At 40.1% G+C, this 115,343-nt stretch carries 96 protein-coding genes and 1 pseudogene (1 of these 97 running past the window's edge); 40 read left to right on the forward strand and 57 right to left on the reverse strand.

The genetic code is table 11. The features are described 5' to 3' along the window. Positions 1-334: 334 nt before the first annotated feature. The 12 genes from QL229_RS04000 (at position 335) to QL229_RS04055 (ending at position 8,319) form a co-directional block, all read left to right on the forward strand. Positions 335-1,000, forward strand: a complete 666-nt coding sequence (locus QL229_RS04000) for a Bax inhibitor-1/YccA family protein (protein ID WP_135924827.1) — start codon at positions 335-337, stop codon at positions 998-1,000. Between the two features lie 55 nt (positions 1,001-1,055). Then, on the forward strand, positions 1,056-1,409 hold the full coding sequence (tusD, locus tag QL229_RS04005) for a sulfurtransferase complex subunit TusD (protein WP_138557582.1): 354 nt from the start codon (positions 1,056-1,058) through the stop codon (positions 1,407-1,409). Then, on the forward strand, positions 1,406-1,762 hold the full coding sequence (tusC, locus tag QL229_RS04010) for a sulfurtransferase complex subunit TusC (protein WP_135924832.1): 357 nt from the start codon (positions 1,406-1,408) through the stop codon (positions 1,760-1,762). The genes tusD and tusC overlap by 4 nt, the downstream gene beginning before the upstream one ends. Further along, entirely contained in the window at positions 1,759-2,025 is a 267-nt protein-coding gene (tusB, locus tag QL229_RS04015; protein WP_135924835.1) for a sulfurtransferase complex subunit TusB, read from the forward strand. The genes tusC and tusB overlap by 4 nt, the downstream gene beginning before the upstream one ends. A 3-nt stretch (positions 2,026-2,028) precedes the next feature. Beyond that, positions 2,029-2,358: a TusE/DsrC/DsvC family sulfur relay protein gene (locus QL229_RS04020; RefSeq protein WP_135924837.1), complete on the forward strand. Its 330-nt coding sequence runs from the start codon at positions 2,029-2,031 to the stop codon at positions 2,356-2,358. Beyond that, the gene (locus tag QL229_RS04025; RefSeq protein ID WP_138557583.1) at positions 2,358-3,005 is read left to right on the forward strand and encodes an rRNA large subunit pseudouridine synthase E; all 648 of its coding nucleotides are present in this window, start codon (positions 2,358-2,360) and stop codon (positions 3,003-3,005) included. Before QL229_RS04020 ends, QL229_RS04025 begins: the two co-directional genes overlap by 1 nt. Further along, on the forward strand, positions 2,998-3,432 hold the full coding sequence (locus QL229_RS04030; RefSeq protein WP_138557584.1) for an NUDIX hydrolase: 435 nt from the start codon (positions 2,998-3,000) through the stop codon (positions 3,430-3,432). The genes QL229_RS04025 and QL229_RS04030 overlap by 8 nt, the downstream gene beginning before the upstream one ends. An 87-nt stretch (positions 3,433-3,519) precedes the next feature. Then, positions 3,520-4,620, forward strand: a complete 1,101-nt coding sequence (mnmA, locus tag QL229_RS04035) for a tRNA 2-thiouridine(34) synthase MnmA (RefSeq protein WP_138557614.1) — start codon at positions 3,520-3,522, stop codon at positions 4,618-4,620. Beyond that, positions 4,620-5,222 (forward strand): high frequency lysogenization protein HflD, encoded by a 603-nt coding sequence (gene hflD, locus QL229_RS04040; RefSeq protein WP_138557585.1) that lies wholly within the window; start codon positions 4,620-4,622, stop codon positions 5,220-5,222. The genes mnmA and hflD overlap by 1 nt, the downstream gene beginning before the upstream one ends. A 33-nt stretch (positions 5,223-5,255) precedes the next feature. After that, positions 5,256-6,626 (forward strand): adenylosuccinate lyase, encoded by a 1,371-nt coding sequence (gene purB / locus QL229_RS04045; RefSeq protein ID WP_135924849.1) that lies wholly within the window; start codon positions 5,256-5,258, stop codon positions 6,624-6,626. 73 nt (positions 6,627-6,699) lie between these two features. Continuing rightward, a complete protein-coding gene (locus QL229_RS04050) occupies positions 6,700-7,845 on the forward strand; it encodes a cupin domain-containing protein (RefSeq protein WP_138557586.1) in 1,146 nt (381 codons plus the stop codon). Positions 7,846-7,857: 12 nt separating this feature from the next. After that, positions 7,858-8,319: a GNAT family N-acetyltransferase gene (locus QL229_RS04055; protein WP_135924853.1), complete on the forward strand. Its 462-nt coding sequence runs from the start codon at positions 7,858-7,860 to the stop codon at positions 8,317-8,319. Positions 8,320-8,365: 46 nt separating this feature from the next. On the opposite strand, the gene QL229_RS04060 is transcribed toward QL229_RS04055, so the two are convergent. The 6 genes from QL229_RS04060 to QL229_RS04085 form a co-directional block, all read right to left on the reverse strand. After that, positions 8,366-8,812, reverse strand: a complete 447-nt coding sequence (locus QL229_RS04060; RefSeq protein WP_135924855.1) for a DUF4826 family protein — start codon at positions 8,810-8,812, stop codon at positions 8,366-8,368. Between the two features lie 113 nt (positions 8,813-8,925). After that, positions 8,926-9,462, reverse strand: coding sequence for a DUF924 family protein (locus tag QL229_RS04065; RefSeq protein ID WP_138557587.1), 537 nt, complete (start codon positions 9,460-9,462; stop codon positions 8,926-8,928). A gap of 3 nt (positions 9,463-9,465) precedes the next feature. Then, positions 9,466-10,710 (reverse strand): lipoprotein-releasing ABC transporter permease subunit, encoded by a 1,245-nt coding sequence (locus tag QL229_RS04070; RefSeq protein ID WP_138557588.1) that lies wholly within the window; start codon positions 10,708-10,710, stop codon positions 9,466-9,468. Then, positions 10,700-11,398, reverse strand: a complete 699-nt coding sequence (lolD, locus tag QL229_RS04075) for a lipoprotein-releasing ABC transporter ATP-binding protein LolD (RefSeq protein ID WP_135924863.1) — start codon at positions 11,396-11,398, stop codon at positions 10,700-10,702. The genes QL229_RS04070 and lolD overlap by 11 nt, the downstream gene beginning before the upstream one ends. Further along, positions 11,391-12,608 carry a lipoprotein-releasing ABC transporter permease subunit gene (locus tag QL229_RS04080; protein WP_138557589.1) on the reverse strand — a complete coding sequence of 406 codons (1,218 nt, stop codon included), beginning with the start codon at positions 12,606-12,608 and terminating at the stop codon, positions 11,391-11,393. Before QL229_RS04080 ends, lolD begins: the two co-directional genes overlap by 8 nt. Positions 12,609-12,697: 89 nt before the next feature. Further along, positions 12,698-13,579 (reverse strand): LysR family transcriptional regulator, encoded by an 882-nt coding sequence (locus QL229_RS04085; protein ID WP_138557590.1) that lies wholly within the window; start codon positions 13,577-13,579, stop codon positions 12,698-12,700. 110 nt (positions 13,580-13,689) lie between these two features. Between QL229_RS04085 and QL229_RS04090 the strand changes: the two genes are divergently transcribed. Beyond that, the gene (locus QL229_RS04090; RefSeq protein WP_138557591.1) at positions 13,690-14,811 is read left to right on the forward strand and encodes an S-(hydroxymethyl)glutathione dehydrogenase/class III alcohol dehydrogenase; all 1,122 of its coding nucleotides are present in this window, start codon (positions 13,690-13,692) and stop codon (positions 14,809-14,811) included. A 55-nt stretch (positions 14,812-14,866) separates the two neighbouring features. Continuing rightward, positions 14,867-15,703, forward strand: a complete 837-nt coding sequence (gene fghA / locus QL229_RS04095) for an S-formylglutathione hydrolase (RefSeq protein WP_138557592.1) — start codon at positions 14,867-14,869, stop codon at positions 15,701-15,703. A gap of 10 nt (positions 15,704-15,713) precedes the next feature. Here fghA and QL229_RS04100 read toward each other — a convergent pair whose 3' ends face one another. Next, positions 15,714-16,022, reverse strand: coding sequence for a hypothetical protein (locus tag QL229_RS04100; protein WP_138557593.1), 309 nt, complete (start codon positions 16,020-16,022; stop codon positions 15,714-15,716). Positions 16,023-16,250: 228 nt separating this feature from the next. Next, a complete protein-coding gene (locus QL229_RS04105) occupies positions 16,251-17,741 on the reverse strand; it encodes a BCCT family transporter (RefSeq protein WP_249930215.1) in 1,491 nt (496 codons plus the stop codon). 227 nt (positions 17,742-17,968) lie between these two features. On the opposite strand from QL229_RS04105, the gene QL229_RS04110 reads away from it, so the two are divergent. Next, positions 17,969-18,385: an MgtC/SapB family protein gene (locus QL229_RS04110; RefSeq protein WP_135924881.1), complete on the forward strand. Its 417-nt coding sequence runs from the start codon at positions 17,969-17,971 to the stop codon at positions 18,383-18,385. A 4-nt stretch (positions 18,386-18,389) separates the two neighbouring features. Here QL229_RS04110 and QL229_RS04115 read toward each other — a convergent pair whose 3' ends face one another. Continuing rightward, positions 18,390-19,466, reverse strand: a complete 1,077-nt coding sequence (locus QL229_RS04115; RefSeq protein WP_138557594.1) for an energy transducer TonB — start codon at positions 19,464-19,466, stop codon at positions 18,390-18,392. A 102-nt stretch (positions 19,467-19,568) separates the two neighbouring features. Further along, on the reverse strand, positions 19,569-21,467 hold the full coding sequence (locus QL229_RS04120; RefSeq protein ID WP_138557595.1) for a beta-ketoacyl synthase: 1,899 nt from the start codon (positions 21,465-21,467) through the stop codon (positions 19,569-19,571). Positions 21,468-21,594: 127 nt separating this feature from the next. Between QL229_RS04120 and QL229_RS04125 the strand changes: the two genes are divergently transcribed. The 3 genes from QL229_RS04125 (at position 21,595) to QL229_RS04135 (ending at position 24,844) form a co-directional block, all read left to right on the forward strand. Beyond that, a complete protein-coding gene (locus QL229_RS04125) occupies positions 21,595-22,605 on the forward strand; it encodes a helix-turn-helix domain-containing protein (protein WP_249930216.1) in 1,011 nt (336 codons plus the stop codon). A gap of 119 nt (positions 22,606-22,724) precedes the next feature. Further along, positions 22,725-23,924: a GAF domain-containing sensor histidine kinase gene (locus QL229_RS04130; protein WP_135924892.1), complete on the forward strand. Its 1,200-nt coding sequence runs from the start codon at positions 22,725-22,727 to the stop codon at positions 23,922-23,924. Between the two features lie 20 nt (positions 23,925-23,944). Next, complete coding sequence (locus tag QL229_RS04135) at positions 23,945-24,844, forward strand: S41 family peptidase (RefSeq protein ID WP_138557597.1); 900 nt, start codon at positions 23,945-23,947, stop codon at positions 24,842-24,844. Here the strand turns inward: QL229_RS04135 and QL229_RS04140 are convergent. The 9 genes from QL229_RS04140 to QL229_RS04180 all read right to left on the reverse strand — a co-directional run bounded on the left by QL229_RS04140 (position 24,821) and on the right by QL229_RS04180 (position 33,536). Beyond that, positions 24,821-25,264, reverse strand: coding sequence for a GNAT family N-acetyltransferase (locus QL229_RS04140; protein ID WP_138557598.1), 444 nt, complete (start codon positions 25,262-25,264; stop codon positions 24,821-24,823). The two genes, QL229_RS04135 and QL229_RS04140, sit on opposite strands and share 24 nt — an antisense overlap. 26 nt (positions 25,265-25,290) lie before the next feature. Next, the gene (locus tag QL229_RS04145) at positions 25,291-25,785 is read right to left on the reverse strand and encodes an MgtC/SapB family protein (protein ID WP_138557599.1); all 495 of its coding nucleotides are present in this window, start codon (positions 25,783-25,785) and stop codon (positions 25,291-25,293) included. Positions 25,786-25,815: 30 nt separating this feature from the next. After that, on the reverse strand, positions 25,816-26,919 hold the full coding sequence (locus QL229_RS04150; RefSeq protein WP_138557600.1) for a GNAT family N-acetyltransferase/peptidase C39 family protein: 1,104 nt from the start codon (positions 26,917-26,919) through the stop codon (positions 25,816-25,818). Further along, entirely contained in the window at positions 26,919-28,313 is a 1,395-nt protein-coding gene (locus QL229_RS04155; protein WP_138557601.1) for a RimK family protein, read from the reverse strand. Before QL229_RS04155 ends, QL229_RS04150 begins: the two co-directional genes overlap by 1 nt. 242 nt (positions 28,314-28,555) lie before the next feature. Continuing rightward, on the reverse strand, positions 28,556-29,032 hold the full coding sequence (locus tag QL229_RS04160) for a GreA/GreB family elongation factor (RefSeq protein WP_138557602.1): 477 nt from the start codon (positions 29,030-29,032) through the stop codon (positions 28,556-28,558). A 76-nt stretch (positions 29,033-29,108) separates the two neighbouring features. Beyond that, on the reverse strand, positions 29,109-30,029 hold the full coding sequence (gene secF, locus QL229_RS04165) for a protein translocase subunit SecF (protein ID WP_138557603.1): 921 nt from the start codon (positions 30,027-30,029) through the stop codon (positions 29,109-29,111). Beyond that, entirely contained in the window at positions 30,026-31,837 is a 1,812-nt protein-coding gene (secD, locus tag QL229_RS04170) for a protein translocase subunit SecD (protein WP_138557604.1), read from the reverse strand. Before secD ends, secF begins: the two co-directional genes overlap by 4 nt. 73 nt (positions 31,838-31,910) lie before the next feature. Then, positions 31,911-32,282: a hypothetical protein gene (locus QL229_RS04175; RefSeq protein WP_138557605.1), complete on the reverse strand. Its 372-nt coding sequence runs from the start codon at positions 32,280-32,282 to the stop codon at positions 31,911-31,913. Between the two features lie 207 nt (positions 32,283-32,489). Further along, positions 32,490-33,536: an NAD(P)-dependent alcohol dehydrogenase gene (locus QL229_RS04180; RefSeq protein ID WP_138557606.1), complete on the reverse strand. Its 1,047-nt coding sequence runs from the start codon at positions 33,534-33,536 to the stop codon at positions 32,490-32,492. Between the two features lie 172 nt (positions 33,537-33,708). Here QL229_RS04180 and QL229_RS04185 point away from each other — a divergent pair, with 172 nt between their 5' ends. The 3 genes from QL229_RS04185 to QL229_RS04195 all read left to right on the forward strand — a co-directional run bounded on the left by QL229_RS04185 (position 33,709) and on the right by QL229_RS04195 (position 37,607). Continuing rightward, on the forward strand, positions 33,709-35,490 hold the full coding sequence (locus QL229_RS04185; RefSeq protein WP_249930217.1) for an ABC transporter ATP-binding protein/permease: 1,782 nt from the start codon (positions 33,709-33,711) through the stop codon (positions 35,488-35,490). 74 nt (positions 35,491-35,564) lie between these two features. Beyond that, positions 35,565-36,278, forward strand: a complete 714-nt coding sequence (locus QL229_RS04190; protein ID WP_138557607.1) for a YebC/PmpR family DNA-binding transcriptional regulator — start codon at positions 35,565-35,567, stop codon at positions 36,276-36,278. A gap of 54 nt (positions 36,279-36,332) precedes the next feature. Next, entirely contained in the window at positions 36,333-37,607 is a 1,275-nt protein-coding gene (locus QL229_RS04195; protein ID WP_138557608.1) for a protein kinase, read from the forward strand. 37 nt (positions 37,608-37,644) lie between these two features. Here the strand turns inward: QL229_RS04195 and QL229_RS04200 are convergent, their stop codons facing one another. Then, a complete protein-coding gene (locus QL229_RS04200; protein ID WP_281546498.1) occupies positions 37,645-38,766 on the reverse strand; it encodes a sterol desaturase family protein in 1,122 nt (373 codons plus the stop codon). A gap of 414 nt (positions 38,767-39,180) precedes the next feature. On the opposite strand from QL229_RS04200, the gene QL229_RS04205 reads away from it, so the two are divergent. Beyond that, positions 39,181-39,690, forward strand: a complete 510-nt coding sequence (locus tag QL229_RS04205) for a type VI secretion system amidase effector protein Tae4 (RefSeq protein WP_138557610.1) — start codon at positions 39,181-39,183, stop codon at positions 39,688-39,690. Positions 39,691-40,058: 368 nt separating this feature from the next. Continuing rightward, a complete protein-coding gene (locus QL229_RS04210) occupies positions 40,059-40,247 on the forward strand; it encodes a hypothetical protein (protein ID WP_135924920.1) in 189 nt (62 codons plus the stop codon). Between the two features lie 261 nt (positions 40,248-40,508). On the opposite strand, the gene gap is transcribed toward QL229_RS04210, so the two are convergent. The 5 genes from gap to glk form a co-directional block, all read right to left on the reverse strand. Next, entirely contained in the window at positions 40,509-41,513 is a 1,005-nt protein-coding gene (gene gap, locus QL229_RS04215; RefSeq protein WP_135924922.1) for a type I glyceraldehyde-3-phosphate dehydrogenase, read from the reverse strand. 18 nt (positions 41,514-41,531) lie between these two features. Continuing rightward, positions 41,532-42,152 (reverse strand): bifunctional 4-hydroxy-2-oxoglutarate aldolase/2-dehydro-3-deoxy-phosphogluconate aldolase, encoded by a 621-nt coding sequence (locus QL229_RS04220; protein ID WP_054551439.1) that lies wholly within the window; start codon positions 42,150-42,152, stop codon positions 41,532-41,534. Between the two features lie 34 nt (positions 42,153-42,186). Next, on the reverse strand, positions 42,187-44,037 hold the full coding sequence (edd, locus tag QL229_RS04225; protein ID WP_138557611.1) for a phosphogluconate dehydratase: 1,851 nt from the start codon (positions 44,035-44,037) through the stop codon (positions 42,187-42,189). 430 nt (positions 44,038-44,467) lie between these two features. After that, positions 44,468-45,481: a LacI family DNA-binding transcriptional regulator gene (locus QL229_RS04230; RefSeq protein ID WP_135924926.1), complete on the reverse strand. Its 1,014-nt coding sequence runs from the start codon at positions 45,479-45,481 to the stop codon at positions 44,468-44,470. Positions 45,482-45,503: 22 nt separating this feature from the next. After that, positions 45,504-46,502 carry a glucokinase gene (gene glk / locus QL229_RS04235; RefSeq protein WP_135924929.1) on the reverse strand — a complete coding sequence of 333 codons (999 nt, stop codon included), beginning with the start codon at positions 46,500-46,502 and terminating at the stop codon, positions 45,504-45,506. 413 nt (positions 46,503-46,915) lie between these two features. On the opposite strand from glk, the gene QL229_RS04240 reads away from it, so the two are divergent. Further along, positions 46,916-47,935 carry a LacI family DNA-binding transcriptional regulator gene (locus QL229_RS04240; protein WP_135924931.1) on the forward strand — a complete coding sequence of 340 codons (1,020 nt, stop codon included), beginning with the start codon at positions 46,916-46,918 and terminating at the stop codon, positions 47,933-47,935. A gap of 193 nt (positions 47,936-48,128) precedes the next feature. After that, positions 48,129-50,315: an OsmC domain/YcaO domain-containing protein gene (locus QL229_RS04245; protein WP_138557612.1), complete on the forward strand. Its 2,187-nt coding sequence runs from the start codon at positions 48,129-48,131 to the stop codon at positions 50,313-50,315. 43 nt (positions 50,316-50,358) lie between these two features. Here the strand turns inward: QL229_RS04245 and QL229_RS04250 are convergent, their stop codons facing one another. Together QL229_RS04250 and QL229_RS04255 are read right to left on the reverse strand one after the other, a co-directional pair. Then, the gene (locus QL229_RS04250) at positions 50,359-51,285 is read right to left on the reverse strand and encodes a hypothetical protein (RefSeq protein WP_281546499.1); all 927 of its coding nucleotides are present in this window, start codon (positions 51,283-51,285) and stop codon (positions 50,359-50,361) included. Positions 51,286-51,707: 422 nt separating this feature from the next. Further along, positions 51,708-52,301 carry a DUF1287 domain-containing protein gene (locus QL229_RS04255; RefSeq protein ID WP_138558721.1) on the reverse strand — a complete coding sequence of 198 codons (594 nt, stop codon included), beginning with the start codon at positions 52,299-52,301 and terminating at the stop codon, positions 51,708-51,710. Positions 52,302-52,546: 245 nt separating this feature from the next. Here QL229_RS04255 and QL229_RS04260 point away from each other — a divergent pair, with 245 nt between their 5' ends. Next, on the forward strand, positions 52,547-53,266 hold the full coding sequence (locus tag QL229_RS04260; protein WP_138558720.1) for a hypothetical protein: 720 nt from the start codon (positions 52,547-52,549) through the stop codon (positions 53,264-53,266). An 8-nt stretch (positions 53,267-53,274) separates the two neighbouring features. Here QL229_RS04260 and QL229_RS04265 read toward each other — a convergent pair whose 3' ends face one another. From QL229_RS04265 to QL229_RS04300, 8 genes are all read right to left on the reverse strand, one after another. After that, the gene (locus QL229_RS04265; RefSeq protein WP_249930260.1) at positions 53,275-53,694 is read right to left on the reverse strand and encodes a hypothetical protein; all 420 of its coding nucleotides are present in this window, start codon (positions 53,692-53,694) and stop codon (positions 53,275-53,277) included. A 26-nt stretch (positions 53,695-53,720) separates the two neighbouring features. Beyond that, the gene (locus QL229_RS04270) at positions 53,721-54,158 is read right to left on the reverse strand and encodes a hypothetical protein (RefSeq protein ID WP_138558719.1); all 438 of its coding nucleotides are present in this window, start codon (positions 54,156-54,158) and stop codon (positions 53,721-53,723) included. Positions 54,159-54,343: 185 nt separating this feature from the next. Beyond that, complete coding sequence (locus tag QL229_RS04275; protein ID WP_281546500.1) at positions 54,344-56,743, reverse strand: glucan 1,4-alpha-glucosidase; 2,400 nt, start codon at positions 56,741-56,743, stop codon at positions 54,344-54,346. A 12-nt stretch (positions 56,744-56,755) separates the two neighbouring features. After that, the gene (locus QL229_RS04280) at positions 56,756-58,240 is read right to left on the reverse strand and encodes an MFS transporter (protein ID WP_281546501.1); all 1,485 of its coding nucleotides are present in this window, start codon (positions 58,238-58,240) and stop codon (positions 56,756-56,758) included. After that, positions 58,233-60,110 carry an alpha-amylase family glycosyl hydrolase gene (locus tag QL229_RS04285; protein WP_249930259.1) on the reverse strand — a complete coding sequence of 626 codons (1,878 nt, stop codon included), beginning with the start codon at positions 60,108-60,110 and terminating at the stop codon, positions 58,233-58,235. Before QL229_RS04285 ends, QL229_RS04280 begins: the two co-directional genes overlap by 8 nt. Before the next feature lie 91 nt (positions 60,111-60,201). Then, positions 60,202-62,052, reverse strand: a complete 1,851-nt coding sequence (locus tag QL229_RS04290) for a glycoside hydrolase family 13 protein (RefSeq protein ID WP_138558716.1) — start codon at positions 62,050-62,052, stop codon at positions 60,202-60,204. Between the two features lie 2 nt (positions 62,053-62,054). Beyond that, the gene (locus tag QL229_RS04295) at positions 62,055-63,551 is read right to left on the reverse strand and encodes a tryptophan halogenase family protein (protein WP_135924949.1); all 1,497 of its coding nucleotides are present in this window, start codon (positions 63,549-63,551) and stop codon (positions 62,055-62,057) included. Positions 63,552-63,655: 104 nt separating this feature from the next. Next, on the reverse strand, positions 63,656-66,445 hold the full coding sequence (locus QL229_RS04300) for a TonB-dependent receptor (protein WP_135924951.1): 2,790 nt from the start codon (positions 66,443-66,445) through the stop codon (positions 63,656-63,658). A 675-nt stretch (positions 66,446-67,120) separates the two neighbouring features. On the opposite strand from QL229_RS04300, the gene QL229_RS04305 reads away from it, so the two are divergent. Next, positions 67,121-68,746 (forward strand): alpha-glucosidase family protein, encoded by a 1,626-nt coding sequence (locus tag QL229_RS04305; RefSeq protein WP_138558715.1) that lies wholly within the window; start codon positions 67,121-67,123, stop codon positions 68,744-68,746. A 59-nt stretch (positions 68,747-68,805) separates the two neighbouring features. Here QL229_RS04305 and QL229_RS04310 read toward each other — a convergent pair whose 3' ends face one another. Continuing rightward, positions 68,806-69,354 carry a TIGR00645 family protein gene (locus tag QL229_RS04310; RefSeq protein WP_135924956.1) on the reverse strand — a complete coding sequence of 183 codons (549 nt, stop codon included), beginning with the start codon at positions 69,352-69,354 and terminating at the stop codon, positions 68,806-68,808. A 238-nt stretch (positions 69,355-69,592) separates the two neighbouring features. Between QL229_RS04310 and QL229_RS04315 the strand changes: the two genes are divergently transcribed. Beyond that, the gene (locus QL229_RS04315) at positions 69,593-69,835 is read left to right on the forward strand and encodes a hypothetical protein (protein ID WP_135924959.1); all 243 of its coding nucleotides are present in this window, start codon (positions 69,593-69,595) and stop codon (positions 69,833-69,835) included. A gap of 84 nt (positions 69,836-69,919) precedes the next feature. Here the strand turns inward: QL229_RS04315 and topA are convergent, their stop codons facing one another. Together topA and QL229_RS04325 are read right to left on the reverse strand one after the other, a co-directional pair. Beyond that, positions 69,920-72,586 (reverse strand): type I DNA topoisomerase, encoded by a 2,667-nt coding sequence (gene topA, locus QL229_RS04320; RefSeq protein ID WP_138558714.1) that lies wholly within the window; start codon positions 72,584-72,586, stop codon positions 69,920-69,922. Positions 72,587-72,889: 303 nt separating this feature from the next. Continuing rightward, entirely contained in the window at positions 72,890-76,216 is a 3,327-nt protein-coding gene (locus QL229_RS04325; protein WP_138558713.1) for a hypothetical protein, read from the reverse strand. A gap of 193 nt (positions 76,217-76,409) precedes the next feature. Here QL229_RS04325 and QL229_RS04330 point away from each other — a divergent pair, with 193 nt between their 5' ends. Further along, a complete protein-coding gene (locus QL229_RS04330; protein ID WP_135924966.1) occupies positions 76,410-77,741 on the forward strand; it encodes a dicarboxylate/amino acid:cation symporter in 1,332 nt (443 codons plus the stop codon). An 82-nt stretch (positions 77,742-77,823) separates the two neighbouring features. Here the strand turns inward: QL229_RS04330 and sohB are convergent, their stop codons facing one another. Together sohB and QL229_RS04340 are read right to left on the reverse strand one after the other, a co-directional pair. After that, positions 77,824-78,840, reverse strand: a complete 1,017-nt coding sequence (gene sohB / locus QL229_RS04335; protein ID WP_138558712.1) for a protease SohB — start codon at positions 78,838-78,840, stop codon at positions 77,824-77,826. A gap of 114 nt (positions 78,841-78,954) precedes the next feature. Further along, positions 78,955-81,387: a VolA/Pla-1 family phospholipase gene (locus tag QL229_RS04340; protein WP_138558711.1), complete on the reverse strand. Its 2,433-nt coding sequence runs from the start codon at positions 81,385-81,387 to the stop codon at positions 78,955-78,957. Between the two features lie 228 nt (positions 81,388-81,615). Between QL229_RS04340 and QL229_RS04345 the strand changes: the two genes are divergently transcribed. Then, a complete protein-coding gene (locus QL229_RS04345; RefSeq protein ID WP_135924973.1) occupies positions 81,616-82,359 on the forward strand; it encodes a YciK family oxidoreductase in 744 nt (247 codons plus the stop codon). Positions 82,360-82,417: 58 nt separating this feature from the next. On the opposite strand, the gene pssA is transcribed toward QL229_RS04345, so the two are convergent. Next, complete coding sequence (gene pssA / locus QL229_RS04350) at positions 82,418-83,743, reverse strand: CDP-diacylglycerol--serine O-phosphatidyltransferase (protein ID WP_281546502.1); 1,326 nt, start codon at positions 83,741-83,743, stop codon at positions 82,418-82,420. Positions 83,744-84,031: 288 nt separating this feature from the next. Here pssA and trxB point away from each other — a divergent pair, with 288 nt between their 5' ends. The 4 genes from trxB to infA all read left to right on the forward strand — a co-directional run bounded on the left by trxB (position 84,032) and on the right by infA (position 86,809). Continuing rightward, positions 84,032-84,982: a thioredoxin-disulfide reductase gene (gene trxB, locus QL229_RS04355; RefSeq protein ID WP_135924978.1), complete on the forward strand. Its 951-nt coding sequence runs from the start codon at positions 84,032-84,034 to the stop codon at positions 84,980-84,982. Positions 84,983-85,086: 104 nt separating this feature from the next. Beyond that, positions 85,087-85,803, forward strand: a complete 717-nt coding sequence (aat, locus tag QL229_RS04360; RefSeq protein ID WP_135924981.1) for a leucyl/phenylalanyl-tRNA--protein transferase — start codon at positions 85,087-85,089, stop codon at positions 85,801-85,803. After that, entirely contained in the window at positions 85,796-86,500 is a 705-nt protein-coding gene (locus QL229_RS04365) for an arginyltransferase (RefSeq protein WP_135924983.1), read from the forward strand. The genes aat and QL229_RS04365 overlap by 8 nt, the downstream gene beginning before the upstream one ends. A 90-nt stretch (positions 86,501-86,590) precedes the next feature. Continuing rightward, on the forward strand, positions 86,591-86,809 hold the full coding sequence (gene infA / locus QL229_RS04370; protein WP_002962494.1) for a translation initiation factor IF-1: 219 nt from the start codon (positions 86,591-86,593) through the stop codon (positions 86,807-86,809). A 175-nt stretch (positions 86,810-86,984) separates the two neighbouring features. On the opposite strand, the gene clpA is transcribed toward infA, so the two are convergent. Both clpA and clpS read right to left on the reverse strand, forming a co-directional pair. Next, positions 86,985-89,249, reverse strand: coding sequence for an ATP-dependent Clp protease ATP-binding subunit ClpA (gene clpA, locus QL229_RS04375; protein ID WP_135924985.1), 2,265 nt, complete (start codon positions 89,247-89,249; stop codon positions 86,985-86,987). A gap of 72 nt (positions 89,250-89,321) precedes the next feature. Beyond that, positions 89,322-89,630 (reverse strand): ATP-dependent Clp protease adapter ClpS, encoded by a 309-nt coding sequence (gene clpS, locus QL229_RS04380; protein ID WP_171040478.1) that lies wholly within the window; start codon positions 89,628-89,630, stop codon positions 89,322-89,324. Between the two features lie 208 nt (positions 89,631-89,838). On the opposite strand from clpS, the gene cspD reads away from it, so the two are divergent. Both cspD and QL229_RS04390 read left to right on the forward strand, forming a co-directional pair. Next, positions 89,839-90,054: a cold shock domain-containing protein CspD gene (cspD, locus tag QL229_RS04385; protein WP_036968098.1), complete on the forward strand. Its 216-nt coding sequence runs from the start codon at positions 89,839-89,841 to the stop codon at positions 90,052-90,054. 487 nt (positions 90,055-90,541) lie between these two features. After that, on the forward strand, positions 90,542-92,764 hold the full coding sequence (locus QL229_RS04390; protein ID WP_138558901.1) for an NADP-dependent isocitrate dehydrogenase: 2,223 nt from the start codon (positions 90,542-90,544) through the stop codon (positions 92,762-92,764). A gap of 372 nt (positions 92,765-93,136) precedes the next feature. Here QL229_RS04390 and QL229_RS04395 read toward each other — a convergent pair whose 3' ends face one another. From QL229_RS04395 to QL229_RS04410, 4 genes are all read right to left on the reverse strand, one after another. Beyond that, the gene (locus QL229_RS04395; protein WP_135924994.1) at positions 93,137-93,451 is read right to left on the reverse strand and encodes a hypothetical protein; all 315 of its coding nucleotides are present in this window, start codon (positions 93,449-93,451) and stop codon (positions 93,137-93,139) included. A 15-nt stretch (positions 93,452-93,466) separates the two neighbouring features. Then, complete coding sequence (ppk2, locus tag QL229_RS04400; protein WP_138558902.1) at positions 93,467-94,375, reverse strand: polyphosphate kinase 2; 909 nt, start codon at positions 94,373-94,375, stop codon at positions 93,467-93,469. A gap of 527 nt (positions 94,376-94,902) precedes the next feature. Then, entirely contained in the window at positions 94,903-95,571 is a 669-nt protein-coding gene (locus tag QL229_RS04405) for a DUF2987 domain-containing protein (RefSeq protein ID WP_138558903.1), read from the reverse strand. Then, entirely contained in the window at positions 95,564-96,382 is an 819-nt protein-coding gene (locus QL229_RS04410; RefSeq protein WP_138558904.1) for a glucosaminidase domain-containing protein, read from the reverse strand. The genes QL229_RS04405 and QL229_RS04410 overlap by 8 nt, the downstream gene beginning before the upstream one ends. A gap of 216 nt (positions 96,383-96,598) precedes the next feature. Here QL229_RS04410 and QL229_RS04415 point away from each other — a divergent pair, with 216 nt between their 5' ends. Together QL229_RS04415 and QL229_RS04420 are read left to right on the forward strand one after the other, a co-directional pair. Continuing rightward, positions 96,599-97,894, forward strand: a complete 1,296-nt coding sequence (locus QL229_RS04415) for an anti-phage deoxyguanosine triphosphatase (protein WP_135925001.1) — start codon at positions 96,599-96,601, stop codon at positions 97,892-97,894. Positions 97,895-98,120: 226 nt separating this feature from the next. Continuing rightward, the gene (locus QL229_RS04420; protein WP_281546503.1) at positions 98,121-99,212 is read left to right on the forward strand and encodes a DUF481 domain-containing protein; all 1,092 of its coding nucleotides are present in this window, start codon (positions 98,121-98,123) and stop codon (positions 99,210-99,212) included. A gap of 63 nt (positions 99,213-99,275) precedes the next feature. Here QL229_RS04420 and QL229_RS04425 read toward each other — a convergent pair whose 3' ends face one another. From QL229_RS04425 to QL229_RS04450, 6 genes and pseudogenes are all read right to left on the reverse strand, one after another. Beyond that, positions 99,276-101,429, reverse strand: coding sequence for a prolyl oligopeptidase family serine peptidase (locus tag QL229_RS04425; protein ID WP_138557157.1), 2,154 nt, complete (start codon positions 101,427-101,429; stop codon positions 99,276-99,278). A gap of 172 nt (positions 101,430-101,601) precedes the next feature. Beyond that, a pseudogene (locus tag QL229_RS04430) lies at positions 101,602-102,603 on the reverse strand (branched-chain amino acid aminotransferase); the annotation flags it as partial. Positions 102,604-102,780: 177 nt separating this feature from the next. Next, positions 102,781-103,569 (reverse strand): SDR family oxidoreductase, encoded by a 789-nt coding sequence (locus QL229_RS04435; protein WP_138557155.1) that lies wholly within the window; start codon positions 103,567-103,569, stop codon positions 102,781-102,783. Between the two features lie 21 nt (positions 103,570-103,590). Further along, positions 103,591-104,094 carry an Mpo1-like protein gene (locus QL229_RS04440; RefSeq protein WP_138557154.1) on the reverse strand — a complete coding sequence of 168 codons (504 nt, stop codon included), beginning with the start codon at positions 104,092-104,094 and terminating at the stop codon, positions 103,591-103,593. Positions 104,095-104,199: 105 nt separating this feature from the next. Next, complete coding sequence (locus QL229_RS04445; protein WP_138557153.1) at positions 104,200-104,604, reverse strand: hypothetical protein; 405 nt, start codon at positions 104,602-104,604, stop codon at positions 104,200-104,202. Positions 104,605-104,658: 54 nt separating this feature from the next. After that, the gene (locus QL229_RS04450; protein ID WP_138557152.1) at positions 104,659-105,351 is read right to left on the reverse strand and encodes a Crp/Fnr family transcriptional regulator; all 693 of its coding nucleotides are present in this window, start codon (positions 105,349-105,351) and stop codon (positions 104,659-104,661) included. 285 nt (positions 105,352-105,636) lie between these two features. Here QL229_RS04450 and QL229_RS04455 point away from each other — a divergent pair, with 285 nt between their 5' ends. Both QL229_RS04455 and QL229_RS04460 read left to right on the forward strand, forming a co-directional pair. Continuing rightward, positions 105,637-106,926, forward strand: a complete 1,290-nt coding sequence (locus tag QL229_RS04455) for an amidohydrolase (protein ID WP_138557150.1) — start codon at positions 105,637-105,639, stop codon at positions 106,924-106,926. 116 nt (positions 106,927-107,042) lie between these two features. Continuing rightward, positions 107,043-107,672, forward strand: coding sequence for a trimeric intracellular cation channel family protein (locus QL229_RS04460; protein WP_138557149.1), 630 nt, complete (start codon positions 107,043-107,045; stop codon positions 107,670-107,672). On the opposite strand, the gene QL229_RS04465 is transcribed toward QL229_RS04460, so the two are convergent. The 4 genes in view from QL229_RS04465 to recC are tightly spaced (each overlapping or abutting the next) and all read right to left on the reverse strand, a layout consistent with a single transcriptional unit that may run on beyond the window. Continuing rightward, a complete protein-coding gene (locus tag QL229_RS04465; protein ID WP_138557148.1) occupies positions 107,669-108,124 on the reverse strand; it encodes a GNAT family N-acetyltransferase in 456 nt (151 codons plus the stop codon). The genes QL229_RS04460 and QL229_RS04465 overlap by 4 nt on opposite strands. Then, positions 108,111-110,195: an exodeoxyribonuclease V subunit alpha gene (gene recD, locus QL229_RS04470; protein WP_235382476.1), complete on the reverse strand. Its 2,085-nt coding sequence runs from the start codon at positions 110,193-110,195 to the stop codon at positions 108,111-108,113. The genes QL229_RS04465 and recD overlap by 14 nt, the downstream gene beginning before the upstream one ends. Continuing rightward, entirely contained in the window at positions 110,192-113,767 is a 3,576-nt protein-coding gene (gene recB / locus QL229_RS04475) for an exodeoxyribonuclease V subunit beta (protein ID WP_138557147.1), read from the reverse strand. Before recB ends, recD begins: the two co-directional genes overlap by 4 nt. After that, positions 113,754-115,343, reverse strand: partial view of an exodeoxyribonuclease V subunit gamma gene (recC, locus tag QL229_RS04480; RefSeq protein WP_281546504.1) — the 3' end only. It continues 1,755 nt past the right edge of the window; only the last 1,590 of its 3,345 coding nucleotides appear in the window; the start codon falls outside the window, past its right edge; the stop codon is at positions 113,754-113,756. The genes recB and recC overlap by 14 nt, the downstream gene beginning before the upstream one ends.

Here is a 115,343-nt window from a genome sequence, read left to right on the forward strand (position 1 = left end):
ATTTGAACCCTAGAGGGGCTACAAACCCCTGCCGGTTTTCAAGACCGGTGCATTCGACCACTCTGCCATCTCTCCGACGGCGTGCATAATAGATAAGGCAGCTGTGTTTGTGAAGCTTTTTTTTCAAAAATCTGTTTAAGTGATTAAAAAACAACTAAATCGCTCAGCATTAACACAATTAAAGTCAAAATATAATCGATTTGAACTTTTTGATTATTTTGCATGTCTATTGATCTACAAAGGTTTGCCCAAACATATAACTCTTGATAGGCTTAGTTTCAGTTTAATATTGGAACTAACGAACGAATTAAGTTCATTCAAAGGAGCTCTAACAATGGCGTTTAATCAATCGTACAATACCACTAGACCGGTAATGTCGACTATTGAAACAAATAAAGTATTAAAAAATACTTACTTTTTACTGGCTATGACACTTGCTTTTAGCGCAGTAACTGCAGGTATTTCAATGGCGATGAATCTACCTTATTTTATGGGGTTAGTATTTAGCTTGATTGCATTTGGTGTTCTTTTTGTAGTTAACAAAAAGGCTGACAGTGCATCAGGTGTTGCATGGGTGTTTGTATTTACTGGTTTGATGGGCGCGGGCCTTGGCCCTATGCTTAACTACTATGCAGCAATGCCGAATGGTCCAATGCTAATAATGCAAGCGCTTGGTTCTACTGCGTTGATCTTCTTTGGTTTGTCTGCGTATGCACTTACCACTAAAAAAGACTTCTCATTTATGGGCGGCTTTTTAACTGTTGGTTTAATCGTGGTTATCATTGCAAGCCTAGTAAACCTCTTTATTGGTAGCTCTATCACCTTTATGGTTATTAATGCAGCTGTTGTATTGATTATGTCTGGTTTAATCTTATTCGATACAAGCCGTATCATAAATGGTGGCGAGACTAACTATATTCGTGCCACAGTATCTTTATACCTGAACGTCTATAACTTATTCACATCTCTCCTACACCTACTTGGTGCAAGTGATGACTAATTAAATAGTTCTGTTAAAATAGCCCCTTTCTAGGGGCTTTTTTATTGGATGCGTTTTGGCAAAATTTGTACTTTCTCTTCACACCGCACCGACTGACCACGATACTACACAACGTCTGATTAAATTTTCACAGGCATGCATTGAGTCAGGTCACACTATTTCAGCTGTATTTTTATACCAAGCAGGTGTTTTTCATGCCAGCCAACATTTAGAGCTTGCCAGTGACGAACTACCAATAAGTCGTTTGTGGCAAGGTTTACATGAACAAGCTATTCCGCTTTTATTATGCGTTACAGCTGCAGAAAAACGAGGATTAAATATTAACCAAACGGGTGTTTTCACAGTGGCGGGGTTAGCTGAGTTTGCAATGCTTGCAAGTGATGCTGATAAATGGGTGCAATTCAAATGAAAAACGTTTTAGTTATTAGCCAACACAGCCCGTTTGATGACCAGCATATTCGTGACTCACTCGACACGACGCTAATTTTCGCTGCTATTGAACAAAACATTAGCTGGTTGCTCAGTGGTGAGGCAGTTTTAGCTCTAAAAAAGAATCAACAGCCAGAACAACTTGGTATCAAAAACTATTTTAAAACCATTAAGACGCTTGAGTTATATGATGTAGAAAATATTTATGTGTGTGAAAAATCATTAATAGACTTTAATTTAACAAAAGATAAATTAATCATAGATGTGAAGGTAGCCAGTTTTGAGCAGCAACGTCATTTAATAAGCCAACAAGATCAGGTGGTAACATTATGAGCACACTTCATATATTTGCTAAACCACTTTCTCATTATTGCACCAATACGCTAGCAAATTTAATAGCCGCAGAGGATACTATTCTATTGGTTAGCGATGCTTGCTACAGCAGCACGCAATTTAAGCAATTTTCATCCGCTTTATATTTACTCAATGAAGATGCCACAGCACGAAATATCTCTATAAGCTTGGGCGACATCGCAATCGACTACACGCAATTTGTAGAAATGACTTTAAACACAAAGAACACGATTACTTGGTAAACCATGCTTGAATTTAATAACAAACAAATAGAAACAGACAAACAAGGTTATTTACTTGACTCAAATGATTGGTGTGAAGAGCTTGCACCAATCATTGCTGAGCAAGAGAATATTACGTTAAGTGAACAGCACTGGGAAGTTGTGCACTTTGTGCGTGATTTTTACTTAGAATATAACACCAGCCCAGCAATCCGTATGCTGGTCAAAGCCATGGCCCAAAAACTAGGTGAAGAAAAAGGTAATAGTATGTACTTATATAAACTATTTCCCAAAGGCCCAGCTAAACAAGCAACTAAAATTGCAGGTTTGCCTAAACCGGCTAGGTGTATTTAATGGTAAACAAAGCCAATAGCAAACCACGTCGTAGTAGCGGTCGAACGTATTCAAGGCCCACGCAAAAACGCCAAGTTAAAAAAGCAATTAATCCAGAGCAGCGCAAAGTAGTGCTGTTTAACAAACCATTTGATGTGCTTTGCCAATTTACTGATGATCAAAACCGCAAAACGCTTGCCGACTTTATTAATATTAAAGACGTGTATGCAGCAGGACGCTTAGACAGAGATAGCGAAGGGCTTTTGCTACTTACAAACTGCGGCAAATTACAACATACACTCACTGAACCCAATAAAAAAACAGCTAAAACGTATTGGGTTCAAGTAGAAGGCGATGTCAGTGATGAGGCTATTTTTGCCCTAAACAAAGGCGTAGAACTTAAAGATGGCATGACCAAGCCTGCCAAGGTTAAACGCATTGACGAACCATCAATTTGGCCGCGCACCCCGCCCGTTCGCGAGCGAAAAAACATACCTACCAGCTGGTTGGAAATCTCTATCACTGAGGGACGCAATCGCCAAGTTCGTCGCATGACTGCTCATGTTGGCTTTCCTACTTTACGATTAATTCGTTACAGCATTGGTAACTATACTCTCGATGGTTTGGATAGTGGTCAGTTTAAAGTCGTGAACAATCCAGATGCATAAACCTAATGTCACAGTCGCGGCTATCGTTACATGCGAAGATAAGTTTTTACTTGTTAAAGAACGCGATAAACACACAGGTGAGATCTGTTATAACCAGCCTGCCGGTCATTTGGAGGCAAATGAAACCTTAGCTGAAGCTGCTTGTCGTGAACTTATTGAAGAGACAGGTATTAGCCTTAATGCCAGCCATCTGGTTGGTATTTACAATTTACATGCGGCTAATGGCGTCCATTATATGCGTTTTAGCTTTGCTTTTACTTGCCCAGAGCTATATTTACCATCCCCCCAAGATAATGACATTCTCAGTGCCGATTGGTTTAGCATTGAGCAAATAAGAAACTTACCACTTAGAAGCCCGCTGGTTTTAAAATGCATTGAAGATCATTTAGCTAGTAAAGCCTACCCACTTAGTTTGATTTACCAATAACCGCTGTGATTTTGGCTGGTTTGGGCGTCTAAAAGCATGCTATAATATCGGCCTTTCCATAGCAGTTAAAAAATGACAGCGAATATTATGAGCGAAAATAGTCACATTAAAGTCATCGTGGGTATGTCCGGCGGTGTTGATTCTTCTGTATCAGCGTATTTATTAAAGCAACAAGGCTATCAAGTTGAAGGCCTGTTCATGAAAAACTGGGAAGAAGACGATAATGATGAATATTGCGCTGCAGCTGAAGACCTACAAGACGCACAAGCTGTGTGCGATAAGCTAGGTATTGAGCTTCACACTGTAAATTTTGCAGCCGAATACTGGGACAACGTGTTTGAGTACTTTTTAGCTGAGTACAAAGCAGGCCGTACGCCAAACCCAGACATCATGTGTAATAAAGAAATCAAATTCAAAGCATTTTTAGAATTTGCAGCGCAAGCACTGGGTGCAGATTATATCGCGACTGGTCACTATGTACGCCGCGAAAAACGTGGTGATAAATTTGTCATGTGTCGTGGTCTTGATGACAACAAAGATCAAAGCTATTTCTTGTACACATTAAGCCATGAGCATATTGCACAAACACTTTTCCCTGTTGGCGACATTGCAAAACCAGAAGTACGCCGTATTGCTGAAGAGCAAGATTTAATTACGCATGATAAAAAAGACAGCACTGGTATTTGCTTTATCGGTGAGCGTAAATTTAAAGACTTTTTACAAAAATTCTTACCAGCTCAGCCAGGTAAAATCGAAGATACCGATGGCAATGAAGTGGGTGAGCACGAAGGTTTGATGTACCACACACTGGGTCAACGTAAAGGCCTATTAATTGGTGGCATGAAAGAAGGCTCAGGTGAACCTTGGTACGTTGTAGATAAAGACGTTGAGCGCAACGTACTAGTAGTTGGCCAAGGCAAAGACCACCCTCGCCTATACAGTAATGGCTTAAATGCAAATCAACTTCACTGGGTTGACCGCGAAGGCCCTAAAGGGACTACGCGCTGTACGGTTAAAACCCGTTATCGCCAAGAAGATATCAGTTGTACATTACTCGTTGGTGAAGATGGTATGGCACGCGTGTTATTTGATGAGCCACAAAAAGCCGTGACTCCTGGTCAATCAGCCGTTTTCTATGCTGACGAAGTCTGCTTAGGCGGTGGGATTATTGATTCGGTGATCAAATAATGACAGAACACCAAGTCATGGCGTTAGCTGCCATGTGTCAAGTTGCCAAACAAGTACAAAAAGTTGCGCAATATGGCCAAGGTAGCGACCACGAATTAGAAAAGTTATTAAACTGTATAATTGAAACATCACCAAATAGCCCTGAAGATGTGTATCAGGGTAAACATAATTTACGTGAAGGTTATCGCATTTTGATTGCACAGCTTTCTGCCGGCGCAGACAAAGACGTCGAAATCGTCAAATATGTGGGTGGTTTAATGCAATTAGAACGTGCATTAAGTTCAAAACAAAACAGCTTAAATGAATTAGGTCGTCGCATTGATGATGTTAAACGTCGCCTCGACCATTTTGCTATCACAGATGATACTGTTGTAGCAGCGCTTGCTGATATTTACTCATCGGTGCTAAGCCCCCTTGGGCATCGTATTCAAGTGTACGGCAAGCCAGAGTTATTAAAACAGCAGCTCACGCAAAACAAAATTCGTGCCCTATTATTGGCCGGAATTCGTAGTGCCGTGTTATGGCGACAAATGGGCGGTAAGCGCCGTCATTTTTTCTTTGCAAAAAGAAAAATCCTCGCTATTGCTAAACAATCAATTTAATTATCGTTCAAACTAGACAATTTAGGAGTCATTATGGAGCTTTCAGCGTTAACCGCTATCTCTCCGGTAGATGGTCGCTATGGCAGCAAGACCACGGAACTACGCAGCATTTTCAGCGAATTTGGTTTAATCAAATACCGTGTAACTGTTGAAGTTCGTTGGTTACAAGCTTTGTCTGCAGCAAGCGCAATCACAGAAGTACCGGCATTTAGCGACGAGGCTAATGCTTTACTTAATGCCATTGTTGATAACTTTAGCGAAGCGGATGCTGCACGCGTTAAAGAGATCGAGCGCACAACTAACCATGACGTAAAAGCAGTTGAATACCTACTTAAAGAGAAAGTAGCTGACAACGCAGAGCTAAACGCAGTTAACGAATTCATTCACTTTGCCTGTACTTCAGAAGACATCAATAACCTGTCTCACGGTTTAATGCTTACAGAAGCGCGTGATAAAGTATTACTTCCATACTGTGACCAACTTCTAAATGCATTGAAAGAAAAAGCAGTTGAATACAAGTCAGTTGCGATGATGACGCGTACCCACGGTCAACCTGCTACGCCATCTACAATGGGTAAAGAGTTTGCAAACGTATACATGCGCTTAAAGCGTCAACGTGACCAAATTGCCAAGGTAGAAATGTTAGGTAAAATCAACGGTGCTGTAGGTAACTACAACGCTCACCTTAGTGCTTACCCAGATTACGATTGGCACAGCCACGCTGAGCAATTTGTAACAAGCCTAGGTTTAACATTTAACCCATTCACAACACAAATCGAGCCGCATGATTACATTGCAGAGTTATTCGATGCAGTTGCACGTTTCAACACTGTATTACTTGATTTTGACCGTGACGTTTGGGGCTACATTGCACTAAACCACTTCAAACAAAAAACAATCGCAGGTGAGATTGGTTCATCTACTATGCCTCACAAAGTAAACCCGATTGATTTTGAAAACTCTGAAGGTAACTTAGGTATTGCTAACGCTATCTTTACTCACCTTGCGCAAAAACTACCTGTTTCTCGCTGGCAACGTGACTTAACTGACTCAACAGTGTTACGTAACCTAGGTGTTGGTATGGGCTACACTTTGATCGCTTACCAAGCGACATTAAAAGGTGTAAGCAAACTTGAAGTAAACGAAGCGCGTTTACTAGAAGAGCTAGACCAAAACTGGGAATTACTAGCAGAGCCAATTCAAACGGTAATGCGTAAATATGGTATCGAAAAGCCATACGAAAAACTTAAAGATCTTACGCGTGGTAAGCGCGTAAACCAAGAAATCATGGCTGATTTCATCGATGGTCTTGAGTTACCTGAAGAAGCAAAAGTAGAAATGAAAAAATTAACACCGGCTAATTACATTGGTCGTGCTGTTGAGTTCATCGACAACTTAGCTTAAATTCAAATTAAGACTTAAAAAAGCGAAAGGCCTTCCTTTCGCTTTTTTTATATCAATTCGCTTAGGTCATGTTATGTATCAATTAACCATCAATTCATTAACCCAAGAGCAATTTTTAGCTGAGTATTGGCAAAAAAAACCATTACTTATTAAGCAAGGCTTCAAAGATTTTGCTGATCCTATTGAGCCCGAAGAACTTGCTGGGCTTGCCATGGAAGAAAGCATTGAATCACGTATTGTGACCAATCACTCAGATGATTGGCAAGCATACCATGGTCCATTTGAAGACTTTAGCTTGCTAACTGAGAAGCACGCTACGTTACTCGTACAAGCGGTTGACCATTGGCATAACGATGCAGCGCAACTACTGGAACCATTTCGCTTTATTCCAAACTGGCGTATCGATGACTTGATGATCAGCTACTCTACGCCGGGTGGTGGCGTGGGTCCGCATTTAGATCAATACGATGTGTTTATTATTCAGGGCGAAGGTAAACGCCATTGGCGCGTTGGTTTACCTGATGCGAACTTAAAACAATTTGCGCAAAATAAAAGCTTATTACAAGTTGAGCAATTTCCTGCCGTGATCGATTGTGTGTTAGAACCGGGTGATATTCTTTATATTCCACCAGGCTGCCCGCACGAGGGTTACGCTGTTGAAAATGCACTTAATTATTCTGTAGGTTTTAGAGCACCAAACCAACGCGACTTGTTATCCCAATTTGCAGATCACCTGATTGATACTGAGCTTGGTAATCAACGATATGGTGATCCAGAGCTAAAATTACGTGCCTCAAAAGGTGAACTAAGCCAAACTGAAGCCGAAAAAGTGAAGCAATTAATGATTGCTGCAATCAATGATGACTCAGTATTTAAGACATGGCTTGGTAATAGTATGAGCCAGCCAAAACATGAAATGGACCTAGCACCACTAGAAGAACCATACACGCTTGATGATGTAAAAGCACTGTTAGATGATGATATGCTCATTTTTGAACGCTTAGGTGGCACACGTGCAATTTATCAAATCATCGATGATAAAGTGCTTTTTAGTGTTAATGGGGTCAATTATATGCATGATCTAGAAGATCTTTCTCTAATAAAAAGATTAACAGACCAAACATCACTGACCGCTAACGACATAAATAGTTCAAAAAATAACCACATTTTCCTAAAAACTTTTACTACACTATTAAATGAGGGTATTTGGTTTTGTTAGGAGCGTGTTTATATGGGCTACATGATAGATGAAGTTGAATGGAGTATCGACAAGGAACTATTGCAACAAATCCGAGAGAGGGTATTTGTTTGCGAATTACATATTCCAAAACACGTCGAATTTGACCATTTAGATAAAACGGCTCATCACGTACTTGTTACTGATGAAAGTAATAAATGTCCAGTTGCGACTGGGCGCTTGTGTAATGATGGCTTAATTGGTCGGATTGCTGTGTTACCTGAACACCGTAACCGATCAGTTTACAAATCATTATTGAATTACTTAGTAGGTTTAGCTGAAAAACAAGGCTGTGATTGCGTTAGTATCAATTGCATATTAAATGAAGTTGATCGATTTAAACGAAATGGGTTTTCGGCTGATGGCTTAGTATTTATGGAGGCAGGAATTCCAAGACAACGGATGCTTTGCCCTATCAAGCAATTTGATACGCGGCCATTCACTTTGGTGCACTAGATGGTTTAAAAAGCTGAATATAATTATTCAGCTTTTTTATTTAAAGTTAAGCTGGCTCATTTTGCCACATATCATCTTTTTCGAATAACTCATACAAACCATGAGCGCGGTTAATAAGTAAATTAGCAAAATCTACTTTGGTCTTATCTACAGCGCCTGACTGCATTAGTTGATCAGCCTTTAGTTGCCATTGCATTGAGAAATATCTAAGTACTTCACGGGCATTGGTTGCTGCACTTGCTTCTGCGTGATCGGTTGGTAAACGCCCTGTGATAACCCAATAGCTTTTACCATTTTGTGCTTTAAACTTCCAAATAGCCACTAATGGCGCAATGAAACGGCTTTCTTTCTCAACAACAGTTTGCGGGATAACGCCTTTTTCAGCTAAATGCTTTTGTGCATTCTGGAAACATTCTCTTTGCCACATAACACTTTGTTTTTGCGCTTCGGCTTGTTCTTCTGGTGTTAATGGTCTTGCTTGTTTTTGTTCCATGGTGGTTACTCTTTTACAACATTTCTGACACTTTAAGGTTTAAAATGGCGCTGTGCAAGTGTTTACGGGCAATCAAAGGGCATTTTAATTTACTTGCCTACTATTCAGTCAACTCAGAAAGAAGAGTTAGGCTCTGTTAAAAATTGCAGCTCTTCAGGTGTTGATTCACGACCTAAAAATGCGTTGCGGTGTGGATAGCGACCAAACCTATCAATAATAACTTTGTGCTTTAGTTCAAATTCATAATTACTCATGCCTTTAAACAATTGCTCAGCCTGCTGATGAATAACTTTGGATTCACTATGCATAAACGGCATATAAATAAACGCAGCTTGAGAGCTGGGTAACTTTTTATCAAAGCCAAGTTCAATTGCTCTTTGCGCTAAGGTTAATGCTTGTGGATCTTGGCTAAAAGCCTGTGCAGTATTTCGATAAATATTGCGTGAAAACTGATCTAACACGATAATTTCAGCTAAAGAGCCTAGGGCATCCACTCGCCAGTCAGCGTACTCGCCAGCGATAACTTGCAATAGACATTCTGAAAACTTAACCGTAATTAATGCATCAGTGTCATCAGATTGCTTATACCAAGCATCTGAGCCTAATTCATTAAACCAAAAATCGATAATCCTTTGCTTATCCATAAACATTCCTTAATTACCCAGTACTTTTGCTGGGTCTACTCGGGTTGCTTGCCACGCAGGGTATAATGTTGCCAAAATAGCGAGGACAAAAGTAACAATCACCGTGATAACGATATCTTGCCAAACTAGTTTGCTGGGTAAAAACTCAATGAAATAAACACCTTGTAATGGGTTGTCACCTAACAAATAACTGATCCACGAGAATAATTCACTGATATTTAATGCAAGCATAACACCTATAATCGTTCCAAGTATTACGCCAATAAGTGCTTGCGTAAATCCTTGCATAACAAAGGTGGCTAAAATCGTACTGTCTTGTGCTCCCATGGTTTTCAAAATCGCAATATTTGCCTGTTTTTCGCGTACTTCCATAACAAGTGATGAAACAATATTAAAACTAGCTACGGCAATAATTAAAAACACCACGATATACACAATAGTTCGAACCATTTGAATATCTTGATATAAGCTGCCTTGCGTTCTGAACCAACTAGAGACATAGACATAATCTGGGATAACTTGCCCCACCCGCATAGCGGTTTGGTGAGCAGCAAATACATCAGCTACTTGTAACCGTAAACCGGTTACTTGGTTTTCATCGAAACTCAGTACACTTTGCGCTTTGTCGAGGCGAATAAAAGCCGCTGTTTCATCAATTGGGCCGCCCATTTTAATAATACCCGCAAGATTCAAACTCACCCGCTTTGGAGCAAGTAAGGTGTTACTTTGCTGGTTTATCTGTGGGATTAATAAGGTAACTGGGTCGCCAATTTTAAGACCTAACCGATTGACTATTTGTTGTCCTAAAAGTACATCTTCTTGTTGTAACTGACTAACTAAGCGCCCTTCTGTAAATTGGTTTAACGCCGATACTTGGTTTTCAAACTCTGGGCTAACGCCACGCACTTCAACCGCTTTTAACTCACTTTTAAACTGCGCCATGCCGTTGACACTAATAAAAGGTGCTGCACCTGTTACACCGGCTTGAGAGCGCAATAAAGCAACTTTTGACTGCCAATTATTGATTGGTTTATTAGGAGCAACGTATTCAACCTGCGGTACAACCGATAAAAGCCGATGCACTAGTTGTTGCTCAAAGCCATTAATCACTGATAGAGCAACAATCAATACGGCGACTCCCAAAAGTATGCCGATTGTCGATGCTTTAGCAATAAAGCTTACAAAGCCATTTTGCCCCTCTTTTTGGCCACTGTGAGCGCGAAATCGTTTTGAAATAAAGGCACTAAGCAACATGCTGAGACTCTTTAATTGCAAGCTTACCATCATCTAAATAGGCAATTTTGCCTAGTTTATCTGCAAGCTCTAAATCATGGGTTACCACAACAAAACTAGTTTTTAAGCTGGTATTTAACTCTTTAATCAAGTCATAAATCTTAATTGCGTTTTGTTTATCTAAGTTACCCGTTGGTTCATCGGCTAGCACCAATGCAGGCTCTGTTACCAATGCACGTGCTATTGCAACCCGCTGCCTCTCACCACCTGACAACGCCGATGGTTTATGTTCGCAACGATGAGATAACCCTACTTTATCAAGCATGTTGAGGGCTTTTTCGTTTGCCGCTTTTGCGCTTAAACCTTTAATTAAAAGTGGCATAGCAACATTTTCAATGGCAGTAAATTCCATTAATAAATGATGGAATTGGTAAATAAAGCCCAAATTTTCGTTGCGGAAACTCGCTTGTTGTTTTCGGTTTAATTTAGCAACCTGTTGACCTTTGATTTCAACGGTTCCATCCGTCGCATTATCTAAGGTGCCTAATATATGCAATAAAGTACTTTTACCAGAACCAGAACTACCTACAACGGCTAACATTTCGCCCTGATTGAGCGTTAAATCAACCCCTTTTAAGACTGCAACCTGATTATCACCATCTTGATACACTTTATTAAGCTGCTGACAATTAATCACTAAATCACTCATAACGTAATACCTCTGCTGGATTCACTTTTGCAGCTTTTCGGGCAGGATACAAAGTAGCTAAAAAGCTCATAGCAATACTCCCTGCGGCAATTAGGCTCAAACTCATAACATCAAATTTAACGGGTAAACTCACACCCGCTAATAAATTAATGCCTAACATATTCAATAACTCATTTATATTGCTACTTAATAGCACGCCAAGTAACGCACCAATGCTGGTGCCAATAACACCATTGTATAAACCTTGGATCATAAATACATGCTGAACTTGCAAAGGAGTTAAACCCAGCGTTTGTAAGATAGCCACTTCACTTTGTTTTTCACTTACCATCATGGTTAATGCAGAAACTATATTAAACACCGCAACAAGCACAATTAAACCAAGTAACATAGACATAATGCGCTTTTCCATCGCCACAGCGGCAAATAATGTCCCTTGACTAGCTCGCCAATCAGTTACTGTGTAATCATTTAAAATTGCTGTTTGAGATTGCAATACTTGCTCTACGGAAAAAGGTTCGTACAAAGAGATACTCAAGTTGGGTGCTGCTGATTTTGCCAGCTTTAAAACTCGGCCTAACGAATAACCACTGGTAAATGCCAATGACATATCAATTTCAGATTGTGTTTCATACAGTGCCGCAACGGTAAACAAACGTTGGCTAGGTACTCGACCAAGGGGTGTATACGAACTGGCATTTGGCATGATCACCCGTACTTTATCCCCAAGCGAAATACCCAATTTACGGCTTAAATAGCGGCTAATCGCAATGTGATAGTTACTGTCCATTACTTGTGACCAATTGCCAGCAACAATTTTATCTTTTACATTATACAGGGAGCTTCCTTCATCATAGAGCCCTTGCAATAACACGCCGTGTAAATCTTGGTTGGTTTGCAAAATGGCTTCGCCATGGCGATAAAGGTTAACTTGTTTAATATCTTTAGAGTTTGCTAGTTGCTGCTGTAACTGCAACATGGTTTCTTTCGAATTATCTTCAGCTGATACTTCGATATGGGGAATTAAACCGAGCATGTTAGTTTTAAGGTTATTCTCAAAACCATTCATAACCGAACTAACTGTAAACAAGGCCATTAAGCCAATAGCAATGCCCGCAATAGAAAAAAAAGAGATGAATGAGATAAAGGCATTACCCTTTGAAGAGCGACTATATCTCAGCCCTATAAAAAGGCTAACAGGTTGAAACATAATAAGTTATGAATATTCCAAGGGCTAAATATGCGCTCATGTTAGCATAGATTTAGCCAGCATGGGATGCGCGAAATTGTAAAAAATAATTATAAATCTGATACTTGAACAGTAGCGACCAAATGGTCAAGTAATGCTTTTACATTGGTTGCTATAAATTGCCTAGGTGGGTACACCCCCCATACACCTTCAGGTGCAGGTGCAACATTCGAAAGTACAGCGGTCAACTTGCCATTGGCTAGGTGCTCATTGACATAATAATCCGGTAATTGCACGATGCCTAACCCTTTAATAGCTGCATCCACCAATGCCCAACCACTATTACATGCTAAACGCCCAGCCACTTTAATATGCTTATCTTGGCCCTGCTCTTTTACCCGCCAGTAGCTGTTATTACCGATGAGGCAATGGTGCTGACTTAATTCACTGACACTGTGCGGTTGACCATAATTATTTATGTATTCAGGACTACAACATATAACCAGCCTGCGTTGGCTAATGCGCCGAGCTTTTAAAGATGAATCCTTTAGGTGACCAAGCCGAATAGCTAAGTCATACCCTTCTTCTAATAGATTGACTTGCTCATTACTTAAATGACTGATTACTTCAATATCTGGGTGCTTTTGCATAAATGTATGCACCGCAGGCATTATGTAGCTTTCACCATACATGACAGGGGCTGTCAGCTTGATGCTGCCTTTAGGTGTCAGTTGCTGCTCGGCAAGCAGTGCCGTGGCATCATCCATAGCATGCTGTAACTGTTTTGTTTGATGCGCAAACACTTGTCCCTCTTGCGTTAGGACTACTTTACGGGTCGTTCGGGTTAGCAATTGTGTGTTTAATCGTTCTTCTAATTGACTCACATAACGGCTTACATGCGCCACTGACATACCCAGCAGTTTACTTGCTTTTGTAAAACTACCGGTTTCGGCTACCGCTAAAAATTCATCAATTCCGTGCCAACGATTCATTATTACCATACTGTAAAAGTATTTTAATAAAACGAAGATTATCATTCATTGAGAAATAAATAAAATAGACTAAGTTTATTACTTACTTCCAACAACTATAAGGGAACGTTATGACTGATTTTATTAAATCAAAAGCGGCTATCGCTTGGGGTCCAAATCAACCACTCTCAATTGAAGAAGTGGATGTAATGATGCCTAAAAAAGGCGAAGTACTGGTAAAGATTGTTGCAACAGGTGTTTGTCATACCGATGCATTCACTTTGTCTGGTGAAGACCCTGAAGGTATTTTCCCAGCAATCCTAGGCCATGAAGGCGGCGGTATTGTTGAAGCTGTTGGTGAAGGCGTAACGCACGTTGAAGTAGGCGATCATGTTATTCCTCTTTACACTGCTGAATGTGGCGAGTGTAAGATGTGTAAGTCTGGCAAAACAAACTTATGCTCTGCGGTACGTGAAACGCAAGGTAAAGGTTTAATGCCAGATGGCACAACGCGTTTCTATAAAGATGGTCAACCAATTTATCACTACATGGGTTGCTCTACTTTCTCTGAATACACTGTATTACCTGAGATTTCACTTGCTAAAGTGAGCAAAGAAGCACCTCTTGAAGAAATTTGTTTACTTGGTTGTGGTGTAACAACCGGCATGGGTGCTGTGACTAAAACAGCAAAAGTTCAAAAAGGCGATACTGTCGCTATTTTTGGCCTTGGTGGTATTGGTTTATCTGCCATCATTGGTGCAACTATGGCTGGCGCAAGCCGTATTATTGGTGTTGATATCAATACCAGCAAGTTCGAACTAGCTACTAAATTAGGCGCAACTGATTTAATCAATCCAAATGACTACGACAAACCAATCCAAGAAGTCATTGTTGAAATGACTGACGGCGGTGTTGATTTCTCATTTGAATGTATCGGCAACGTTAATGTTATGCGCTCTGCCCTTGAGTGTTGTCACAAAGGTTGGGGCGAATCAGTAATTATCGGTGTTGCAGGCGCAGGTCAAGAGATCTCTACCCGTCCATTCCAACTGGTAACAGGCCGTGTATGGCGTGGTAGCGCATTTGGTGGCGTTAAAGGTCGCTCTGAGCTACCAGAGATTGTTGAGCGCTATATGAATGGTGAGTTTGCGTTGAATGATTTCATCACACACACCATGAAACTGGAAGATATCAATGAAGCTTTCGACTTAATGCACGAAGGTAAGAGTATTCGCTCAGTTATTCATTATTAATCTTTTAATTTTGCGCTAGGTTACTACCTAGCGCTTTTGTTTCAAGGATGTGGTTATGCTAGAAAACATAAGCTCAACAAAAGTCAGCGGTGGCTGGCATAAACAATATACCCACCAAGCTAACAGTACACATTGTGCCATGCGCTTTGCTATATTTTTACCGCCTGGTGCCAGCGAAACGAATAAAGTACCTGTAATGTATTGGTTATCAGGTTTAACCTGCACTGATGAAAACTTTATGCAAAAAGCGGGAGCTTTTAAAAAAGCGGCTGAACTAGGTATTGCTATCGTCGCCCCAGATACTAGCCCGCGCGGTGATAATGTTCCTGACGACGAAAACTACGATTTTGGTCAAGGTGCAGGCTTTTATGTTAATGCAACCCAAGCACCTTATAATGTGCATTACAACATGTACGATTATGTTGTTGCTGAGTTACCAGCACTGATTGAGGCGCACTTCCCTGTTACTAACAAAAAAGCCATTGCCGGACACTCTATGGGTGGTCATGGCGCGCTAATGATTGCACTTAAAAACCCTAAGCAGTACGTTAGCGCTAGTGCTTTTAGCCCGATTGTGAACCCGATGAATTGCCCTTGGGGTGAAAAGGCGTTTAGCAATTACCTTGGCAGTGATAAAGCAAATTGGCTCGAATACGATAGCTGTGAATTAATGAAAAAAGCAATTGCTGACGATTATTTACCGATGCGTATTGATCAAGGTGAAGCCGATAACTTCTTAACTGAGCAACTCAAAACCGAGAACTTATTTGCTGTCGTGAACGAAAAAGATTACCCAGCTGAAATTAACATGCACGCTGGTTATGATCATAGTTACTTCTTTATCAGCAGCTTTATTGATGAACACCTAATGTTTCATCAAAAGTATTTGTAATAAGTAATGACTAGTGTGAGGTCTTTATTTCCTCACACTCTTTGATACTTTGACTGATTTGCCTGCAAACCAGTTGCGGTTCTTTGTCTTTCGGTTTTAATAAGCCAATCACAGCACTGTCAATTTCAAAACCTAGCTTTGCGAATGAGAAACCCTCGGGATCTTTTATTGTAGTCTTAGCATGATTTGCATTTGTATTTCCAAGCTTAGTTGATGGTGAGTTTTTTGCAGAACCATCAATAAAGGCTCCCGCCAAGGTACACCCCGTTAATTGATAAATTAGTGAGTAGATAACAAGTTTTGAGAAGTTAATCTTCATTGTTAAAGCTATCCATCATTGTAGGTCTTTTTTCGGTTCAGCTTTAACCACAACACATTCTTTTATGACATGGTTTATTTGACAACAATTAAGCATGGGTCCTCCAATACACTTAAGCTTATTTTATGAGCATAATAGCAAACGCTTAATTTTACTGTAAGAAAATGTAGTGATACCAACTCGCTTAATTAAGTGATCTACTTTGAGGTAATTGTTCTTGGGTTGGTATTAATCACAAATATCGCGAATAAACTCTTTTAAAAAACCAACCAGCTGCAATAAAAATATTAGTAAGAAAGGTAAAGCGCCTAAAATTGCAACGCTACGATTTAAGGGCTCATCTTGTAACAGCAATAATGAAAAGCTGCATATAAATAAAGCAAAACACCATGCGTAGAGGGTCACACGATTATTTTTCGCTCCAACAAGCTCTCTTATCACTAAAATTGCAGAGTCAGCTGAGGTTGCCACAAATACCAATAGTAATAACAAACTTGACCAAATAAACACGGTCCCTTGCCAACCTAATTGATGAAAAAATACAAATAGGCCTTGGCTGTAATCTTGTCTAATTGCAGCTAAAATGCCTGCTTGATTGAGTCTATCCCATTCAATCGCTGCGCCTGAAAAAGTCGCAAACCAGATAATTGTGACTAAAGTTGGAATGCACACAACCGCCATAATAAATTGCCAAACCTTACGCCCCTGACTAATTTTGGCTAGAAACACGCCGACGAATGGTCCCCACGCTAACCACCAAAAGTAGTAGTTATATGTCCAATGATTGGCCCAATCTGGTGTTTTTAATTGGCTATCAAATTGCCAAGTGCCGGTCGCAAGTAACTGTAAATAGTAGCCGGTTCCATCTAATGCAATTTTAATAATAGGCGCAATCGGCACCACTATTAGCAACCAAACGAGCAAACTAAATGCCAAAAGCACATTAAATATGCTCAGTGATTGCACACCGCGACGTAAACCAAACTTAACCGACAGAGAATAAATAACTGCTAACAAACAAACGATTAAAGACCCAACTAATAATGTTGAAGTAACACCCAACTCGATCTCAACACCTTTACTGATCAGTAAAGTTGAATTTGCTATGGTCCCCACTACACCAAAAAATATCGAGAGCACCGCAGTTAATTTTACAATAAACGAGACTGTATATTTTGCAGACCTATCAAACCGGTTGCCAAGTGCCGTTAAAACAGGAGCACATATATCTCCTGACTTACCACTGTACTGTGTTAACCCGCCAAGAACTAATGCAAAGACTGCATAAAGAGCCCAAGCATGAGCTCCCCAATTGACCAAGGTTAAAGCCAAGCTACTTGCTAGTCTGTCTGGGTATAAGCTTTGTTTAAGTGGTGGGTCAAGGGAGTGTAATGCAGGCTCTGCTACACCCCAAAAAACCAACCCTGAGCCCATTCCAGCAGCAAACAGCATAGCAAACCAACCAAAGTTTGAATACTCGACAACAGCATGTTCGCCACCAACTTTGCGGCTTCCTAATGGACTTACGGCTAATATTATGATGGCAAACAATAAAAAATTGATCATCAAGAAAAAGCTACTACCTATCCACTTTAAAACCATTTGTACAAACGGTTGTACTTGCTCAGTGATAATGTCCGGCAATATAACAGCAATGAGAGCACCAAACATACACAGTGCAAGCGCGGTCTTTTCAAGAGGTGAGGTGGAATGTTTCAAAGTGAAGCCTATTTATTCAGCGTGATTAGCATACTGTTAGCATGGCTGAAATTCAAACAGCCAAAAGACTGAAAAAATGACATAGCAATGCGTAAAAAGCGCAAATTATACCAAGCCTTACTTTTTAAAACCCGGCTACATGTCCCTAGTTTCCTCATTTTATTAAATTTGTTGATCGGGTATTGAAATTGCAGCTCAGTCAAAATTAACATCGCAAGGAGCTAAGTATGGACTTTAATTTTGATTGGTATGAAATTCTCGATAATTTAATTCACTTAGGGATTGCATATTTACTTGCCTTGCCCATGGCATTTGACCGTGAAAAAACCAGTAATGGCGCTGGTCTTCGAACTTTTCCGTTAGTAGCCGTTGCATCTTGTGGTTATGCATTAGTAGGCATGTCTGTATTAACAAGCTCAGAGGCAGAATCAAAAGTACTAGAAGGGATTATCACAGGTATTGGCTTTATCGGTGGCGGTGCCATTTTGAAGAACAAAAATTCAACTTATGGAACAGCCACAGCAGCCAGTATTTGGAATATGGGACTTATTGGCATAGCTGTGGCATTCAGTCGCTACGAAATTGCCTTTTTAATGGCATTAATTAATTTCGTAACGCTAAGGTATGTTAAACGCTTAAAGTAAACAGCTAACTAGCATCGTATTTAGAGTTAACAATGGCATACCCGGTTTGTTTAACTTTAATTTCAGCTGGGTTTGCAGATTTAACTAATAAACCGCAGCGTCTGCTTTGCTCATCAATAACATAGTTAACTAACTCACTGGCTTCAAGATCAATGACTTGATCAGCACAACGGATCTGTAATTTAGATACATCACTTGCGCCCTCTATCTTGATAGAACCGCGAGACAAAGATAAATAAGACAGCTTATCTTTTGAAACATTAATTTGTGAATTGATTTGCGGTGTGCGGGCTAACAAGTCATCAATTTGCTTAATTGTAGCAAGCTTGTTTTCTTCTGAGAATTCTTTACCTTCGATATTATCAAGTGCATAAATAGCATTGTAAGCGAGGTTAAAATCGCCCTTAAAGCTATACCACTGCAGAGCACTTTTAGCGACTAAATACTGAATATCTGTTGGTAATTTTGCTCGCAATAAATAGGCTATCGACAATTGCTCATCAAAGCCAAACCATTGCTGTTGGTAGTAATAAAATTGACTTTTTAACCAAGCAAATAACGCCTGCTCAGAGGTGTTTTTGGTATGATCTTTATATAACTTAGCCAATGCCTGCTCAGCTTTTTTAAACTCTTTGGCTTGCAGCATTTTATTAATTTCATCGTATTCATTAATAAAACCACGGCTCGCTTTATCATTTGAGTAACCGTTAAAATATTTCCCTACTTCAAATGAAAATAGATACCCACCTTCAACTGTTTTACCCTCTTTAGTGGCTGGTGCAAACTCTAAATTAGTTAAATATTTCTCTGCGTTTTCTTCACTACCACGGGTATCGGAGGCCATGATCACTTCAATGTCTTTCGCTTTACCTTGTGTGTCAACTACATACGACATTAACGCCCACCCTTCTAATCGAGAGCCATTGTAGCTACCAGCAAAACGCGGATTTTGATTTTTAACGATATAGGCCGATGTAGCAGCTTGTACGTCAATACCTAAGTCATTAACGTCTCGTGCTAAAGTATGTGTTGGTAATCCGATTAGTGAACAAAGTACAGCAAATTTAGTAAGTTTGATCATGAGTAATTGCTCCTATTCCCTTAGATAGGAACATTTATAGCACTAAAAAAGGCGCTTTAAAAGCGCCTTGCTGTCAAGAATGTGCTTAAACATGTCTTGATCTTAAAACATATCCTGGTATGGGTTTGATTTTGTTAACAAAATCTTCTTATCAAAACCAGGGATTGTCATTGAATCTTCACAAATTTCAATGTCATTTTCGTCAATTAGTCCATCACCAAAACGATATATAAGCTCATAATGACCTAAATCAGCCTGTTTTTGGTAGTCAGCTTGGGCTTGTGCAACTTGAGTATGACGGTCTTGATATTGCGCCATAACCGCATCACCATGACGCTTTGCTAGCATTTTTAATGTGATTGTTGGTGAAAGTACTGTTGCCGTTGCGTTATTACCACCAAATCCTTTAGAGTTAATAAATGCAATGTCCATTGCATCGCATTGGTAATGTTGAGTACGAATATCTAAATGCTCGCTATAAACGTCATCCGCCACTTTATCGATTGTCGTGATACCCGGCATAATATTATGACTGAACACACCTAACGCCATAGCTAACTGATCTCCACTAGCTGGCGCTATAGTATGACCCACATACGCCTTAGGTGCTGCAACCTTCCAATTATCAATCGCAAATGTCTGTGCTACTTTATGATAAATTAATGATTCTGTTACGCGATTTTGTGGCGTGCTCGAGCCATGTGCCAAAATAAAGCTTCGTTTTTGTACCGCTTCTTGACCAACAATACTGCTCGCCAATGCAACAGATTTAGCCATTGTAATATAGTTACCAGGACCCGGCGCTGTGATTGATTTTTTAATACCATCTGCGTTGACAAACACATCAACAACGCTACCTAACACATCAGCACCTAACTCTAATGCCAGTGCATCATCCATTAAAATTGCAACCTGTGCACCTTCACCAATAGTAAAGCCACAGTTTTCACCGAATGGACGACTTGTGCGGCGATGATCAACCACATCAGTATTATCAAGACGCTTTAAACCTTCTTCATTTGCAAGTGCACTCATATTACCAAAACCTTCAACGATTTCTGGCGTAATAGCACACTCAACAGACGCTACGATAGCTACTCGTGTACGACCCGCTTGAATATCGTTTACTGCGGCACGCAGGTTATATAAAAACGTGGCGCACGCGCCTGATGTGGTAAAAGTTGTACCCACATTACCTGTTACATAGGCATTGATAAAGTCAGTCGACATGGTGTTTAAGCCAAGTGCAAGCTGTTTAGTACTTACGCGATCGCCCTGTTGACGCGCACGTATCAATCCACCAAAACCCTCATCATCAACTTGACCTGCCACAGAAGCTGAGTATGTACCAATTTGATCAGGCTCAACACTGTTCATTACCTGCTGCCACGGCAGACCTGTTGAACGAATAGCATCGGTTGCGGCAAAGATAGTTGCTTGTAAGCCTCTTGGTTGATAACGGCTGTTATACATAGCTGAAGGTTCAAAACCTGTCGGTAATTGACCTGCCGCTTTAATTGGATTATCACGCGTGCTGTCATGCTTGATAGCAAGATCAGCACTAATAGTGACTTTCACTTTTTTATCACTAAGGTCTTCGACCTGCCAACTTGCTGGCACTGGAGATGGTAAATCACGACGGCGCGTTTCAAAAACAATCTGTTGTTCATCAGACGCTGTTAACGTCATTTTTTGCTGCCATGGCGTTGCATCTACATCGAAGTGGTTTTTTTCAATTTTACGAATAAGTGTGCCAGCTAAAATTTGCTCGCCAAATTGTGTTTCAATATCTGCTTCATTGACGGTATTACCATTTGCATCTTTTAAAACACCGTCTGTCAATGTAACTAAATTCATTAAAGTCGCTAAGCCTAAAAATGTCTCCTGACGGGCTTTTGCGTCCAAGCTGTCTAACACGATACGACGATAACCTTGATGAAAAGAAGTGCGGCCAGCGGCATTAATACCACCCATACCAACAATAACGGGTAATGCTGTCATAATTTACCTTGAGAAAACGTGTTACGATAATTCGCTTAAGTTTAAATGGATTACCAACGCTTCTTTATGCTTAAATAGCCAAATATTATGCATGAAATGCCAAAAACAACTGGTCGGAGCAATTAAAGTGACAAAACTTCAACAAACTAAAGCCACCGAAATCAGTATCTTGGTTTATCCCCATTTATTAATTACCAGCCTCACGCTACCAATTGAGATGTTGAGGGCTGGCGAAGCGTTTGCTAAAAGCCATCATCAGTCTCAACAGTTTTGCCCTCTAAATATCAACTTAGTAGCCAGTAACTTTGCGCCTATACCCAACAGAACGGGGCTGGCAATTATACCTGACTGTGAAACAGTCACCGCCCCTACAAGTGATTTAATAATTGTACCTGGCATCTGGCGTAATCCGCGTCCTGTCGTCAATAAACAAAAAAAATTAGTGCAATGGTTAAAGGATTCATGGCAGCAAGGAAGTCATATTATTGGTGTAGGCACAGGTAATTGTTTAGTTGCAGAAGCAGGATTACTGGATGGTCACCCTGCTACCACTCACTGGCATTACGCAGAACAATTTAAACGTGACTACCCTAAAGTCCAGCTCAAGCCTGACTTTTTCATCACGCAATCTGAGCGCATGTACACGGTTGCGAGTTTAAATGCGCTTGCCGATGTTATTGTGCATATTATTAGTCAATATTACGGCCGAGAAGCTGCACAACATGTTGAACGTAATTTTTCCCATGAAATCCGTAAGCCATATGAAGATCAACGTTATCTTGAGGGAGCTGTCGATAAGCATCCTGATGAACTCATTGCTCAAATACAATTTTGGTTGAAAAACAACCTAACATCAGATTTGTCTTTGCAAGAGATTGCAGCACAATTCAACCTAAGCTATCGCACCTTTACTCGACGCTTTCGCCAAGCCACCAGCCAAACCCCCATTGAATACTGGCAACAACTTCGCGTGCAAACAGCAAAAGAATTACTCGCCTCTTCAAACTTATCGATTCAAGAAGTCGCACTTGAAGTCGGGTATAACGACCAAGGTCATTTAACACGGGTATTTAAGAAAGTACTATCACAAACTCCTAGTGAATACAGAACAGTTGTGCGACGTAAGTTATTCGGATAACGAGTAAGATAAACTCAGAAATTTTTGAAAATATCATTTAAGTCAAGCATTAATTTGCCGAAATTAAATTTGTAACTAAGCTTTCAGATAGCAGTAATTTTTTCTCTGAGTCGGAAATAATGTATCAACCTGATTATAATGAATTAGTACAAAGTTGGAATAAAACCCTTGAGGTTTTAGCGATGTTTGCAAAAGTGCCCGTTGCTTTAATTATGAAAGTTGAAGACAACGTTATCAGTGTTTTTTCAAAAAATGATCATCTCGAAAATCCCTATAACATCGGTGATTGTGAAAGCTTAGATGGCTCTGGCCTATATTGCGAGCATGTCATAAAAACGCAAAAGCTATTATCAATATCTAACGCACTGGTTGATGAAAATTGGAAAGATAACCCTGATATAAAGTTAAATATGATTTCTTACTTGGGGTTACCTATATCAGCCGGCGATGCGACCCCTTTTGGTACGATATGTATTTTAGATAATAAACCGCATAGTTACAGTGAACCTGTTATTAAATTACTTGAAACCATCAAGCATAGTTTTGAAGCCCAACTAAAATTACTTCATCAGCAAAAACAAGCATTTGAACAACTACAGTTCGAGGAGTTGGCTACTCTAATAAGAGGGATTGCCCATGAACTCAACACCCCACTCGGTAATTGCATAACCGCAGTTGATGTGGCTAATTTATCAATTACTAACACGCACCAAAGTCTTGAAAATAAAAGTTTAGGCCAAAAAGCTCTATATAAGGCTCTTGAAACAATGGCTAATACTAATGAGTTATTAACACGGAACCTCACCACCTGTGCCCATAAAATACGTATTTTACAAGACTTGCTATACACAAAAGCTCAATCATCAAAGTCTCCCTTTAGCCTCAAACAGTTAGCTGATACATTAACTAACCATTTAACACAACCACTTAAAGATACGAATGCCAAGCTTGAGGTTAGTTACTCGCCTTCCAAGTCAGAATGTGAAATTGAAATAGATTTACTAAAACAAGTGCTGTTCATTTTGCTACAAAACTCTATGGAGCACGCATTTTTAGGCGTTGAAAAACCACGAATCAAAATTGATATGCAAGATTACAATGGTATATTGAAAATTCATTACACTGACAATGGCATCGGAATCGAAGATGATCAGATCAACGCTATTTTTACACCTTTCTATAAAGGAAAAAACAACCATACAGGAATGGGGTTAGGTCTTAGTATTGCTAAAAAAATTGTAACGCAGCAACTACAAGGTAATATCTCAGTAATAGATAGCAACGAGGGAGTACACTTTTTATTAAGCCTGCCAAAATAGTGAGTAGTAAATTGCAGAAAATGACTATTTTCAAATGGTGCCTTTTAGCCCATATTTCTTTTTGCAGTTTAACTTTATTTGCAGAACCAAATTATCAAGAAGTAAAACAGTTAATTGACCTACATTTTATCCATAAAACTGATTATGCTAATAAAGCAGCTTATCTCGAATATGGTAACTTAAACCTAAAATCACTCATAAAATCACTTAATGAGCCACACTCTTACCTAAAAGTTAAAGGTTTAAATACAACTTTCTTTAGTGCAAAAAAACGCTGTGTTAATAACAGTAAAATTAAGCTGAATTTTCAAAAAGGTAAACTTGCTTATCTAAAAATTTCCAGTATTGGCTCAACGACCACGAAAGAGAAATCTCAATATGTTAGTAATTCAATCAATAAGATAAGATCTCAAGATAACGAGAACTCTCGATACTGGATTATTGATTTAAGAAAAAATAGCGGCGGCAATATGTGGCCTATGTTACAAGCACTTTCCCCTTTTTTCGACGCTACACAGACATTAGGTGAATTCCATTTGTCATCTGGAAGCATTACTAGATTTGGTTTTAAAGATGGAATAGCCCATGAAAGCTCGCTACAAAAAATCAATTTCCAACCAGATACCTATCATTTAAAACATCAGCCTATTGGAATTTATGTTTTGATTGATTCTAGTGTCGCAAGTTCAGCTGAAGCTTTAGCAATTGGCCTATCATCGCTTGAAAATGTAACACTCGTTGGCGAGAAAACGTGTGGCTTAGCTACCGTCAATACTCCGTTTGAGCTCAGTGACGGAAGTATTCTTGTTTTAACAACAGGCGAGATGGCCAATATTCATGGTCAAACGTTTAAAAATGGCATCACACCGAGTATGAGTAGTCTAGAATTTATTAGGCTAATCAAAGACTTTGGAGAATAAAATTTTGCTAGCTTGTGGGCAGCCTCTGTCTTCATAACCCACTATTGCATAACTATTTTTAATCAGCATACTCAGCATTGCAGGAAAACGGTTCATCGACTTAACTTTAATAGCTCGGTAATTGTGCTCTTGAACCCATGTTTCTTGTGCGTTTAATAATGCCTGTGCGATCCCCTTTCCTCTGCACTTTGGCGCTACTGCGCCAAGCCAGCTATAGAAAGTATTTGAATCTAATGCATAACCGAGTTTGTAGGCCACAGGCTCATTATCGATAAAGGCTACTAAAATTAAATACTCAACACCTGCTATCCTTGCTTGTAATTTACCGAGCGTATTTCTACCATCAAACTCAGGGATTTGACTATCAACAAGTAACAAATCGTCTAAACTAGCAGGCTTTATCGTGTAACAAGGCTCCATGACTCACTCTAATCTATTATCTAACTTCACTTTTCTTTTCGATAATACAACTTTGAATAGCGTTTTACACGGGCATGCACGCCGCGACCTAAACTCTTAAATTTAGCTTCAAGTACATCTACACCATATAAAATACCTACTACTAGCACAGATAGTTTTATTGCAGCTAGTAAGTTGTTGGTGGCAATGACAACACCAATTGATGCTAATACCCAGATCGTTGCAGCGGATGTTACTCCGACAACCGCGCCATCTTTTGCAAGCATTACTCCGGCACCTAAAAAGCCAATACCGGTGATAATTTGCCCCACTACACGTGAATGGTCTATCACATCGCCATGTAACATAAATGCAGTAGCAAGAAATAAATAGGTACCCAACACAATGAGTGCTGAGGTACGTATACCAACAGGTTTGCCGCGTAATTGGCGCTCCATACCAATAATTGCGCCGCAAAAAGCGGCGCTACCAATTGCTGACCAAGAATAAGGGGCAATATCAAATAAACTACTCAGTGTCACTGTACTTCCAAATCAAACTAACAATCAAAATTATAAATAAAAGGCCATCGCAGTGCTGAGTCGTGATGAACCAAAACTCGCCATTTTGCTAAAATCGGCTTTGGCTATTGGCACATGCTGACAGTCAATCGCCAATTGCTTTTCGTTTTCACAGAATGGATCATGAACATACAAGCAGTGCTCATCAATATGGGTTACACACACCCAATGCGGTGATTTTTTTCCATCAAATCGATAGGTGCTGATCAATAACACCACCGCTTTACCCTCAGCAAGCCAATCTTCAATGGAGGCCAAGGTTAACTCTTGATACCTCACAGGCAGTTTTGCAGCGATTGCTTCAGCCACAAACTGATTGTGTACGGTATGCAAAATGGCTTTTTTCTTTTCGCTTCTCACCCCGTCAATAAACAAAGTATCACGGGTATTTAAAACAACATCAGCTTTAAAACCTCGCTTCATTGCCGCAAGTGCTAACCCTAGAGGATGGCAACCGCCATGCCCTGATGTCATGAAAATAGTCGTCGCTTCACGCCATATATCCAGCTCTTTGAGTTGGCTCATTGCGGTATCATTCAAGGATGACATTGCCATTAATAGCGCCGCAGGACCACAGGTAAACTCGGTTGTTTGCTGATACCAAGGCGTGTGTTTATCGGCATTAAATTCGATATTACGACGAATGTTTTTTTGCATTCGATGGGCATCACTATGGTCATCATAATAATCACTGTAATGACCAAATACCTGATAACCCAGTTTTTCATATAAGCGAATTGCTGAATGGTTGTTTACCGCAACTTCTAAACGCATGTATAAACGGCCACGTTTAGCCGTTTCGTTTTCAAGCGCAAGCAGTATCTTTGAGGCAATGCCTTTGCCTTGCTGAGATTGTAAAACAGCCAGTGAATATAACCGAGCGAGGCGCGTCCCTTTGTGACACCACACTAAACCATAACCAACGAGTTGGTTATCTACCTCTGCCACCATCAGTAAACCATGCGTTGCGCTGATCCAGCGTTTTAAACTACGGCTACTTAACCTATCTTGACTAAAGCTTTGTTCTTCAATCGCTACAAGGGCCGCCAAATCCGTTGCCTGAGCAAAACGGATTTGGCAAACAGATGCGTTCATTAACCGCGGCCTCGTGCTTCTAGGCGTTGTTTAAACTCATCCATAATGATCATATAAAGCTCATCACCTAAATAAGCATCTTCGACTTTATGGTCGATACTCGGGTTGTCATTCACTTCTAACACGTATGCTTTACCTTGATGCTCTTTAACATCAACGCCATACAAACCTTTACCCACCGTTTTACAGGCTTTTAATGCTGCATCAAGTACCACTTTAGGTAGCTCAAACGTTGGCAAAGTTTCAAAACCACCTGAGAAAAAGCGTTTTGCATCATGGTTGTAAATTTGCCAGTGATTACGCGCCATTAAATAACGACATGCATAAATTGCACGGCCATTTAACACCCCGACACGCCAATCATATTCGGTGTACATATACTCTTGCGCTAGCACAAGTGCACTGAACTCAAACAGCTCAGTTAACTTAGCAACTAACTCATCACGATTAGCAACTTTAAATACACCTTTAGAGAAAGAGCCTTCTGGCATTTTTAATACCAGTGGGTAGCTAAAGTTTGCTTCTAAACTTTCAATTGTCTCTTCGTTTGTATCAGCCACAACATGAGTTTTTAAACTCGGCACTTTTTGATAATTAAAGGCATCGTGTAAATACACTTTATTACAACAACGCAATATTGACTCTGCATCATCAATGACCACTAAGCCTAAGCTTTGTGCTTTACTTGCTAAGCGATAAGTTGGATGGTCGATAGCCGTTGTTTGACGAATAAATAGCGCATCAAATTGTGCAATATTGGTAATTTCATCAAATGTCAGTGCTTGAGCATAAATACCATGTTTAGCGGCTGCTTTAATAAATTTAGCAATGGCATCTTTATCACTTGGCGGCACTTTTTCTTGGTGATCAACCAATATAGCCATATCCCAACGGTAACGACGTTTTTTATCGTGAATGCGCCACACAGACTCGGTAAAGCTACTGAGTTGTTTTACAAACTCTGTAAAGCCAGTGTCATCTAATGATGCAATTGTGCCTTGTTTTACAACACCTTGCTCATCACACACCAAAATAGGCGCAGGATATTGTGAGAATAATGCTTTGGTTGCTTTACTTTGCTGCTCTTTATCTGTGTGACCAAAAAAGACAGTGCCACCAGCGAGCTCTTTATGACGCGTGCTGTGCTCATCGCTACGGAGCGCATTAATTGTTTTTACACTCGGTAATACCTGATGCTTTCTCGCTTCAGCAAGCAAAGAACAATAATAACCTTTACTTAAATACTGCCCTGTATCACACAAGTTTAAAATGCGCGTTTTTGGCTCATTATGTTTTGGGTAATCACGTAAGTAGGTGTCAAAGGTAATGACATTTTCGAAATTTTGAGCAATACGTTGCTCATTGTTATCAACCACAATCAAGGTTTTAAACACGACTTTTCCTAAATTAAGTCTTATGAAAAAAATGAAAACACCCAACCAATTAAGTGAACGCATGAGGCTAAACTTCACTTAACTAGATGGGTGCTTGGAATACCAATTCACAATAATTGTGTAATTAAGCGTATTGGTATAAGCATTAAGCTTGATGTGATTTATAGAGGGTTTTTAGCTTTGTGACCAACGAGTTATTTTTTACCTTAAGATGAAATTTATTGATTAATAAATTTTCTAGATCAGAGTATTTCAGTAATGTTGTAAAACTGCTTATTTCCTGCAATAGTCAGTGTTACTTCATCATTAATTTGCTTGCCAATCAGTTGCTTACCTAACGGCGCTTCTCGGGTTACAACATAAATCGGTTGCTCTTTTACGGTGACCACTAAGCCACCAGCACTTGGACCCATAAAGAACCACTTTGCGTTATCTTGCTCATCGATAAGACACACTAATGCACCTTCACGAACCTTATTAAATTCGCTTTCTTTAAACACCGTATTGAATGCCTGAATATCACGGTAGCACTCATTAACTCGCTCAGCTTGCCCTTGCGCTAAGTATGCAGCCTCTAAACCCAAGGTATCGTATTGAGTTTCAGCAACACTTTCTTCGTGAGTTGCTGCATCATGGGCCGCTTTTGCCGCTTCTTTAGCGTTTTGCAGTTGTGCCTCAAGCGCAAAGCGTAAATGTTCAATTACGTGTGTTTTATTCATATCAAAGCAGTTAAAACAGAAAAGCCGCTATTCTATGGAAAAATAGCGGCTGATGAAAGTAAGTTATAAAACTGACTTACGGCATCTCCATATAGGCTTTGGTTTTATCATCCAGTGTTTGGGTGTAATTTTCTGAACTTAACCCCAATAACTGCGGCAAGGTCGCGGCGATACAAATCGATGAGAATGTCCCCACCACAATGCCCACAAATAACGCGATAGCAAAACCCGTTAATGCAGCCCCTGCAAGCAGCCAAATACAGGCAATGGTCGCAAGTGTTGTGCCTGAGGTGATCAATGTACGCGTTAACGTAGAGCCAATTGCATCATTAATCACAACATGGGTATTTATGCGTTGATTGTCTGGCTGAATACGTAAAAGCTCTCTGACTCTGTCGCCAACAATAATTGAGTCATTTAATGAATAACCAATAATAGCCAGTAAACTCGCCAGCACGGTTAAATTAAACTCAAGCCCTAGCAAAGAAAACAAACCAAGCACTAAAGTTAAATCATGTAACAGTGCAACCACTGAACCTACTGCGAGTCGCCATTCAAAGCGCACGGCAAGATAAACCATAATTGCAATCAGCGCTGCAAATAAAGCTAAACAGCCCTGTTCAAAAAGCTCATCACCCACTTGTGAGCCTAAAAATGAGCTAGATAATACGCTATAGTCGACGCCTTGTTCATTCAGCTCTGCTTGCCAAGTACTGGCTTTACTCACCTCTGGCGCTTCTCTTAAAACAAAGTGATATTCACCCGCTTTAGTGATGGTTAATTTGCTCGCAGCCTCAGAGCTTAACTTTGCTTTTAAATCAGTAATTGTGGTGACTGACGTTGTATTAATTTCAGTAATGTAGCCACCTGTAAAATCAAGGCCAAAGTTAAGCCCCTTAACAGATAAAACACCCAAGCTCGCGATGACTAAAATACAACTTAGCAATAGCCCTAAAACGCGCGCTTTACTCGCGGCAGTTAAAGTAGACCAACTCATGCTTTTGCCCCCGTTAAATTGGTTAGTTTTATGTACAGTGTTTGGCTAAGCGCTTTTGAAATGTAAACGCCAGTAAATACGCTAGTTAATAGGCCGAGCGCTAACGTGATGGCAAAGCCTTTCACAGGCCCATAACCTATGGCATATAAAATAATCGCCGTGATCATGGTTGTTACATTGGCATCAAAAATGGTCGTAAATGCTTGGTTATAACCTTGCTCAATCGCTTGATATGTAGGTCGACCCTTGCGTTTCTCTTCTTTTATTCGCTCAAAGATAATCACATTCGTATCAACAGCCATACCTATCGTCAGAACAAGACCTGCAATGCCCGGTAAGGTCAGTACAACGCCCGGCAATAACGACATTAAACCAACTAAAGCAGTTAAATTTAGTAGCAAAGCAATATTGGCAATCAGCCCTAAGCGACGATACCAAAGCGCCATAAATGCAAGGGTAATACCGATACCCAGCATTAACGCAGCTAAGCCATGCTCAATGTTTTCACTGCCTAAGCTTGGGCCTATGGTTTGCTCTTGTACAATGGTCACTGGTGCTGTGAGCGACCCTGCACGTAATAGAAGCGCTAAATCGTAAGCAGCTTGTGGGCTTTTCATATTGGTAATGCTAAAACGAGAGCTTAAGTGCTGAGCAATGTTTGCCACATTGATCACTTCGCTTTTTTTCACAACGTCGCCATTTTCACCCCGTGAGTATTCAGAATACACAGTGGCCATTGGCTTACCAATGTTGTGCTTCGAAAAAGCAGACATCGCATCACCACCTTGCGAGTCTAAACTGAGCTGAACTAAAGGCTTGCCCCACTCATCTTTACCAACACTGGCATTATTGATGTGATCACCTGAAAAAATCGCTATAGGATTTAAATTAACAACGCCACCGCCTTGCACATTAAACGCTTTACCACCTACTTCGACGACCTGATAAAAATCGAGGGTCGCTGTTGCACCAATAATACGCTTAGCTTCAGATGGGTCTTGCACACCGGGTAACTCGATGCGAATGCGCTGCTTACCTTGTCGTTGCGTTACCGCTTCTGTGATGCCAAGCTCTTCAATACGACCACGCAGGGTTGTTAAGCTTTGCGCCATAACTTGTTTATTGAATTCGCTTTGGCTTTGCTCATTAAAATGCAGTAATACCGTGGTTAGGTTATTAGTGGTTGATTTAGTTTGCATCAGGCCTTTGAATTGACCTTGTAACGTTGAGACGAGCCCTGCGAGTTGCTCCTCGGAGCTTGGTAAAATTTGTAGCTCAACCCCTCCTTTTACTTCACTTGCCCGAATACCACGAATTTTATCTTTACGAAGCGCCAATTTAGTTTGTTGATACACACTGCTTAAGTGCTCTTGCATTGCTTTATCTAAGTCAACATCAAGCACAAATAACACCCCACCATTTAAGTCGAGTCCTAACTTAATTGGTGAAAGACCAAGCTGCTGAAGCCACTGTGGGCTTGTCGCATGCTCAACAATTTTAGCCTCTAGCTGTGGATATTGTGTTTTGATAAAACTCAGCGCATTGGCACTTTGGGTTGGCTCGCTTAATAAAATAGCCAGTTGTGCTTGGCTATCATTGGCTTCAGTCACTTCAAAACCATGTTGGTTTAGAGAAGTTGTCACACTTTGCAGCGTCACAGTTTGATCTGGCAAGCTAATGTGCAACCAAGATTTATTAGGATAAAGATTAGGTAATGCGCTTACCGCTAGTAAAATACACGCCGCTATCATAGCGACATAACTCATTTTTAGACGACGCCATAGCGCCGGCTTTGATTTATGTGACATACATGACTTCCTTCCGGCATTGTCAGCCGGTAAAAATTAACTCCAAAAATACAAAAGTAACGAAGGAAGTCGTTTAGTTATGGTAGGTCGTGTTGGCTTTGTACAAAAGATTAGCGTCTTTCCAGCCACTAATGCGGGATTTACGCTGGGTTGCTAAGGCAAACCATGGGATCTCACGCACAGCCCCTGGCGGCGCTAGAAAGTGCTCTTTCCCCCAATCTTCAGCAAAGAATTCTATTAATAGCTCGTAATCAGGGTCAACCTGACTATGATAAAGAAACAATGATGAATTACTGGCAGTTAAACGCGGCACAAGGGTATCAAACCCCGATGGTTCTACCGGTTTGTGGTGTTCTGCTGTATGAGTTTGGGAAATAACTGGGGTTTTAGTCAGCTCGACTTGGAACAATTTAGTCGCAGCAAAGTGTGAGTGAGTATCAGGCATAGCCATGCTCTGTGCACTAAAGAACACAGTAAATAGCAAGATAATGACTGAGAAAAACCGTAACAAGAACTGACCAATAAATTAAGCGGATAACATGGCTATAATGAGGGTAAAAAAATAAAACACAAGGTATTACTTAAATAAAAATAACTAAAATAAAAGCGAGCCCATTTTGGCCCGCTTAGTAATTTAACTTTATTAAACGAGTTAAACCTCTAATGATGACATGTCGATAACAAAGCGTGAGGCCATATCACCTTGCTTTAATTTATCGAATGCGTCATTAATTTGCTCCATTTTGATCATTTCAACTTCAGGCAAAATATTATGTAGTGCACAGAAGTCGAGGATTTCTTGAGTTTGCGCAATACCGCCAATCAATGAGCCTGCAACACGGCGACGCCCCATTAATAACGGCACTGAATTAGACTCAGCAAGCGCACCTACTTGACCAACCAATACTTGAGTCCCATCAATATCTAAAAGCGGGATATACGGCGTAAAGTCGTGTTTTACCGGAATGGTATTAATGATCACATCAAATTGATTAGCATGCGCTTGCATGGCAGCTTCATCGCTTGATACCAATAAATCTTTTGCGCCATAAGATAAAACCTGCTGTTTTTTCTTATCACTACGGCTAATTGCCGTAACATGTGCGCCCATTGCAGCTGCGATTTTAATCGCCATGTGGCCTAAACCACCTAAACCAATCACACCAACACGGCTACCTGGGCCGACATTCCAGGTACGTAATGGCGAATACGTTGTGATACCCGCACATAAAATTGGTGCACATTTAGCAAGGTCTAAGCCTTCAGGCACGCTCAGTACAAATTCTTCACGCACCACAATGTGTTTTGAATAGCCACCTTGAGTGAGTTCACCGCTAATGCGATCTTGTCCTGAGTAAGTCCCTACCATACCTTCACGACAAAACTGCTCTTCACCGTGATGACATTGGTCACAGCTTAAACAGCTATCAACCATACAACCTACAGCAACATTATCGCCCACTTTGTATTTAGTAACGCCGCTGCCTACTTCAAGGACGCGACCAACGATTTCATGGCCTGGCACGACTGGGTATTGAGTCCAGCCCCAGTCGTTTTCTGCGGTGTGCAAGTCTGAATGGCACACGCCACAATAAAGAATTTCAATTGATACATCTTCATCACGAAGTGCACGGCGTTCAAAATGATACGGCTCTAATGGTTTTTCAGAATCATGTGCTGCATAACCGACGGTTTTCATGCTTACTCCTTAATTTTCTTCGTGTTTAACTCATGCAATTAACAAATTTGCTAATGCGCTGGTGTATACTGCACTCAGTATAGAGGTAAATTTGCAAAATACACTTGCCTAAAACACGAAAGCTTTTGCCTATTTTTATCAAATTGATTTTTAAGAGACCCCCATGCGTGGAATGAGCCGCAAAGAACAGGTGACGAGATCGCCTGATGCAATGAACCTATCACAAAGCATCAAAACACTCTGGCCCTATTTAATGACCTTTAAAGGCCGAGTTATTTTAGCCGTAATGGCGCTTATTGCAGCAAAGGGCGCCACATTGCTGATGCCTTGGGCACTTAAAGAAATAATTGACGCGGTTGATGCAAGTATAAACCCGGTATTGAGTGTTCCCATTGCCCTGCTGATCGCTTATGGTTTGCTGCGCTTTGCCAGTGTGTTTTTTGGTGAAGTTCGCGATGCATTATTTGGCCGTGTTACAGAGCACGCTATGCGCCATATTGGCTTAAAAGTTTTTAAACACTTGCATAGTTTAGAGCTTGCCTTTCATCTTGACAGGCAAACAGGTGGAATTAGTCGCGATATAGAGCGTGGTACAAGTGGCCTTAGCTTTTTAATGCGCTTTTTGATGTTTAATATCGTACCAACTTTATTTGAAATAATCACAGTAGCGATTATTTTTGCGACCTTATTTTCGCCGTGGTTTGCACTAGTCACCGTTATCGCGGTCGCTATTTACATTGCTTTTACTGTGATAGTAACTCAGTGGCGTAACCGATTTATTCGTGAAGCAAATACTGCCGATAACAACTCAAACACCCGTGCTATCGACAGCTTACTAAATTACGAAACCGTTAAGTACTTCAACAATGAGCAATATGAAGCGACCACCTACGACAGCTTTTTAGCTAAATGGGAGCAAGCAAGGCTAAAAAATCGTTTATCGTTACTGGCGCTTAATTCAGGGCAGGCACTTATTATAGCCGCAGCTATTACAGCGCTAATGTGGCTAGGTGCCAGTTCAGTGGTCAATAAAGAGCTGACAATAGGTGAGCTTGTGATGATCAATGCCTACATGATCCAGCTATTTTTACCGCTTAACTTTTTAGGCTTTGTTTATCGTGAGATACGCCGTGCGCTGACTGACCTTGAAAACATGCTCGGGCTGTTAAATCGAAAAGCTGCCATTAGCGATGACAAAGATGCAAAACCATTAAAAGCAACCAAAGCAGCTATCCGATTTGAAAATGTCTCTTTTAGTTACGACAAACAACGGCCGATTTTAAATAACTTAAGTTTTGAAGTTACTTCTGGCAGCAAGGTAGCCATTGTGGGTGCCAGTGGCGCAGGTAAAAGCACTCTAAGCCGCCTACTCTACCGCTTTTATGATGTGGATGCGGGCAAAATTTATATCGATGAGCAAGCAATCAACACAGTAACACTTGAGAGCTTGCGCCAAGCTATTGCCATCGTACCGCAAGATACGGTGCTATTTAATACCAGCATTCGCGAAAACATCGCCTACGGAAACCCAACTGCAAGCGAAGATGAAATTGATAAAGCCATAAGCCTTGCCCATTTAGATGGATTTATTGCAAGCCTAGACAAAGGCGATAAAACCCTTGTTGGTGAGCGCGGTTTAAAAGTGTCGGGCGGTGAAAAGCAGCGCATTGCAATAGCCAGAGCCATTTTAAAAGGTTCACCGATTTTATTATTTGATGAGGCAACATCGGCGCTAGATTCGCATTCAGAGCAAGCCATTCTTAGTGCGATGCGTGAAGTCGCACAAAGGCACACAAGCTTAGTTATTGCACATCGTTTATCAACAATTACTGACGCAGATAAAATTATTCTGATGAAACAAGGACAGGTTGTTGAACAAGGTCAGCACCAACAGCTACTTGCTGCAAATGGTGAATACGCTCGAATGTGGCAGTTGCAGCAAAGCGATGAATAAATACTGTTAACTAGTGGGTTAAATGATTAGAATAACCGCTTTATTTTTATCTATAACAAAAAGGCAACACGCAGATGGGCAGAGCTTATCAAAACAAAAAAGACTCAATGGCAAAAACTGCGGGTGCAAAAACCAAAGTTTATTCAAAGTACGGAAAAGAAATTTATATCTGCGCTAAGAATGGTGGTGTTGATCCCGATGGCAACTTAGCGCTGCGTCGCTTAATCGATCGTGCTAAAAAAGACCAAGTACCTACGCATGTAATCGAGCGTGCAATCGATAAAGCCAAAGGTGGTGGCGGCGAAGATTACGTAGCAACTCGCTACGAAGGTTACGGACCTGGTAACTGTATGATTATTGTTGACTGTTTAACCGACAACAACAAACGCACCTTTGCTGACGTACGTGTTTGTTTTACTAAAGCGAATGCAAAAATTGGTGCGCAAAACTCAGTATCACACTTATTTGATCACCTTGCTATTTTTGTGTTTGATGGTGATGATGACGAAGCTGTTTTAGAAGCACTAATGATGGCTGATGTAGATGTAACTGATGTAGAAGTTGAAGACGGTAAAATTACCGTATTTGCTCCGCATACAGAATACAACAACACGCGTACAGCACTTGAAGAAATGGGAATTACTGATTTCCACGAAGATCTAATTGCCTTTGTGCCGCAAGTAGAAGCACCGATTGAAGGTGAAGACGTTGAAGTCATGGAACGCTTTTTAGCCATGCTAGAAGACTGTGATGACGTACAAAACGTTTACCACAACGCACAGTTTTAATTAAAAAGGCCAACCAAGTTGGCCTTTTACCTTTTTAACCCAAAGGAATCAACATTGAATACCCTCGAAGAGTTACAAGCCGGTTCTTTACAAGGTTGTACCCGGCTTCAGCTTGTTGCAGAACTAACCGAATTCCCAAAAGAAATTTATACCCTAGCCGATACGTTAGAAATCCTTGATTTATCAAATAACCAGCTAAGTGATTTACCTGACGATTTTTACAAATTAAAAAATCTAAAACGGCTGTTTTTATCATTTAATCAGTTTAAACATATACCAGAGGTGCTAAGACAATGCCCAAACTTAATCATGGTGGCATTTAAAGGTAATCAAATAACTGAATTTGAAGCGCACTGTTTGCCAACGCAGATTGAATGGTTAATCTTAACTGATAATCAAATCCCCGCTTTACCTGAAACATTTGGTGAGTACAGCAAGCTTAAAAAGCTCGCACTGGCAGGTAATCAGTTAACACATTTGCCAGAGTCAATGGCTAATTGTAAAGAGCTTGAGCTAATACGTTTAAGTGCCAATAAGCTTACAAAAGTTGAAGATTGGCTTTTAGCTTTACCGAAACTTGCTTGGCTTGCCTTCTCTGGTAACGATTTAAATCGCTCAACTAGCTTACACTGTGAGCTGTTTGGCCAAATTGCACTGGATGAAATCGATATTAAAAAGCAGATTGGCCAAGGTGCATCTGGGGTTATTCACTTAGCCAATTGGCATCAACAGCCTGTTGCTCTTAAGTTATTTAAAGGCGAGATCACCAGTGATGGTTATCCACTCGATGAGCTAAATTGCTGTTTAAAAGCCAGTGAGCATCCAAATCTCATTAAAGCATTAGGCTATGTTGATGAAGAGTCACAACTCGGTTTAGTGATGGAGCTTATCAGTAAAGAGTTTACGAATCTTGGTTTGCCACCTTCCCTTGCAACTTGTACACGAGACACATTCGAAGACAACTGCCAGTACGCGCCAGAAATAGTGCTAAAAGTCGTTAAGCAAATGGCCAGTACCCTCGCCCATTTGCATCAAAAGCAAATAAGCCATGGTGACATTTATGCCCATAACAGCATGATCAATTCACAAGGCGAGTTATTATTTGGTGACTTTGGTGCGGCAACAGACTTATCAATGCTGACGCCTGATCAACAGCAGCTATTAGAAGGCATTGAAGTACGCGCCCTTGGTTATTTCATCGATGATTTACTGACTGTAGTGAGTGAACAAAACGACATTACTAAGATGCTTGCTGACATAGCTCAAGAGTGCTTAGTGCTCAGCTCAGAAAAACGCCCTCGCCTTTCTGAGCTAGTTTCGCGATTATGATTTAGGGTCATTATAAAAATAAAGCCTCAGCGAGGCTTTATTTTTGCTTTTTAAACGGAAACACCTGCTGCTTTAACATACCTTCGGGCATGTAATCGCCGACTACACCATATTTATCGGGCCACTCTGCTTGGCCTTTGACAGCAGTGCCAAATAGATAATCTAAAAAAGAAAAATGCGCAGCATAGTTACGGTCAATGGCTGCTTTATCAGATGAATGATGCCAATGATGAAACTGAGGCGTAACCAGCAAATACTTTAACCATCCAAATCTCACACGAACATTGGCGTGGTTAAATACTGCCTGAAAGCCAACAATTATTACATATAGGCTAATAACATCCGATGGAAAGCCGAGCACAAAAATAGGCGTGAGCACTAAGCTGCGCGTCACGAGTATTTCTAAAATATGCTGACGAGAGCCTGCCAGCCAATCCATTTCTTTTGCACTGTGATGCACGGCATGAAAACGCCAAAGCAGTGGCACTTCATGATAAGCCCTATGCACAAAATATTGCATTAAATCGGCTACTAAAATGATTAAAAATAGCTGCAGTAAAAATGACAGTTGAATAATAAAGCCCTGCACTGTATCAGACACAGCCCAACCAAATGCGTGATGCACGAACTGATTGGTTGCCAGCAACACAAAACCAATAATTAAGTGATTAACAAAGAAATGATTTAAATCACCCTGCCACTCAGAACGGAGGATTTTTTGCTCTTTACGGTGCGGCAGTAGCTTCTCAATTAGAATAAAAATCAGGGTTGAACCAAGTAAGTCAAGAATGAACCAATCAAGCCCCAAGTACGGCGTATTATCTTTAAAGTCGCCCACCTCAACATTAGGCCCGCCAAATGCAATAGCCACAACTATAAACACCCAAGCCGTTGCACCGAGCCGTTTATTAGTATTACGAACAAAGTTCAACAACCCTAAACTGCCTGAAATAATTAATGCCACAAACATCAGCTGACGTAAAAACTCGACACTGTAGTTTTGCCTAAGCTCTGGGGTCGTTAAGTACTCTGGAAAATGAAAAGCTAATACCCCTAAACAGGATAAAACCGCTAAGAAGCAAGCAATATAGCCGCTGATATTGCCTTCCCCCACTTGAAACTGCTCAGCCCTAAATAGCCGATGATAAAGACGTGTCATGATATAAAAATCCATTTATCAATTTTTTTGCAGCATAACACAGAAGAATTTAGGAAAAAATATTGTAATGTAAGACATTATAAAGCAGCGTGAATGTTTGCTAACAAGTATCGATAGAATCAAATGTAAGTAGCCAACTAAAATACAAAAGAATCCTTATTGACTTTAAATGAGGAACAAACTAGCCTGCACAAGTAAATTATTTTTAAAGGAATAAAAATGTCTACTTTCTCAATAAATAACCTACCATACGATGTACCAAACAATTCTGCTGATTAACTTAGAGTTTTAGCAGCAATTATTGAAGTACCATACTCGATAGTAATTAATTACAAAAAATGAACTTTAGTCGATTTTGTTCAAAACCTTTGAAGATATTTACAATCAAGACCATCTCTATTATAAGGATATAAAATGTTACAATTTAAAGATTTATGGGAAAACTTTCCTGAAAAACAACTGATCAGAGCAAGATGTCAAAATAAGCAAACTAATAGCTCTTCCCCATTTGGAAACTATTGCGCTATTAACTTAAGTGACGCATTAATTAAATCTGGCGTATCAACTGCAGTAGCTAAAGTTAAGAAATGCTGGGGACACGCTGGCATGAAACATATTCTTTTAGCAGAAGAAATGGCCAGTTGGCTTAAAACTTCAAACTTTAGTTGGTTAGGTGATCTACAAAAAATTAATCCAAAAACTTTCCAAGATGACCTAGATGGTAAAACTGGAATTATATTTTTTAAAGATTATTGGCAACGAGGCAGTGAGTCTGTTACTAACCGTAGTGGAGACCACATCGATCTTTGGAATGAAGATCAAATTACTAGTGGTGGTATGCTGACAAGATCAATATATGAATTCTTTGGTGTAGTATCAGATCTTAACAACAGCAAAGATATTTGGTTTTGGGAGATTAAATAACTATGTCAAAGGCTAAGTCATATCTTTTGAATATAAGTCTTATTTTAGTTAGCGCATTCGCGAACTTCATGTTGTTTTTAGAAGCTTATAAGAAACTCTCTATTCCATTTATGAATGAAGAACAAAGAGTGGAGAATGCCCCTTTGCTTTTTATTTATGTACTTCCTTCATTTATATTTATTTCTTTTATAGTAATTTTTCTACATAAAAAATTACTCAATACACAGAAATGCAAAGAATAAAAATACAGAAGACTAAATTTAGATAATACTTATCCAAAACATGATGGGTGTTATCTTATTATTAATCTTATATATGAAGAAAAATGCCTACTTTGATTCTTAAATAGCGATTTAGCAATGAAATACATGAGTAGATTAGCAGCTGGGGTATTTTTGATTGAGGTGATTGCCATTTTAGGATGGCTACACTCTTCCACTGACATGCTGCAAAATATTACTTTCTTCTCAACAGGAGTAATAATTATTATTTACTTAAACTATTTGTCCTACTTGCTAAAAAAGCAACGAGCGTCGGATAATGATAAAAATAATTAACTTAACAATCTATTTTATAATTTTTTTAGCCATAACATATCACTGGCTCTCATCACCTTTGGATACTAGGCAATCTATGTTTTATTCCATTGTTACCGTCTTTCCCCTTTTAGCATTTAACATTATTTTTAAAATTTACAGAAAAATCAAATAGCTTAGTATTTACATCAATCCATATTAAGGAAGTAACTAAGCACTAAAACCAAAAAAGCCACGGTAAACGTGGCTTTGTTGGATAAAGCTTAAACTTTTACTGTTCTATTATAAGAACTGACCTAGCGCTTTAACTTGGTCTAACATGCGGTTTGAGAAACCCCACTCGTTATCGTACCAAGCCATTACTTTAACAAGCTTACCATCTACTTTAGTTTGTGTAGAATCGAAGATTGAAGACGCAGGGTTGTGGTTAAAGTCGATAGAAACAAGCGGTAATTCATTATATTCAAGAATACCTTGCATTGCACCTTCTGATGCAGCTTTAACGACTTCGTTGATTTCTGCTGCAGTTGTTTCACGCTTAGCAACAAACGTTAAGTCTACTAAAGAAACGTTGATTGTTGGTACACGTACTGCCATGCCGTCAAGTTTACCCGCAAGTTCAGGAAGCACTAAGCCAACCGCTTTAGCTGCACCTGTTTTAGTTGGGATCATTGACTGAGTTGCGCTACGTGCACGGTATAAGTCTGGGTGATAAACGTCAGATAAGTTTTGATCGTTTGTGTAAGCATGGATGGTTGTCATGCTACCTTGCTCGATACCTACTGTGTCGTTGATTGCTTTTGCAATCGGTGCTAAACAGTTTGTTGTACACGATGCGTTTGAAATAATGTTGCTGTCAGCGTTTAAAACTTCGCTGTTAACACCATGAACAACCGTTGCATCCATATCAGTACCAGGCGCAGAAACGATTACTTTTTTAGCACCGGCTTCAATGTGTTTTGCAGCTGCTTCACGTGAAGTGAATAAACCCGTACATTCTAATACGATATCGACGTTTAATTCCTTCCAAGGAAGGTTTGCAGGATCACGTTCTTGCGTAAGGGTAATTTCATCATTACCAATTAGCATGGTGTTTTCAGCAAGTGTTACTTTTTGAGAAAATTGACCGTGTACTGAGTCAAATTGAGTTAAATGCGCGTTAACATTTGCTGGTGCTAAATCGTTGATAGCAACAATTTTGATTTCGTTGTTTTGAGCTGACTCATAAAGAGCACGTAATACGTTACGACCGATACGTCCATAGCCATTAATTGCAACATTAATCATTCTAATATCTCCCGTTAATTATTTTACTTCACTTGCTTGGCGAGCAAGCGCTTCAATGGCTTGCCAGTCTTTGTTTTCAATAAGTTGTTTATCTAACATCCAAGTACCACCTACACAGATTACGTTTTTAAGTGCCAGGTAGTTAGGTGCTGTTTCAAGGCTAATGCCGCCTGTAGGGCAAAAAGTTACTTGTGGTAAAGGGCCACCAATTGATTTCAGCATTGCTGTGCCACCTGCCGCTTCTGCAGGGAAGAACTTTAAGAACTTAAAGCCATGGCTTGCTAATTTCATTACTTCACTTGGTGTTGCTGCACCTGGTAAAAATGGAATATCAGTGTCTTTAGCCAGTGCTAATAATTCGTCGTTTACACCTGGGCTAACCATGAAGTCAGCACCGGCTTCTACAGATGCATTAAATGTTGCTTTATCAACCACAGTGCCTGTGCCAACGTATGCTTCTGGTACGGCTTCTTTCATTAGCTTTACAGCTTCTGCCGCAATCGGCGTACGTAAAGTAATTTCTAGTGCTTTTAAGCCACCGTTATAAAGCGCACGTGCAAGGGGTGCTGCATCTTCAAGTTTTTCGATAACAACAACCGGTACCACAGGTGCCGATGATAAAATTTTCTCAATGCTCATTGTTTGTTCCTCATAGCCCAGTAACGGCGTATTATTATTCTAAACCAAAGGCGCTAGCGCCTAGGTCTGCACTACTTACTATATTTCTGAAACCTGCGAATAACTCTCGGCCTGTACCATATGTTTGGCTTGGTTGGCTAAGTTGTAGTTCACGTTTTGCTAATTCTTCATCGCTTACGTGTACTTTCAATACACCCGCTGGTGCATCAAGCGTCACTAAATCACCTTCGTGAATTTTTGCGATTACACCACCTTCAACCGCTTCTGGTGCTAAGTGGATTGCAGCAGGAACTTTACCTGATGCACCCGACATACGGCCGTCAGTCACAATCGCCACTTTGTAGCCTTGGTCTTGGAGTGTTGCCATTACTGGCGTTAATTTGTGAAGCTCAGGCATGCCTTTCGCTTTCGGACCTTGCTCTTTAATTACAGCAATAAAGTCGGTGTTTAATTCACCACGGCTATACGCTTCTTGTAACTCGCCTTGTGAGCTAAATACTTTAGCTGGCGCAGAAACAACCTGATGTGACTCAGCCACTGCAGATACTTTAATAACTGCTTTACCAAGGTTACCTGTAAGAAGCTGTAAACCACCCTGCTTGCTAAACGGGTTATCAATCGGGCGTAAAACTTCTTCATCGTGTGACTTTTCAGGACACGCTACCCATTTAACTTTGCTTGGGCCTGTGCTGTTAGTCATGATCACTGATGAATCTTTATCTAACATTGGCTCTGTGGTGTAAGCTTCAAGGCCATCACCAACAATCGTTTTCACGTCGTTGTGTAGGTAACCTTTGCTAAGTAGTTGCTTCATTAGGAAGCCCATACCACCAGCAGCTTGGAAGTGGTTCACATCTGCTGAACCATTCGGGTAGATGCGCGTAAGAAGTGGCACAACTTCAGATAGGTCAGCCATGTCTTTCCACGTAAGGATCACACCCGCTGCTTTAGCGATTGCTACTAGGTGGATTGCGTGGTTTGTTGAACCGCCTGTTGATAACAAGCCGACTAAACCATTAATAATTGTTTTTTCACTCACTACGTCTGCAAGGCAGTTAGCATCTTTTGTTTCGATTAACTGCTTTAACATGGTTTCTACAGCATGACCTGTTAAACCATCACGTAGTTCTGTGTATGGGTTAATGAAAGAGCTACCAGGTAAATGTAGACCCATGATTTCCATTAACATTTGATTCGAGTTTGCAGTACCGTAGAAAGTACAAGTACCGGCACTGTGATACGACGCGCTTTCTGCTTCTAACAGCTCTTCGCGACTTACTAGGCCTTGTGCAAATTTTTGACGTACGCGGGCTTTTTCTTTATTCGGGATACCCGATTGCATTGGACCTGCTGGTAAGAAATACGTTGGTAAATGACCAAATGATAAGGCACCAATTAAAAGTCCTGGGACAATCTTGTCACATACACCTAAACAGAAAACACCGTCAAACACGTCGTGCGATAAAGAAACCGCAGTCGACATTGCAATCACATCACGTGAAAACAATGACAGTTCCATACCATCACGGCCTTGTGTTACACCGTCACACATTGCAGGTACACCACCAGCAACTTGTGCTGTTGCATCGTACTTGGTTGCAAGGCTTTTGATGATTTCTGGATAATCTTTGTAAGGTACATGCGCAGAAAGCATGTCGTTATAAGCGTTGATGATAGCTAGGTTTGGTTGCTCGTCAGCTTTTAAACGAGCTTTGTCATCGCTGCTACAAGCAGCCATAACGTGTGCAATATTACCACAGCCTAAACCTGCACGAACTCTTGTTTGTTTTTTTGCGTGCGCGATTCGCTCTAAATAAGCTTGGCGGGTCTCTTTACTACGTTCAATAACGCGGTCGGTGACTTCTTGGATACGAGGATGCAACATAAAATTCGACTCATCTCTATAGTTAGAGGATAAAGGCTCAGTAACAATTACAGACTCCACGAATATAACTGTACTGAGCATCTTTGATTTACCCGTTCAAAGGTACGCTATCAGGCTGTCTCTCACAACCAACCTGACACCGGTGTCACTGTATTAACTCATGACTGTGACACCGGTGTCAACCCTATCTGTTAAATTTAGTTTAATTTTTTAAAATGACCAAATAATGAACAATTTAATTTTAGTAGAATATGAGGATATTTCATGTTTATATCTACTCATAACGACTTAGATAAAGCTTACACACTGCCAAATTTATTATTTATAAACAGTAATTTAAATTAAAACTCACTCTTTTCTAGCTTCAAAATAAAAAAGCCCGAGAACGCGTCACTCATTCTCGGGCTACTGTGAAAAAATATGATGAAATTTATTTAATTGCTGCTGTTGATTCGCGAGTAATTAGCTTTGCTTCAAGTGTCACTTGATAAGGTGACTCTTGTGGTTCACTAATATGTGTAATTAATTGCTTAACTGCTTGTTGTGTCATTTCTTCAACTGGCTGTGCGATGGTGGTTAAACCTGGCCAAATATGACGGGCAATAGGTGCGTTATCAAAACCTGCAATAGAAATATCGTCTGGCACTTTCAATTGCATTTGCGTAGCTAACTTTAATACCGCTGCTGCCATGTAGTCATTTGAAGCAAAGACTGCCGTTGGCCTAGGATTTAAATCTAAAATAGTACGGGCACTATCAACACCAGAGTGATAACTAAAGTTACCTTCTTCGACTAAACGCTCATCAAATTCAATGCCGTTTGAGGCAAGTGCACGGCGGTAGCCTTTAAAACGTTGTTCTGTAGCACTATGATCTGGGTGACCTTTAATAAACGCAATTTCTTTGTGACCAAGCTTAATTAGATGCTCAGTTATTTCAAAAGCGCCCTGCTCGTCATTACTTCGTACAGAAATAGAATCATCTTCAAGGGTGGCTGAGGCTACACGAGCATACGGGATCTTTTTCGACTTTAAAAAACTCACTAATTGAGGAAAGTCCGAAAAAGGTGGAGTTAAAACGATACCATCTAAACGAGAGGTTTGAATTAACTGCTCAATGTTACTAATTAACTCTTCGCCACGTAACTCACAAGGATGGATCAATAAGTTGTAATTAAGTTCATGACACGCAGCTAAAGCACCTGTTTGCACGCGGGTAATGTAACTTTTACTTGGGTTGTCGTATAAGCAACCAATTATGAAACTGCGATTTTGTGCTAAACCACGGGCAATAGGATTAGGCGTGTAATCTAACTCTTTAAATACTTTTAGTACCTTTTCGCGCGTTGCATCACTCACGTTTGGCTCATTATTCAGCACGCGAGAGACTGTTTTCTTAGAAACACCAGCATGGCTGGCAACACTGTTGATGGTAACTTTTTTCATCCGCTCTTAATCCAACTGCAAATTACGCGTTACTGTTTACATGTAAACACGCAGCAGCACCAATGAATGGAATGTTGTCTTGTGTTACTAGTGTAACAGGGATCTGTGAAGTATATTGCGACATAATACCTTTGTCTGCAAAACGCTCAATAAATCGACTCGATAATAGACGTTGTTGCATGCGTGGTAAAATACCACCACCAATAAATACACCACCTAATGCACCAAATGTAAGTGCTAAATCGCCGGCTACGCTGCCAATCCAATCACAAAACTGATTTAATGTCGCATCACACACTTCGCATTGGCCTGTAGTAGCTAATTCACTAATTTGCGCTGCATCTAAATTTTTAGCTTCTACACCTTTTACCGCAGCCATAGCACGATACAAATGCGCAATACCTGGGCCTGAGAACACGGTCTCAACAGATACATGATTTAATTGTTTTTTAAGCTCAGTGATTAAAAGGCGGTCTAATTCTGTTACTGCGGCAAGGGTAATATGACCCGCTTCGCAGCTAAGTACTGCGCTGCCTTGAGAGGTACGCACTAAGCACGCTGCACCAAAACCAGTGCCTGGGCCCATTACTGCAATATTTGCATTTTCATCTGCTTGACCTGCCTTAACGGCCATATTTTGCGAATCGTCTAAATATGGTGCTGCATAAGCAAATGCGGCAAAGTCGTTGATAACTTCAAGTTGCTCAAATGAAAACTCAGCTTTTAAATCTGCAACGTTAAAGTGCCAGCCAAGGTTTGTTAAGTGTACTTGGCCTGCTTTTATAGGGCCCGCTACCGCTAAACATGCACGCTTAGGCTTTGGGAACGATATTTGACTGAAATACTGATTAATTGCACTTTCTAAAGAACCAAAATCAGCACTTGGGAATGTTAAATTATGCTTTATAACAAACTGATTTGTTTGCGTATTAAAGTCTGTGATTAAAGCGAAACGAGCGTTAGTGCCGCCGATATCGGCAACAAGAATAGGAGCGAATTCTGTAGTTGTCTGTGTGTTCATGTTGTTTTCTCTATTTGTCTAAGCTATTGCCGCTTATTTTTCTAGTTTTCAATGGCAAAGCCACTGTGTCTGCTAAACTTTGGGTCGTTGCCTCAAAGAAGCTATCTTTTGTATTAAAAAAATGCTGCCCAAATGAATGGGCAGCCAAATACGTTTTGACAACAAAATGATAAAACAGTGACATTATGACACCGGTGTCAGATTCGAATCAATAAAAATTTTCATTATTTGTGAATGCATACGTATTTTATTAAAAAACTCACGCCTTAAGTGCTAAAAATCAACAAAATGCACAGAAATAACACCTATTAGCTCTGAGTTTTGCTTGTAATTAACCACTCGTCACAAATAGCTTGAAAAAAATATTAAATAGCCGAAAATGGCAATTACTACTTATGTTATTTGGTAACAATATGAAAGGTAAGGCGACATCTTTTGACATTGCACATTATGCGGGTGTGTCACAGTCAACCGTGTCTCGCGCATTAAGAAACAGCCCTTTGGTCAACGAAGAAACGCGTAGACGTGTTCATGAGGTAGCAAAACAGCTCAACTATAAAGTTGATAAAAATGCCAGTAACCTAAGAACACAACAAAGTAGCACCCTCGCCCTTTTGTTATTTGAAGATCCAACCTCAGATGAATCACAAATAAACCCTTTCTTTTTAGCGATGCTTGGTAGTATTACCAGAGCGTGTGCGAAAGAAGGCTATGACTTGCTTGTTTCGTTTCAATCAAGCAGCTCAGATTGGCAAGCTGATTATGAAGATAGTCACCGTGCCGATGGCTTAATCTTATTGGGTTATGGGGATTACCTCGATTATCAACCCAAATTTAAAACCTTAATTGACCAACACACTAAGTTTGTCTGCTGGGGCGCAAGCGTCGATAACCGCCCTGACTTAACAGTGAGCTGTGATAATTATGGTGGTGGTAAGTTAGCGGCAGAGCATTTATTAGCTACAGGTAGAACAGATTGTGCTTTTATTGGTGATGCCTCTGAGCATAGCCCTGAGTTTTTTGCCCGTTACCAAGGCTTTAAAGATGCATTTTTAGCTAAAGGTGTGACCCTTAACGAACGTAAAATGGCTAATGCCATTTCTACAGAAGAGTCAGGCTATCATGCTACTCGATCATTGATTGCCAATAATATTCGTTTTAACTCTTTATTTGCAGCCAGTGACCTTATTGCTATTGGTGCTATTCGCGCCCTGAAAGAAGCAAAAATAAAAGTTCCTGACGATGTTCACGTTGTCGGTTTTGATAACATTGCTGTTGCCAGCTTTGTTAATCCGCCTCTTACCACTGTTCAGCAAGACACCACTCTTGCGGGGCAAATGTTAGTTGATAATCTACTTAAGCTTATTCGTGGTGAACAAGTAGAAAATACGCTTTTACCGCCTCGTTTAATTATTCGCGGTTCGAGTGTTTAACCCTTAGCGATAACGCCACAGTTATCGCTATCTGCTCTGCAAACTAGGCTTTTATTTATTAAAATCGCTTTTTTTTCGATTTACCCAAGACTATTACTTCGAAAAAGCAGATAATTACACCTATTATGATGAAAATGCTTATCTAGCTGTATAAAGCTTCAGATAGCAATGCGCACAAAGGTGGAATTTTTTAATGGAAATTAAAGTTAATTTTCTCGACAACCTCAGACTTGAAGCCAAGTTTGATGATTTCTCAGTCATTGCAGACCAACCTATTCGCTATAAGGGTGATGGCACTGCACCAAGTCCATTCGATTATTTCTTAGCGTCTTCTGCATTGTGTGCGGCTTACTTTATTAAAGTGTATTGTAATTCACGCGATATCCCGACTGATGGTATTCGTGTGGCGCAAAACAATATCGTTGACCCAGAAGACCGCTATAACCAAATTTTCCAAATTCAGGTTGAATTACCTGAAAGCTTATCTGAAAAAGACCGCACGGGTATTTTACGTTCTGTTGAACGTTGTACGGTAAAACGTGTTATTCAAACTGGGCCAGAGTTTAAAATCGATACTGTAGAAAGTATCGAAGCTGACGCACAAGCAATGCTGATGGCAAAGCCAGGTGATGACAGCAACACGTTTATTTTAGGTAAAGATTTACCGCTTGAAGAAACCATCGCAAATATGACGGCCATCCTTGAAGAATTAGGGATGAAAATCGAGATCTCTTCTTGGCGTAATATTGTGCCTAATGTCTGGTCACTACATATTCGTGATGCAGCCTCACCTATGTGTTTTACTAATGGTAAAGGTGCAACTAAAGAAAGCGCGTTATGCTCAGCATTGGGTGAATTTATTGAGCGCTTAAACTGTAACTTCTTCTATAACGATCAGTTCTTAGGTGAAGACATTGCTAATAGCGAGTTTGTTCATTATCCAAATGAAAAGTGGTTTGCTCTGACTGACGATGACTCTCTACCAGAGGGCATTTTAGATGACTATACCCGTGAAATTTATAATCCAGATGGTGAGCTATGTGGCTCACACCTAATCGATACGAACTCTGGCAATAAAGAACGTGGTATCTGTTCTATTCCTTATGTACGCCACTCTGACGGTGAAACGGTTTACTTCCCATCAAACCTAATCGAAAACTTATTCTTAAGTAATGGTATGAGCGCAGGTAACAACTTTGCCGAAGCGAAAGTACAATGTTTATCTGAAATTTTTGAACGTGCTGTTAAGCGCCAGATCATTGAGCAAGAGATTGTTTTACCAGACGTACCTCAAGAGGTTTTAAACAAATACCCAGGGATTGTTGCAGGTATTAATGGCCTTGAAGAACAAGGCTTTCCAGTTGTAGTAAAAGATGCCTCACTAGGCGGTCAGTTCCCTGTCATGTGCGTAACACTCATGAACCCTAAAACTGGCGGTGTATTTGCCTCTTTTGGTGCACACCCAAGCTTTGAAGTTGCGTTAGAGCGCAGCTTAACTGAGCTATTACAAGGCAGAAGCTTCGAAGGTTTAAACGATGTGCCTAAGCCAACATTTAATAGCATGGCTGTGTCTGAGCCAGAAAACTTTGTAGAACACTTTATTGACTCAACTGGCGTGATTTCATGGCGTTTCTTCAGCGCTAAACACGATTATGAGTTTGTTGAGTGGGATTTCTCTGGCAGCAATGAAGAAGAAACAGCAAGCTTATTCGGTATTTTAGAAAGCTTAGGTAAAGAAGCTTACATTGCTGAGTTCTCAGATCTTGGTACCGCATGTCGTATTTTGGTGCCTGATTACTCAGAAGTGTATCCAGTAGAAGACTTAATCTGGGACAATACCAATAAAGCACTTAATTTCCGCGAAGATATCTTAAATCTGCACCGTTTATCAGAAGATCAACTTGCTGATTTAGTTGAGCGCTTAGAACAAAGTGAACTTGATAACTACATTGATATCATCACCTTAATCGGCATTGAGTTTGATGAAAACACAGTGTGGGGTCAGTTAACGATTCTTGAGCTTAAACTACTTATTTACTTAGCGCTTGGTGATTTAGAAGCAGCAATGGAGCTTGTTGAAGCTTTCTTACAATATAACGACAATACTATTGTAGAACGTGGCCTATTCTACCAAGCAATGCACGCAACGTTAGAAGTTGCTCTTAGTGATGACCTTGAAATTGAAGATTACATCCACAGCTTTACCCGTATGTTTGGCCAAGAAACAATGGATGCCGTGGTTGGCTCAATCAACGGCGATGTGATGTTTTATGGTCTAACAGAGACCAGCATGAAGCTTGAGGGATTAGATAGACACCTTCGTTTAATCGAAAGCTATAAAAAACTACATACTGCTCGCGCTAAAAAAGCCGGGTTATAAAATCCATACCCCCTCAAATTCACACTTTGAGGGGGGAAGAATACTATCTACATTTAATTTTTTTTGAGTACATCATTTTCTTTAGATACATTAAATCTCTCGCAGCCCCCCGAAATTCTTTTAATAATGACATACTATATTTAATTTCAAATGTAGACTCCGGGATAAAAGCATAGTTTATGCTGGATAGATTTTTACTTTCTATTGCCCTTCTCAATTCTTCATTATTTACTTTTTCGTCACCAAATAACGACCTGATGATAACATTTTCTTTTGGTACAGAATCACGTACTTTTTGTAGGTTAAATCTTTTTTTATGACTTTTTATTTTTTCATTCAGTTTTATTGAGCTAGTATTTTTATCTTGGAATGAAATTTTCAATACTCTTCGGTAATTATTATTTTTATTCGGGCTAGCTCTGTGAAATGCAGTTCTATTAAATAAAAAAGAATGTCCTCTTTTACCTGTTATACTGTAAAATTTTGAGCTCTTAAACAATCTAGGAAGATAACCTAACTTTTTTGTGCAAACTTCAAATGCACCATCATTGGCACCTACATCAGTTAGATATACAAAAAGGCTTATATGCTGAATACCTCCCTTTTCAAAATCATGAATACAGTCTATGTCTCTATGCCAACCGTCTAAAAAGTTGTCCCCTGCTATATGAGATTTTTGAGACTTACCATCAATTTCATATGAATGACAATGATAAAGAATTGGATTGGGCATTAGCTTATAAATTAATGATATTAAGCTTGGGTTAAAAACATCGTAAAGAACCCCTAAATCAAGCATATCTAAAGCATCTACATAGCGTCTAGATTGATTCTGCTGTAAGAATAATTGATCAAATTTAGTATTCAAATACTCTATGGTTTTATCTGAATAGATTGGTTCAATTGCGACAAAAGAATTTTTAGTAAGCTTTTCAGCTAATGTTGATTTAACTGTAAACTTACTAAGCATATCTATACATTCCAAAAATCAAACAGACAAGAAATATAGAACCATAAATAGTAATAAATTCACTCAACGAATATATGCCTATTAATGATGTTATTAATGTTAATACTAAGGCTATTACACCAAAGCTCTCTTTGATACGTTTTTTCATAATCCCTTCACTTATCGAATTGTTCCTTTTTTGTACTTAAAAAGATTGAAACTGACAATTTTACTTGAAGCTTTTTATAAAACTGCTCAGCATAAGTTATAGGTACAAAATACCTTAAATTATTATAAAAACAAAATTTATTCCATGTTCTTAATACAAAGAGCTATAAACTGTAACAAATAACGAACAATGCACGCTGTTATAGCAAAAACACGAGGTTATAAAATGCAAGACGATAGCAATTGCTTATGGCTTAATTCTGATACAGGAAAAACTATTTGCTAAGATTTGGTTCAAATCGATAGTGACCTGTAATTTTATAGTTAAATAACATATCTTCCATTTTCGGCCCCCAGCCAATGTTATGAACAATGAGAGGTCTTAATTTATCTTCAGATAGCTCATCTGTTACAATGCCGATATGAGGCCTATTATTAGGTAAAACCCAAGTCACAATATCACCAGCTTGGTAATCAGCAGCTGTTTTGCTAATAACTTTTCTTGTGCCAAATTTTTCAAAAAACACTTGCAGGTTAGGTACCCTTCGGTGGTCAATGTTGGTATCTGGTTTGGTCAAGCCCCAAATTCGCTTTGAAGGATATAAGATAAAGTTGTCGCGCATATCTTCATGTACAAGCGTCTGTAAATCAATTCCTAAAGCTCTATAGCTGCGAATTATCACATCGGTACACACACCTATATTTTTTGGTACATCGCCATTGGGGTAGTCAATTTTTCGATAACTGCCGTTATAAATTACAACGTGTTCAGTACGCTCTTTCGCAGCTTTGACTAATTTTGCTTGAAAGCTTTGTGCTTGCGTATTAAACGCAATCAATGAAAATAAAATTAAGGCTGTTTTTATCATTTACAAACTCCATTTGGAAGAATAATACAGTACTTCATAGGCTACAAAATGCTACACGATTTCAATATTGCAGTTTCCAGCTTTTCCCTCAAGTAAAAAAATCTAACGCACTGTTTTAAAATATATAAATGAATAACTCAAGCTAAATACATACAACGATGTTATTTCAGGTTGTTACCTTGATATTGTTTTTATAACTAGTCATTGATAAATTAATAATTAATTAAAACATGACAAGTTTATAAATGGACTTTATACGTTTTTTTATCACCTTATGTGCTTTATTTATTGCTTCATTCAGCCATTCAGTTTCAGCTAAATTGCTGATAGGTGTATCAAGTGAAAATGGCGAATCTTTAAAGTACTACCGTAAACAATTTCATGGTGAATTAAAGTCAGCATATAGCTGTGTTATTAATCATCTCGAATCCGACTTTGACGTTATTACAGTACCGCAAGCTCGTTTAATTAAAATGTTAAAAAATAATGAAGTAGATATCGCTATGCCATTATTACTGCTTCCTCAAAGAGATCTATTTGCGACTCGTTCAAAAACAATTTATCAAGTTGGTTACCAGCTCATAATCCAGGCAAATGAAGCAGATTTAAGTATTAAAAATTTACGCAAGCAGGCATTATTACAAGGCATAGCATATAAGCGCGGTACTGGTGCGCGCACCTTAATACTTAAATATTTAGACATTGATGAAAATGAAATACTAAGCCATGAGCAACAAGTTAATACATGGCAACAAGCTGTTGAGTTTGTAGCTAAAAACAGAGCTGGTATTACAGCCCTACCCACTGTAATTGCAAAAGATATCGAGCCTCACCACTTTGATGGCGTTACACGCATAAAAATGCCAGACCACCAATTAGGCCTCTATATGTCAACACGTTTTGCCAAAAGCGCTGAAGCAACTATAATCAATGATGCATCTAAAACCTGTAAAGAACTTAGATAGACGATTAATTAGTTATTTTTCTCAGTATTAAGTTCGGCTAAACGGCTTTCAACTTGCATCCGCTCTTGCTCTGTTAGTTCGCCATAGAACTTAGGATATGGCCATCCATAACCCCAGCGAAAGCTGGTTGGTAAAAAAGGTGTACCACCCACTCTGACACCAGCAAGCATCAATACCGCAATCTCTTTCTCACCTACTTTTGCAACACACTCTTTTAAATCGACATCAGCTTGCTCACGTTGCTTGAAAGTACCGCCTTGCCAATATGCGAGATCATGGGCTGTACAGCAAGCCAACCACAAGTTTTTATGTTCTATAGTTCCATCAGGAAAAGAGCTGCAACCATCACTGCCGAAGGGTTTTAATTTTGCATTAGCAACACTTAAGAAAGGGTAAGTAAGTAGCATTAGAAAAACAAAGCGAAGCATGTGTTTCATTGTTTTAGAGCTCACAGTTAATTTTCAATATTATACACAGAGCCTTCACAACGCATTGATTTATAGCACTGATATGTATTTGACGTAGTATAACATTGAGAAAAAACTATACCATTACCACCCATTTTATGTGCTTTAACTTTTAAAGAATCTTGTAAAGTACCTTTTATATTGGAAGGATTGTAATAATAAGCATCTTCAGGGATAAGAGAGTCATTTTTTTCGTGACAAAAGTTGGATTCTACATTACCTAAATAGGTTGATCTAAAGTTGAAAATTTCTCGATCGTTATAAACCTGGACTTGTTCACCTCTTCCTCTGTTTTCGGCGTCAGCAATAATATAATTCCCGAAGTTAGAATTAATAGAGCAAGAACATTGTAAAATCAGTAATAATATAAGTGAAATTCTTTTTAGCATATTAATTAAATTCCCTTTACTTTTTAATTTAAACAAAGCTACTCAACCTTAGCAAAACCTCTATTTTTAAAAAGTGCAATTTTTGCTTTTACTTAAATAGGTGTTTGTCTCAGAAATTATATTTACATAATGCTAAAATATCACACTATTTGAAAATTAATGTAAAAAAGTGCAAAAAAACCGCCAAGTGTTAATCGGCGGTTTCATCATATGAAGCTGAATTATTTCAATGCGTCTTCAACAACTGGGTAATGGTCCCACACATGTTTATCGCTCACTGAGCGAAGTAACTTGATATATTCAGCGTGAGTCCAAGCAAGTGGTGTCGCTGAGTTTGTCCCCTCACCTAACTGATAGCCTGCTTTATTATTACCAACGCCATCCCAAACTTGCTCAGGTAACATCATGCCTTCATTAGCAAATGCTTCCATGCCTTTTACATAGGTGTCTTTAATCGCTTTTTGCTTCATCGCATCAAGGCTATTGGTTGCGTTTGCCGCTGCGATTTCATAGTGACCACGCTCACCGGTGAAAAACGGCCAAACACGACCACGTTGACCTGGAGTGTTATTGCCACCTTCAGCATAGTTGTTACCTGTCACTTCATCTTCACCGTAACCATCGTTACCATAGCGACGGTAGCCTGGGAATGAACCCGAACCATCAGCAAAATTAAAGGTATAGCGCACTTGCAGGTTATCAACTAAGGTTTCGTCATCATACTCTGGTAAAGTTTTTACAATGCTTGGAGCAAGTGCATCACGCACACCATAGCGAACAAGCTCTAAGAAACCGCCATCAAGGATTTGCTTTTTATCAAAGCCTTTACGACCGTTATTAGCATTAAGTGTGGTTGATGAGTTTGGATCTTTGTCTTGACCGATACGGATGAAATATTCACCATCACTGTTTTCAGACTTAAGGTTACCTTGAGTCGTAAGCATCGTGCTTTCAATTTCACTGTTGTAGGTTTTAGCCGTTGCTAGATAACGCTCTGCATTTTTAGTGTCACCTGCTTTTTTAGCAATATCAGCAGCCGTTACTAGGCCTGCAACTACCGCAGCTGTTGTTGAAGGAGAAAAACCATTTTGTTCTTCCCAGCGCTCTTGTTGCGTTGCTGGTGGTGTAATTTGTGTGTCGTTCCAAAGAATTTTCGCAACGCCACCATCAACTAAGAAATCCGCCGCTGGCTTTAACATTTTGCCATACCAATCTGTTAGCTCTTGATCGCTAAGTACGCCTGCTTGATGTAGTTTCCACGCTAACATAATTGGCATTGCTGTTTGATCAAGCTGAACAGCTACCCATTCAAGCTCACCATCAACGTGCGTTTTTTGTAAGAACCAACCCGTGTCACCACCATTGCCTGGCGTGCTGTCCGTCACTTGTACTTTTTCTAGATATTCAAACGCCGTTTTAGCTGTACGTGTATCACCCATAGCCATAAATGCCATAGCAACTTGATAGAAATCACGAACCCAAACGGCTTTATAACCAGTAGAACCTGTTTTAGCCGAAACCGTTTCACCCCAAGGGTTAGAAAGTGACGCAATTAAAGCACCTGCATGAGTTTTATCTTCTTGCGCTTTTAATACCATGGCGCTGGTATATAGCAATTTACCATTATCAGCAGTGCTGTTAGTTAATGTGCTCAAAGGTTCAAGGCTTGCTAAGTAGTCTTGCCAACCAATTGCCGCACCTTCGCCGTTATAAGCAGCAAGCACTTTTTCATAACCTTGGTTTAAACTTGTTTGGCCTTCTTTTAAGCTTGCAGCTTCAGAATTACCAAAGCTTAAAGCTAAATCAAAGGTGGTGTTTTTAGATACTTCGCCAAGCTCTGCAAGTAAGCTTACATTACCCGACTTATCACCGGTATTTTGATAAGTCGTTGATAATGATTGCGATGCTTTTAACTCTTTTAAGCCATCACTCACACCTGTAAAGCCAACACTTGCCTTTTTAAATGGTTGAGCGGCTTGTAAAGATAAAAAGTTATCATCTTGCCAAGCAACTAGACCTTTGTCGGTCACTTTTGCGAAATCGTCTAAACCGTTGTTATCAATGTAAGGATTTACATTAACATAGGCTTTCACACCTTCAAGGTCAGTATTAAATACGCTACGAACAAACAATGTTTGCCCGTTTGGATCTGTAAAAATGTGTTTTTCTAGGGTGAACCGACCTTGTTTATCTTTACTTACCACTTTGTACGCAAGCGATAATGGGCGACCTGCGTCGTCTTTATATAAATAATCAATGCTAACATCCAGATCATCGTTTTCTGTTACGGTAAAGTCTTTACCAACTACAACAAACTGCATATCTTTGATTTGTGCTTGGTGAATTAAACCAAACATGGTTTCTGTGATCATGCCTTTAGCGATTGAAAACCAAACTTTTGATACTTTGCCGGTAGCAGCTGCATCACTATAGTGGCCGTCTTGGTATTGCTCGTAAGATGTACCAATACCTGTTTTACCTGAGTATGCCCAAAAAGGTTCAACACCCGGAGCTCCTGGCGCAGACACCTGCTCAACTGATGTATTAACTGATTGCTCTGAACTACAAGCTGTTAAACCTAACGCTAAAAAACTTGCGGTAATAAGATTAAATTTTTTCATGGTGTGTCCTTATTATTGTTGCTTAACGCGCAGTACAGCGACCGCTGCTAGTACAAATGACACTGCACCTAGCACTAACGCATAAATCGGTTGATTATCAAAAAAGTGACGTAAAATTAGGCCTAATACGCTTGCCGCTAAAAGCTGCGGAATAACAATAAAGAAGTTAAAGATACCCATGTACACACCCATTTTCTTACTTGGTACTGAGGTACTTAACATTGCGTATGGTAAAGATAGAATTGACGCCCAAGCAAAACCAACCCCAATCATTGGCCAGATTAGTAAACTTGGATCTTTGATAATAATAAAGCTCACCAAGCCCAATGCACCTAACACTAGGTTGATAGCGTGAGCCATTTTTAGCCCTACTTTTTTAACGATAATTGGAATACACAGTGCAGCAATAGCTGCAAAACCGTTATAAGCGGCAAATAATACACCAACCCAGTCAGCACCGTTGTTGTAAGCAAGAGAGCTTGTATCACTGCTGCCGTAGTGGAAGCTAGTTACTGCCGAGGTGGTATAAATCCACATTGCAAACAATGAGAACCAGCTAAAAAATTGTACCCAAGCCAATTGTTTCATCGTTTCTGGCATAGTGAATACATCATTCACAACTTGATAAAAGCCACCACTGGTTGCGTTTTTAGCTTTTAAAGCACCGGCAATAAATTGAATAACACCAAAACTAATCAAACCACCTGCAAGCAAATACAGCTCTTTCTCAAGAGAAAGACCGGTAACGATACCAAGTACAACAAGGCCAAGCACCGTAAAGATTGCAGCGCCTTTGTTAAAGTTTACATCACTTTGAACATCAGCCGAGTCATCGCTTTGCTCTTGTTCATGAAAGCTTTCAAGCTCTTCTGGTGAATATTCTTTAGTTGTAAAGACGGTCCAAAACACAGCAATAATTAAAACAACGGCACCAAAATAAAACGAGAATTTTACAGAATCCGGGATTTGCCCAGCAGGTGCAGTATTGGCAATATCGAACCAGTTAGTCATCATCCAAGGTAAAGCAGACGCGACAACCGCACCGATACCAATGAAGAAGCTTTGCATTGCATAACCAGTTGCACGTTGCTTTTTCGGCAGATTATCACTGACAAGTGCACGGAAAGGTTCCATAGTCACGTTAATTGACGCATCCATGATCCATAACATACCCGCCGCAATCCACAGGCTTGGTGAGTTAGGCATAATGAATAACGATAACGTCGTTAAAATAGCCCCATAGAAAAAGAACGGACGACGGCGACCTAACTTATTCCATGTTTTATCGCTCCAGTAACCAATGATAGGTTGTACGATAAGACCTGTAAGCGGCGCTGCAACCCAAAGGATTGGAATGTCATCAACATTGGCACCTAAAGTTTGAAATATACGACTCACATTACCGTTTTGTAATGCAAAGCCAAATTGGATGCCAAGGAATCCAAAACACATATTCCATATTTGCCAAAAGCTTAGCGTTGGTTTGTTATTATTCATAGTCAGCCTTTAAGGTAAATACTGCACTGCTTAAGCCGTTCAGTTGTAATTGAATTGGCGCCTTCGTTGCTGCCTCAGAAATCACAATGTCGGCATGATTTTCTAGATTGTCAGTTAACGTTAAACCACTGTGGTTAAGTTTAGGTAATAACGCTTGGTTAAGAGTAAGCTCAACATTCTGTGGATTTTCTGAAAAGTTACTTACTACAAGCACCAGCTGTTGGCCTAGCTTACGCGTAAAGGCAATTACTTGCTCTGAGCCAGTCAATTCAACCGCTTGCATGTCACCGCCAACAATTGCAGGAAGTGTGTTTAATGACATTAACTTCGTGTAGTAAGCGCGAAGATCAGCTTGCTGCTTTGAAAGCGCACCGCCATCGAATTTACCATTATTCATCCATGCTTGATGCGCAGGTACACCCATATAATCGAAAATGCTGGTACGCGTTGGGTCACCAAAACCACCGTCTTCAGAGCCATCTTCACCAACAGCTTGACCAAAATAAAGTAAGGTTGGCGAACGCGACATTAATGTAGAAACCACCATAGCTGGCTTACCTTTTTCACTGCTACCAGCGAAATCCGGGCTAGCAATGCGTTGCTCATCATGGTTTTCTAAAAAGTGGAGCATGTGCTCTTCAATATCAGCCACTTGGCTTTGGATTTCAAAAATAGTTTCTGCTGATTGCTTGCCTTGCATCACAGCTTTAACTGTGTCGTAAAAACCGACTTTGTCGTACAGATAATCCATCTTACCCTGCTGAATATAAGGGCGATAAAGTGTTGGGTTATAAACCTCTGCCAGAATAAAGGCATCACTTTTTTGCATTTTTATTGATGAGTTTAAAAAGCTCCAAAACTCAACAGGCACCATTTCTGCCATGTCATAACGGAAACCATCAACACCTTTATCTAACCAATATAGTGCGATATCTCGGAATTTATACCAGCTATTTGGTAGGTCTTTATCCTGCCAAAAAGCATAGTGCGCACGGTAATCTTTTTCAGCGTAATCAGCTGGTAGTGTTGGGAAATCGTAGCTGCCGTCTGGTTTCACACCGTAATTGATTTTAACTGTTTCGTACCAATCATTGATGTCGGGTTTAGCAGCGCGTGCCCCATTGCCCGTCCATTTTGCTGGTGTTTCATCAAACTGATTATCTGCAAGTGGATGCGGGTTACCACCTAATACTTGGTAGCTATCGCTTGTTGGCACTTGAAATGACTGCCCTGTTACATAATAAAAATTATTATCGCGAGCATAGGTTTTCGTCGTGTCATCATCAGCGCCGAAATCTTTAACACCTTCAGGCTTGGCAACCGACTCGTAGTTACGCGCTACATGATTTGGCACAATATCAATAACAACTTTCATACCGTGCTCATGAGTACGATTGATAAGCTCAACAAACTCTTCTAAGCGGCGCTCAGGGTTAATTGCTAAATCAGGATTAACATCGTAATAATCTTTCACCGCATAAGGCGAGCCTGCACGCCCTTTTACAACATCAGGGTCATCTTGAGACAAACCGTATTCAGTATAATCAGTTACTAATGCATGACGCGGCACACCGGTATACCAAACATGTGTCGTGCCTAGCTCTTTAATACCTTGTAATGCTGCATCATTAAAATCAGCGAATTTGCCAACCCCATTTTCTTCTAATGTGCCCCACGGTTTATTCGTGGTGTTTGTATTACCAAATAATCGAGTGAATACTTGATAAACCACAGGCTTAGAGATAGCTGCTTGACTAGCTTCTGATTGTTGCTTTTGCGTGTTCTGCTGTACTGGCGCATCGTTACCACAGGCAGTTAAACCTAAAACCGAAGCCACTACTAGCGCAGTTATTTTGTATGTTGTCATCATTACTTCATTTTTCTGTAAATATCAGTTCATACTAATGTTAAGGGCTGCATACGGACAGTAAATGCATACGTATTCAGCCTATTAGTTGCAATTATTCAAGCTCGATTAAGCGTGCTTGCATAGCTTTTAAGCGGATTGGCGCTGCAAGATCAACAGGTTTTTCGCTGATTAAATCACGTCCTTTATTGTTGCCTTTCAGCACTTCTTGCATGTAGCTTAAGTCCCAATCAATGGCTTGTTGGTTTTTGTTAAGAATAACTAATACAGTTTGCTCATTGTGTTCTCTCACATAGCTATACACGCCTTGCTTCGGTGAAAAATGCATTAAACGGCCTTCGCTTAGCGCTGGTTTTTCTTGGCGCAGTTGAAGCAGCTTTTTAATGCTAGTTAACATCTCTTGCTGATCAGTTGAAAGGCCTTCGCCTGTGAAGGCATTCGCTTTTTGACCATGAAACCCACCCGGGAAGTCAATGCGAATATCACCGTGGTCATTACTTGGCGTGTTATCAAGTAACAGTTCTGTGCCGTAATAAATTTGTGGAATACCGCGAGTCGTTAACAGTAGCGTCATGGCTAATTTTGTTTTTGCTAGGTCTTGACCAAGCTCAGTGTAAACACGGCTCATGTCATGATTATCAGCAAACACTAAAATGTTATCTGTATCAGCATATAAAAAGTCATTCGCTAGCGATTGATACACTTTTACCCAACCTGTATTCCAGCTTTCTTCTTCGTTGAGTGCTTGGATCAGCGCTTCTTGTAATGAAAAGTCCATCACACTCGGTAAGTCAGAGGTATAACCATCTTGATTTACTTTGCCGCGCTGCCAATAAGAAGCAATTGCTGGGTTGGTTGTCCACTCTTCACCAACAATATTAAAGTTCGGATACTCGGTCATAATGGCTTTAGTCCAATCGGCTAAAAATGCTTTATCTGAGTATGAATAGGTATCAACACGAATGCCGCTTAAGTTGGCGTATTCAATCCACCAAATGGCATTTTGAATCAAATAAGTAGACAGTAACGGCTGGCGCTGATTTAAATCAGGCATAGACTCAACAAACCAACCATCATTAAATTGACGTTTATCGTATTGGCTCGCATGTGGGTCTTGAATTGTTTGTCTGGCGTGACTTGTGGCATTTTTGCCGTTTTCAAACTTGCCATCAAAGTTAACCCAATCTGCTGTTGGCATATCAACCATCCACTGATGCGATGAACCAAAGTGGTTAAGTACCATGTCCATCACTAAGCCGATGCCATGCTCTTTCGCCTCTGCTGATAATGTTTTGTAAAGTGCATTACTACCCATACGCGGATCAACTTTGTAAAAGTCAGTAATGGCATAACCATGATAAGAGTAACTTGGCATGTCATTTTCAAGCACCGGTGTTAACCAAAGTTGAGTCACACCTAAGTCCTCAAGATAATCTAGGCTATTAATAACACCTTGAATATCACCGCCATGTCGGCCACCTTTAAAGCTTGGGTTTGCAGCCTCCTTCATACCAGCAACGGTGTCATTGCTTGGATCACCATTTACAAAGCGATCAGGATTGATTAAATAAAGCGTATCTTTATTTGTAAAGCCATGACGATTGGCACTTTGTTTATCACGGGCATTTAACGGGTAAGTAAATTCTGTGCCATCTTCAGCTTTAAAGGTTAGTGTTCCCGCCTTTGCATTATCGCTAATGGTTAAATCTAAAAACGCGTAGTTAGGGTTATTCGTTGTTGTCACCCCTTTAAACTCAACACCTTTATAAGGGATCATTTGCCACGTTTTGCTAGCAATATTGTTATCGTAAAGCATGACTTGTAACGAGTCATTTTGCATTCCTACCCACCAGTTTTCTGGTGACGCAGTAATTGCAAAGCTGGCTGTCGAGTTGAAAAGCGTAAATGCGGTCGTTAACGCTAAAAATATTCGTGTTGTTTTCATAGTTAATTTTGTACTTTTTCTAAGAATTGACTGTGGCTCGGCAGTTGCTCTACAGTGCTATTAATCAAGGTTTTTAAATTACTAAATAGCTCATTTAACTGCTCATCTGATAACGCATCAGTTAATGGATGGTGATCCTCTGCTATAAGCCCTTGCCCTATCATCACTTGTTGCCATGCAACTTCGGCAAATAGCTCATCGTCTTCTCTTACGAGCTTGCCACTGGTTTTAAATAGCTCAATTTTCTTTTTAAGACTACTTGGAATATCCATGCCTTTACAAAAACGCCAAAACGCACTGTCATCACGCTCAGTAATATTGTAGTGAAGAATAATAAAGTCACGAATTCGCTCAAATTCTGTTTTACTTTGTTGATTAAATTCATCCACAAGGCTTTGTTTAATACCTTGATGAGGAAAAAACTTAATTAAACGAATGGCTGCACTTTGAATTAAATGAATACTGGTCGATTCTAATGGCTCTAAAAATCCGCTCGATAAGCCAACCGATACCACATTTTTATGCCACTGCTTTAAACGGCGGCCTGTTTTAAATTTAATAACGCGGGGCTCTGTCAGTGGTTTAGCAGGTAAGTTATCCAAGAGCTGTTGTTTTGCCGCTTCGTCTGATAAGAAACGAGAAGAATAGACAAGACCGTTGCCTAAACGATGCTGTAATGGAATTTGCCACTGCCAACCCGAGTCTCTTGCAATTGAACGTGTATATGGAATTGCATCGTTAGCTGATTCACTTTGCACTGCAACAGCACTATCACAAGGTAACCAATGTGACCAATCCTCAAAACCTGCATTAAGTGTTTGCTCTATTAATAATGCACGTAAACCTGTGCAATCAATAAATAAGTCGCCGTCAATTTGCTCGCCATTTTTAAGCAATAAAGAGGTTATATGCCCGCTTTGGTGACATTGATTAACCGATTCAATTTTGCCTTCAATCCGTTTTACGCCCCGTGATTGTGCTAATTCTTTTAAGAACTCGCCGTATCGTGTGGCATCAAAATGATAGGCATAATGTAAGCCCGCTAACTGAGTATTTGGAATTTGTTTAAGGTGGGCAAATTTATGTGCTTTTGCAGCTTGGTAGTTAAGTGAAAAATCCCAAAAATCAGGTGCATTATTAGCTTGATTTGCTTTTAACCAAAAGTGGTAAAACTCACAAAACGGGAAGTCTTTACCTATCTCACCAAAGGCGTGCATATAGCTGTGACCTTGGCTGCGCCAATTTTCAAACTCAATACCCAGTTTAATCGTTGCGCCAGTGGCCTTAATAAATTCTTTTTCGGTTATACCTAGCGCACCATTTAGATGCAAAATAGGTGGAATACTGGCTTCACCGACACCGACAGTGCCAATTTCTGCTGACTCTATCAGGGTTATATCAAGCACTTTACCCAGCACTTTATTGAGTAATGCTGCAGTTATCCACCCTGCGGTACCACCGCCAGCAATCACTACTTTGGTTATTTTTTTTGATTCCATAGTACACCTAACGCCAATTTCAATTCATTGAGTGTAGCTCACTGATATAAAAAAGCCCTTGTAAAACAAATCACAAGGGCAATTTTATATCTCTGTTTAGCTCATTACAGCTTGTAGCTGAAGCCTAACAGGAATGTACGACCGTAGTCTTGATAATCACGTACTTGAAGTGAGTTATCACCTTGTAGTGATGTGAACGGCTCTTCTGTGATGTTCTGAACTTGGAAAGTTACAGATAAACCGTCAAGACTCTCTACACCGCCTTCACTAAAGTCATAACCAATTTGTGCATCCCAAATTGTTTCGCCTTTAATATCAACTTGTGTAGTAGCAAAACCTAAACCGTATACGTCACCTTTAAAGTCACTACGTTTACGCATGCTAGTACGTGCTTGGAAACCGTTACGCTCAAAGTAAACTGTTAAGCTATCGATTTGGTCAGATAAACCAGGTAGCTCATATTCGTTACCATTTTGGTCAGTTAAGTCTTGCTCAACACCTGTATGGCTTGCGATTAAACCAAAACCGTCTAGTGATTCACTGAACATAGTGAACGGTAGTGTTAATGAAAGCTCATAACCCCATAGGTCACCAGAACCACCATTTACTTTACCAGAACCAGTACCGGTTGAAGTTGCAGGGATTTCACCGGTAGACGGGTCAGCTACACCGCTCATGTCGATTTCATAAGTACCATCGAAAATCCACTGAGTGATATCTTTATAGAATACAGCAGCTGCAAAGTAACCTTCTTCATGGAAGTAGTTTTCGTAGCTTACATCAAAACCTGTTGCTTCTTTTGGTTCAAGTTCAGGGTTACCACCTGATACACTCCAGTAGTTACCATTTTCATCAGGTTGTTGATTGTAAGAAGCATTAACTGATGAGTTCATTTCATCTAAGCGAGCACGAGAAATCGTTTTCGCCGCACCAAAACGTACAGTTTGCTCTTCATCAATTGCAAACGATAAATTGATGCTTGGTAAGAAGTGGCTGTAATCGTGGCTTACATCAGTTGGTGATACAACAACTAAACCATTCACTGTGTTAGCGGCAAAGCCTTGTGAAGACTGTTCAGTTTTCACATAACGCACACCAACGTTACCTGTTACAGGGATTGAACCAATTTCAGCATTAATGTCAGCTTGAGCAAAAAACGCTGTTACTTCTTCTTGTACAGTCCAAGATTGTGTCTTGTGTTTTGAATCAGTTAAGCTTTCTTGAAGAAGGTTATAATAACCGTCGTTTACTAAACCGTTGGTATCGTATGCAACCATGTTGCCCATACCAATGAAATCAAGGCTCGCTGTACCTAAACGGTATTGCTCAGGGATTGATAACATACCTGGATTTGATAAAGAGAAATCTTTTAATGTCATGAAGTAACCTTCAGACACTTTGCTCTTTTCACGGTCACGGTAAGACATACCAAATGACACACGGCTGATGTAAGCGTTATCAAGTACTTTGCTTGCAGCAAGTTTTAATGTGCTTAATTCATCATTGATTTCTGGCGCGTTGATAAAGCCATCTTGCGCTGTATTTTGGTATTCAGTACCTGTTAAACCATACTTATCGTTAAGTGCAGCACTTGCACCCCAAGATAATGGGCCACCAAGTTGGATTAAGTCGTAATCGCTGTAATCAAGGTTGTGGCTGAATTGCGCGCCAGTGTTACCACCGTCAAACTCGTAACCAATCGTATCAGCAACACCATTTGCGTCACCACGACCTGTACCTGAGTAGCTTTCGATACTCCAGATTTGACGTTCAACTTCAGAGCGGCTTACGTCAAATTCTACTGACCAGTCATCACTGATGTCGTATTTTGCATTAAAACCAAACTGAGTTAGCTCAGCGTTACGCTCTTCGTAGTCGTTACGAACAACAACACGTTGACCTTCAGTTACTGCACTTGTGATAAAACCAGAGTCAGCATCAATTACAGCTGAGCTTGGGTCGATTGAACCTTGGCCCCAAGCAAATGGCACTTCAATACCACGTAAGATTTTTTCATCCGAAAAATCAACGTATAAGGCATCGAATGTCATGTTAAGACGATCTGTCGGCGCAGCTTCAATAACAAGCATCGCTGTGTCACGCTCAAGAGTCGATGAACGTACGAATGGTTTAGCACCACCTAGAATTGAATACGTGTTACCATCTCCACCGGTAAACTCAGGGTAGCCCCATGAATTCCAACGTTTTTCTTGGTTAGGTGAGCTCATTGTATTGTAAGCAAATGCAACACCAATTGTGTCATCTGCAAACTGATCAATGTATGAAACAGTACCGCGGAAACCTTTATCGTCACCGTCTGGGTTTAATTTATCAAAACCAGTTTGCTCATATTGGCCATTGAACATGATAACTTGCTCACCTTTGCTTAAAGGTTTAACAGTTTGCATGTCGATTACGCCAGCAATACCTTCTGCATCAAGACTAGCGCTTGGTGTTTTATATACCGTTACGCCACTCATAATTTCTGATGGGTAAAGGTCAAATTCTACGCCACGGTTGTCACCGATTGATACTTGCTCACGGCCATTAAAAGTAGTAGCACTTTCGTTTTCACTGAAACCACGAACACTTACGCGGCTAGCTCGACCATCTAGACGTTGAGCAGTTAAACCAGGAAGGCGTGCAATTGATTCTGCAATTGATGAATCTGGTAGCTTACCGATATCTTCTGCTGAGATTGACTCAACAACTTCAGGAGTGAAGCGTTTAGTATTAATAGATTCTACAACACTGCCACGAAAACCTTTTACTTCGATAACTTCAACGTTATCGTTTTTTGCTTTTTGGTCTTCTTCTGCAGCATACGCTACAAAGCTATTTAAACCTGCGGCTGTTAAAGCCAGAGTTAATATACTTGGTTTGAACATAGACATGATGCTTTTCCCATTACCCAAATTGTAATGCCAACGCGATGCAGATATTTATTATCTAATAGCTGAAGTCGTTGACTGATTTTGTTGTCGGAATGAATATTAACGCCGAGATTATTTCCTTAACAAATTTATGCATACGTATTCAGCGTAGTTCAACCACTTAAAAATTAACAATACATTTACACAATTAAGACTTAACCCATTGTAATTGTTAACTTTAGTATGATACCAGCACAATTTAATAAGAATGAAACATTTTCGCCATAATTTTGAACCTTAACTCTCCAGTAGAAACACAAAAGCCTCCTCAACAGGGTGTTAGCAAAAGAAGCAATGTTAATAAACAGAAAAAGTTCGACAAACTGGAAATTGGTCTTACCAAATTTTATTTGCACTACTTTGGCCAGAAGCAACTGTTTTATGCACCAAGCTGGGGTTTTTTGTTTTTACAAATAACAAGCAAAGCCAATTGGTAAATTTTTTCATAGATGAAATAGCCAATTGAACTGGTGCAACGACGGATATTTTTTCAGTAATTAAAATATGAATTTAGCGTGCATACGTATGCAGAGTTTTTACACTATCCCAGCCTTCACGTATGCTTTTGACATTCCGGCAACATCTAGTTAGTTGCCCAACAGTTTACAAACACTGAGTGTCACGATGGAGAAAAACATGGCTCAAAAGCAGTGGTATAAAGGTGCGGTTATCTATCAAGTTTATCCGCGCAGTTTCCAAGACACCAATGGCGATGGCATTGGTGATATCAAAGGTATCATTGATCGCATCGATTATATTAAGAGCTTGGGTGTTGATGCTATTTGGATTTCACCTTTCTTTAAATCACCAATGAAAGATTTTGGTTATGACATAAGTGATTATCGTGATATCGACCCTATTTTTGGTAACCTTGCTGATTTTGATGATTTAATTGCACAAGCTCACCAACGTGATATTAAAATTATTATTGATCAGGTATTGAGCCATACCTCAGATCAACATCAGTGGTTCCTCGATAGTCGTGAAGATAAAACCAACGATAAAGCTGACTGGTACGTTTGGGCAGATGCGAAGCCGGATGGCACACAACCAAATAACTGGTTATCTATATTTGGTGGTCCAGCATGGCAATGGGAACCGCGTCGTGGTCAATATTACTTGCATAACTTCTTTGCAGAACAGCCTGATTTAAACTTCCATAATCCTGAAGTTCGCAAAGCCGTATTAGATAATGTGGAGTTTTGGCTTAAAAAAGGTGTTGATGGTTTCCGCTTAGATGCGATCAATTTCTGTTATCACGATGCACAATTACGTGACAATCCTGCTAAGCCGCCTGAAAAGCGTCAGGGTCGTGGCTTTAGCGAAGATAACCCGTATGCGTTCCAGTATCACTACTACAATAATACGCAACCAGAAAACTTAAGCTTTATGCAGGACATTCGTGCCCTATTAAATAAATACCCTGGCACGGTTGCTTTAGGTGAAATCTCATCAGAAGACTCATTAGCTACTATGGCTGAGTACACCTCAGGTGGTGATAAACTCCACATGGGTTATAGCTTTGAATTACTTACTAATGATTACAGTGCAGAATATATTCGTAATACCGTGAGTACATTAGAAGAGCGTATGACTGAAGGCTGGCCATGTTGGGCATTTAGTAACCACGATGTTGAACGTGTTGCTAGTCGCTGGAGTAAAGATAACACGATCAATCCGCAGCAATGTAAAATGCTGACCGCCCTGCTTGCTTCATTACGCGGCAGCGTATGTATGTATCAAGGTGAAGAGCTTGGTTTAGGTGAAGCTGAAGTCGCTTTTGAAGACTTACAAGACCCATACGGCATTACTTTCTGGCCAAACTTTAAAGGCCGTGATGGATGCCGTACTCCAATGCCATGGGACGCAAGCGATGCTGAACAGGCGGGCTTCTCAACAGCTAAGCCATGGCTACCTGTAGGCAATGCTCACAAAGCCGTTGCTGTTAATGCGCAAGATCAAGACAAAAATTCGATTTTGAATGCCTACCGTGAATTTATGGCATGGCGTAAAGATAAAAATGTTCTGTTAGAAGGCGACATTGAGTTTTTAAACACTCCAGAGCCTGTACTTGCTTTTTATAGAACCTTTGAAGGCGTCAAAATGCTGTGTGCATTCAACTTAGGCGCACAAAGTAGCGAGTTAACAATCTCTGATACAGTGTCTTCACTGCATACGGAGCTATCGCATCACACAGCTGAGTTAAACAATAATACAGTCACTCTGCCCGGGTTCGGTTGCTTTTATGCAACCCTGAATTAATTATCAGTTGTTAAACACCAAGCCCTGCAATGCAGGGCTTTTTATTACTAATAACACGATTAGTGATTCATGGTTTTACTATTAATGTAGTCAGTTAGTGCAAATAACACTCCCGACACCACAAACGTCACATGAATTAACACCTTCCAAAGTAACTCATCCGTTGAATGGTTGTTTGAGCTGATAAATACCTTTAAAAGCTCTACAGCAGAGATAGCGACAATGGCGCTTATTAATTTCATCTTAAGCCCTGAAAAACCAACCTTTCCCATCCATACAGGTCTGTCTTCGTGATTGTCTATATTCAACTTTGAAACAAAGTTTTCGTAACCACTAAAAATAATGATAAGCAAAAGCCCAGCTAAAAGCGCGGTATCAACCAAAGTTAATATTCCCACCAATAACTCTTGATTAGTTGCCGAAAACGTATTTAAGGCCATGCTGTAAAGATATTTGAAAAACTTTAACAACAATAAGACTACAGCGACTAATAAACCTATAAAAAATGGCGCTAACAGCCATCGAGAACGAAAAATAAATTTTTCGACGACTCTCTCTAATGTAGAAGGCACTTTTTTGTTTTTAGTTTGATTAATCTGTTCTGACATTTCTAAAATCACTCTCATAAATATTAGTTTGATAATACGCGGTTTTTATTAGTAATTTCTATATTTGCAGCGCACTACTGTGACTATTTTTTGTTTATCTTTACGATAAAAATATTTCGTTATCTTTTTTACAGATTTCGTTTATAAATTCACTTAAGCAAAGCGGTATGCCCTTTGCGCACCTTTACTGAGCACTTTAAGCCAGTAATTATTAATTATGTTGATTAGGAATAATTAAATGAACAAAGCATTGCTAGCACTAATTTTGGCACCTGTATTAAGCGTGTCAGCGTCTAACGCAATCGCTAACGAAGCACCTGAAGCATCAGCTGAAATGATCAAAGAATACACTGAGATGTGTTTAAACTGGGCTAAAGATGATGACATCAGCAACGAAGAATTAAAGCCATACGTACTAAAATGTGTGAACGATGAGCTTGAAGCTGAAGGCTTTAAGAAAGTAAAAGACGTACAAATTTAATTTGTCGTTAAACCAGATATAAAAAAACCGGAATGACACAAAGACGTGCGCTCCGGTTTTTTATTGCCTTGAAAAGCTAAGGAATTATTCCTTAGCTTTTGTCGATGTTTTCTTTTTTGCAGGCGCTTTCTTTTTACTTTCTTCAACCCACTTGCCATTTTGGTAGTGAGCAGTCCAACCTGTCGCTTTACCATCGACTTCACTCATCACATATTGTTCTTTATTTTTACGGCTATAACGAACAATTGCTGGGTTGCCATCTGGGTCTTGCGTAGGCGCATCAGCTAAATAGTAAAACTTCTCAGAAATACGATCTCTAAAACGTTTTAACTCTTCGACTTTAGGTGCACGAGTTTCACGAGACTTAGGAAAAGTATTCGCCGCCAAGAAAATACCTGAAGCACCATCACGAAGTACAAAGTAAGCTTCTGATTTTTCACATTCTAGTTCTGGTAAATGAACCGGATCTTCTTTCGGTGGCGCAGCTTCACCATTTTTGAGTAATTTACGCGTATTCTTACACTCTTCATTACTACAGCCAAAATACTTGCCAAAACGGCCTGATTTTAACTGCATATCTGAGCCACATTTATCACATTCGATAATTGGGCCATCGTAGCCTTTAATTTTAAAGGTACCTTGTTCAACGATATAACCCTTACAGGCTGGGTTATTACCACAGACATGCAGTTTACGTGTTTCGTCTATCAAGTATGAATCCATTGCCGTTTCACAGATTGGGCAACGCTTCATTTGCATTAGTGATTCTGTTTCAACATCTTCAACATCTGCGGCAATCGCTTCATCACCAGGCACCAAATTCATGGTTGTTGTACAACGCTCTTTAGGTGGCAGGTTGTAACCTGTACAGCCTAAGAATACACCAGTTGACGCAGTACGAATCCCCATTTTACGGCCACAGGTTGGACAATCGATGTCTGTTTCAACCATTTGATTTTGGCGCATACCACCTTGCTCTTCATCACCTGAAGCAATTTCAAGCTGAGTTGAAAAGTCTGCGTAAAATTTGTCTAGTACTTGTGTCCAAACGCGCTCACCTTCTGCGATATCATCCAGACGACCTTCCATTTTAGCGGTAAAATCAAAGTTCATCAGATCTTCAAAATTTTCCACTAAGCGGTCAGTAACTATCTCACCCATTTTTTCAGCGAAGAAACGGCGGTTTTCAACGCGCACATAACCACGGTCCTGAATCGTTGAGATAATTGATGCATAAGTTGAAGGGCGACCAATACCACGCTTTTCAAGCTCTTTAACTAAGCTTGCTTCACTAAAGCGCGCAGGTGGCTTGGTAAAGTGTTGCTTAGGATCTAACTCAACAAGCGTTAGTACATCACCCTCTTTTACAGCTGGTAATGATTGATCTTCTTCATTCTTTTTACGAACAGCTGGCTGAACTTTTGTCCAACCATCAAAGCGAAGTACACGGCCTTTTGCTTTTAGCTGATAATCACCCGCACCTACGGTTAAAGTTGTTAGGTCATATTCAGCAGGTACCATTTGACAAGCAACAAACTGACGCCAAATTAATTCGTAGAGCTTTTTCGCATCGGCTTCAACACCATCTAAATGGCCTGATAATACCGAGACACTTGATGGACGTATCGCCTCGTGCGCCTCTTGTGCATTGCCTTTAGAGCTGTAACTGATCGGTGCTTTTGGTAAATACTTTTCACCAAATTGCTCGGTTACGTAATCACGACACATTTCAACCGCATCTTTTGATAAGTTGGTTGAGTCGGTACGCATATAAGTAATGTGACCCGCTTCATATAAGCGTTGAGCCAGCATCATAGTCTTTTTAACACCATAGCCTAAACGTGTACTAGCAGCCTGTTGCATGGTTGAGGTAATGAATGGTGCACTAGGCTTACTCTTGCTTGGCTTTTCTTCAACGCTAACAACCTTGTACTGAGCTTTCTCTAGGTCAGTAACCGCAGCCATTGCCTGCGCCTCATTAACAGGCTTAAATGCTTTGTCAGCGTGTTTCGTAACTTCTAAACGTAATGCAGCTTCACTATTTTTAACATCAGCGTGTACATCCCAAAACTCTTCAGGGATAAATGCTTTGATTTCACGCTCACGCTCAACGAGTAAACGCACCGCAACAGATTGCACACGACCGGCTGATAAACCACGAGCAACTTTAGCCCAAAGTAATGGTGACACCATAAAGCCCACTACACGGTCAAGAAAACGACGCGCTTGTTGTGCGTAAACCATATCAGTGTTTAGTTCACCCGGTGTTTCGAATGCTTGTTGAATTGCATTTTTAGTAATTTCGTTAAAAACAACTCGCTTATACTTTTCAGGCTCGCCACCAATAATCTGTTCGAGGTGCCATGCAATTGCTTCCCCTTCTCTATCCAAATCGGTTGCGAGGTAGATTTTATCGGCGTTTTCAGCAAGCTTTTTTAATTCTTGAACAACTTTTTCTTTGCCTGGCAGTATTTCGTAATGTGGTTCCCAACCTTTTTCAGGGTCTATCCCCATGCGGGCAACAAGATTCTTATAATCTCGTTGCTTTTTATAGGCAGCTTTTTCTTCTGGTGACATTTTGCGAACTTCAGCAGGCGTTTTGGTCGCCGCTGTTTTCGTTTTGCCTGAACCTGAAGTTGGAAGATCACGCACATGCCCAACACTGGACTTGACGATAAAATCCTTTCCTAAGTATTTGTTAATTGTTTTTGCCTTTGCCGGAGACTCTACAATTACTAGTGATTTGCCCATAGTTGCCTATTTCTGACCGAAAGTTTTAAAGTTTTTTGCCCTTATAAATGTATATCCATCACATTAAACAAATAAGTATGATTTTTTAACATTGGAGCACGAATATTTATAGGTATATCTACAAACACCAATTGTTACAAGCTTTTAATCGAAACTTTTCTTCATTGACTGAATAATTAAACAATTTTTGTTGCTAATTTAGTCAATGTGGTGTTTTGCGGTAATTTCAAGGGGAATATATAGAACAGCAACAAAAATGCCAACCTTCTGGTTGGCATTTTTTAAATTTAATTGTGCTTAAATTTATTTATCATCAAGTATAGCAATTGATTTACTTACTGTTTTTGTAGTACCAAATTGATTCTCGAAATTAAATGTAATGGTCAGCACACCATCTGCGTCTTGGTTACCGTCAACCTCTCGAGCTATACGTACACTTGAAGACATTGTTGAGTCTCTATTTGTGCTTCCGATAATATCTTGATGTTGCAGTATAGAAAAATCACCATTGTCTGCAGTAATTGTTACCTCTGTACCTGCAGGTAATGGATTACCAAATTCATCACTGTAGAAAATTTGGATATTGATACCCGTTAAACCTATATCAATATCTTCTGGGCCTGAATCAGGATCATCCTCATCGTAATTCGGGTTAGGGCGTGTAACACTCGACAAATCAATCGATTCAACATCACACCAGCTTGCATTATCTGATTCTTCAAAGCCACCTGCAAATGTCGAACTACAATCAGCTGGCACAACTACTTCGTAAGGAGCAGTCACTACTTCATTTGATTTTAATACGGCGAATCGTACATAAGGTTCATCACCAGACATAACTACTTCAATCTGCTTACGAACTTCAATTAAATCACGCGTACATTGCCCAGCATTAAAGGCAGCTTCACTACATAACAATCCGTTATATTTACCATCAGGGCCGTCATATACACCATCATTATCAAGATCTCGCCATGTTTCATTATGACCGCCTCGTGAATTTTTCTCCGAGCATGGGTCTGAATCAGCATCGTAAGAATCTCTGGTTGCATCGCTACAGTTAGCTTTGTCAAAGGTATTATTTTCATTGTGGTCATTAAATGCTTCAGGTAAATCATATAACGTATAATATTCACCAACATCAAATAACCCGTTTCGACGAGTAACGCCATCTGATGACTCCTCATCCTCGTAGCTCTCTTGACCTTTCGCTACCGCAAGTATGCTTGTTCGTCCACCTCGAATTACACCATTTGGATCATTTTTAGCGCGAACTAAGGTGCCAATACATGGGGCTGCAATACCAAAATAAGGGTCGCAGTTTACTTCACCAGTTTTAGGGTTTATTCCTTCAGTAGTTGCAGTATTACCATCAATTTCACCAATTCTATTACCCCATTTGTAGTCATAGAAAGGTCGTTCACCCTGCGAGCGCCATGTAACAACACATGATGCATCAGTAGTACGACATACTGCTTCATTACTTTGTGAACCTATAACACCTGACTCAGTTAAAACGGTTGATTCAACACCATCACTATTGAATTGATTAAATTGGTCACCAAAATAAACTGTCAGGTTATTAGTGACGCCATTATAATTTAATGCATTTGGATTTAAGACTTCTGGGCTTAAGTCAAAACTGTTTTGATCTGTAACACCAGAGTATAAAGCAAGTTGAGATGACACTGCGTTAATTTGCTCAGTTAAAGGTACTAAGTGAAGTGTCCCTGCTGGGCAAATTTCATTGCTTGGTTCAGCTTCGCATAGTTCAACTTCATCTGTCCAACAAGATAAATCATCACCTTCAGGCAAGGCAGCAACATCTTCTTTAGAAACAAAACATGCTTTAACGACAAGTGGCCCAGGAACGATGCCTGAAGTCACTGTTGTTTGTACAACACCATTGTTGTCTGTATTAGCAGTTCTTTGCGTTAATTTTGCTAAACCTACTGAGTCCGTCAATTTAAAATCAATACGTTGCTGTGCAGAAACAATACCATCCGCATCAAGTAATCTGAAACGAACGACTGATTGTGTTGGTAAACCACCTTCACCAGGTGGAAGCGCAATCACAGGCTCCGAAACATCAAGAAATTGTATTGATTGAACAGCCGATACTTCAACAGGTATAACAGTAGACGCCGTAAAATTTTTGCCGCCCGTTTCAACTGTAATATTAACCACATCATTGATTGAACAGCCGTTAGCACGGTATGTTGAGCTTGCAATACCTGCTGACGATTGTACTGATGCATCAATTGTCGAGTCATTATTTGAAACACACGTAGAGTTAAATTCTACTTCTGTAGGCGTGGTAAATAAATTTCCTTGCTCGTCGCGAAGGGTAACTTCAATAATAGTACTACCACCCGCTTTCAAAGGAATTGTATTGCCTTCACTATCTGTGTTTAGTCCATTATCAACTTCTAACACTAGATCAGCGATACCAACAGCAAAGTTAAGATCTGCACTTTCACCTAACGATGACACCGAAATAGTACCAGCACCGCCTGTATTTCCTGGCTGTAATTTTAAAAGTGCAACACCAAAGTTATCAGTCAGAGCTCGACCTGAAGAAGGTAATACAGAACCAAGATCAGTTGTTACATCAACCAATGAGTTAGCAACACCATCACCGCCTTGGTCATTTATTACTTCTACAAATAAATCACCTAACTCGGTTGATGAAATTGAATTAGTAATAGTACAGCCAGAAGCTTGCGAAGTTGGATCAAGCTTCACATTATTTCGATTTTGATCCCACGAAGGGTTGCAGCCTGTTAGCATTAGAACAGACACTGAGTATTGGGCAGCATCAGAAGAAGCATCATCACCATTTGATATAAAACCTACCGTTTTCGTAATGGTGTTATCATTTTCATCTGTATATGTTGCGATAACTTGACCAGCGCCTTTTGAATCGCCACTACTTAAAGTGACATTTGCTTGGCCATTTTCATCTGTTAGCGCAGTACCTAGTACGGGTGTAATTTTACCTGTGAAGTTTGTAGTAAACGAAATCAATTGGCCAGCAATTGGAGTGCTTTCATCAAGTAAAGTAGCTGTAACCGTTCCTTTGTTGTTTTTACTAACCGGGTTGTCTGAAGAGAAAGGTAAACCAGAACTGTCAACAATCGAAAGCCCTAATGAAACTGTGCCACTGCTATCACCCGTTTGTGAACCATCGGATGTAAAACCAAAAGTATCACTAAAAGTCTCTTCACCAACTATGTAGGATGCAGTAATGATACCAGCTCCTGCCGTATCACCTGCAGTGACAGTAATTGATGCAACACCATTTGAATCGGTCAAGCTCGTACCAGAAGCAGGTGTTATCAAGCCAATACTACCATCAAGACTAAAAGTTATCACTTCACCAGATACAGCAACCCCCTGATTGGTCAGAGTTGCTGAAATAGTTAATGGTGATTCGACCGTTACAGAACTCGACTCTTCATTTGTGCCCGCTGTATAACCTTTCACAGATACAGAGTAACTTGGGGTATCAGTCGTACCACCATCCCCTCCATCAAGTGAACCGCTATCGTTCTCTAACGACCCACCGCCGCCACAGGCAACTAACAATGAGCTGAAAACTATAATACTTAGCCATCGCAATAAAGGCATTGACCTCTCCCTAGTTAGCTATTTTAAATTTATTTATATATTTACCTAATATTAACCTAAAAATTGAACGAATATCATAATTTTTTTATCAGATTTACAGCGAATTAATTTAAAATATTTGTCGAATTTTCCTGTATAAAAATCTTCAGGCTGGTAGGCTATGGCGAAATTTATAAAAATATAGACTAGGTATATGTCAAAAGTACGATCTTTAAGCCTTACGTCTCGTATCATGGTAGGTATGGTACTGGGTGTGCTTGTTGGTTTTATCTTTCAAGCGATTTTAGCGGGTGAAGACGATTTCCTAATTCCACTAGGATTATTCTCTTTACCAATTAAAGCATTTTTTGTGGATGGTATCTTCCATGTAGGTGGGCAAATATTCATCGCAAGTTTAAAGATGCTGGTTGTTCCATTGGTTTTTGTATCGCTGGTGTGTGGTACATGTAGCTTAAGTGACCCTAAAAAACTAGGTCGATTGGGTGGAAAATCAATCTTACTCTATCTAGTAACAACAGCAATAGCAATCACCGTTGCTATAACACTAGCGCTATTAGTTAATCCTGGTGAAGGTATTAACCTACCATCAGATGCGACCTACAGTGCTAAAGAAGCACCTACCCTTGCACAAGTCATTATTGGAATGTTTCCTACCAACCCAATTGATGCAATGGCAAATGGCAATATGCTGCAAGTTATTGTGTTTGCTTTGTTATTTGGTGTGGCGATGGCTTTAAGCGGTAAAGCAGGTAAACGTGTTGCAACCGTGTTCGAAGACTTAAACACCGTTATTTTAAAACTTGTTACCCTACTGATGAATATCGCCCCTTACGGTGTATTCTTTTTAATGGCTAAGTTATTCACAACTATAGACTTTAAACTCATCACAAGCCTTGCCTTATACTTTGGCGTGGTGGTCTTCGCGCTCTTAATTCATGGCTTTGTAAACTATAGTATCTTATTAAAAGTATTAACTGGTTTAAATCCAGTGACGTTTTTAAAGAAAATGAAAAACGCCTGTTTGTTTGCGTTTAGTACTTCAAGTTCAAGTGCAACAATGCCTATTACCCTTGAAACTGCTAGCAAAAAACTTGGTGCTCACAACTCAGTTGCTTCATTTACGGTACCTTTAGGCGCAACTATTAACATGGACGGCACAGCAATTATGCAAGGTGTTGCTACCGTGTTCATTGCCCAGGTCTTTTCAGTTGATTTAACAATTTCTGATTATTTAATGGTTATTTTGACCGCGACACTAGCATCTGTTGGTACTGCCGGTGTGCCAGGTGTTGGTCTTATCATGTTAGCTATGGTGTTAAACCAAGTAGGTTTACCTGTAGAGGGTATTGCTATCATCATTGGTGTTGACCGTTTACTTGATATGACACGTACCGCTGTAAACGTTACAGGTGATTGTATGGTGACCTGTGTGGTTGCAAAATCTGAAGGTGAATTTGATGAGGACGTATTTAACGATCCAAATGCCGCTAAAGATTTAGAAGACTATCATAAGTCGATTAAGTAATAATTTACTTATGAATGACTCATAAAAAAACCCGCTTAAATAGCGGGTTTTTTATAGCCTATATACTTTTTAAAACTGAAACTTAAGGGTTTAAGCCTTTAAAACGCGACATTAAACTCACACCTGCTTTACTCAAACCAGAGCTTAAGCCCACCGCTAATTTATCACTCAAATTCTTCTTAATACGGTATTTCACTTTGAAGATTTGACGCTCTTTTGCTTGGCTCAATAAAATATCATCGCTTGTGTCAATTTTATCAACTAAGCCTTTATCAAAGGCTTGTGTAGCAAACCAGTGCTCACCTGTTGCGACCATATCTATATCAAGTGAAGGGCGTTGTTCACTAACAAATGTTTTGAATAAGCCATGCGTTTCTTCTATTTCCTGTTTGAATTTTTCGCGACCTTTGTCTGTATTTTCACCAAATAAGGTTAATGTTCGCTTGTATTCGCCTGCAGTAATTTGCTCAAAGTCCACATCATTCTTTTTCAAAATTTTATTAAAATTAGGAATCTGCGCAATAACCCCAATTGAGCCAACAATTGCAAATGGTGCAGCTACGATTTCATCAGCAACACATGCCATCATATAGCCACCACTCGCCGCTACTTTATCAATGGCTACAGTCAAATGCACACCTGCATTACGTAAGCGTTGTAGCTGAGACGCAGCAAGTCCGTAACCATGCACTACACCTCCGCCACTTTCTAAACGAACAAGAACACGATCTTTTTCTTTATCTGCAATAGTTAAAATAGCTGTGATCTCTTCACGTAAGCTTTCTACTTCGTGCGCATCTACACTGCCATTAAAGTCAATTACATATAGACGTGACTTAGGGTCTTCACTGTGTTGTTTTTTTGCGGCTGCTTTTTGTTGTTTCTGGTGAGCTTTTAACTCTTTCTTTGAAAGTGTGTTTTCGATAAAGCTTTGTTTTAAATCATCAAGCTGTTCACTTAAATCATCAATGGTTATCTCGCCCTTCTTCGCTTTAGGTTTTACTGCAGCTCCCATGATAATGGCAACAATGACAGCAATAGCGATGACAAATGTGAGGGTTTTTGCGAAAAATAACCCGTACTCATATAAAAATTCCAATCAAACTCTCCACTTATTAATTATTCGCCACAATTTACCATGCTTTAAAGCAAAAAAAAGCCACATGATGTGGCTTTTTACTTAATTGGTTATTACTTAATTAATAGGTTTCAGTTATTCAGTGACAACATCTGAGTTTGTAACCTGAAGATACTGACCACGGCTTGCTAAGAAAGTCGCAATTTGCAGTTGCATCTCAGCTGTAGCAGCTGCACTTTCTTGTGCTGTAGCACCTGAGTCAGCAGTAGCTACAGGCGTTAACACTGAGCTGTGATGACCTTTAGTGAATTTAACCACATAGCTCATCGCATCAGCAGTTGGACCTTGTGTCTCAGCAACCGTTGATAAGCCCATTAAGTTGGCAAGAGGTAAACTACCAGCAATTGGATTACTCGCCACCATTGGTGGGATAACCATATCAGCATTGTTATTTTCACCGTCACCCACGACAACACTCATGTAGACTGGCGTGCCAAGCGCTGCAACTGATGCGGCGTAGTTTGAAGGATCACCACTATCAAGCGCCGTTTGTGCAGCAAAAGCAAACTGAGTAATTATGCTTTGAATATTAGCAAGTTTGACAGTTTCACCAGCCATAGTTAGCGAACCAATGTACTCTTTATACGCACATGTAACAAAAGCTGTTTGGTTAGAAGCAAGTGAACCACAGTTAGACAGCGCTTCATTTTGTGCATAAGCACCAAACTCTGCAGATTCAGCTGTGCCTGCTGCAAGTAAAACAGAGCCTTGCACAAAAGGACCAAATGTATTTGACTCAATTAAGAAACTAGCGATACCACCGCCACCACTGGCAAGTGCAACACTCTTCACGTTGAACATTGGATCAACTTGCTCAGCTAGCGGTGCATTAGTCACAGCAACAAATGCTGGAGCAACTACAGAGCCTAATGAATGGCCTAAGAATGAAACATCTTGGGCATTTAAATCAGCAGCACCAGTAAAGTTAAGACCTAAACGTAACCCCAGTAAATCAGCAACTGATTGACGTAAGCTATCACGCGCAACTAATAATGACTGTAAGTTCATGTAGCTTAAAACTGAACCTGTAGAAGCATTAAAGTCATCAGTACCATCGCCGTCTACATCTACACCACGCTCACCATGCATTGGGTGGTCGATTGCAGCCGTTGCAAAGCCTTGCATTGTTAATTGTGCTGTAATTGCTAGCATATCTTCTTTTTTAGAAGTAATACCGTGCTGCAGAATCACTACTGGCCAACCACCTTCAGGCATTACCAGAGGATCCAACCCTAACTGACCACGTATTGCGTTGATCACAGGTAAAATTGGTTTAGTAACTTGTACTGGAACGTTAGCAATGCTTTGTGTTTTTGGAATTGTGTTGTATTTGGTTAAGTGTTTAGTTTGATCTAAACCTAAATCACGCAGTTTTCCACCACTTAACGCCATACATAAACCATCAGTTTCGCTGATTGGGTCTGTTGGGAATGAGTCACCTGCAGTAGATGCATAGCCAAGTACAGCAACACCACTGTCGCATAGCCCTTGCCAATAAGTTGCTGATAAATCATCAACCGTTTTGCCTGTAGGCGTTGCTAAATACATAGGTAACATCACGCTACCCTTTTGATATTGCACACCACCAAATACTGGTGAAACACCTGTAATACCTTGTGATGCGAATACTTGCTCAACTGTAATTACAGGTTGCTCAGGAATTTGAACCATCGGTGTTGGTAAGGCAGGTTGCGAAAGGCTAGCTGCTAAAAGCTGCTTAACAGTACCTAGTACTTGACCTGCAGATTGCATTGTCATCGCAGCAGAGTAAATAATTTCATCTTTTGTAATTGCGCCACCTGAGGTGACTGCATTTTCGTAGCTATTAATCACCGCTTGCAGAGATTTTTGTGAATCAGTAATTAGCGGTGTTTCTTCACTAACAAGTGCATAAGTTGAAGATGGTTCGATTGAACGCCCTTCTGAGTCCATTAAAGACGTTGTTAAAACGTTTATGTAGGTGCTACCCGCTTTAAAAGGTTTAAGTGGGATCACAGCAACCGCATCACCAGAACCTTGTGTAATGAAGTCAACACCAAATGTAAGCTCAGAAACCAACTTACAGGCAAGGCCTGCAGGTACTTGCGAACAAGTTTCATCTGTTTGACTTGCGCCCATCACTACTTCAAAAATACGAACTGCACCAGGTGAACCGGCAGAAGCCATATCAAGTGAGATACCCGCAGGGAATGCTAAATCGATTTTAAACGGAGTTTGTGTTGACCAGCCATCAAGAGCACCTAGTGCAAGCTGAGGATCAGCATAGGCTGCGCGTTCAACACTAACATTGTTGTCGTCTAATTCACCCGGCATATTTAAAGTGCCATCAAGTGTACCACTCATCAGTAAGTCATTAGGTACCGAGATAACGCTATTTGCAGGGTCAAATTTAACGGTCGCGGTTGGGATGACAGGTGGGGTGTCATTTTTAACATCTTCTAATGTTTCTCCTCCACCACAGCCGGTAATGACTGACGCAATGGCTAGTGAGAGTAGCATTTTTTTCATAATTTCGCTCCGCGCAAATCTTATTGTTATTGTGTGTTCAAAGTTAAACGTAGTTGTTCTACTACCTTTATTCTAAGTTAAATTAATGTAATTAGATTATTAATAAGACATTAGACCAGTTAAAGTTAACGTAAAGTTTCAATTTTCGCCACCTTAATTTGCAATAAATTCGATAACTTGGCTTTTTGCTATGTTAAAATAGCAAAAAATCTAATTGATGGTACTTTTATGCACACTTATAAAGCCGCAGAGAATGCGCTAAAAGACAAAGTAATTCTAATAACAGGTGCGGGTGATGGCATTGGTCGCGTAGCCGCATTAACTTATGCCAAGCATGGTGCCACTGTTATATTACTTGGTAAAACAACTAATAAACTCGAATGTGTCTATGATGAAATCGTGAACGCAGGCTACCCACAGCCGGCTATCGTGCCGATGGATTTAAAAGGTGCAACAAAACAAAACTACCGCGATTTAGCCGCAACTATAGAAATGCAGTTTGGCAAGTTAGATGGTTTATTAAACAATGCAGGTATTTTGGGTTCATTAGGGCCGCTTGAACATTTTTGTGTTTCTACCTTTGAAAACATTATGAAAGTGAATGTGACTGCGCAAGCCATGATCACTAAATTTATGTTTCCATTATTGCGAAAGTCACCAAGTGCATCTGTTATTTTTACATCCTCTGGTGTTGGTCGCAAAGGCCGTGAGCATTGGGGTGCATATGCAATCTCAAAATTTGCTGTTGAAGGCATGATGCAAACTTGGGCCTGTGAAGTGGGCAAAACCAATATTCGCGTGAACTGTATCAACCCTGGTGCAACTCGCACATCTATGCGTGCTTCTGCATACCCTGGTGAAGATAGAGATAAATTAGCAACGCCAGAAGATTTAATGCCAACTTATTTATACTTGATGAGCGACGACTCTAAAGAGGTGAACGGCCAATCTTTAGATGCTCAACAGAAGTAAGCTAATAGCTAGACACAAAAAAAGCAGCTCTCGCTGCTTTTTTTAATCTTTAAGCCCACTAAATAAAGCGTTTGATAATAAAATCTACTTTCACACGCTTTGCCTGACCCAAAAGTTTCTTAACAGGCGCAGGATAATCATCCATTGTCTCTAAGTCTTGCGGGCCATTTAAACGACGACAATGCTGCAAAATAGCGTGTTTTTCGTTTTCTATTTGCTCAAGAATATTTTGCTTCGGATCGTCAATTAAAATCCCGTTTTCGATATCTAAACCCCATGCTCGTGGATTCAAATTATGCCCACTAAGCAAATGTAAACGTTTATCTGAACAAATTCCTTTTAAATGGAAAGAGTTGCTTTCATGCTTCCAAAGATAAACATTTAAATTGCCATTTGCGATATGACGCTTCTGAGACTTTAAAAATTTAAGTAGGATTGTTTCATATAAATAAGGGAGTGCACCAATCTTACTAAACGGCTCACTAGGAGGCAGATAAAAATCGTTCGCAGTTTTATCACCTACCACAATTGTTACTTGCTTACCTTGTTTTAGTAAGCGACGTAAAGAGCGCATTAATGGTGCTGGGAAATTAAAGTAAGGCGTATAAAGTACTAATTCTTCTTCCGTGGTATCAAATAATGACTTAATCAAACGATTTAGTTTATTACTACGACGGCCTAAGCCCAAGAAAAGACGAACCCCTAATTCACCCGCACTCGCCTCTGCTGCACTTTCATAACTTGCTGATTTAAGATCACGCATTAACTGCTTTTGCGCATTTTTAATATCGTTGAAGTTAACTAGAGGTCGCTTATCAATACGAGGAACAGCCTCAGAACTTAATAAGTGTGATTCAATAAACTCTACTACTGAGTTACACAAACCAGCTTGATGCACTAAAAAGTAGCGATCTAAACGATAACGGTCGTCTTGCTGCAAATAGACATTGTTAAGACTTGCACCGCTGTACAATAAAGTATCGTCAATCACAAAGCCTTTTAAATGTAACACGCCAAAAAGCTCTTTCGCTTTAACAGGAACACCATAAACCTTTACATTAGACTGGTACTTTTCCTGAAAGTCACAATACATACTGGCATTGCCATCAGATTTTGCAGCGCCAATTAAACCTCGCTGAGCGCGATGAAAATCAACCAGTACTTTTACCTCTAGATCTGGATTAGCTAATGAGGCTTCGTGTAATGCCGTTAAAATTTCTCGACCTGCTTCATCATCTTGAAGATACAAAGCAGTTATATAAATTCTTTTTGTCGCTGAACGAATTAAACGCAATAGTTCATTGCGATACTCTTTTGCATTGGTTAAGACCTGTAAGTCTTCCGTAGTCAGCCCGAATGCGGGCTTTTCCTGCCAAAATACCATAATTGCCTGTTCATTTATTTAGCTCATAACTAAAGCTAATATCAAAATTAGCTAAAACATACCAAAAAAATATTGCTTGGTCATGAATAAACGTACTTTGAAGGCATAACAATTAAGAAATAGTTCATTTAACAAGCAAAAAGAGCAGCTTAAATCATAATGAGTAAGGATTATTTGACAGCTTTGCGATTTACCAAAAAAAATAATCGAGCCTTTTGTTTACATCCGCCTTGTTTTTCTTAGAATCGGTCGCATAGACATCGTATTGAAACGTTTTTAGGAAAAACCATGAGTGACGCTAAACACTGTAAACTATTAATTTTGGGTTCTGGACCTGCGGGCTACACGGCGGCGGTATACGCAGCACGTGCCAACCTTAACCCTGTTCTAATCACAGGAATTCAACAAGGTGGTCAATTAACAACAACGACCGAAGTTGAAAACTGGCCTGGTGATGCGCATGGCTTAACTGGCCCTGCATTAATGGAACGTATGAAAGAGCACGCTGAACGTTTCGAAACTGAAATTATCTTCGATCACATTAACAAAGTTGATGTAACTAAGCGCCCTTTCACTTTAACAGGTGATTCAGGTACATATACTTGTGATGCATTAATCATTGCAACAGGTGCGTCTGCTAAGTACTTAGGTTTAGAATCTGAAACAAACTTCCAAGGTCGTGGTGTCTCTGCTTGTGCAACCTGTGATGGTTTCTTCTATCGCGGTCAAAAAGTTGCTGTTGTTGGTGGTGGTAATACGGCAGTTGAAGAAGCTCTTTACTTATCTAACATCGCCGACGAAGTACACGTGATCCACCGTCGCGATAGCTTCCGTAGCGAGAAGATTCTGGCTGATCGTTTAAATGAAAAAGCGGCAAACGGTAATGTTGTTTTACATTACAATCGTACTTTAGATGAAGTTCTTGGTGATGAAATGGGTGTTACTGGCATCCGCATTAAAGCAACTGACTCAGAAGAGACTGAAAACCTTGACCTTGCAGGTGTATTCATCGCAATTGGCCATAAGCCAAACACTGACATGTTCGAAGGTCAGCTAGAAATGAAAGATGGCTACTTAGTAGTTGAATCAGGCTTAAACGGTAATGCGACACAAACAAGCGTACCAGGTGTATTCGCTGCAGGTGACGTGTGTGATCACATTTATCGTCAAGCAATCACATCAGCAGGTACAGGTTGTATGGCTGCCCTAGATGCTGAGCGCTTTTTAGATAATCTATAATCTATTGCTAAATACTAGCTTTGTAAGGGGTTGTCGAAAAACAGCCCCTTTTTTATGGCTAAAATTTTGCTAGAATCATAATAAATAACAACGATAATGCTGATATGATCAAGCAACTTTATCAGCTCTCACCCGAGAGTGTAGATTTCCCAAATCCTGAATATGCCCTCGATGAGCCTGATGGTTTATTAGCTATTGGTGGTGATTTATCAGTTAACCGCATTAAACATGCTTATAAAAATGGTATTTTCCCATGGTTTAGTGATTACGAACCAATTATGTGGTGGTCACCTAGCATGCGCGGTATTATTGAGTTAAATGAATTTCATGTCAGTCGTAGTTTAAAAAAGCACTTAAAACGTGCTCCGGTTCGAGTCACTGTTAATCACGCTTTTTCGCACGTTATCAATGCTTGCCGTGAGCAACGACTCGACGCTGAAGGTACCTGGATCACTGAGCAAATGATGCATGCTTATATCGAAGCACATCATCAAAATATTGCTCACAGTGTAGAAATATGGCAAGAAAACGAACTAGTTGCTGGTTTGTATGGCATCATGCAAAACGGTATATTTTGTGGTGAATCCATGTTTCATACCATCAGCAATGGTTCTAAACTTGCGATGTGGGCATTAGTTAACTGGCTAAAAAAACACCACGCCCATTTTATCGATTGTCAATTAGAAAACCCCTATTTGATCACTTTAGGCGCAAAAGTTATTCCACGTAGAGAATTTTTAACTAGACTTAAATTAGCCCATAGCTACATCCCCACAGCAAGTATGTGGCAACCGCAAGAGTTGATTGATATTTATGACTGAGCATTTACCCGCAAGACTAGGTTTAAGCCAACAATTTGATTGTAGTTATTTACCAAATCGCCAAGAACAACTATTGGTTATTCTTGATCCAAGTTGTTATGGCCCTGATAGGTTTGAGGAACTACTTGCTTTAGGGTTTAGGCGAAGTGGTGATCAGATTTATCGTCCCCACTGCCCAAGTTGTAATGCTTGTAACTCAGTGCGGGTGCTTGCACAGCAATTTACTCCTTCAAAATCGCAAAAGCGTAAAATGAATAAAGCCAAAAAGCGCTTTACTGTTAGCTATAGTGATCATGAACGTGCTGAGTATTACCCACTGTACAGTAAGTACATCACGCAAAGACACCAAGATGGCTCTATGTATCCTCCCGAGCAAAATCAATACGCGAGCTTTTTATTTTGCAAATGGCTTCCTGTGACTTTTATTGAGTTGCGTGATGAGGATCGGTTAGTCGCAGTCGCGGTTACCGATTGTATGAAGAATTCACTTTCAGCTATTTATACTTTTTTTGACCCAGATTATGAACAATACAGTATCGGCAGTATTATGATCATGGAACAAATTGAGTTTGCAAAACAACAAGCAAAAGAATTTGTCTATTTGGGTTATCAAATCGATGAATGCAACAAAATGAAATATAAAACTCAATTTTTGCCGGCACAAAAGCATATTGGCGATCAGTGGTTGGCGATTTAATTGACAAATTTGAGCCCTGTAGCTTTACTTATTGCCGTATTTTCGGCAAAATCTGCAGCGTTTAACTATTAAAGAGGTGTTACGCTAAACATGGCGAAAGAAGACGTAATCGAAATGCAAGGTACGGTCCTTGATACTTTACCAAATACAATGTTCCGAGTTGAGCTAGAAAACGGTCACGTAGTTGTGGCTCATATCTCTGGTAAAATGCGCAAAAACTACATCCGCATTTTAACTGGCGACAAAGTAACCGTAGAAATGACTCCTTACGATTTATCGAAAGGTCGCATCGTATTCCGTGCTCGCTAAGTTAGTGCGATAACGAGAAATTTAGCTTTTTGCTGCTTTGAGTGAGCAGGTGTGTTTATTACAAAGAGCTAAAAGCGTTTGTTAAATGGTGTTAAAACTAACTTAGTTTTAATTCCATTTAATAAACAAAAAGCCCAGCAATTGCTGGGCTTTTTGTTTTCAGCTAAGAATCAACTTAAGCTGTTTCTAGGCTAGTCTCAAAGTCAAAGTGAATCTTTTTATCCTTCACCGAGACCTTAACCGAACCACCATCGGCTAATTCACCAAATAAGATTGCATTTGCCAGTGGCTTTTTAAGCTCATCTTGGATAACACGTGCCATCGGACGTGCCCCCATTGCCTTATCGTAGCCTTTATCTGCCAACCACTCTCTAGCTTTAGAGGTAAGCTCAAGATTAACTGACTTCTTATCAAGTTGCGCTTGTAATTCAACAATGAATTTATCAACCACTTGCAAGATAACCTCTTTCTCAAGGTGGTTAAACCAAATGATATTATCTAAACGGTTTCTAAACTCAGGCGAAAATACCTTGTTAATTTCACTCATCGCATCATGAGAATGATCTTGCTCAGTAAACCCGATTGATTTACGAACAGTCTCTTGCACACCAGCATTGGTTGTCATAACCAGTACAACATTTCTGAAGTCTGCTTTACGGCCATTGTTATCGGTTAATGTGCCATGATCCATAACCTGCAGTAGAATGTTGTAAATATCGGAATGAGCTTTCTCAATTTCATCCAAAAGCACAACCGCATGCGGGTTTTTAATCACTGCTTCTGTCAGTAGGCCGCCTTGTTCAAAACCTACATAGCCAGGAGGCGCACCAATCAAACGGCTCACCGCATGACGCTCAACATACTCAGACATATCAAACCGTATAAACTCAACGCCCATGCACTTAGCAAGCTGCTTAGTAACCTCTGTTTTACCAACCCCTGTTGGGCCAGCAAACAAGAACGAGCCAATCGGTTTATCTTCATTGGCAAGACCAGAACGAGATAGGCGAATAGCAGATGTCAGTGCATCGATAGATTGGTCTTGACCAAACACCAGCATCTTTAAGTTGCGATCAAGATTTTTCAGCGTTTCTTTATCACTTGACGAAACACTTTGCTGCGGAATACGAGCCATTTTAGATACAATCAGCTCAATATCTGCCACACCAATGGTTTTTTTACGTTTTGATGCTGGTTGCAAACGTTGATTTGCACCAGCTTCATCGATGACATCAATTGCCTTATCAGGTAAATGACGCTCATTAATGTACTTTGCACTTAACTCAGCAGCCGCTTTAAGCGCTTTTTGCGTGTAACGAATACCATGATGCTCTTCGTAACGTTCTTTTAAGCCGTTAAGAATTTTTGTGGTATCAGCCACGCTTGGTTCAAGCACATCAATCTTTTGAAAACGACGTACTAAAGCACGGTCTTTTTCAAAGATATTTTTAAACTCGTTATAGGTTGTAGAACCCATACAGCGAAGCTTACCGCTTGAAAGCAGCGGTTTAATCAGGTTTGATGCATCCATTACCCCACCCGATGCAGCACCTGCACCAATGATAGTGTGGATTTCATCAATGAATAAAATTGAGCCAGGCTTTGCTTGTAGCTCTTTCAATAGTGATTTGAAACGTTTTTCAAAATCACCTCGGTATTTAGTACCGGCAAGCAACGCCCCCATATCAAGTGAATAAACCACCGCGTCAGCGATAACTTCTGGCACTTCTTTATTGACAATGCGATAAGCAAGGCCTTCGGCAATCGCTGTTTTACCAACCCCAGCTTCACCAACCAGTAGTGGGTTATTTTTCTTACGACGGCATAATACCTGAACCGTTCTTTCAACTTCGTTATCGCGGCCTACCAATGGGTCGATGTTCCCGTCGATAGCTTGTTGGTTAAGGTTCGTTGTAAAGTTTTCGAGTTTTGTTGGCTCTTCACCCTGCACTTCTTGCACTTCTTCATGGATATCATCATGGTCTTCACCACCAAGATCGTCATCAGTTTTAGAAATACCATGCGAAATGAAATTCACAATATCCAAACGGTTAATGTCGGCTTTTTTCAGTAAATAAACCGCTTGGCTTTCTTGCTCAGAAAAAATAGCAACCAGCACATTCACGCCAGTAACTTCATTTTTGCCTGATGATTGCACATGAAATACAGCGCGCTGTAATACTCGCTGAAAACCTAATGTTGGCTGTGTTTCTCTGTCTTCTTCAAGATCAGGAATCACAGGCGTGGTTTCATCAATGAATTCTGATAATTCAACTTTTAATGCGCCCATATCAACACCACAGGCGTTTAGCGCTTCTCCAGCAGAAGGGTTATCGAGCAGCGCAAGTAAAAGATGCTCGACGGTCATAAATTCATGCCGACGCGTTCTCGCTTCGCGAAACGCCGCATTCAGAGTTAGTTCTAAGTCTTTGTTTAGCATTGGCAACCCCTTACTGAGATAATATTTTATATACCGTTGTGACGGGTTAATCGGTTCACCCTACCTTGGTATTTATTCCTGCTCACAACTACAAAGCAGTGGATGCTCGTTATCTCGTGCGTAACGATTAACTTGCTCAGCTTTGGTATGGGCTACATCGGCACTGTAAACACCGCATATTGCTTTACCGTTATGATGAACTTGAAGCATCACATCTGTTGCTCTATCGCTATCCATATTAAAAAACGTCATAAGTACTTCTATCACAAAGTCCATAGGCGTGTAATCATCATTGTTTAAAATGACTTTATATTTTCGCGGCGGCTGCAATTTTTGCTTTTCACTATCGCGAACTGTATCAATAACACCAGAATCTTTCATACCACTCATAATAAATATAGTCTTGTCTTTAGAACTCAAGCAAACTTGAATAAAAAAATAAATAAATTGTTAAAAAATAGCCCAAAACACTTGACTGATTGGCCAAATAAACTACAGTCAAAGATAGATTGATTAATCATTAGTCAGTCTAGCAAATTACACGGTTTAGAATAACTAAATTAGTCAACTTATAGAAGGATGTAGAAGTATGGCTTGTGGAAAAGTCAAATGGTTCAACAATGCCAAAGGTTTTGGTTTTATCGTAGAAGACGGCAGCGAGACTGATATATTCGCTCATTACTCAACGATTGTAATGGACGGTTATAAAACACTTAAAGCTGGTCAAGATGTAACATTCGAATTGCAACAAGGTCCTAAAGGGTTACACGCAACGAATATTGCGCCTAACGATGAGATCTCTTAGGTGAACCTATTCGAGTACCAAGCGAGCGACCTTGTTAAGATCCTCGCTTACTTCCCTATCTCCCACTGATTTTTATTTTCAACTTGAAATTCCATTTCTTTACCCCAATAGTTTAATTGTTATTAGCCCTTTAGAGCCAAGCTTGTTACACTCTTGTTGCTTAAATTTAGCTTTTTCGTCATTTTGACGTAAGGCTTTTGGCTAATTTCAAAGCTAGCTTATTTGAGCTATAAGAATTTTATGCCTTTTTGCACAATTAAAAGATCTATTTTGCAAATTGGTATTACAGTCTGTCAGCTGTGGTTATTTTGATACTCTGTATTAAGTTGCAACAGCTAACAGACTGCTTGCTGTCGTTATATCGAAATACTTATATTTAAGACTTGATATACCATAGCAGTATAATTGCATTGTTGAATATGGCTAATTAAGGGTTACTGTTAGCGCAGTTACAATCAAACATTACGCCAACTATCTAGGAATGATGATGACATCAAAAATTATCTATACTAAAACAGATGAAGCGCCAGCTCTTGCTACGTATTCATTGTTACCAATCATCCAAGCGTACACAAACGCTGCAGGTGTTGAAGTTGAAACTCGTGATATTTCATTAGCGGGCCGTGTAATTGCCAACTTCCCTGAGTATTTAACTGAAGAACAACGAATTGATGATGCACTTGCTGAATTAGGTGATATGGCTAAAACACCTGAAGCTAACATTATCAAACTACCAAACATCAGTGCGTCTATTCCTCAGTTACGTGCTGTAATCAAAGAGTTGCAAGCTAAAGGCTACGCTTTACCTGATTATCCATCAGAGCCAAAAACTGATGAAGAAAAGAAAATCAAAGCAACTTACGACAAAATCAAAGGTTCTGCTGTAAACCCGGTTCTTCGTGAAGGTAACTCTGACCGTCGTGCACCTAGTTCAGTTAAAGAATACGCTCGCAACAATCCACACTCAATGGGTGCGTGGAGCAAAGATTCTCAATCTTACGTTGCAAGCATGGAAGAAGGTGACTTCTTCGGTTCTGAGCAATCAGTAACGGTAGCTGAAGCAACTGACGTGCGTATCGAACATGTTGCTGAAAACGGCGATATTACGGTTCTTAAAGCAAGCACGCCACTATTAGCTGGCGAAGTTATTGATGCTTCTTGTATGAGTGCCGCTAAACTTCAAGCTTTCCTTGCTAAAGAAATTCAAGCTGCGAAAGACAAAGGCGTGTTGTTCTCGTTACATATGAAAGCAACCATGATGAAAGTGTCTGATCCAATCATCTTCGGTCATGCTGTAAAAGTATTCTTCAAAGACGTATTTACAAAACACGCTGATCTTTTCAAAGAACTAGATGTTGACGTAAACAACGGCTTTGGCGATGTATTCTCAAAAATCGAAAGCCTAGACGCAGCTAAAAAAGCTGAAATCGAAGCTGATATCCAAGCTGTATACGACAACAACCCTGCTATTGCTATGGTTGATTCTGACCGTGGTATCACAAACCTTCACGTTCCAAGCGATGTAATCATCGATGCATCAATGCCTGCTGCAATTCGTTCTAGCGGTCAAATGTGGAACAGCGAAGGCAAATTACAAGACACAAGCTTTGTAATTCCAGATCGTTGTTACTCAGGTGTTTACCAAGCAACTATCGATTTCTGTAAAGAAAACGGTGCATTCGATCCAACAACAATGGGTAGCGTACCTAACGTTGGTCTTATGGCGCAAAAAGCTGAAGAGTACGGTTCACACGACAAAACGTTTGAAGTTACAGCAGCTGGTAAAATCCGTGTAGTAGACACAGCTGGCACAACATTACTTGAGCATGCTGTTGAGCAAGGCGATATCTGGCGTATGTGTCAGGTAAAAGATGCACCAATTCAAGATTGGGTTAAACTTGCTGTTAACCGCGCTCGCGCAACTAACACACCGGCAGTTTTCTGGTTAGACGAAAACCGTGCACACGATGCTGAATTAATCAAAAAAGTAAACGCGTATCTGCCACAACATGATACTGATGGTCTTGAGATCCATATTTTAGCACCGATTGAAGCGACTAAATTCTCATTAGAGCGCATCAAAGAAGGTAAAGACACAATTTCAGTAACTGGTAACGTTTTACGTGACTACCTAACTGACTTATTCCCGATTCTTGAGCTTGGTACAAGTGCTAAAATGCTTTCAATCGTACCACTTATGAATGGTGGTGGTTTATTCGAAACAGGTGCAGGTGGTTCAGCGCCTAAGCACGTTCAACAATTCGAAAAAGAAAACCACTTACGTTGGGATTCTTTAGGTGAGTTCTTGGCGCTTGCAGCTTCTTTAGAGCATCTAGCGGTTAATACGGGTAACAAGAAAGCTCAAGTACTTGCTGATACACTAGACAAAGCTACAGGTACTTTCTTAGCTGAAAACAAATCACCTTCACGTAAAGTGAAAGAGATTGATAACCGTGGTTCGCACTTCTTCCTTTCATTATTCTGGGCACAAGAACTTGCTGCACAAAATGATGACGCGGAATTAAAAGCGCAATTCACGCAAATCGCTACTGATTTAGAAGCTCAAAAAGAGCAAATCATCACTGAGTTGAACGATGCACAAGGTTCAGCAATGGATGTGGGTGGTTATTTCCAACCAAATGATGAGCTTGCATTCAAAGCAATGCGCCCAAGCACAACATTTAACGATATTTTAGCAAAATTAGTGTAATTCGTTAGAACTCGCTAATCTTCTAAAAAATAAGAGAGTTATCTCGATTGCTAAGGCTCTATGAGCCTTAGCAATCGAGATAACTCTCTTTTTTATACCAATTCGCTTAATTAAACCGTCTACTTTGATGCAATAAACTGGCTGATAACAAGACACAAACTTCGTTATCTACTTGTTCTCGAAAATTGCCTCAACATTGCGCTAATTACTACATCCATACAGTCATAAATAAGTAATTTTTAAAGCTGTTAAAAAGCTTTAATCTCTTAAATGATTAAGCATGACTGCCAACTGATATTATTCCTTCCACCTAGTCAGCTGTTCATAAACCACAACATATAACAATGGCTACGATTCAGTTTTAACTTATAACTAAGCGTTTGCTGTTTTCGCCTTTTTGTTTTTAGCCATACGTTTAGCGCGTTTAATGGCAGATTTTTTTGATGCTTTCTTTTGCGCTATCTTTAGCACTATGGCCTCTTTTAGTTGCTTTTTAGCTGCTTTAAGACGTTTTTGAGCATTCTTAGCAAGACTTTCAGCTTCGTTTGCTTTATCAACGGCTGCTTGGGCTTGTTCAGCGGCCTCTTTTGCAATCGCAGCGGTTCTTTGTACTTCTTTTTTACTTTTAGCGAGGCTCTTCTCTAACTTTGCTAGGCGCTCGTCATACATTGGATCTGTAATTTCCATTTCACTCTCCTAATCTTAACGTTGAGACATTTTTGTTGGTTCACCAACAATTAATGGGTCAACTTGATCAACAATTTCATGGTCTTTGCCTGGATAATCTAAACAACTTAAAAAGTGACGCATGCAGTTAATACGACCACGTTTTTTGTCATCAGAACGAATTTGAGTCCACGGTGCGTCTTTAGTATGGGTATGAAACATCATGGCGTCTTTTGCTGCACTGTAGTCATGCCATTTAGCTAATGATGCCATATCAACCGGGCTCAGTTTCCATTGCTTTAGAGGATCGTTTTGGCGTGATTTAAAGCGTCTAAATTGCTCTTCTCTACTCACAGAAAACCAATATTTAAATAATTTAATACCACTGTTAACTAACATGCGTTCAAGCTGAGGTGTTTGCCGCATAAATTCGAGGTATTCTTGGTCTTCACAAAACCCCATGACCTTCTCTACGCCAGCGCGATTATACCAAGAACGGTCAAACAGAATTATTTCTCCCTTTGCAGGTAGATGATTGATATAACGTTGAAAATACCATTGATCACGTTCACGGGTAGTGGGTTTTTCAAGTGCTACAACATGCGCCCCACGCGGATTTAAGTGCTCCATAAAGCGCTTTATTGTTCCACCCTTTCCTGCTGCGTCACGGCCTTCAAATAAAATAACAATTTGTTGGTTAGTCTCTTTCACCCAACCTTGCATTTTTAATAGCTCAATTTGAAGTTCATGTTTATGGCGCTCATACTCAACAACATCCATTTTACGCTTGTATGGATATAGGCCATCAGCATTCCATTTTAAATTTGGGTTCTTTACATTTAAGTCAAATACAACATCCTGTTTAGTTTTTCCCTTACTTACTTTTGTAGGCTTACTTACTTTTGTAGGCTTAATTAATACTGATTCGACGTTTACTGTCTGCATGGCAACTCCTTTTTAGTAAATATTTACGTACCTTCATTAAGAACTGTATATTTTTACTTTATGCCAGTTGCAGCATTATTTATTGATCTACATCTATTATTTATCGATATAGAAAACTCTTAAAAATATTTACTTTAGTTATTTTTTACTAATAACACCAAGGAGTATATGTAATAATTTTTGGTTAATTTTAAATTAGAAAAAAATTACCAACTTTAAATAGACAAGAACATAAGTAATTAATAAATAATAATTAAATTTCACATCTTAAGATCTTTTATTGTAAGAAGACTAACTAAATTAGTTGAAGCTGTCTTTTATTGACTCATTACTTTTATTTTACCTAACTTAAAACCAATAAAATAAGAGTAGTAAAGAAAATAAAAATAGAGAAGATAGTATTAGAACAATACTTGTTGATGAAAGGGTTAATTAAATATAAAAACAGGCTAAAATAATTGAGGGAGCATAAAAAGCTCCCTCATATGGCACAGTTTACATACGCACAAGGCGTGTTGTTGATGCAGTTATTTAACAATCCATGGGGTTGCGCTGATCAACCGAGCACTTGTTTGCAGTTTTGTTTGATTGTCTTGCCAATCATCAGTCACCATTATTGCACAACGACTTTGCTTGCAATTATCTGCCTCTGATATTGCCACATTTTCATCCGCAAATTTAAGCACAACTCCCTGTTGCTCTGGCAACAAAAACCACATTAATTTACTGACGAAGAATCCTGATAAATCAGATAGCAATTCATCAAACTCTTCATTTAACTCATAAAGGTTTGCTTTTGTCAGTGCAAAGTCACTCAGGTTGGTTGCTTCAATTTGTAGCTTTAATTGGCAATCATGCTGAGGATTCTCAGGTTGTACGACAATTACAGCCTTATCTGTATCGAGTTGTTTATCAAACGGTAGCAACAACTGGGCTTGATCTGTATAGGTAAGATCAAATTCTTGTTGTTCTGTTATTATTTTCCCTGACTTAATTTTGCATACATCATTTGTAGCAATGTCAGATAAATAAAAATTTACTTGCGCGTACTGAAAGTCACCTTTGTTAACCACTTTAAGGCGGTCATAAAAGCCATCGTATGCAACAACAAACTCACCTGCGGTTGCTGTTCCTACAGAAGCACCTAAGGTAGCGGCTAACACTACCGCCTTGAAACATGACATAACTTTATTCATCAAAATATGCTCTGTTTTGATTTATCATTGTGTTTAACTCTTCAATGTAAGCTTCTCGTCGCTCAGAATAAGATAACAAGCCCTGCGTTAAAACTGTGGCTTCAATAGGCTTTTGTTGACGGCGTAAATCTGCTCGGATTGAACGTAAATCTTTGTATGCCGCATGAGTATTAATGTTTTTAAAGTAAGAGCTTACAGCAGCTCTTACAGACTTAAAAGCCGTTACTTCATGAGCAGCTTCATCAGCACGACGGCGTGGTACCATACCGCAACCTTTTTTGTAGCACCACTGACCAAAAAAGTTAAGGCCAATTCGCGCAAATCGCGATGTTCCCCAAGCCGATTCATTTGCAGCCTGCATCAAAGCAAGTTCTTTTGGAATAATATCAACACGGCGTAATGCCTGAGATAGTGACAGTACATCAATCGTCGTCGGCAGTTTATAACTGGTAAGGATTTTCTTTATATCTGATTTTTGTTTAACTGTTAAAGGCTCATTATATTCCAGCATCATGCGAGCTATTTCTAATGTTGCTCTTTGCTGCAAAATTTTCTTATTTTCAGCCTCAACATGCGGGCGTATAAAATCAAAAAATGCATGTTTCTTCTCTTTTACATCACTGAACGCAGCAAAATCAGGGAGTTTAACATTATGTAATGGCTTCTCTTTTTTTATAGTTTTCTGGCTGCCCTTGCTAGCTGCAAGGTCTTGTGAAGATACGTCAACATCACTTTCATTATCTATAAAAGGTGACAACAGTGCCCAAGTAAAAAAGGCAGCTAGTAAAATTTGAAAAACGTATTTAAGCATGTATTCTCTCAAGTAAACTACTACTCATGTGCGGTAACATCACACACATACAAAGGCGGAGTATATCAAACAAGCCAATCTTTGGCGAATTCGGTGCTATTTTTTTCACCTCAATCGTATTTAAAAAGTCTCATAATACATTCAATATACTCGCAATTTTCAAGCGGTTGCGTATACTTTCATTAACTCAGTCGCGAAACCATAGGCTTTTTTATTATGTGCCAACCTTGGCAAGCACGAATTATAGATCAACAAAAATATCGTCCCAATGACAACCGCTCACCATGGCAAGTTGACCGCTCTCGTATAATCCATGCCGCTGCTTTCAGACGTTTACAAGCAAAGACTCAAATTATGGGTATTGGCCTAAACGACTTTTACCGCACTCGCCTAACCCACTCTCTTGAAGTTGCACAAATCGGCAGTGGTTTGCTGCGCCATTTAAAAAAACAGCACCCTGAATTTGAACACTTCCCGAGTGGCAGCTTACTCGAAACCTTATGTCTTGCTCACGACATTGGCCATCCACCTTTTGGTCATGGTGGTGAAATAGCTTTAAACTACATGATGCGCGAGCATGGTGGATTTGAAGGCAATGCGCAAACTTTACGCATTGTTTCTAAACTTGAACCCTACAGCAACGGTTATGGTATGAACCTAACGCGCCGGACTTTGTTGGGATTTATCAAGTACCCTGCGTTTATTGATGATGTATGGCATACCATCCCACCATTATCTGATACGCGAAGTTTCATAAAAGCCGATCACTGGCGACCGGCTAAAGGGCTTTACAAAGATGATAACGATGTTTTTAATTGGATTATTGCGCCGCTATCACAAAACGACAAAGCATTATTGACTAGCCACTACAAGGTGGATGAGTTTAGGTCTAAAACTCATTATAAGTCTATTGACTCTGCAATAATGGAATTGGCAGATGATATTGCCTATGCAGTTCATGACCTAGAAGATGCGATTGCCACTGAAGTATTAACGTTTGCTGATTGGCAAAACCATGCTCTTATTCAGTTACAAGAACTCAATTCACCTTGGCTAACAACTCATTTAAGTGCAATTACCGCAAGGCTTTTCTCACATCATGAATATGAACGCAAAGACGCCATTGGTGAGTTAGTAAATACATTTATTATCCACGCCTCTTTAGAGGTACAAAATAACGAATTCGAATCAGAGATTTTACAATATACCGTTAGCCTGCCTGATGAGTTTTCAAAAATACTCAATGTGCTCAAACAATTTGTATTCAAGCGTTTAATTCGTGAACCTAAAATGCAACAGGTTGAATTTAAAGGGCAAAACCTGCTTATAGAATTATTTAGCGCTTTTGCTAGCGACCCGATGCGTTTATTACCAGAAACAACTCAAGAGATGTGGTTAAACGCACACAACAATAACGGTAATGCAATGCGGGTGATCTGTGATTACTTATCAGGTATGAGTGACGAGTATGCATATAAAACCTATCAACGATTATTTTTACCATCAGCCTAACTATTTTTTGAACAGCTAAATATTATGTTCTAAAATTAAGTAGGTTATTTTAGCAAATAACCTACTAATTCTTTATGGATTTTAGCCAATCTGCTTACCTTATGGGCAGCTTGAGACACGAATACTTTGATGAACTTTGTACATCCTGTCAGAGCTTTGTAGGTATTCCTGCTCAATTTGAGCCTATAGTAACGTGGGCTGGTTTTATTAAACATGGATTGAAATAATGCTCAAAAAATACCTGCTTCTTGGTTTATTAGTTGCTAGCCCATTTACAGGCTATGCAGCAGAATCACTTCCTGATCCACTACTTGAAGAACGCGGCATAATCATAAAAGATGCCACTCATTTTGATTGGATCCGACTTAACTCTGGTGAATGGCTCAAAGGTGAGCTCGTTTCAATGTACGATAAGGAGCTCGAATTCGATAGCGACGTACTCGATACCCTGATGATCGACCGCGAAGATATCTACATGATTATTTCTGAACGTCATCACACAGTTCGTTTTAATGATGGTGAAGAACTCAGCGGCACACTAAATATATCGGGTGGTTATGTAAAAGTAGGTGATGCTCCTGCTAAGTATCGTTATCGTGATTTAGTCTCTATCGCTCCGTCAATTGATAGTGAGCTTAGTGCTTGGACAGTAAAAATATCATTGGGCGCCGACCTATCTCGAGGTAATACTGATCAAACTGAATATTCAGCCAGAGCTGATATCAAACGCAGAACAGCGTCGAGTCGCTTTTTAGCTGAATTTTTAGGGTATCGCACCACCAGCGATGAGCAAGTCACTAAAAATAACATACGAGCAAATGGAACCTTCGACTGGTTTTATACGCAAAAAATGTATTTTCGCCCTATTTTCTTTGAATACTATCGTGACCCATTTCAAAACATTGCCAATAAATACACTGTAGGTGCCGGTGTAGGTTATTACGTAATGGATACCGACAAAATTGAGTGGGACTTTTCAACAGGTCCTGCTTATCAAAAAACAGAGTTTGATACTGTTGCAAATGGTGAAGATAAATCAAATTCTTCAATGTCTTATTTTGTTGGCACTAATTACGAACTGGAAGTAACCAAAAATATCGATTTTAGTTTTAACTATCGATATTTGACGGCCAGTGAAGACACTGGTGGCGATTCACAGTATGCAATGGCAAGCTTTGAAATAGACGTTACTGATGACATTGATTTTGATATTTCATTAGTCTGGGATTATCTATCTGACCCGATAGCCGATGAAAATGGTGTAGTCCCCGAAAAAGAAGATTACAAAATGATTTTCGCACTGGGTATAGATTTATAGCAATTGCTATAAAAACGCCGAGCTTAAGCTCGGCGTTTTTATTTTAGTTGAGTAAATATTATCTTATAGCGATTTAACACCCATGTTGTATAAGGTAAAGCCATAAATATCAGCGTATTGATCAATAATTTTACTGGTTGGTGTTCCTGCACCATGACCTGCATTTGTTTCAATACGAATTAGATACGGATTTTGTTTCGCACCTTTTTCTTGTAGCTCAGCAGCAAACTTAAATGAATGCGCAGGCACAACACGGTCATCATGATCCCCTGTTGTTACTAAGGTTGCTGGGTAGCTAACACCCTCTTTTACATTGTGAACTGGTGAATAGCCTTTTAAGTACTCGAACATTTCTTTACTTTGTTCACTCGTACCGTAGTCATACGCCCAACCAGCACCCGCTGTAAAGGTGTGGTAACGCAGCATATCTAAAACACCTACAGCAGGAAGCGCAACTTTAAATAGCTCAGGGCGCTGTGTCATAACCGCACCAACTAATAAGCCACCATTTGAGCCACCACGTACCGCTAGGTAATCAGGTGAGCTGTATTGTTTTTCGTTTAAGTACTCAGCCGCAGCAATAAAGTCATCAAATACATTTTGTTTCTTAAGCTGTGTACCATTTACATGCCATTCTTTACCGTATTCGCCACCACCACGAATATTAGCAACAGCATATACACCACCGTGCTCAAGCCATGCCGCAATTGTAGGGCTATAGCTTGGTGTTAAACTTACATTAAAGCCACCATAGCCATATAAAATTGTTGGGTTTTTACCGTTAAGCTCAGTGCCTTTTTTGTATGAAATAATCATCGGAACTTTAGTGCCATCTTTAGATGTGTAGAACACTTGTTCAGATGTGTATTGTTCGCTATTAAATTGAGCGCCCGACTTGCGATATACATCAGACTGGCCAGAATCAACATTAAATGAATAGATGTTGCCTGGTGTGGTGTAATTGGTAAATGAATAATAAAGCGTTTCAGCGTCGTGCTTACCGCTAAAGCCATATGCGGTGCCCACACCCGGTAAACTAATGTCACGCACTAGTTTACCTGACTTATCGTACTGTTTTACTTGCGAAATCGCATCAACCATATACTTAGCAAAGAAATAATCACCGCCTTTTGAAATACTAAGTACATGGTCAGTTTCAGGAATTAAATCTTGCCAATTCTCTGGGCTTGGATCAGCGGCATCAACTGTCACTACACGCATGTTTGGCGCATTTAAGTTAGTCACTAAATACAGTTTCGAGCCGTCATTATCGATAATTGATGTATCTGAATCTGTGTTATCTAGAATGGTTACTAACTTGCTGTCAGGCTTAGTTAAATCTTTGATAAACAGTTTATTACCTGATGTTGAAGTACTTGCAGCAATTATTAGGTATCGATTATCACGCGTTACCTCAGCGCCAATATAACGATGTTTCTGTGCTTCTGTACCACCATAGACTAATTGGTCGTCAGCCTGTGCTGTGCCTAACTTGTGATAATAGACCTTATGTTGATCTGTTTTTGCCGACAGCTCACTCCCTTTTGGCTTATCGTAGCTTGAATAATAAAAGCCATCGTTACCAAACCACGAAATACCGCTAAACTTAACATCGACTAATGCCTCTTCAATAGGCTGTTTAGTCGCTGTATCAATAACGATAATTTTACGCCAGTCACTACCACCTTCAGAAATTTGATAAGCAGCTAAACTTCCATCTTCAGTAAAAGTTAAGCCCGACATTGAGGTTGTGCCATCGGCGCTGAAAGTATTTGGATCTAAAAACACTTCAGCTTCAGAGTCACCTTTTTTACGGTAAACCACATACTGATTTTGCAAGCCATCGTTTTTATAAAAGTAAGTGTACTCACCCTCTTTAAATGGCGCTGTGACTTTTTCATAGTTCATCAGCTTTTCAAGTGTGGTTTTAAGCTCATCGCGATAAGGAATATTTTTAAGATAAGAAAAGGTAACGTCATTTTCGGCTTTTACCCACTGCGCCGTTTCTTCGCTCATGTCGTCTTCTAGCCAACGATACGGATCGGCTACCTTCTGGCCGAAGTACTCATCAACAACATTGCCTTTTTTCGTTTCTGGATAATTCACAGCAGCTTTAACCTCTGCAGTTTTTATAGTTTGTTCTGTTTTTGTTGGGGTAGATTCACTACACCCCGTCAGTGCAACCACAATTGCACAAGCAAGCGCTTTTTTAATCATAATAATTTTACTTTTTAGTTATTGTTAACAAAATGAAAGTAAAGTTAATACAAAAGAATGTCTAGTTATTTGCGGTCAAACACAGGAAGCGCTGTAAACCAATGTAAAAACAAAAAAACCACGCAATAGCGTGGCCTTTAATTTTTCGCAATAGTAAACACTGTTTGCGTAATTATACTTTTGTTAACCAGCCATGAGTATCTGCTGATTTGCCCCATTGAATATCATTCAATGCTTGGCGTAATTTAGCGACTTTTTCACCTGATTCACCCGACCCTACTTTAAACTCTTGGTCGTTATGAATAAGCGTGCCAACCGACGTCAGTACCGCAGCGGTACCCGATAAGGCAGCTTCAGTACCCGGCTTAGCAGCTCTTTCAAGTAGCTCAGACACAGTAAAGTTACGCTCAGATACGGTCATACCTAAATCTTTCGCAATAGTTAAAATACTATTACGGGTCACACCGTGTAAGAATGTGCTATCAAGTGCTTTTGTGATGATTTCATCACCATCAATTAGAATAAAGTTCGCAGCACCGGTTTCTTGCACATCGCCACCTGGGCAGAATAAAATTTGGTCAGCTTGATGCTCAGAGCGAGCTTGTAAGATTGGACCTAATGCACTTGCATAGTTACCACCACTTTTAACCATACCCATGTGAGGTGCACAGCGCATGCCGTCTTCTTCAAGTAATACACGCAGTGCTGTAGCACCACCTGCAAAGTAATCACCCACTGGCGAGAGTAATACATAAAGCAAGGAACTCATTGACGGCGCAGCGGCTTTACCAATTGCGGCTTCTGTACCAATGTGAGTTGGGCGAATATACATAGACCCCGGCGGTGCTGGTGTTTCGTCTGCATACTCTTTAACAATGTCTTTGATCATTTGCTCAAGCATGCTTTCGTCAAAGTCAGGTAAGTTTAGTAACTTAGAGCTTTGCTTCATACGAGCAATGTTAGCATCCATACGAAAGATATAGACCGAGCCATCTTCGTGACGAAACGCTTTTAATCCTTCAAAACAGGTGCTTGAGTAATGTAATACGTGTGCACCCGCATGTAATTCGATTTTATCAGATGGGACCAGCGCGCTTTCACTCCATGAGTTATCAGCAAAACGTGCTTGGATCATTTGTGGCATAAATACAGTACCAAATGCGGCCATTGTTGTTCTCTCTTGTTTGGACTACTTTTGCCCCATTGTATGCTAATCCATCCCTGTTTAACCATAGCAAACTAGTGCCTTTTCTCGATAAAAACGATAAAAAAACGTTCGCCTCGTATAAAAAACGCGCAACTCATGTGCGCATTGTTTAATGATAATTATTTATAAGCTTACTAAGCGAAATTACCTGTAGTTCATTTTTGCTGTGAGGCGATTAAAAAAGCCCGGGAAAAAACGCTTTATAGTCGGTGCTAAACCACTTATTCCTTCACCAATAACAACTTCATCTTTCTCGGCTTCAATGGCTTTAATCATTTTTGCAGCCGCTTTTGCCACATCCATGCCGTTTTCGATTGATTCTTCGGGTTTATTTTGTGGCTTACCTTGGCCATCTAGCGAGTTATGGGCAATTGCAGTTTTAATTGAACCTGGGCAAATAGTTAAACATTTTATATTTTTGTCGGCTAACTCTGCTCTTAAGCAATCCATAAAACCCACTACCGCGTATTTAGAACCCGAATAACCTGTTCTGAACTTTGAACCGACTTTACCCGCTACACTGCTAATTGAAACGACCATGCCCATACCCTGTTCAACCATTTGCGGTACTACCGCTTTGGTTAAAGCTATTAAACCAAAGTAGTTCACTTCCATCAGTTGGCGATAAACCGTAAATTCATTCTCTAAAAATAAACTACGCTGCGACACCCCACCGTTATTGATAAGCACATCAATGCGGCCAATTCGCTCAATCACTGCGGGCATATCTTCAAGTAAGGCTTCGGGTTTTGCCAAATCTAGGGCAACTACATGATGATTGCCACCGAGCCTTGTATTTAGAGCGTTGAGTTTTTCTTCATTACGAGCAGACAATATCAGCACTGCGCCCTTTGCAGCTAATTGCTCACAAAGTGCTTCACCAATTCCAGAAGATGCCCCAGTTACCCAAACTGTTTTACCATTTAATTGCATATGTGTTCCTTTTTATTGTTGTTATGCTTTGTTAGGGCCTGCATGTTGTTCGATATGTTCAGCAATATCTTTATAAAAACCAAGCAGAATCAATAACTCAGCTAATACAAATAAAGGCCCTATTACTAAACCAATTAAATCATCAACAAAGGCAGGCTTTTTACCTTCAAAATAATGGCCAATAAACTGAAATACCCAACCTACAACAAAACTACCAATACTTACCGCTAGCCATAATTCCACGTCAAGTGACACCACGGGCTCAGCGGCAATGCTCAACAAACTTAAGCATACAGCCATAATTAACCCCATTGATAAACTTAGCATCAAGTAATAAAGACAGCTAAGTACAATCACCACGGTTGCCAAGGAGATAACAGCAGGCTCTGAAATAAGCGTGACTCGTTGCAATAAACAAATAATCGCAAATACAATTAATGGGATGCCAATAAAATGGGTGTAAATATTACGTTTAGAGCGGTGATAGAGAGCGTAATTTGTTAGTTGTTGTTTTAATGTTTTCATTATTTTTCCTGCCAAAACTGTGTTCAAAACTCAGATTAGCAGAAAATTCACCGTCAAGAATGTCAACTAACCGACATTTCAAAATGGCTATATTAAACTTACGCATCAAACCAACGCATCGATGACCTTGCCTTTTTCAGCTTCTGGCTGCATATCCATGCGTTCGCGTCCTTTTTGATATTCTTCATCAAGCATTCCTTGCAGTTCATTCATTTTTTCTTGCAGTGCTTTGGTGTCGGCACCTTGTTGCTGCATTTGATCGGCAAGCTTTTCTATTTGCGCTTTTATTTCATCAATTTTCTCTTTATCAACCCCGAGTCGCTGATAAACCAAGGCTTCTTGCGCTTGTGCTAAAAAAGAACTGGGCTCAGACTGCTTTTGTAAAAGTTGCTGTGCTGAAGATGCAGGCGTATGCATGGCCTTCACATCATCGAGGCGAGTTGTTTGCGACAGCTTAGCAGCAGCCGAAGCGTGATAAGGGTTATATTGATTATGAAATGTTATTGCCACAAGTTGTCTTCCGTTTAAGCTGGATTACAACTTTGTAGCAATTTTAGTTCCAAACTAGCATTGAGATTGTAATTTTTCGATGTCAATTACTTCAATCGATTGATATTTAAGATTAATAATTGAATCAGCTTGTAGGGATTGTAATATTTGATTAATGGTTTGCCGTGTTAAATAGGTCATATCGGCAAGTTGTTGCTGGGTAAGCGGCAAACAGCTTTGGAGTGACGACTGATAAAGCATGCATAACCGCTTACTCACCTTTTGCTTGGCCGTGAGGAGTGCGTGATCTTCTAATGAGTCAAACAGGCTTCGCACTTTATCGGTAAGCAGCAGCCCGAAATCATGCCAATAAGCGGGATGCTCTTGTAATAACTGAGTTAATGCCCGCTCAGGCACGTGTAGTAGCCGTACCGCAGTTTGTGCATACACATCGTGGGTGCGTTGACCGCCATCAAACAAAGCAACCTCACCGAACCACATCGCACTGGTTACAAAACTAAGCACCGCTTCTTTGCCTTGGCTATTAACCCCAGAAACTCTAAGCACGCCATTAATAACACAATACAGACCGGTATTTTCATCACCACGCAAAAACAATGCATCACCTGCCTTTAAGGTGATTAATTTAGCATGTTTAACTAGCTTGTCTTTAAATAATTGTGTGCGATTTTTAAACCATTTGTCTTGGTTAATTACCGAAAGGTCTTGTTCATTCAAGTGGTTATACTTTACATTGATGTAGTGCATATATCCAAGCCATCTCAAAATGCAGAATTCAGCGTTTCACAGGTGCTTAATATCAAGGCGTTACTTTGCAAGAATGGCATTCCCTTTTAAGAAGTAACAACGATGAGAGTAAGTGCCTGTGAAGCGCCCAAAGGGTTGGTTTAAAAGCGATTTATACTGCGTTAATGGTTTTAACAATAGAACATCTATTACTTCTAATCAATGCCTTACCTAAATCGCTTTTAATTCCAACTGAAACTAGTATTTTGAGATTGTTTGGATATCTAAATAATAAAAGGATACGGGATGTTAAACAAACTACTTTCGACCAGCCTACTTCTCAGTGCGATTTCGACCCCTGCATTTGCTAGTGATATTAATACTGAACTTAAGTCTGCCAATAAAAGCGTCAGCGAAAAGGTCATTAAATGGCGCCGTCATTTACACCAATATCCAGAGCTTAGTAACCGTGAGTTTGAAACAGCCAAATACGTAGCTAAGCATTTACGTTCGTTAGGCCTTGAGGTTCAAACAGGTGTGGCTCATACCGGTGTGGTTGCCAAACTTAAAGGGGGCAAAAAAGGTCCGCTTATTGCGCTGCGTGCTGATATGGATGCACTACCTGTAAAAGAGCAAGTAGACTTACCTTTCGCGTCAACGCAAACAACAGAGTACAAAGGTAATACCGTTGGCGTAATGCATGCCTGTGGTCATGATAACCATGTGGCTATTTTAATGGCAGCAGCTGAGTCTTTAGTAAAAATTAAAGACCAATTAGCGGGTGATATTCTGTTTGTCTTCCAACCTGCTGAAGAAGGTGCTCCTGATGGCGAAGAAGGTGGTGCTGAGCTGATGCTTAAAGAAGGCTTATTTAAAGAAAAGCCAGAAGCCGTATTTGGTTTACACGTAACCAGCTCACTTAATACCGGACAAATTGGTTTTCGTGAAGGGCCGCTAATGGCCAGCGCCGACAAGTTTACAATCACAGTAAAAGGCCGCCAAACTCACGGCTCACGCCCTTGGAATGGGGTTGACCCAATTGTGGCGTCATCACAAATCATTATGGCAACACAAACCATCGCTTCACGCCAAGTTGATGTGACCAAAGCGCCATCGGTAGTTTCATTTGGTGCCATTAATGGCGGTGTGCGTAACAACATCATCCCTGATCAAGTTGAAATGGTTGGCACAATCCGTACCTTTGACCAAGAAATGCGTGCTGACATTAAAAAACGTTTAGCTAAAACCGCTGAGATGGTAGCTGAATCAGGTGGCGCAGAAGCACATGTTCACATTGATCATGGTTACCCAGTAACAGTGAACAATGTTGAATTAACCAAGAAAATGACACCAACTCTTGCTGGTGTGGTTGGCAAAGAAAACCTGATCACAACGCCACTTATCACAGGTGCCGAAGACTTTAGTTACTACGCCTTAGAAACACCAGGCATGTTCTTTTTCTTAGGTGTTACACCAAAAGGTCAAGATGCAGTTACAGCACCTAGTAACCATTCACCACACTTTTTTGCAGACGAAAAAGCTTTACAGCTTGGCGTAAATGCAATGACGCAATTAGTGGTTGATTACCTAAAATAATAATAATTTTCTTACCGGCGGGTGACATCACTACCCGCCCTATTTTCTTAGCTGTTCAGCATCAATAAAGTTCATTTTGCTAGGGTTTAGTTACTATAAACAGGTAAGGAAGCCCCATGACATCAGAATACTTTCATTTTTTAAGCATTATCGGTGTAGCGTTTTTTGCTATTTCTGGCACCTTGCTGGGCCATGAAAAAAGTGTCGGTGGTTTTGGTGTGGTGGTTGTTGCCACAGTCACAGCTCTGGGTGGTGGCACACTTCGAGACATATTGCTCAACAAACCAGTATTTTGGATAGCCCAGCCCGATTATTTGTACGCAACTTACATTGCCATATTCGCCTCTATTTTATCTATTCGTCACTTACCCGATTTAAGTAACACCACCATGTTATTAATGGATGCCGTAGGGATGGCTATTTTCAACATTATTGGTATCGAAAAGGCTCTGATTGGCGGCGCAGATATGGTTGTAGCCATCACCATGGGTATGACCACAGGTATTTTTGGTGGCCTGATGCGTGATGTGATCTGCCGAGAAGTGCCTTTAGTAATGGGCGAAGAACTTTATTCAACCGCTTGCTTATCTGGCGGGTTAACTTACGCGGCTTTATTCACCCTAGAGGTGAGTTATATTTGGTGCATTCTTGGCGCATTTGCTTTGACGGTATGTTTAAGATTAGGCGCCATACACTTTGGTTGGCAACCTAACCTGTTTCGTAAAAGCAGCTTTAAACGCTCTTAGCAAGTCATATAAATACAGCCATCGAGTGGCATGTCCGCTGGATACTGGGTTTGTATAAAACCCAGTTTTTCATAGGCTGTTTTAGCAAGGGTATTATGGCTATACACAAACAACGACAAACTATCGCAGTTCAATTGCTGTTTGCCCTGCTCTCCTAGTAAATTTATCAACACTTTTGCTAGACCTTTACCACGTTCACTTGGCGCGATAACTAGCCGCCCTAAATGGCAACGACCTTCACGTAAATAATATTGCCCAAACCCTAACATGCGGCCTTCGTCATTAATCAACGCGAAGGAATTCAGCGCATCTAGGTTTAAATCTTTTCTAAAGCTTTGCGTATCAAATGGATAACTAAAAAATGGCCCAGACCAAATACGCAGTTCAGCCTCTGAGTTAAACCAACCCATTAAATCGTTGAGTTGGTCACTCGTTACTTTAACTAGCTTCATGTTTTAACCTATCGTATAAACCTGAAGCACGAGTAACAGATTTATTCATTGCCATGAGCAATACATTTTTATCGGCCACCAACTCAAATGTGGTTTTCGCGCGGGTGATCCCCGTGTAAACCAATTGTCTGTTAATGCCCTGATTAGCCTGTTTTATTGGCGGTAAAATCATTGCTGTGTAAGCAAATTCAGAGCCTTGCGACTTATGAATTGTCATGGCATACACTTTATCGTGAGCAGGTAAACGTGCGGGCGAAAAGGCACGAATATTTTCTTGTTCATCAACAAACATGGCTTTTAACTGACCTTGCTCATCGTGCATTAAAATACCGATGTCGCCATTAAACAGTTTTAGCTGGTAGTCGTTTTGGCTGATCATAATTGGCATACCCACGTAATGCCTTTGATATGGCGAGATTAAACCTTGTTGAGCCAGTGCTTTTTCAATACGTTGATTAAGACTATTTACACCGTAATCACCCTCTCTGACGGCTGCCAGTAACTGATAATGCGCAAATGCTTTATGCACACTGGCAACACTTGCCCCTTGCTGTATAAGTTGCAAATAATCGTGGTATTGCAACGCCGCTTGTTGCACAAATTGCTCAATCGGTTTACTAATTACGCTGTAATTAAGTTTAAGGTCTTTAAAGCCACCTTGATTAATCGTTTGCTCTACATAGCCCAGTAAGCCTGTGTTATTGGTATTTACAGCTTGTGCTAATTGACCAATGCCGCTGCTGCCATCAAAACGATAACTTTGCTGTAAAAACGCAATACAATCGTTAAGTACAAAATGACTGCTCGCCGCAGGTATCTCGCTCTGATTATTAAAACAAACGCGATTAAGCTGCGCTGCTCTTTCACTGCTGTAATCTGGCATTTTGCCAAGCTCTAAGCCTTGGCAGAGGTCGCTAAGAATACTGCCCGTATCAACCGAGGCTAATTGGTCTTTATCACCCAGTAAAATAAGCCTTGCATGGCTCGGTAATGCCTCGATGAGTTTTGCCATAAGTGACAAATCAACCATCGATGCTTCATCAATGATCAGTACATCTAAATGCAGTGGGTTACGCTTATTATGGCGAAACTTATTGGTATGCGGAATAACGCCCAGTAAACGGTGAATCGTTTGTGCGCTCTCAGGGATAAGCGGCGCGATATTATCAGGGATCATACTAAGCTTTTGCTTTGCCCCTAAAATCGACTCGGTTAAACGAGCTGCCGCTTTACCTGTCGGTGCAACCAGCTTTATTGTTAGCGGTGCACTGGCATACAAGGATTGTAATATGGCCAGTAGCTTAGTTACCGTGGTGGTTTTACCGGTACCCGGGCCACCGGTGATCACACTAAAACCTTTTGTTGCAGCAATCGCACAGGCTACTTTTTGCCAGTTTAATGTTTTAATAGGATCGCTTGGGTAGGGTGTATGTTCACTGCTAGGAAAATACACCTCAAGTAATGCCGTTAATGCGGCTTCATCAAGTGTGAGCTCTTTCGTTGCTAAATGATGTAAACGCGATGCCAGAGTGGTTTCGTATTCTGCCAAGCGGGCAAAGTAAAGTTTATTCGCAAACAATAGCAGTGGCTTGTCGTCCCCGACACACTCAGCATTCATTAGTTTATTAACAGCCTCAGTAAGGCCAAATTCTGCCGCAAACGGGGTTAAAACATCAGGGGCTGCGATGCTGGCATCAGCTAAGCTTTGCTGTTTAATTTCAAACGGATTTTGCCAGTTTATATTCGCGAGCTCTAAACAGCTGTGCTGACTTTGCTGCGCTGCCGCAAGCAATAAAATCAGGTAAAAAACCTCACTGTGCGCTGCATCGTTATTCTCTATCAACGATTGTGAACCTGCTACTGTTTCTGTGCCAGTCAATAGCTCAGCGAGTTTAACATCAACCAAGCAAATACGTTTTGCCTCCAGCAAATAACTCAGTAAAGGCTGCGTTTTAAGTTCTGTGGCAGGTAACACTGAGTTACTCTCAGTATGTTGTACTGGCTGCTGTGGTTGCTTATTCACTGGCTCGTTTGGCTCATGGTCATCAAAGCCGAATGTCATTTGACTCATAGCATAGCTCCTTGTGCGAATAGGCTATCAAGCTCAGTTATTTGCTGTTTTGTTAGCTGATTAAAATACACCCCTTGCCCTTCGCTCATACCACGTAAGAAGGTGTAGTAAACACCGCCTAAATGCGTGTCGCTATCGTAATCTTGAATACGTTGTTTTAATAAACGGTGCAGTGCTACGGTATAAATTAAATACTGCAAATGATACTGATGACTGGTCATGGCTTGTTCTAGTTGCTCATGTTGGTAATCAGCCGCACTGTTGCCTAAAAAGTTCGATTTATAATCAAGAATATAATACTTACCCTGCCAGCAAAATATTAAATCTATAAAGCCTTTTAGTAAGCCTTGTACCTCACTAAAGTCGAGCTGCCCAGGTAAGTTAAAATGTTTTACCAACACTTGGTTAAGCTTATCGCTTGAGAGCGATAACAGCGGTAAATTAAATTCCATTTCGACCAAACAGGTATCAGGCTCAAGTACTGATAAACTAAGCCCTTTATCGTTCAATGGGCAATTCAGCGCAGCAAGGATCCACTGCTCGGTCATTTCCAGCCAGCTATCATCAATATGGTATTTTTCGAATAACTTTTTGATCACTTTATCAAGTGCATGGTCATCTTGTTCGCTGGCCGGACGCTTTAACGCATAAGGGTCGGTAAAGTCTAATTGCTCAAAAATTTCATGCAAACAACTACCCGGCTTAGCCCCTTTAGGGAAGCTGTAAGGAGTTAAAGCATTGGCATTTTGGGCTAAAAATTCATCTTTTTCGTGGTCTTCATCACTGCGACCAAGCTCAATATGGTCAGTATGCTTTTTAAGAGTCAAGCTACTAAAACTGGTTGAGCGCCAATCACGCTGAATGTCTGCTTTTACAGTATTAACTTGATAGGCTTGCTCACTGTCAGCTCCAGCAAATGTTAACTTTTCAAGCTCATCGGCTTGGCTAAACGCCTCATAGTGCATGTGCGCAGAGTCTTCACAAAATTGTTGTAATAAGGCACGCCATTCATCGCCCGATTTGATCTCTAACCCTGCAAATAATACATGGCCAATGCTGGTACTTTGAATACCAGGGCGAGCACTACGACCTTGCGAAATGTTATACATACCCACAGAACAAAAATGCACGGCACGGGTCAGCGCCACATAAAGTAAGCGTAAATCTTCAGCTAAGCGCTCTTGCTCTGCTTTTTGCATTGCCTCGTCACTTTTAGCAAGGTCATAAATCAGCTTACCGTCTTTATGATAAAGGGCTTCTTTGCTTTCGCGATAGCCACAGGCAAACGGCATGAATACAATCGGGTACTCTAAGCCTTTTGAGGCGTGCATGGTGACAATTTTCACCAAATTAGCATCGCTTTCTAGGCGAACTTGCACCGCTTCACCATCTTGTTGACTAACTTTTTGTGCAAACCAACGCAGCAATCTGTGTGTGCCCTCAAGCTCAATTTGCTTTTGCTGTAAGATTTCCCCTAAATGGCGGAAATCGGTAAGCCAGCGTTCAACGTTGTAACCTAAGCCTTGCCAACGCGCTGCGAGCTGGTTATGGCTTAATAAACGCTCAAGCATCGCCATAGCGCCTTGTTTATGCCAAATATGAGCAAGCTGAGCAAAAAAGTTTAAATGTTCTTGCCACGCACTTTCATTTTCGTGAAGCTGATAAATGCGGTTGTAGCTTAAGCAAAACAATGGCCCAGCAAGTACACCGCGCAGTAATGATTCATCATACTGTCCATGCAATGCCGTTAAAAAGTTCAGTAAATGATGACTAAGCTCTTGGTTAAAAACACTATCTCGCGATAAATACACACTGGCAATGGCGGCTTCTGCCAGTGCGGTTTTCATCAACTGTGCTTCATTTCGGTCACGCACTAACACACAGATATCAGCGGCAGTAAGAGGTTTTCCTGCAATGGTTGCAGCGCCTGCATCAGCTTGCTTGAGTAGCTCAGTGATTTTTTTCGTATATTGCAAAGCCAATGCCTGTTGAGCCACCCCTTTGCTGGTTGGCTTGTTGTTAGCTTCGGCGTACTCATCAACAAAAACCGAAAATTCAAATGCACTTGGCATTTCACCGTTTATTAAAAACGCTTTGTCTTGCTGTTTTCCCTTCGCATTAACCTTTTGAAATGGGATTGCGTCGTTATAAATAAAGCTATTGTCATTTTTAGCAAATAAGCGGTTTACGCTATCAACAACCCCTTCACTTGAGCGGTAATTGGTATCTAGGGTGTATTGCTTGTCTTTTTCAACGGCTTGTTTTGCGCCAATATAAGTAAAAATATCTGCACCACGGAAACCATAAATAGCCTGTTTTGGATCACCTATCATGGCAAGGGTGGTGTTTTTAATGCCATAAATACGGCTAAAAATGCCATATTGAACTGGGTCGGTATCTTGGAATTCGTCAATCATGGCAACCGGAAACAAGGCGGCAATTTTTTCACTTAATGCTTGGCCTTGCTCACTTAAAAGCGCCTTATGCAAGTTACTCAGTAAGTCATCAGGGGTGATCACGCCTTGTTCTTGCTTACGTTTGACTAATGCATTTGCCACCCATTTAGCTGCGTATTGCACTATCGCAATATTCAATCCGTTATTGATAAGGCTACTAAGTTGCGCCATTTCATCAAACTGAGCCAGCATTTCGTGACTGAGTAAGCTACCGTTTTTCTTATAATTTGCAGGGTCGCTTAAATTCTCTGTGCTCCACACTTCAAACGAGTATTTACTGGTACCAAATACAAAAAACAACTCGTCATTGTTTAAGTATTCTTCAAGCGCTGCAAGGCTGTTTTTTCGCCCTGGGGTTTTTGAGCCACTTAAATCAGACGCTTTTACAGCATTAATAAACTCACTCTCACGACACGCCGTTTTAAATGCCGGTACTTTTGCCACAAAGCTGTCGCGTGCTTGCCATATATCGTCAAGGTCATACTCGGGGGTGATTGTTGCCCCTTGTTTATTGAGTAAACTCACCACCTGTGAATACAGTGATGCAGGGACTGGGAAAATATCGGTAATTGCTTGCGTGCGCTCTTTTGATTGTGGGTAAACAAAAGCACGCCAAAAGTCATTAAGGGTTTCTTGAATAAGCTCACGCTCATCTAAAATAAACTCTAAGTTAAACGCCACCCCTGATTCAAAAGCATGTTGTTTCAGCATTCGCTGACAAAAGCCATGAATGGTGAATATAGCGGCTTCATCCATCGACTTTGCCGCAGCGTCTAGCAAATCAAATGCGGCGTGTTTGTCAGTTACCTCGTCAATTACTTGCTCAATCAGCTCATCATCGGGCTCTTTGCCAAGCAGAGCATCTCTGGCATTGATTATACGCGCCCGCACACGGTCTTTAATTTCTTGGGTGGCGGCCTCAGTGAAGGTCACCACTAGGATTTGCTCAACACTAAGCGGCGTATTTAATTGTTGATCTTCCCCGGTCGCTTTTTGTAAGCCCAACAAATACCGTAAATACAAACCTGTGATTGTATAGGTTTTACCTGTACCGGCACTGGCTTCAATAAGGCTTTGCCCACACAGCGCCATACTCATTGGATTAAGCGTTTGCATGATCTGCCTCCTGAGCTAATTCAACGAGTGGCGATAACAGCAGCTCGCTCCATTTTATAAACTCTTCTTCACAGTCTTTAAGGCTCTTTATGGTTAAACGAATATACGGATTTTCACCCTCACCCATGCCTATGTATTGCGGCGCGAATTTATTGTTTGCTTTAACCATGTCTTTGTCTGTTTTTATGTACTCGTAGCCACTGACAGGGAAAAACGCCACTGGGCGAGTTAAAAGCGTTTCATAAAGCGAGAACCAATCGTTTAAATACTTGCGGGCATCGTTTTCTGACAAGGGTGAAAAACTAATTTGCTTGTCTAAGCCAAGAATAAGGGTTTCAACAGGCTGACCCATTATTTGCGCCGCTAAATGATGCACAAAGCCACGAATAACATCTTTTGCTTTAATACTGGCGGTGCGATAAAACACCTGTTTTTGACCATAAATATGATTTAACCAACCTTCTAGTGTGGTATTGGCAATTTTAATATTTACTTCAACGGGTAATGCTTCATCACCTTGAATATGCGCTTTTACTTGCCCTGCAAGCGCATCAACTCGGTGCTGCATACTTTCAAATACAAGATCGCCAACATGGGCTTGAGGTAACTCACCGCGCTGCATTATTTGCGCTTGGTTCAGAGGAATTTCTTGAATGCTGGCTTCGAGAATTTCGTCTAGGTAAAAGTAGCGTCGTAATGCGTCTAAACTAAATGGCTCTTCATCTTTAGCTATATCGTTAAATTGCGGTAAGCGTAAACCCAAACTTTGCTGATAAAAGCTCTCTTGCGGCTGGCAAATACTACGAATAAACTGAGTTAACTCAACACTGCTTTCTGGCTGAACACTAAGCGCTTGCTGAGGTTCAGGGTTAACAGCTTGAGTTGGCATCCACACTGGGTTATAGCTGTGTAATTGTGTGGCTAGTGGTTTGTTTGCTTTTTGCTCGTCATCAGTTTGGCTTTTATTACCTTCTTTGTTAGTGGTCAGATAATAAGCTGGGTTAAATGGCTGTAAATGCTGATAATTAATTAGCGCCTCTGGTAGCTCTAAGTGAGTGTCTTTGTCAGCAAATTCAAAACTACGGGCTATATATTCCAACAGCTCGCTCACTAAAGTTGAGGGAATTCTTGGTTGGTTATCAAAGCAAGAACGGCCAATATAACTGATGTATAGATTCTCACGGGCACTTAAAATCGCTTCTAAAAACAGGTAACGGTCATCAAGTTTGCGAGAGCGGTCGCCTTTTTGGCGTTTTGAGTAAGGAACTAAGTCAAAACCGATTGGCTGAACGGTACGCGGGTAATCTGCATCATTTAAACCTAGCATGCACACCACTTTAAATGGCACCGCACGCATTGGCATCAACGTACAAAAGTTAACTTGGCCCACTAAAAAGCGCTGCCCTACGCCTTTTTCTTGAATACCTTGTTTAACCAAGTAACTCACAATACGCTGCGAAACAGCTTGTTGGTAATCGCCATTATCATAATGCTTAATCAGTGTATCGAGCACTTTTTGCAGTACTAATAAATCCCAGCTTTGCTCGCCTTCATCACTGTACACAGCGCTTAATAA

The sequence above is a fragment of the Pseudoalteromonas sp. PAR1 genome, assembly GCF_947311895.1.
GTDB lineage: Bacteria > Pseudomonadota > Gammaproteobacteria > Enterobacterales > Alteromonadaceae > Pseudoalteromonas > Pseudoalteromonas lipolytica_C.

Coding starts and splice junctions, on each gene's coding strand:
- topA (WP_138558714.1), bottom strand. CDS start 72,586: ATGGGCAAATCACTAGTAATTGTAGAGTCTCCGGCAAAGGCAAAAACA.
- QL229_RS04135 (WP_138557597.1), top strand. CDS start 23,945: ATGACTATTTTCAAATGGTGCCTTTTAGCCCATATTTCTTTTTGCAGT.
- gap (WP_135924922.1), bottom strand. CDS start 41,513: ATGATTAATGTTGCAATTAATGGCTATGGACGTATCGGTCGTAACGTA.
- QL229_RS04100 (WP_138557593.1), bottom strand. CDS start 16,022: ATGAAGATTAACTTCTCAAAACTTGTTATCTACTCACTAATTTATCAA.
- QL229_RS04395 (WP_135924994.1), bottom strand. CDS start 93,451: ATGGAAATTACAGATCCAATGTATGACGAGCGCCTAGCAAAGTTAGAG.
- QL229_RS04250 (WP_281546499.1), bottom strand. CDS start 51,285: ATGCTTAGTAAGTTTACAGTTAAATCAACATTAGCTGAAAAGCTTACT.
- QL229_RS04230 (WP_135924926.1), bottom strand. CDS start 45,481: ATGAAAAAAGTTACCATCAACAGTGTTGCCAGCCATGCTGGTGTTTCT.
- mnmA (WP_138557614.1), top strand. CDS start 3,520: ATGAGCGAAAATAGTCACATTAAAGTCATCGTGGGTATGTCCGGCGGT.
- QL229_RS04200 (WP_281546498.1), bottom strand. CDS start 38,766: ATGACACGTCTTTATCATCGGCTATTTAGGGCTGAGCAGTTTCAAGTG.
- cspD (WP_036968098.1), top strand. CDS start 89,839: ATGGCTTGTGGAAAAGTCAAATGGTTCAACAATGCCAAAGGTTTTGGT.
- clpA (WP_135924985.1), bottom strand. CDS start 89,249: ATGCTAAACAAAGACTTAGAACTAACTCTGAATGCGGCGTTTCGCGAA.
- QL229_RS04180 (WP_138557606.1), bottom strand. CDS start 33,536: ATGAAAACCGTCGGTTATGCAGCACATGATTCTGAAAAACCATTAGAG.
- lolD (WP_135924863.1), bottom strand. CDS start 11,398: ATGAGTGATTTAGTGATTAATTGTCAGCAGCTTAATAAAGTGTATCAA.
- QL229_RS04175 (WP_138557605.1), bottom strand. CDS start 32,282: ATGCCTGATACTCACTCACACTTTGCTGCGACTAAATTGTTCCAAGTC.
- clpS (WP_171040478.1), bottom strand. CDS start 89,630: ATGAAAGATTCTGGTGTTATTGATACAGTTCGCGATAGTGAAAAGCAA.
- QL229_RS04160 (WP_138557602.1), bottom strand. CDS start 29,032: ATGAATAAAACACACGTAATTGAACATTTACGCTTTGCGCTTGAGGCA.
- pssA (WP_281546502.1), bottom strand. CDS start 83,743: ATGGTATTTTGGCAGGAAAAGCCCGCATTCGGGCTGACTACGGAAGAC.
- QL229_RS04140 (WP_138557598.1), bottom strand. CDS start 25,264: ATGGAGCCTTGTTACACGATAAAGCCTGCTAGTTTAGACGATTTGTTA.
- QL229_RS04415 (WP_135925001.1), top strand. CDS start 96,599: ATGTGCCAACCTTGGCAAGCACGAATTATAGATCAACAAAAATATCGT.
- QL229_RS04405 (WP_138558903.1), bottom strand. CDS start 95,571: ATGAATAAAGTTATGTCATGTTTCAAGGCGGTAGTGTTAGCCGCTACC.
- QL229_RS04315 (WP_135924959.1), top strand. CDS start 69,593: ATGAACAAAGCATTGCTAGCACTAATTTTGGCACCTGTATTAAGCGTG.
- QL229_RS04285 (WP_249930259.1), bottom strand. CDS start 60,110: ATGATGACAACATACAAAATAACTGCGCTAGTAGTGGCTTCGGTTTTA.
- tusB (WP_135924835.1), top strand. CDS start 1,759: ATGAGCACACTTCATATATTTGCTAAACCACTTTCTCATTATTGCACC.
- QL229_RS04410 (WP_138558904.1), bottom strand. CDS start 96,382: ATGCTTAAATACGTTTTTCAAATTTTACTAGCTGCCTTTTTTACTTGG.
- QL229_RS04420 (WP_281546503.1), top strand. CDS start 98,121: ATGCTCAAAAAATACCTGCTTCTTGGTTTATTAGTTGCTAGCCCATTT.
- purB (WP_135924849.1), top strand. CDS start 5,256: ATGGAGCTTTCAGCGTTAACCGCTATCTCTCCGGTAGATGGTCGCTAT.
- QL229_RS04025 (WP_138557583.1), top strand. CDS start 2,358: ATGGTAAACAAAGCCAATAGCAAACCACGTCGTAGTAGCGGTCGAACG.
- recD (WP_235382476.1), bottom strand. CDS start 110,195: ATGAGTCAAATGACATTCGGCTTTGATGACCATGAGCCAAACGAGCCA.
- QL229_RS04300 (WP_135924951.1), bottom strand. CDS start 66,445: ATGTCTATGTTCAAACCAAGTATATTAACTCTGGCTTTAACAGCCGCA.
- QL229_RS04085 (WP_138557590.1), bottom strand. CDS start 13,579: ATGAATCGTTGGCACGGAATTGATGAATTTTTAGCGGTAGCCGAAACC.
- QL229_RS04365 (WP_135924983.1), top strand. CDS start 85,796: ATGACTGAGCATTTACCCGCAAGACTAGGTTTAAGCCAACAATTTGAT.
- QL229_RS04310 (WP_135924956.1), bottom strand. CDS start 69,354: ATGTCAGAACAGATTAATCAAACTAAAAACAAAAAAGTGCCTTCTACA.
- secF (WP_138557603.1), bottom strand. CDS start 30,029: ATGAGTTGGTCTACTTTAACTGCCGCGAGTAAAGCGCGCGTTTTAGGG.
- QL229_RS04110 (WP_135924881.1), top strand. CDS start 17,969: ATGGACTTTAATTTTGATTGGTATGAAATTCTCGATAATTTAATTCAC.
- QL229_RS04090 (WP_138557591.1), top strand. CDS start 13,690: ATGACTGATTTTATTAAATCAAAAGCGGCTATCGCTTGGGGTCCAAAT.
- trxB (WP_135924978.1), top strand. CDS start 84,032: ATGAGTGACGCTAAACACTGTAAACTATTAATTTTGGGTTCTGGACCT.
- QL229_RS04130 (WP_135924892.1), top strand. CDS start 22,725: ATGTATCAACCTGATTATAATGAATTAGTACAAAGTTGGAATAAAACC.
- QL229_RS04460 (WP_138557149.1), top strand. CDS start 107,043: ATGACATCAGAATACTTTCATTTTTTAAGCATTATCGGTGTAGCGTTT.
- QL229_RS04190 (WP_138557607.1), top strand. CDS start 35,565: ATGGGCAGAGCTTATCAAAACAAAAAAGACTCAATGGCAAAAACTGCG.
- QL229_RS04065 (WP_138557587.1), bottom strand. CDS start 9,462: ATGTTTATGGATAAGCAAAGGATTATCGATTTTTGGTTTAATGAATTA.
- QL229_RS04120 (WP_138557595.1), bottom strand. CDS start 21,467: ATGACAGCATTACCCGTTATTGTTGGTATGGGTGGTATTAATGCCGCT.
- QL229_RS04260 (WP_138558720.1), top strand. CDS start 52,547: ATGGACTTTATACGTTTTTTTATCACCTTATGTGCTTTATTTATTGCT.
- QL229_RS04340 (WP_138558711.1), bottom strand. CDS start 81,387: ATGAAAAAAATGCTACTCTCACTAGCCATTGCGTCAGTCATTACCGGC.
- QL229_RS04295 (WP_135924949.1), bottom strand. CDS start 63,551: ATGGAATCAAAAAAAATAACCAAAGTAGTGATTGCTGGCGGTGGTACC.
- aat (WP_135924981.1), top strand. CDS start 85,087: ATGATCAAGCAACTTTATCAGCTCTCACCCGAGAGTGTAGATTTCCCA.
- edd (WP_138557611.1), bottom strand. CDS start 44,037: ATGTTGCATCCTCGTATCCAAGAAGTCACCGACCGCGTTATTGAACGT.
- QL229_RS04465 (WP_138557148.1), bottom strand. CDS start 108,124: ATGAAGCTAGTTAAAGTAACGAGTGACCAACTCAACGATTTAATGGGT.
- fghA (WP_138557592.1), top strand. CDS start 14,867: ATGCTAGAAAACATAAGCTCAACAAAAGTCAGCGGTGGCTGGCATAAA.
- QL229_RS04245 (WP_138557612.1), top strand. CDS start 48,129: ATGGAAATTAAAGTTAATTTTCTCGACAACCTCAGACTTGAAGCCAAG.
- QL229_RS04030 (WP_138557584.1), top strand. CDS start 2,998: ATGCATAAACCTAATGTCACAGTCGCGGCTATCGTTACATGCGAAGAT.
- QL229_RS04185 (WP_249930217.1), top strand. CDS start 33,709: ATGAGCCGCAAAGAACAGGTGACGAGATCGCCTGATGCAATGAACCTA.
- QL229_RS04330 (WP_135924966.1), top strand. CDS start 76,410: ATGTCAAAAGTACGATCTTTAAGCCTTACGTCTCGTATCATGGTAGGT.
- QL229_RS04055 (WP_135924853.1), top strand. CDS start 7,858: ATGGGCTACATGATAGATGAAGTTGAATGGAGTATCGACAAGGAACTA.
- glk (WP_135924929.1), bottom strand. CDS start 46,502: ATGAACACACAGACAACTACAGAATTCGCTCCTATTCTTGTTGCCGAT.
- QL229_RS04060 (WP_135924855.1), bottom strand. CDS start 8,812: ATGGAACAAAAACAAGCAAGACCATTAACACCAGAAGAACAAGCCGAA.
- QL229_RS04150 (WP_138557600.1), bottom strand. CDS start 26,919: ATGAACGCATCTGTTTGCCAAATCCGTTTTGCTCAGGCAACGGATTTG.
- QL229_RS04020 (WP_135924837.1), top strand. CDS start 2,029: ATGCTTGAATTTAATAACAAACAAATAGAAACAGACAAACAAGGTTAT.
- hflD (WP_138557585.1), top strand. CDS start 4,620: ATGACAGAACACCAAGTCATGGCGTTAGCTGCCATGTGTCAAGTTGCC.
- QL229_RS04000 (WP_135924827.1), top strand. CDS start 335: ATGGCGTTTAATCAATCGTACAATACCACTAGACCGGTAATGTCGACT.
- infA (WP_002962494.1), top strand. CDS start 86,591: ATGGCGAAAGAAGACGTAATCGAAATGCAAGGTACGGTCCTTGATACT.
- QL229_RS04345 (WP_135924973.1), top strand. CDS start 81,616: ATGCACACTTATAAAGCCGCAGAGAATGCGCTAAAAGACAAAGTAATT.
- tusC (WP_135924832.1), top strand. CDS start 1,406: ATGAAAAACGTTTTAGTTATTAGCCAACACAGCCCGTTTGATGACCAG.
- recB (WP_138557147.1), bottom strand. CDS start 113,767: ATGCAAACGCTTAATCCAATGAGTATGGCGCTGTGTGGGCAAAGCCTT.
- QL229_RS04115 (WP_138557594.1), bottom strand. CDS start 19,466: ATGATCAAACTTACTAAATTTGCTGTACTTTGTTCACTAATCGGATTA.
- QL229_RS04305 (WP_138558715.1), top strand. CDS start 67,121: ATGGCTCAAAAGCAGTGGTATAAAGGTGCGGTTATCTATCAAGTTTAT.
- QL229_RS04070 (WP_138557588.1), bottom strand. CDS start 10,710: ATGTTGCTTAGTGCCTTTATTTCAAAACGATTTCGCGCTCACAGTGGC.
- QL229_RS04325 (WP_138558713.1), bottom strand. CDS start 76,216: ATGCCTTTATTGCGATGGCTAAGTATTATAGTTTTCAGCTCATTGTTA.
- QL229_RS04220 (WP_054551439.1), bottom strand. CDS start 42,152: ATGAGCATTGAGAAAATTTTATCATCGGCACCTGTGGTACCGGTTGTT.
- QL229_RS04455 (WP_138557150.1), top strand. CDS start 105,637: ATGTTAAACAAACTACTTTCGACCAGCCTACTTCTCAGTGCGATTTCG.
- QL229_RS04280 (WP_281546501.1), bottom strand. CDS start 58,240: ATGAATAATAACAAACCAACGCTAAGCTTTTGGCAAATATGGAATATG.
- QL229_RS04275 (WP_281546500.1), bottom strand. CDS start 56,743: ATGAAAAAATTTAATCTTATTACCGCAAGTTTTTTAGCGTTAGGTTTA.
- QL229_RS04050 (WP_138557586.1), top strand. CDS start 6,700: ATGTATCAATTAACCATCAATTCATTAACCCAAGAGCAATTTTTAGCT.
- secD (WP_138557604.1), bottom strand. CDS start 31,837: ATGTCACATAAATCAAAGCCGGCGCTATGGCGTCGTCTAAAAATGAGT.
- QL229_RS04080 (WP_138557589.1), bottom strand. CDS start 12,608: ATGTTTCAACCTGTTAGCCTTTTTATAGGGCTGAGATATAGTCGCTCT.
- QL229_RS04205 (WP_138557610.1), top strand. CDS start 39,181: ATGTTACAATTTAAAGATTTATGGGAAAACTTTCCTGAAAAACAACTG.
- QL229_RS04255 (WP_138558721.1), bottom strand. CDS start 52,301: ATGATAAAAACAGCCTTAATTTTATTTTCATTGATTGCGTTTAATACG.
- ppk2 (WP_138558902.1), bottom strand. CDS start 94,375: ATGCAGACAGTAAACGTCGAATCAGTATTAATTAAGCCTACAAAAGTA.
- QL229_RS04290 (WP_138558716.1), bottom strand. CDS start 62,052: ATGAAAACAACACGAATATTTTTAGCGTTAACGACCGCATTTACGCTT.
- QL229_RS04425 (WP_138557157.1), bottom strand. CDS start 101,429: ATGATTAAAAAAGCGCTTGCTTGTGCAATTGTGGTTGCACTGACGGGG.
- QL229_RS04440 (WP_138557154.1), bottom strand. CDS start 104,094: ATGAAAACATTAAAACAACAACTAACAAATTACGCTCTCTATCACCGC.
- QL229_RS04240 (WP_135924931.1), top strand. CDS start 46,916: ATGAAAGGTAAGGCGACATCTTTTGACATTGCACATTATGCGGGTGTG.
- QL229_RS04265 (WP_249930260.1), bottom strand. CDS start 53,694: ATGCTTCGCTTTGTTTTTCTAATGCTACTTACTTACCCTTTCTTAAGT.
- QL229_RS04390 (WP_138558901.1), top strand. CDS start 90,542: ATGACATCAAAAATTATCTATACTAAAACAGATGAAGCGCCAGCTCTT.
- QL229_RS04210 (WP_135924920.1), top strand. CDS start 40,059: ATGAGTAGATTAGCAGCTGGGGTATTTTTGATTGAGGTGATTGCCATT.
- QL229_RS04450 (WP_138557152.1), bottom strand. CDS start 105,351: ATGCACTACATCAATGTAAAGTATAACCACTTGAATGAACAAGACCTT.
- QL229_RS04435 (WP_138557155.1), bottom strand. CDS start 103,569: ATGCAATTAAATGGTAAAACAGTTTGGGTAACTGGGGCATCTTCTGGA.